The sequence below is a fragment of the Klebsiella sp. JB_Kp031 genome, assembly GCF_040064295.1.
In the GTDB taxonomy this organism is placed as follows: Bacteria; Pseudomonadota; Gammaproteobacteria; order Enterobacterales; family Enterobacteriaceae; genus Klebsiella; species Klebsiella quasipneumoniae.
On sequence record NZ_JBEAJW010000031.1, the window covers coordinates 1 to 101422 of the forward strand.

The window sequence follows — 101422 nt, forward strand, 5'->3', positions numbered from 1 at the left end:
GGCATCAAATAAAGCAGAAAGCTCAGTCGGAAGGCTGAGCTTTTTTGCGTTTGTGCCATCCGGGAAGGGTGCCGGCATGCCCCCCCGGTGGCGCTGCGCTTACCGGGGCTACTGATCCGACATGGGGCTACGCCCCGGTCGCCCGGCCAGGGGCGTAGCACCGCCTTTGGGAAAAAAATCGCCTGAATACCTGCTACTGCCTCGCTAACCAGCCGACAATAAATGACGCAATCTGCGGAATATTATTTAAATCCAGCAGCGGAAGTGAGGTCGCGATCGATACATCGCTGGCCACGGCGATCGTATGCTCATCAGTCGTTAACTCTTCCACACAATGGCCGCTGTTTTGCCGAAAAAGCAGGATCTTAGGCACTGCTTCATGCTTGAAACCCTCGACCAAAACCAGATCCAGTCTGCTGGCATCCATTCGACTAACCAGCCACGTGAGATCTAATTCCGGCTTCTCTGGCGTCTCGGTCATCAATGCCCACCGCTGTTCGCTGGCGACAATAGTTTGCGCAGCGCCCGCCTTACGCAGTTCATAGCTATCTTTGCCCGGCTTATCCACGTCCATATCATGATGGGTGTGCTTTATCAGTCCCGGGCTTAATCCTAGAGCGCAAAGCTCAGGGATAAGACGCTTTAATAATGTTGTTTTTCCGGTACCGCTCCATGCGGCGATCGCCAGTAATGGGATCATGATGGCTCCTGCATCTGCTGCAAATCTTCGAGCGTATTTACATTAATGAAAGCAGTTTTCACATCGCTGAAATTCACCGGGCGCCCACCCATTTGTCGCATAAAAACCATCACCCTGCGCTCTCCATGTGCCAGATAAGCCTCCAGTTCCGGAATGATTTGACGATGAACTAATGCAACGGCGGGATGATCCCGTTCGCCGTCATGGGCCCAAACCACCGGTGCAGCGCCTTTTTGCTGGATAAAGCGCTCCACCAAAAAGGACGGAATGAACGGCGTGTCGCAGGGGCAAAAAACAAACCATGGGCTCGCGACCTGCTGCATCACAGCAAGCATTCCGGCCAGCGGCCCCTGAAAACCCTCCTGTATGTCTCGAAAGACCGGATATCCGCTGGCACGCCACTGTTCAAGATGACGATTGGCGCTAATGACTAACTCATCTACCTGCGGAGCTAATGCTTCCGCGACGTGTCGCCAGAGAGGACGTCCATTGAGCAACTGTAATCCTTTATCAATGCCGCCCATTCGCGTGGCCCTGCCGCCCGCCAGCACGACGCCGGTTATCGCCTCGCTTTGCATATGAATATCGCCTCTTTCATTGTGGGATTGACCCTGTTAACTTGTCCCTATCAAGAGTAAGGAGCATGACCATGAAATGTAAACGTCTGAATGAAGTAATTGAACTCCTCCAGCCCGCCTGGCAGAAAGAGCCAGAACTGAACCTGATGCAATTTTTGCAGAAACTGGCGAAAGAGGCTGGCTATGATGGCGAACTGAGCGATCTTTCCGACGATATTCTGATCTATCACCTGAAGATGCGTGATTCTTCAAAAGATGCTGTCATCCCGGGTATTCAGAAGGATTATGAAGAAGACTTTAAAACCGCGCTGCTGCGCGCCCGCGGCGTAATAAAAGAGTAAAAGGTTGTAAGCGCTGCCGCGTAAAGCGCAATGAGATGATATCCTGAACTATTCGTACGATTATCGGATGTCAGGATGCACGATAAGGCTTTTACTTTTCAGACGCTTCGCCCGGATACCATTATCGATGGGTTATTCGATCTGGGTATGCGGGTGGATTCCGGTCTTACCCCGCTGAACAGCTATGAGAACCGCGTTTATCAGTTCCAGGACGAAGAGCGTCATCGTTATGTGGTGAAGTTCTATCGTCCTGAGCGCTGGTCGGCAGCACAAATCCTTGAAGAACACCAGTTTGCGCTTCAGCTTGTAGAAGATGAAGTGCCCGTTGCGGCGCCGCTGTTATTTAACGACAGTACGCTTCATCAGCACCAGGGGTTTTATTTTGCCGTTTTCCCAAGCCTTGGCGGCCGACAGTTCGAGGCGGATAACCTTGATCAGATGGAGTGGGTTGGCCGTTATCTGGGGCGCCTGCACCAGACCGGGCGCAAACAGCGCTTTTCTGCGCGTCCGGAGATTGGCGTGCAGGAATATCTGCTGGAACCACGCCAGGTATTTGAACAGTCGACGCTTATCCCCTCAGGCCTGAAGGCCGATTTCCTGAAGGCGACCGATAAACTCATCGCTGCCGTCATGACGCAATGGCACGGTGGCGGGACTACTTTGCGCCTGCATGGTGACTGTCATGCAGGCAATATCCTCTGGCGCGATGGGCCGCTGTTTGTCGATTTAGACGATGCGCGAACCGGCCCGGCGATTCAGGATCTGTGGATGCTGCTCAACGGCGATAAGGCTGAACAGCGTATGCAGCTGGAGACCATCGTTGAGGCCTATGAGGAATTCAGCCCCTTTAACAGCGATGAAATCGCGCTTATTGAACCTTTACGCGCCATGCGACTGGTTTATTATCTGGCGTGGTTGCTCAGACGCTGGGACGATCCGGCATTTCCGGTTAATTTTCCCTGGTTAAACGGGGAGGATTACTGGCGAGGGCAGACGTCTACTTTTCTCGAGCAGGTGAAGGTTCTACAGGAACCCCCGCTTCAGTTAACGCCAATGTATTAATGTGATATATCCAGGAGAGAGTAAATCATGAAAAAAGTTTGGCTGGCGCTGGCTGGTATGATTCTGGCTTTTAGTGCATCCGCTGCCCAGATCACCGACGGCAAGCAGTACATCACCCTTGATAAGCCGGTTGCTGGCGAGCCGCAGGTGCTCGAATTCTTCTCATTCTACTGCCCGCACTGCTATCAGTTTGAAGAAGTGCTGCATGTCTCTGACAGCGTGCGCCAGAAACTGCCAGAAGGCACCAAAATGACCAAATACCATGTCGAGTTCCTGGGGCCGCTGGGCAAGGAGCTGACGCAGGCATGGGCTGTGGCCATCGCGCTGGGCGTTGAAGATAAAATTACGGCGCCGATGTTCGAAGCGGTGCAGAAAAACCAGACCGTACAGAGCCTGGCTGACATTCGTAAAGTGTTCGTCGACGCTGGCGTGAAAGGGGAAGACTACGATGCCGCATGGAACAGCTTCGTGGTGAAATCTCTGGTCGCTCAGCAGGAGAAAGCGGCAGCCGATCTGCAGCTGCAGGGGGTACCGGCTATGTACGTCAATGGTAAGTACCAGCTGAACCCGCAGGGGATGGACACCAGCAATATGGATGTCTTCGTCGCTCAGTATGCGGATACCGTGAAGCAGCTGGTTGAGAAGAAATAAAAAAAACGCCGGTCACTGACCGGCGTTTTTTTATCTACTTTGCCGTGACTTCCTTGCTTTGTCCCGCATGATGTCAGTTAACTGACGGTCTTTCTCTTCCCATAGCCCATTCAGCCAGCGCTGGAAACCACGCTTAAAGTTCTTATCGTTGACGTAATCGCCGTGTAGCTCTTCGCCAATCGGTACCAGATTGATACGAACCACAATGCGCGTCAGTCGGCCACTTAGCATGTCGTAAAACGGCCTTGCATGATTTTCCGGGTAGCACAGCGTAACGTTCAGCAGTTTATCGAACTGCGAGCCGAGAACATTGAGCGCCATGGCAATACCCGCCGCTTTCGGTGGTAACAGGTTGTGGTAAGGAGAGCGCGTCTCGCGCTTTTTTGCGTCGGTAAAACGCGAGCCTTCCACAAAATTGACGATTGTCGTTGGGTGCGAGCGGAATTTCTCACATGAACGGCGGGTGGTTTCGACATCTTTACCGCGGCGTTCCGGGTGACGAATAAGATAGCTGCGCGAATAGCGGCGCATAAAAGGCATATCCAGCGCCCAGCAGGCGAGGCCTATGAACGGTACCCACGCCAGCTGTTGTTTAAGGAAGTACTTATTCATCGGAATATGCTTGCGGAACAGCACGCATAGCACCACGATATCTGCCCAGCTGTGGTGGTTGCTGATCAGCAGATACCAGTTCTTTTTGTTCAGGCCTTCCAGACCCTGGACGTCCCATTTTAGCCAGGGATTGAGATGCAACAGCAGCGCCAGCCCCTCGCACCAGCAGTACATCATAAAATTGCAAAAAACGGATATAGAGCGCCATACCGCTGGAATGGGGACCAGCAGTTTAATCAGCCCGGCGACGATGATCGGTACAGAGCAGATAACGGTGACTAAGATGGTTAAGGCGATACTCAGCGGAAGTGTTATCGCAGCGAGTAATCTCGACATAGTTAGTTTATTCAGAAAGTTAGGCTGACAAAGAGCGCCTTTAAGCTGCGCAAGAGGCTGATTTTACCAGAAAACGCGGCAAATGACGGGTCTTACCAGAACAGAAAAAAACAAGGATCTTCTATCCACATGGAAGATTAGGTCATCAAATTCATGCCAGGATCGTTGATCTTCTTTTAAGTTATTGATAAATAATGGCTAATACTATTTATTCATTTATTTTCAGGGGCGGATAAGCTGACGTTGTAAAACTATGCACAAAGTTATCCACAAGCTAAGTTGTCGCGCGATCGCGACGATCGTTGAATCTTTTCCGCGAAATGCGGGAAAAATTCAGGATTTCATGCCCGTCTGTGGCATCCTTTATCCATAATCTGATAAACAGGCACGGAAATTATGGTTCAGATCCCAGAAAACCCTCTCATCCTCGTTGACGGCTCCTCCTATCTTTATCGGGCGTATCATGCGTTTCCGCCGCTGACTAACAGCGCAGGGGAGCCCACCGGGGCTATGTACGGCGTACTGAATATGCTGCGCAGTTTGATTCTGCAGTATCAACCGACTCATGCCGTCGTGGTCTTTGATGCGAAAGGGAAAACCTTCCGTGATGAATTGTTCGAACATTACAAATCTCACCGCCCGCCGATGCCGGACGATCTGCGCGCGCAGATTGAGCCGTTGCATAAGATGGTGAAAGCGATGGGGCTGCCGCTGATGGCGGTCCCGGGTGTCGAAGCTGACGATGTGATTGGCACCCTGGCGCGGGAAGCGGAAAGGGCAGGACGTCCGGTGCTGATCAGTACCGGCGATAAAGACATGGCCCAGCTGGTGACGCCGGGGATCACCCTGATCAATACCATGACCAACACTATCCTCGGGCCGGATGAGGTGGTTACCAAGTACGGCGTCCCGCCAGAGCTGATTATTGATTTCCTGGCGCTGATGGGCGACTCCTCAGATAACATTCCTGGCGTGCCGGGCGTGGGCGAAAAGACCGCCCAGGCGCTGCTGCAAGGCCTCGGCGGCCTCGATACGCTGTATGCGGAACCGGAGAAGATCGCTGAACTGAGCTTCCGCGGCGCGAAAACGATGGCGGCGAAGCTGGAGCAGAACAAGGAGGTGGCTTATCTCTCTTATCAGCTGGCGACCATCAAAACCGACGTCGAGCTGGAGCTCACTTGCGAAGAGCTGGAGGTGCAGCCGCCGGCGGCAGACGATCTGCTGGCGCTGTTCAGACAGTATGAGTTTAAGCGCTGGACCACCGACGTTGAAGCCGGAAAATGGCTGCAGGCGAAGGGGGGCAAACCGGCTGCGAAACCTGCAGTGCCTGCAGCAGCGGCAGAAGCGGAAGCAGAGGTTGAGGCCGCTACTGCACTTTCAGCAGAGCACTATGTCACCATCCTTGATGAGGCTACGCTGCTCACCTGGATCGATAAGCTGAAGCAAGCGCCGCTCTTTGCCTTTGATACGGAAACCGACAGCCTGGATAACATCTCCGCCAACATGGTCGGCCTTTCATTCGCTGTTGAGCCGGGCGTGGCCGCCTATGTCCCGGTAGCGCATGATTACCTTGATGCGCCGGATCAGATCCCGCGCGAGCGCGTGCTGGCGCTGCTTAAACCGCTGCTGGAGGATGAGAAGCTGCTCAAGGTTGGGCAAAATCTCAAATACGATCGCGGCATTTTGGCTAATTACGACATTGAGCTGCGCGGGATTGCGTTCGATACCATGCTGGAATCTTACATTCTCGACAGCGTGGCGGGCCGCCATGATATGGACAGTCTTTCCGACCGCTGGCTGAAGCATAAAACGATTACCTTCGAAGAGATCGCTGGCAAGGGTAAGAATCAGCTCACCTTTAACCAGATTGCGCTGGAAGAGGCGGGTCGCTACGCGGCGGAAGACGCCGACGTCACGCTCCAGTTGCATCTGAAAATGTGGCCGAAGCTGCAGCAGCATGAAGGTCCGCTGAATATCTTCCAGCACATTGAAATGCCGCTGGTGCCGGTGCTGTCACGCGTTGAGCGCAATGGCGTTAAAATCGACCCCGCCGTGCTGCATGCGCACTCGCAGGAAATAGCCCAGCGCCTGGTTGAGCTGGAGCAGCGGGCGCATGAGATCGCCGGGGAAGCGTTTAATCTCTCCTCCACCAAACAGCTGCAAACGATCCTGTTTGAAAAACAGGGTATCAAGCCGCTGAAGAAGACGCCGGGCGGTGCGCCGTCCACCTCTGAAGAGGTACTGGAAGAGCTGGCGCTCGATTATCCGTTGCCGAAAGTGATTCTGGAGTACCGTGGGTTGGCGAAGCTGAAGTCGACCTATACCGATAAGCTGCCGCTGATGATTAATCCCAAAACGGGCCGCGTACATACCTCCTATCATCAGGCGGTTACCGCCACCGGCCGTTTGTCGTCTACCGATCCAAACCTGCAAAACATTCCGGTGCGTAACGAAGAAGGGCGCCGTATTCGCCAGGCGTTTATCGCGCCAGAAGATTACGTTATTGTCTCGGCGGACTACTCGCAAATCGAGCTGCGCATTATGGCGCACCTGTCGCGGGATAAAGGCCTGCTGACCGCCTTCGCGGAAGGGAAGGATATTCACCGGGCGACGGCGGCTGAAGTGTTTGGCTTACCGCTGGACAGCGTCAGCAGCGAACAGCGGCGCAGTGCTAAAGCTATCAACTTCGGTCTGATCTATGGCATGAGCGCCTTTGGCCTGGCCCGCCAGCTGAACATCCCGCGTAAAGAAGCGCAGAAGTACATGGATCTTTATTTCGAGCGTTATCCGGGCGTCCTGGAGTATATGGAGCGCACCCGCGCACAGGCGAAGGAGCAAGGGTATGTTGAAACGCTGGATGGCCGTCGACTCTATTTGCCGGATATCAAGTCCAGCAATGGCGCTCGTCGTGCCGGTGCGGAACGTGCGGCGATTAACGCCCCGATGCAGGGGACGGCTGCGGATATCATCAAGCGGGCGATGATTGCCGTTGATGAATGGCTGCGGAGCGAGAAACCTCGCGTGCGAATGATCATGCAGGTTCACGATGAACTGGTCTTTGAAGTGCATAAGGATGAGCTCGATGCCGTATCGAAAAAGATCCACGAACTGATGGAGAACAGCACTACGCTGGCGGTACCGTTGCTGGTGGAAGTGGGCAGCGGAGAAAACTGGGATCAAGCGCACTAAGTATACAAAGCACAACGCGATTTTCTGTAAGTAAGCAACATAACTTATAGAGTTTTGTGAGGATCATTTGAATTTGCTATGTAAATAGTGAAAAAAAACTACAAAAAATGCTTTATCCGTGAGCGAAAGAAGAGTAAAGTTATTCGCGTAGGGTACAGAGGTAAGATGTTCTATCTTTCAGACCTTTTACTTCACGTAATCGGATTTGGCTGAATATTTTAGCCGCCCCGGTCATTTATGACCGGGGCGTTTTTTATTGCGCGAAAGAAAAGTGGCAAAAAGAAGGACACGCTTGTGCTTGACTCTGGAGAGGAACCCGGACAAGGCGCGGCACGCTCTTATCCGGCTGTTGGTGACGATTACTCGTCTACGGTGCTCTCTGCTTCCTGCGGCGGGATTTCGTTAAACCAGCTATCCAGCTTCTGTCGCAGCTTATCCACGCCAGATTTTTTCAGCGAAGAGAAGGGTTCAACCTGAACATCGCCATTGAAGGCCAGGACTGCTTCACGCACCATATTCACTTGCGCTTTACGCGCGCCGCTGGCGAGCTTATCGGCTTTGGTCAGCAGCACCAGCACCTGAATATCGCTTTCTACCGCCCATTGGATCATCTGCTGATCGAGATCCTTAAGCGGGTGGCGAATGTCCATCAGGACCACCAGGCCCTTCAGGCACAGGCGTTTTTCCAGGTATTCTCCCAGCGCGCGCTGCCACTTGATCTTCATCTCTTCCGGGACTTGCGCATAACCGTAGCCGGGAAGGTCGACCAGGCGTTTGCCTTCGGCGACTTCGAACAGGTTAATCAGCTGTGTACGTCCGGGAGTTTTGGAGGTCCGCGCCAGGCTTTTCTGGTTGGTCAGCGTATTCAGCGCGCTGGATTTTCCCGCATTGGAGCGGCCGGCGAATGCCACTTCAATACCGGTATCGGCAGGAAGATGGCGGATATCTGGCGCGCTAGTGACAAAGTGCGTCAGTTGATAATTCCAGTTGGTCAAGACGGTCGTCTCCGTTAAAACAGGCTATGGCAGGGATTATACCTGAACAGCAGAAAAAGGCTGTTTTTACCGCACGCCGGTTCTGTAAGTAAAAACCATGCGCTTTGTGAGACATTGGCTATTCTTCGTATAGGACATGCCTGAGAAAAATAAGACTAATAAATTATAACCCACTGAAAATAAATAGATTAAAAGAGTAGAGAAATCTGAAAAGTGGAATTTTAACGGCCAGACTGGTTGTCGATTTTTGTCAACAGGGTAAAGTAATACACAACGGCGGGGATGCTGAAAAGGATGAGGACTCAGGACGAGGGGTCAGGAAGCGCCAGGAGGCGAAGACCACAGGATTGTCAGGATGACGCGCGTTTTGGAAACGTTTCAAAGGGAAAAGGAAGAAACAGGGACCGTTGGACGCTAAGGGAAAGACAGGGTAAGTCGTTAGCGAACAGGGAAAGAAGAGCCCGTTAAGGGTGGTCAGTGAGGAAAAAGGCGACAGAGTAATCTGTCGCCTTTTTTCTTTGCTTGCTTTCTGCTAGATTCCGCCTCAATTCTATACTGAATAATACTGTCTGAAGATTACATACCATGAAAAAACCGACATCCGCCACCCGTGGCAAATCCGGCCGCAAGTCGCGTGAAGAGTTAAATCAGGAAGCTCGCGATCGCAAACGGCAGAAGAAACATCGTGGCCACGCGGCAGGAAGTCGCGCGAACGGCGGCGATGCGGCTTCAGCAGGTAAAAAACAGCGCCAGGCGCAAGATCCACGCGTGGGCAGCAAAAAACCCATCCCGCTGGGCGTGAGCGAAAGCAGCGCTCCAGCTCCCAAGCAGCATAAACCAAAGAGCGAGAAACCTATGCTTTCACCGCAGGCTGAGCTGGAGTTGCTGGAGAATGATGAGCGCCTGGACGCGCTGTTGGAACGTCTGGAAGAGGGCGGTACCCTGAATGCTGAAGAGCAGAGCTGGGTGGATGCCAAACTGGATCGCATTGATGAGCTGATGCAGCAGCTCGGCCTCTCTTACGATGACGAAGATGAAGAAGAGGAAGAGCGTCAGGAAGATATGATGCGTCTGCTGAAGGGTGGAAACTAACATTTGCATCCCATCGGATTCCCGGTACTGCTTATAACCCTTCTGGTTATATGTTATCTGCTGTGGTTATTCGTTAAACTACGACGGTTGTCGCGGCGTCAGAAATGGCTGCGCAACCGGCTCATGACCCGCGGTGCGGTGGGGCCGGGACGGCGTACCCGTCGGCGGCACCATCGGAAGGAGTGAGCATGTCTGAGCAGATAATCGACTGGGATCTGGCCCTGATCCAGAAATATAACTATTCCGGGCCGCGCTATACCTCGTATCCCACCGCGCTGGAGTTTTCACCACAATTCGGCGCGGCGGAATTCGATGCCGCTGTGGCCCGTTACCCACAGCGTCCCCTGTCGCTGTACGTGCATATCCCGTTTTGCCATAAGCTGTGTTATTTCTGCGGCTGCAATAAGATCGTCACCCGCCAGCAGCATAAGGCCGATCAGTATCTCGATCTCCTTGAACAGGAGATCATCCACCGTGCGCCGCTGTTTGCCAACCGTCAGGTTAAGCAACTGCATTGGGGAGGCGGCACGCCGACCTATCTCAACAAGGCGCAAATCAGTCGCCTGATGGATCTGTTGCGTACCCATTTTCATTTCAGCGCCGAAGCCGAGATCTCCATCGAGGTCGATCCGCGTGAAATCGAGCTGGATGTCCTCGATCATTTACGCGCTGAGGGATTCAACCGCCTGAGTATGGGCGTGCAGGACTTTAATAAAGAGGTTCAGCGTCTGGTTAACCGCGAACAGGACGAAGCGTTCATCTTTGATTTGCTCCGTCATGCGCGGGAGATTGGATTTACCTCGACCAATATCGACCTCATCTACGGCCTGCCGAAACAAACGCCGGAGAGCTTTGCCTTTACCCTGCAAAAGGTCGCCGAGCTCAATCCTGACCGCCTGAGCGTGTTTAACTACGCGCATCTGCCCACGCTCTTTGCCGCACAGCGCAAAATTAAAGATGCCGATCTGCCCTCCGCTGAACAGAAGCTGGAGATCCTCCAGGAGACCATCGGCTCGCTGACGGCGGCAGGCTATCAGTTCATCGGCATGGACCACTTCGCGCGTCCTGATGATGAATTAGCGGTCGCGCAACGTCACGGCGTACTGCATCGCAATTTCCAGGGCTACACCACTCAGGGCGATACCGATTTGCTGGGGATGGGCGTGTCCGCGATCAGCATGATTGGCGACAGCTACGCCCAGAACCAAAAAGAGCTAAAGCAGTACTACCAGCAGGTGGCAGAGCAAGGGAACGCCCTGTGGCGCGGGATCGCGTTAACCCGGGACGACTGTCTGCGTCGCGACGTAATTAAGGCGTTGATCTGTAACTTCCGTCTGGATATTGATGCAGTCGAAGCGCAGTGGGCCGTGGATTTTCAGTCTTATTTTGCTGAGGACCTGAAACTGCTGGCGCCGCTGGCGCATGACGGGCTGGTGGTGGTGGAGAGTAAGGCTATCCAGGTAACGGCGAAAGGCCGCCTGCTGATCCGCAACATCTGTATGTGCTTTGATGCCTATCTGCGGCAAAAGGCTCGGATGCAGCAGTTCTCAAGGGTGATTTAATGTTTTCCCCCTCTCCCGCAGGAGAGGGGGAACAATTAGCTGAACAGCCCGACCAGCGCAGCGCACAGAACGGCAGCGACTGCCGTTTGTGGTGTGTGACTCGCAGCGGCGCCGCTCGATATCATACTCACCAGTGATTCAAACATGATGCTCTCCCCTAATGCCGGGCACGATCATACTCAACTCATCGGAACAGTAAAGTACAAAATAGCAGCACTTTGCGCTGATCGGCTATTTTTCATCACGCCGTTTAACCCTACTCCATACCCAACTCTTTTAGCTTACGCGTCAGGGTATTACGACCCCATCCCAGCAGGCGCGCAGCCTCCTGTTTATGTCCCTGAGTATGACGCAGGGCGGTCGTCAGCAGCGTGCGTTCCATTTCGGGTTGCGCTTCTGAAAGCAAGTTTTGATGACCGGAACGCAGCGCCCGATCGGCCCACTGACCCAACAGCGTCGCCCAGCTGTCTGGCTGCATCTGCGTCGGGCTATCAGGAATGGTGGTCTCAAACAGTTCGCTCGGCAGATCCTGCGTCAGCACCTCCTGGCCGGCGGCCATGACGGTGAGCCAGCGACAGGTGTTTTCCAGCTGGCGAACGTTGCCCGGCCACGCCAGGCGGGTCAGCGCTGTCTCCGTTTCCGGATGCAGCTGTTTGGCTTCAACACCTAGCTCGCGGGCGGCAATCTGCAGAAAATGGCGGGCCAGACGTGGAATATCTTCCCGACGCTCGCGCAGCGGCGGCAAATGCACCCGGATCACGTTCAGGCGGTGGAATAAATCTTCACGGAATTTCCCCTCCTGCACCCGCTGCTCCAGATTCTGATGGGTGGCGGCGATGATCCGCACATCGACCTTCACCGGCGCGTAGCCGCCCACGCGATAAAACTGGCCATCCGCCAGAACGCGCAGCAGACGAGTCTGGACATCCAGCGGCATATCGCCAATTTCATCCAGGAACAGCGTGCCGCCGTCAGCCTGTTCAAAGCGACCCTGACGGACGGTATTGGCGCCGGTAAAGGCCCCTTTTTCATGGCCGAACAGCTCGGACTCAATCAGGTCCTTGGGGATCGCCGCCATATTCAGCGCGATAAACGGCGCTTTTGAGCGCGGGCTATGGCGATGCAGGGCATGAGCGACAAGCTCTTTACCGGTACCGGATTCGCCATTGATCAGCACGCTGATGGATGAGCGCGACAGACGGCCAATAATGCGAAAGACATCCTGCATGGCCGGCGCCTCGCCAATGATATCGGCGGTGGGGCTGCTTATCGGCGCATTTCGCGGCTGCTGCTGCTCCTGATAGTGGCTAATCGCCCGGTCGACGAGGGCGACAGCTTCATCGATATCAAAAGGTTTGGGCAGATAATCAAACGCGCCCTGCTGATAAGCGCTGACCGCGGCGTCCAGATCGGAATGCGCGGTCATTATGATGACCGGAAGCATCGGATGACGCTGCTTAATCTGTTTGAGCAGCGCCAGACCATCCATTCCCGGCATACGGATATCTGACAGCAGTACATCCGGGGTTTTGGTGGTGAGGGCATCTAGCACCTCATTGCCGCTTTCGAACGTTGTGCAGCTCAAGCCGGCTCCGGTGAGCGCGCGTTCAAGCACCCAGCGGATGGAGCTATCGTCATCAACGATCCAGGCTATCCCTCGTTGCATAAACACCTCTACTTCCGAATAGGCAGGTATACCGAAAATTCGGTATGACCCGGCCAGCTGGTGAATTCAATTTTGCCGGAGTGCTGATCGATAAGGCTGCGGGCGATAGATAAGCCCAGGCCAGTACCGCCTTCGCGGCCGCTGACCATCGGATAAAACAACGTATCCTGGAGCTGGGGCGGAATACCCGGGCCATTATCTTCGACGTCAATACGGGCGGCGAGGCGATAACGCACCCCGTGCAGCGTCAGCTGGAAAGCGGTCCGGGTGCGGAGAACAATTTCGCCCCCTTCCGGCCCCAGCGCCTGCAGCGCATTACGGACGATGTTCAGCAACACCTGTTCAATTTGATCCGGGTCGTGGGGGAGCTCCGGCAGGCTGGGGTCGTAATCACGGATCAACTTCACGTTGTCCGGCAACTCCATCGAGACCAGTTTCACTACCCGTTCGGCGACCTTGTGGATGCTTTCGGTAACGTGCATGCCCGGATGCTGTGGGCCGAGCAGGCGATCGACCAGATTTCTCAGCCGGTCGGCCTGCTCGATGATCACTTTGGTATATTCCGTTAGCGCCGGGTCGGGCAGGGCTTTGCTGAGCAGCTGTGCCGCGCCGCGCAGGCCGCCTAACGGGTTTTTAATCTCGTGCGCCAGGCCGCGGACCAGATCGCGGGCGGCGACCTGCTGCGCGTGCTGCAGTTGCTCCTGGCTCAGGCGGCGCTGGTTATCCATCGGCGCCATTTCCAGCAGAATAAAGCCTTCCGGCAGCCGCTGGGCGGTCAGCGACAGGATATGCGAGCGGCCATCGATAACCAGCGTCACTTCGTTATCGGTAAAACCCTGGCCCGCCTGCAGACTCTCCTGCATCAGCCCAATATTTAATGAGAAATAGCTCAACAGCTCAGGTAACGGGGTGCCAAACAGCTTGCGCGAACTCTGCGCCAGCAGCTGCTGCGCCGCAGGGTTGGCAAAGTGCACCGCCAGGTCATCATCGACCAGTAAGATACTGTTGATAAGAGAGTTGAGGATCTGCCCAGCATCGGGCAGTGTGCCTGTTGCCATTCGACAGTCTCCTGAAAAAGAGTGCACCAATTTAGTGCAGTATAGCTTTTTATCGGTAAAAAGCTCGCGAGATCAGCGTGTTGGTGGAGAAAAAAGCCCATCCTGAGATGGGCTGAAAGTTTCCACGGCAACAAAATATCCCGGGCATCCCGCGCCACAACACGACATACCCTGGATTTACAGCAAAATTAGACGCTGTAGTACAGTTCGAACTCAACCGGATGCGGAGTCATGCGTACGCGGTCGTTCTCTTCCAGACGCAGGGCGATGTAAGCATCGATAGCGTCATTGGTGAATACGCCGCCAGCCGTCAGGAACTCGCGGTCAGCATCCAGGGCCTGCAGGGCTTCTTCCAGAGAACCGGCAACCTGCGGGATCTCTTTCGCTTCTTCCGGCGGCAGGTCGTACAGGTTTTTGTCCATTGCTTCGCCCGGATGGATTTTGTTCTTGATACCATCGAGGCCAGCCATCAGCAGCGCCGCAAAGCACAGGTACGGGTTAGCAGCCGGGTCCGGGAAGCGCACTTCGATACGACGCGCTTTCGGAGAGGTCACCACCGGAATACGGATGGAGGCAGAGCGGTTACGGGCAGAGTAAGCCAGCATAACCGGCGCTTCGTAACCCGGGACCAGACGCTTGTAGGAGTTGGTGGTCGGGTTCGCCAGGGCGTTGATGGCTTTAGCGTGTTTGATTACGCCGCCGATGTAGAACAGCGCCTGCTCAGACAGACCTGCGTATTTGTCGCCGGAGAACAGGTTAGTCCCGTTTTTCGCCAGAGACATATGGCAGTGCATGCCGGAGCCGTTGTCGCCGAACATTGGTTTCGGCATAAAGGTCGCGGTTTTACCAAAGCGGTGAGCGACGTTGTGAACAACGTATTTGTAAATCTGAATTTCGTCCGCTTTTTTGGTCATGGTGTTGAAGCGGGTTGCCACTTCGTTCTGACCTGCGGTAGCCACTTCGTGGTGGTGAGCTTCAACAACCAGGCCCATCTCTTCCATGATCATACACATGGTGGAGCGGATATCCTGAGAAGAGTCTACTGGCGGAACCGGGAAGTAACCCCCTTTCACGCCCGGACGGTGACCTTTGTTACCGCCTTCGTATTTGGTGGAGGAGTTCCACGCACCTTCGATATCATCGATCGCGACATGGGAGCCGGAGATAGAGGCGCCGAAACGGATGTCGTCGAACAGGAAGAATTCTGGTTCTGGCCCGAACAGGACGGTGTCAGCGATGCCGGTAGCGCGCAGGTACTCTTCAGCGCGTTTCGCGATGGAGCGCGGGTCACGGTCATAACCCTGCAGGGTGCCTGGCTCGAGGATATCGCAGCGGATGATCAGGGTCGGTTCTTCGTAGAACGGGTCAATGACCGCGGTGGAAGCGTCCGGCATCAGGACCATGTCAGATTCGTTGATACCTTTCCAGCCACCAATCGAGGAGCCATCAAACATTTTGCCTTCTTCGAAGAATTCGGCATTTACCTGATGAGACGGAATCGTGACGTGCTGTTCTTTACCTTTGGTATCGGTGAAGCGCAGATCGACAAACTTCACTTCGTGCTCGTTCAGCATCGTCAAAACGTGTTCAGCGGACATACTTAAACTCTCCCGGATTGGTCATTGTCGTCGTGGTAACGAAAACTTCATACTGCTTAAAAGTGGCGTTGTTGCCTTAAAAAATATAAAGCGAAATCTGTGCCAACTTTTAAATGCCCCATAAAACGCTGTATCATGCGCACCATAGTGCAAAAGGACTGCACCATGATGGAGATAATGCACCAAAATAGTGCCTCAGTGTGAACATTGAGCACCATTTTGGTGCAATTTTTGTTACGGTGCCCTTTTATCGCTCCGTGAAAGCGGTCACAAAGAAACTCTGCAATACTTGTTTGCGGAGGATGTTTGTGATCCTGTTCAGTCCTTCGCTTAATACGTGTACAATAACGCGCTATTTCTAATGCCTGAGGCAAAGTTGTGATCGAAAATCTGCGTAATATCGCCATCATCGCGCACGTTGACCATGGTAAAACTACCCTGGTTGACAAGCTGCTACAGCAATCCGGTACGTTCGACGCACGTACTGAAGCACAAGAACGTGTGATGGACTCCAACGATTTGGAGAAAGAGCGTGGGATTACCATCCTCGCGAAAAACACCGCAATCAAATGGAATGATTACCGTATCAACATCGTTGATACCCCTGGGCACGCCGACTTCGGAGGTGAAGTTGAGCGTGTTATGTCCATGGTTGACTCTGTGCTGCTGGTGGTAGATGCCTTTGATGGCCCGATGCCGCAAACGCGCTTCGTGACCAAAAAAGCTTTTGCCCACGGTCTGAAGCCGATCGTGGTCATCAACAAAGTTGACCGCCCGGGCGCGCGTCCGGACTGGGTTGTCGATCAGGTGTTCGACCTGTTCGTTAACCTCGACGCGACCGACGAACAGCTGGACTTCCCGATCGTTTACGCGTCCGCGCTGAACGGTATCGCGGGTCTGGACCACGAAGACATGGCTGACGACATGACCCCGCTGTACCAGGCGATTGTCGATCGCGTGCCGGCGCCGGACGTTGACCTTGACGGTCCGCTGCAGATGCAGATCTCCCAGCTGGACTACAACAACTACGTTGGCGTCATCGGCATCGGCCGCATCAAACGCGGTAAAGTGAAGCCGAACCAGCAGGTCACTATCATCGATAGCGAAGGCAAAACCCGTAACGGTAAAGTCGGTAAAGTGCTGACTCACCTGGGGCTTGAGCGTATCGAGAGCGACGTAGCTGAAGCTGGCGACATCATCGCGATCACCGGTCTGGGCGAGCTGAACATCTCCGACACCATCTGCGACCCGCAGAATGTCGAAGCGCTGCCGGCCCTGTCCGTTGATGAGCCGACCGTTTCCATGTTCTTCAACGTCAACACCTCTCCGTTCTGCGGTAAAGAAGGTAAGTTCGTTACCTCTCGCCAGATTCTGGACCGCCTGAACAAAGAGCTGGTGCACAACGTGGCGCTGCGCGTTGAAGAAACCGAAGACGCTGATGCGTTCCGCGTTTCCGGCCGTGGTGAACTGCATCTGTCCGTTCTGATTGAAAACATGCGTCGCGAAGGTTTCGAGATGGCGGTTTCTCGTCCGAAAGTTATCTTCCGTGAAATCGATGGCCGTAAACAAGAGCCGTTCGAGAACGTGACGCTGGACGTCGAAGAGCAGCACCAGGGTTCTGTTATGCAGGCGCTGGGCGAGCGTAAAGGCGACCTGAAAAACATGAATCCGGACGGAAAAGGCCGCGTACGTCTCGACTACGTGATCCCAAGCCGCGGTCTGATCGGCTTCCGTTCAGAGTTCATGACCATGACCTCCGGTACCGGTCTGCTGTACTCCACCTTCAGCCACTACGACGACGTTCGTCCGGGCGAAGTGGGCCAGCGTAACAACGGCGTGCTGATCTCCAACGGTCAGGGTAAAGCGGTAGCGTTCGCGCTGTTCGGCCTGCAGGATCGCGGTAAGTTGTTCCTCGGTCACGGTGCGGAAGTTTACGAAGGCCAGATCATCGGTATTCACAGCCGTTCTAACGACCTGACGGTAAACTGCCTGACCGGTAAAAAACTGACCAACATGCGTGCGTCCGGTACTGACGAAGCCACGGTTCTGGTTCCGCCGGTTAAGATGACCCTGGAGCAGGCTCTGGAGTTCATCGATGACGACGAACTGGTAGAAGTCACTCCGACCTCTATCCGTATCCGTAAACGTCACCTGACCGAGAACGACCGTAAACGCGCAATGCGCGGTGCAAAAGAAGAGTAATTGATTCTTCTTGCTGTTCGCTAAACCCCGCCTCTCCGGCGGGGTTTTTTTATGGGTGAGATCTGACAATCGCTGCGCTAACCCGGGGCCTCCAGGAGACCCTGGTCACATTTATACCTAAAGTTTGTCCGAGGAATTGCTTTCTTTTTTTGCAGAAGAGTAAGATGAGTCATCTGGTTTAAACCAAATGAATTAAACAATGACTGAAAATCTTTCTACTGTCGAAAATGCAAAAGAGAAACTGGATCTGTGGCTTAAGCAAGGGCTGACGGCTGCGGGTGGAAAACTGCCTTCAGAGAGAGAGCTTGGCGAACTGCTGGGGATCAAACGCATGACGCTGCGTCAGGCGCTGCTCAGCCTGGAAGCGGAATCGAGGATCTTTCGTAAAGACCGGAAAGGATGGTTTGTCGCGCAGCCGCGTTTTAACTACAGTCCTGAGCTCCCCGCGAGCTTTCAGCGGGCCGCCATTGAGCAGGGAAGAGAACCTTCGTGGGGCTTTATTGAAAAACAGCGAACCCGAGACTATCCCGACGCCGCTAAACCCCTGCTGGATGTCACTCCGTCTGATGATTTATATCTGGTCACCGGCTGGGGAGCGCTGGAAGGGCATAAAGTTTTCTACCATGAGACCTTTATCAACCCTAACGTCGCGCCAGATTTTATTGACCGGTTGAAGAACCAATCTTTTTCCTCCGTCTGGGAGCGTGAATATCATAAGCCTGTGGTGATAAAAAAACTGGCTTTTAGACCCGTCAGAATGTCGGGCGATGTGAGCAAATTCATCGGTGGCTCTGCAGGTCTGCCGGCTATTCTGATAGAAAAACACCGTGCCGATAGTGCCGGCAATATTGTGCAAATAGATCTCGAATACTGGCGATTTGAGGCTGTGGATCTGTTTATTAACTTGTAGGTATTTTATGGTCACTAAAGATAACGCCGGGAAGATCCTTTCCCGTATTGATAATATACCACTCTACCTTCATGCTTATGCCTATCATTTGAATATGCGGCTTGAACGTATTTTACCTAATGATTTACTGACCATTGCAGATAGTCTGCATTTAAAGGGGGTGAAAATACACGTTCTTGATGGTGAGCGTTATTCGCTGAGCAATATGAATGATGCCCAGTTAGCCGGGTTTGCTGACAAAGCGAAAGCGTTGCAGCTGGATATTCACATCGAAACCAGCGCCTCCGATAAACAGACCATCGATCAGGCCGCGACTATCGCTTTAAAAACAGGAGCGACTTCCGTTCGTTTTTATCCGCGTTATGAAGGCCATTTACATGACGTAATGGAAAAAATTTCAGCAGATATTCAATACATTAAAAAGGCTTATAGCCATACCGGCCTGACCTTCACCCTTGAGCAACATGAAGATCTCAAAAGCGCTGAACTGGTGAATTTAATTAAACAAAGCGAGATGCCATCGCTATCGCTCCTTTTTGACTTCGCCAATATGATCAACGCTAATGAGCGACCGCTTGAGGCGTTAGCGTTGATGTCACCTTACATTACGCAGGTTCATATCAAAGACGCTTGTATTATTACTGAGAACGGTGGGCTTGGGCATCGGGCCTGTAATTCAGGCCAGGGCGATATGCCGTTTAAGGCGCTGCTGACGGAATTAATTTGTCTTGGTGATGATCATCCGCAGGTCATGGCATACGGTCTGGAAGAAGAAGTGGATTACTATGCCCCCCCGTTCCGTTTTGCCTCGGAGGGGGACAACCCGTGGATCCCCTGGCGACAAATGAGCGAAACCCCACTGCCAGACGCCGATCAGCTTGAAGCGCGACTGCTAAAAGAAAAAGAGGATGCGATAGCGCAGCTCCATTATGTCAAAGAGACGTTGCAGAGAATAAAAGACGAAGCGCTTACGGCGCTGGCACACTAAATTTACTAATAATTCGTTATGCCGGGACATCATTTTTAATAAATGATGATGGTCTGTTATTTTCCTTAAACCAAATGATGTTCAATCATTAGGGGAACTTATGCTCACAAAAAAGAAATGGGCTATATTCAGTTTATTAACCCTGTGCGGTGGCACCATTTATAAACTGCCTTCTCTGAAAGATGCTTTTTATATTCCGATGCAGGACTATTTCCATCTGACTAATGGCCAGATAGGCAATGCCATGTCGGTGAACTCCGTGGTGACCACGATTGGTTTTTTCCTGTCAATTTACTTTGCCGATAAACTGCCTCGCCGCTACACCATGTCGCTATCGCTGATTGCGACAGGCTTGTTGGGGATCTATCTGACGACTATGCCAGGCTACTGGGGAATTCTCTTTGTTTGGGCTCTCTTTGGCGTTACCTGCGACATGATGAACTGGCCGGTGCTATTAAAGTCGGTAAGCCGGTTGGGCAACAGCGAACAGCAGGGGCGTTTGTTTGGTTTCTTTGAGACCGGGCGGGGGATTGTCGACACGATTATTGCTTTCTCTGCCCTGGCTATTTTCACCTGGTTTGGCAGCGGTTTGCTGGGGTTTAAAGCCGGGATCTGGTTCTACGCTCTGATCGTGATTGTTGTCGGGATCATGCTGTTTTTTATGCTGAAAGAAAAGGATGAGGATGCGCCTGAGAAAGCTACCGTCGACAGCGCCACAGAGAAAAGTAGCATCTCTTCGGTCTTAAAAGATAAAACCATCTGGCTTATCGCGTTCAACGTCTTCTTTGTTTATGCGGTTTACTGTGGGCTCACTTTCTTTATTCCCTTCCTGAAAAATATCTACCTGTTGCCGGTGGCGCTGGTGGGCGCCTACGGCATCATTAACCAGTATTGTTTGAAAATGGTGGGTGGGCCGATTGGCGGCCTGATAGCCGATAAAATCCTCAAGTCGCCAAGCAAATATCTCTTCTATACCTTCTGTGCCAGCACCGTAGCCCTGGTGGCGTTAATATTGCTGCCCCACGAAAGCATGCCAGTCTACCTCGGCATGATCTGCACCCTGGGATTTGGCGCAATTGTGTTTACCCAGCGAGCGGTCTTCTTTGCCCCGATCGGTGAAGCCAACATCGCGGAGAACCGGACCGGCGCCGCCATGGCGCTGGGGAGTTTCATTGGCTACGCACCGGCCATGTTCTGCTACAGCCTGTATGGCTACATTCTCGATCTCAACCCTGGTCTGACAGGCTACAAGATAGTCTTTGGCATCATGGCGTGCTTTGCGCTCTGTGGCGCGTTCGTTTCGGTCATGCTGGTTAAACGCATTCGCGGTGGCAGGAAAACGCTGCGCGCTGCGACAGAATAACCGCCAGCCTGATTCTGCTTATTCAAAGCCGCATTATGCGGCTTTGTTCGCGAGTGGCTTGTTGTTTCAGGTTTATGCATAGTCAAACCTCATCTTTCCCGCTAAAGTTAATTTTCCACGGCGCGGAAGGAGACGAAAATGCTCTATATCTTTGATTTAGGTAATGTGATTGTCGACATTGACTTCAACCGGGTATTGGGGGCCTGGAGCGATTTAACCCGCATCCCGCTGGCGACGCTGAAGCAGCATTTCACCATGGGAGAGGCTTTCCATCAGCATGAGCGCGGCGAGCTCAGCGATGAAGACTTTGCCGCCGCCATGTGTCATGAAATGAATATGTCCCTCAGCTATGAGCAGTTTGCTCACGGCTGGCAGGCGGTGTTTGTCGCGCTGCGTCCGGAAGTGATTGCGATCATGCAAAAACTGCGTGCCCAGGGCCATCGCGTGGTGGTGCTCTCCAATACCAATCGTCTTCACACCACGTTCTGGCCGGATGAATACCCGGAAGTGCGCGCTGCCGCCGATCGCATCTATCTGTCACAGGAGATGGGAATGCGTAAGCCTGAAGCGCAAATTTATCAGCGAGTACTGGACGAAGAGGGCTTTTCCGCCGCAGATACGGTCTTTTTTGATGATAACGTCGATAATATAGCAGGGGCTAACCGGTTGGGGATCACCAGCATTCTGGTGACCGGGAAGAAGACCATCCCTGACTATTTCGCGAAACAGCTATGCTAAGAACCGTTCATCAAAAATTACTCCACCATACCCGGCCGCTGCTGGCGTGGCTAAAGCTGCTGTGGCGGCGTATTGATGAAGACCATATGACGACCCTGGCGGGGAACCTCGCCTATGTGTCATTACTGTCCCTGGTGCCGCTGATTGCCGTCGTGTTCGCGCTATTTGCGGCCTTCCCCATGTTCTCCGAAGTCAGCGTGCAGATCCGCCATTTTATCTTCGCCAATTTTATTCCGGCGACCGGGGATGTGATCCAGGGATATATCGAGCAGTTCGTCGCCAATTCCAGCCGCATGACCGCCGTAGGCGCCTTTGGCCTGATCGTCACCTCGCTGCTGCTGATGTACTCGATCGACAGCGCGCTAAACACCATCTGGCGCAGCACGCGCAGTCGCCCCAAAGTTTACTCCTTTGCCGTTTACTGGATGATCCTGACCCTTGGTCCGCTGCTGGCGGGCGCCAGCCTGGCGATCAGTTCCTATCTGCTGTCGCTGCGCTGGGCAAGCGACCTGGACGGCGTAATTGATAATCTGCTCCGCCTTTTCCCGCTGATCCTCTCCTGGGCGGCATTCTGGCTGCTCTACAGTATTGTACCCACCACCCAGGTACGTAACCGCGACGCGGTGATCGGGGCGCTGGTGGCGGCGCTGCTGTTTGAGGCAGGTAAAAAAGCGTTTGCCCTCTATATCACCACCTTTCCGTCCTATCAGCTCATTTATGGCGTGATTTCGGTGGTGCCGATTTTGTTCGTCTGGGTGTACTGGACCTGGTGTATCGTCTTGCTTGGCGCTGAAATTACTGTCACTCTCGGTGAATACCGCAAACTTAAAACAGAAGAAACAGAACAACCATGATTGCATTAATTCAACGCGTATCCCGTGCAAGCGTTACCGTGGCGGACGAAGTGACGGGCGAAATTGGCCCGGGGCTTCTGGTGCTGCTGGGGGTCGAAAAAGACGATGATGAACAAAAAGCGAATCGCCTCTGCGAGCGCGTGCTGGGCTACCGCATCTTCAGCGATGCGGAGGGGAAAATGAACCTGAACGTTCAGCAGGCGGGCGGCAGCGTGCTGGTGGTTTCGCAATTTACGCTGGCGGCGGATACCGAGCGGGGAATGCGGCCAAGCTTCTCGAAAGGCGCCGCTCCTGACCGTGCTGAGGCGCTGTATGAGTATTTCGTCGCCCGCTGTCGCCAGCAGGAAATGAACACCCAGACCGGAAGATTCGCTGCGGATATGCAGGTTTCTTTGGTCAATGATGGTCCCGTGACCTTTTGGTTGCAAGTATGACCCAGCTTCCGGGCAGGCTGCGGGTAACAAAAGAGAGTACGACTATGTATCACCTTCGTGTACCGCAAACAGCAGAAGAGTTAGAGAGCTACTATCAGTTCCGCTGGGAAATGCTGCGTAAGCCGCTGCATCAGCCTAAGGGTTCGGAACGTGACGCCTGGGATGCGATGGCGCATCATCAGATGGTGGTGGATGAAGAGGGCAACCTGGTGGCTGTCGGCCGGCTATATATCAATGCAGAGAATGAAGCCTCCATTCGCTTTATGGCCGTTCATCCCTCGGTGCAGGATAAAGGGCTGGGTACGCTGATGGCGATGACCCTGGAGTCCGTCGCGCGTCAGGAAGGGGTTAAGCGGGTCACCTGTAGCGCTCGCGAAGATGCGGTGGAGTTTTTCGCCAAGCTCGGCTTTATCAATCAGGGGGAGATCACCACCCCGACCACCACGCCGATCCGTCATTTCCTGATGATTAAGCCGGTCGCATCGCTGGACGACATTCTCCACCGTGGCGACTGGTGCGCGCAACTACAGCAGGCGTGGTATCAGCATATCCCGCTGAGTGAAAAAATGGGCGTGCGCATCCAGCAGTACACCGGGCAGAAATTTATTACCACCATGCCGGAAGCGGGAAATCAGAATCCGCACCACACGCTGTTTGCCGGCAGTTTGTTCTCGCTCGCTACCTTAACCGGATGGGGGCTTATCTGGCTGATGCTGCGCGAGCGGCACCTGGGGGGCACCATCATTCTGGCGGATGCGCATATCCGCTACAGTCAGCCCATTAGCGGCCGCCCCAGCGCCATCGCCGACCTCGGTTCGCTGAGCGGCGATCTCGACCGTCTGGCGCGTGGGCGTAAAGCCCGCGTGCAAATGCAGGTGGAGCTTTTTGGCGACGATAAACAGGGCGCCGTTTTCGAGGGGATCTACATCGTGCTGCCGGCGAAGCCCTTTGGCTCTTACGAAGAGGGCGGCAACGAGGAAGAGTAAGCCGCGGGCGGTTATCGTCCTGGCGATGCTAAGCGCCAGGCGATATCCCGCATGGCATCTCGCGCGGCGCGGCTGATCCCACCCAGCTGAAAGAAGCCGTGGATCACCCCCAGATAGCGCTGACAGGAACTCTCCACCCCTTGCGCCATCAGCCTTCGATGCAGCGCTTCGCCCTCGTCGCGTAAAGGATCGAACTCCGCCGTCAGAATATGCACCGGCGGCAGACCGTGAAAATCGTCGCGCCAGAGTGGACTGGCATCCGGATGGTTCGCCGGCGTCGAGGCGAGGTACATTTCATAGCCGCTCAACAACGTGTCCCGGGTAATCACATAGTCAGCGCCGTTGCTGACGTAGCTCGCCATGCTGGCGGTGGGGTCGAGCATGGGATAAATCAGAATCAGTTGCGCGGGTTGCCACGCCGCATTCGCTTTCAGGCGCAGGGCCGTTACCAGAGCGAGGTGCCCGCCGGCGCTGTCGCCAGCCAGTGTGATGCGTGAGGCGTCAACGCCAAGCTGCTCCGCGTGCCGGTGGATGATCATGACACCTTGTTCTGCGTCATCGTGCGCCGCCGGAAAGGTATGCTCCGGCGCCAGGCGGTACTGCACGGCGATCACCCGGCAACCGCTGAACCAGGCTAGCTGGCGGAGCTGATTGTCGTGGGTGGCAAAGCCGCCGCTGACAAAACAGCCGCCGTGATAATACACAATGGTGGGTAGTAAGCCGTTGCTTTTTGGCGGCGAGACGGCGCGCAAGGTCATGCCATCGAGCGCGATGTCTTCAACCTGCACCCGCGTTTCTGTTTCCCCTGCGAGAACGGCGCTGGCGAGATAGCCGTTTCTCCGGTCATCAATACTCTGTTCTCGCGATGATGGCCGCCCCGCAGCAATAAACTCCTCAACCAGCGAAGCAATCCCTTTTTCCAACGTCATGGCAAGTCCCTTTTACTGGGTTAATATCCAGTGTTATAGCCTGGTTATTGCGAAAAAGATATACCGAATAAAGCCGCGATCGCATTGTGGAAAGCGGCTCGCAGAAGCGTATTTCTCAGCAAAGATCTGCTTTTTCTTCGTTTTTATCAGGTGTAATTTGCTCGTTATCCGGTGCGCCGTAATACCTTGTCCTTCTGAACAGCACCCTAAAAGTTGAACAATATCTGGAGAAGCAGAAACGGGCTAAGGAGAGCATTTCCGGCGTGTTCACACCGTATGAATGATAACGAGCGACCTGAGTCGCCCGTTATAGGAGCGCAGAACTTATTCCCCTTCGCCGGGGAACATGAACGGGTTAATTGAGCTTCTGGCGAAGCCTTCCTGCTCCATGCGGGCGTCGAGCACCAGGGATGCCAAATCGTCGGCGACGGCTTCGACTTTCGGATCCTTCTCCTGATACATAATCTTCAGGTAAGTTCCGCAGTCGCCACAGCTTTCGGCTTTCACCGCAGCCTGCTCGTTGTCCAGCGACCAGTAGTGCAGATCGCGGCTCTGTTCGCAGTTGCTACATTTGACGCGTACCACGTGCCACTCGGTTTCGCACAGATTGCAGTGCAGATAGCGTAGCCCCTGGGTGGTGCCGATCTGCACGATGCTGGAGACCGGCATCGAGCCGCACACCGGGCAGAACTGGCGCTGTTCGCCGTATTCAGCGCGCGCTTTCCCCGGGATCAGGCTGGCCATCTGCGCCCAGTAGAGCGACAGCGCGGCCCAGATGAACGGCGCTTTATCGCTGCTGACCGAGGCGAAGTCGGAAGCAAACAGCGCGCTGGCCATCTGCTCCAGCTCCTGCTCAGAGGCTTTTTCCAGATTTTCAATGACCGCCAGCGCTGGGCCGCTCATCTCCGGCTTCAGCTCGGCAATCAGCGAGTGCAGCAGCTTGTGCCAGTGTTTGTCGCGCGGCAGGACGTGGATATCCAGCGGCGGCTTGCCCTGTTCGCTGGCCGCTTTAATACGGGCGGTGAGATCCATCTGCAGCGGATGGTCGTACAGCACCACTTCCTGGGCATGGGCGATCAGCGCGGCAAAGCGCAGGTAATCGCCCAGCGGGTTATTGGCGGCCAGCTCGCGCAAACGTTCAGCGCGGCGGTTATACAGATTTTTCAGCCTGGGGAACAGTAGCGGCGGAATTGCTTCCGCCGTGCGTTTCTCGCTCGAACCCAGCTCGTCTTGCGGGATTATGCGAATACTCATTCAGATGACTTTTCCTGTTTCTGGCGGACCTCTCGGTACCAGCGCGGGTGATGTTTCTTCGCCCACGTACTGGTGACCCAGCCTTCCACCATCGCGGTAATGGTGCCTTTCACCCAGAGGGCGGCGTAGATATGCACCATGATAACCACAATTAACGCCACTGCGGCAAATGAATGCAGCATCAGCGCAAATCGGATCACCGGGATTGAGAAAGCCGGCGCAAAATACGGACGCCAGATGATCACACCGCTCACCAGCAGCAGTACCAGGAAGATAATCGCCGCCCAGAATACGCATTTCTGGCCGAAGTTATAGCGTCCGGTATCGCCCACCTCCTCGTTGACGACGATCTTACGAATATTCTTCGCCCAAAAGATATCATCCCGATTGATTAGGTTGTGGTGCCAGTAACGGAAAAACATGATGATGAACGACGCGAACATCACCACCCCGACGAACGGGTGGAGAATTCGCGCCAGCTGCGGCGTGCCGAGGATATGCATCAGCCAGTTAAAGGACGGGAAGAAAAAACCTAACCCGCTTACCGCCGCCAGGATGAAGCAGAAGGCGGTGACCCAGTGGTTGATGCGTTCCGGCGCCGTGTAGCGCACGATGGTGTCACGTCTTTTCATTTGCGCACCTCGTCTTTCTCTTCATGCAGGTTGTCCTCTTCCTCTTCCGCGCGGTTCGGACCGACGCCGACGTAGTGGAAGATACTGGCTGCGAAGGTCGCGGCGAAGCCGACGGCCGCCAGCGGTTTCCAGATGCCTTTCCAGAACTTGACGGTCTGGCTGATCTCCGGGTTTTCCGGCAGGCCGTGGTACAGATTCGGCTTATCGGCATGGTGCAGCACGTACATGACGTGGGTACCGCCGACGCCGGCCGGATCGTACAGGCCCGCATTGTCGTAACCGCGGGTTTTCAGTTCAGCTACGCGCTCGCCGGCCAGCGTTTTCATATCCTCTTTGGAGCCAAAGTGGATGGCGCCGGTCGGGCAGGTTTTCACGCAGGCCGGTTCCTGGCCGACGGTGACGCGGTCTACGCACAGGGTACATTTGTAGACGCGGTTGTCTTCCGGGTTCAGACGCGGCACATCGAACGGACAGCCGGCGATACAGTAACCGCAGCCGATGCACTGCTCGGACTGGAAATCGACGATGCCGTTGGCGTACTGAATGATCGCGCCTTCTGACGGGCAGGCCTTCAGGCAGCCCGGATCGGCGCAATGCATGCAGCCATCCTTGCGGATGAGCCATTCAAGCTTGTCGTTTTGCTCCACTTCCGAGAAGCGCATCACCGTCCATGACTTGGCGGTCAGGTCCGCCGGGTTGTCATACACCCCAACGTTGTGACCGACTTCATCACGAATATCGTTCCATTCGGAGCAGGCCACCTGACAGGCTTTGCAGCCGATACAGGTGGTGACGTCGATAAGCTTCGCCACCTCCTGCTGGTGGTCCCGCGCCTGAGGCGCGGGGGTGAAACCGTTAGTCGCGGAACGACGAATAATATCTTGCGATTGATAAGCCATAAGTCGTCTCCGTTACACCTTTTCCACGTTCACGAGGAAAGCTTTGAACTCCGGCGTCTGCGTGTTCGCATCACCGACGAACGGCGTCAGGGTATTGGCTATAAAGCCTTTTTTCGCCACGCCCTCATAGCCCCAGTGAATAGGAATGCCGATGGTATCGATATCCTTACCGTCAACTTTTAGCGTGCGAATACGTTTGGTCACCACCGCCTTGGCCTTGATGTAGCCGCGGTTGGAGGAGACCTTGACGGTATCGCCATGGCTGATGCCAAGCTTATTCGCCAGTTTTTCACCGATCTCCACAAACTGCTCCGGCTGCGCGATGGCGTTAAGCAGCGCGTGCTTGGTCCAGTAGTGGAAGTGTTCGGTCAGGCGGTAAGTGGTGCCGACGTACGGGAATTTCTCCGCTTTGCCCATCTGCTCGAGATCGCCTTTGAAGACGCGAGCGGCCGGGTTAGAGACCACGTTCGGGTGCAGCGGGTTAGTCCCGAGCGGCGTTTCAAACGGCTCGTAGTGTTCCGGGAACGGTCCTTCCGCCATCTTATCGATAGCGAACAGACGGCCCATCCCTTCCGGCTGCATGATAAACGGACCGACGTCGCTGCCAGGCGCGGCGGCGCTGTAGTCCGGAATATCCACGCCGCCCCATTTCGCGCCGTCCCACTTCAGCAACTGACGTTTAGGATCCCACGGTTTACCCTGTGGGTCCGCGGAGGCGCGGTTATACAGGATGCGGCGGTTGAGCGGCCATGCCCAGGCCCAGCCCAGCGTATTGCCCAGACCGGACGGATCGGCGTTATCGCGGCGCGCCATCTGGTTGCCTTCCGGTGTCCAGCTTCCGGCGAAGATCCAGCAGCCGCTGGAGGTCGTGCCGTCGTCGCGTAGCTGTGCGAAGGAGCTCAGCTGCTGCCCTTTCTTGACGATCACCGCGCCGGTCGCCGGGTCGGTAATATCCGCCAGCGCTTTACCGTTGCTTTCCATCGCCACTTCTTCCGACGCCGGCTCGTGTGGCGTGGAGTAATTCCACGTCATGTTGAGCACTGGCTCTGGCGCCGGGCCACCCTCTTCGGCATACATCTTACGCAGGCGCGTAAAGATACCGGCGAGGATTTCGCCATCGGTGACAGCGATCCCCGGGGCGTCCGCGCCTTTCCAGTGCCACTGCAGCCAGCGGCCGGAGTTGACGATAGACCCGTTCTCTTCGGCGAAGCAGGTGGACGGCAGACGGAACACTTCGGTCTGGATTTTCGACGGGTCAACATCGTTCGACTCACCGTGGTTTTGCCAGAAGGTGGACGTTTCGGTATTGAGCGGGTCGATGGTCACGAGGAACTTCAGCTTCGACAGGGAAGCGACGACCTTGTTTTTGTTCGGGAACGAGGCGACCGGGTTAAAGCCCTGGCAAATATAGCCATTCACTTTGCCCTGATTCATCATCTCGAAGTACTGCAGAACGTCGTAGCTCTTATCCCACTTCGGCAGCCAGTCAAAGCCCCAGCTGTTTTCTGCTGTCGCTTTATCGCCGAAGAAGGCTTTCATCATGGAGACGAAGAACTTCGGATAGTTGCCCCAGTAGTTGACCTGGTCTTTCAGCAGCGGCTTCGGCGTGTTAGCCGTCAGGTAGGTCTGCAGGTCGGCCTGTTTTTCGTTAGGCAGCGACATGTAGCCCGGCAGGCTGGTGGAGAGCAGGCCGAGGTCGGTCAGACCCTGGATATTGGAGTGGCCGCGCAGGGCGTTGACGCCGCCGCCCGCCATCCCCATGTTGCCCAGCAGCAGCTGGATCATCGCCATGGTGCGGATGTTCTGCGCGCCGATGGAGTGCTGGGTCCAGCCGAGAGCGTACAGGAACGACGCGGTCTTATCCGGCGCGCTGGTTTCAGCAATGTATTCACAGACTTTGAGGAAGTCGGCCTTCGGCGTACCACAGATGTTTTCGACCACATCCGGGGTATAACGGGAAACGTGCTGCTTCAGCAGGTTCCAGACGCAGCGCGGATGCTGCAGCGTAGTATCGCGTTTGGCGAAGCCGTTTTCGTCCAGCTCATAGTTCCAGCTGGTTTTGTCGTACTGGCGTTTTTCTGCGTTATAGCCGCTGAATAGCCCGTCGTCGAAGCTGTAGTCCTCACGCACGATCAGGCTGGCGTTGGTGTAGGCTTCGGTGTATTCGCGGTTGAATTTTTCGTTATTCAGCAGATACAGGATCACGCCCGACAGGAAGGTAATGTCGGTACCGGAACGAATCGGGGTATAGAAATCAGCCACCGACGCTGTACGCGTGAAGCGCGGATCGATAACGATGAGTTTGGCACCGTTATGGATTTTGGCTTCCATCGCCCAGCGGAATCCCACCGGATGCGCTTCAGCGGCGTTACCGCCCATCACCACGATCAGGTTGGCGTTCTTAATATCCACCCAGTGGTTGGTCATCGCACCGCGACCAAATGTTGGAGCAAGACTTGCTACCGTTGGTCCGTGTCAGACACGCGCCTGGTTATCCACCGCCAGCATCCCGAGGGCGCGGGTGAATTTTTGCGTTAAATAGCCGGTTTCGTTACTGGAGGCGGAGGCGCACAGCATCCCGGTGGTCAACCAGCGGTTGACGGTGGTGCCAGCGTCGTTTTGCGCGATAAAGTTGGCGTCGCGGTCCTCTTTCATCAGCTTGGCGATGCGATCGAACGCTTCGTCCCAGCTGATTTGCTGCCATTTATCGGAGCCTGGCGCGCGATATTCCGGGAATTTCAGGCGGCTTTCAGAATGGATAAAGTCCACCAGACCAGCCCCTTTCGGACAGAGCGCACCACGGTTGACCGGATGATCCGGATCGCCTTCGATATGGAAAATGGATGCTTTGGCGTTTTTCGCGCCGTCGCCGAGGCTATACATCAACAGCCCACAGCCGACAGAACAGTATGTGCAGGTGTTACGGGTTTCGCGCGTGCGCAGCAATTTGTACTGCCGTGTCTCCGCGAGCGCAGTCGCCGGGGCAAAGCCCAGCGCTGCTGCCGTGGTTCCCGCCATACCGCCAGCGCAGATCTTAAAGAACTGCCTTCTGCTGACCTGCATGGTTCGCTCCTTGTTTCGACATTGTCACATGTAGTTATTTGCTTTGCGGTGAGAGCCGCAAAGGTTCAGAATTAGGGCATATTTCCCTCATTCCTGAAGGGATAAAAACAGAATACCACATTGTGTGTATGCCTGTTCCAATACGGTTAAAGCAAAGTGAACAAGAAGCCTCTCGAACAAATCGAAAATGTGACGAATGTCACAGGATATCGCCAGGTCTCCCTCTGGAAGCGCGAGGATCTGCAACATCCTCAGCCAGATGAGTTAGCGGAAGAGGTACCGGTCGCGCTGGTCTACAACGGTATCTCCCACGTGGTGATGATGGCCACGCCGAAAGACCTGGAGCAGTTCGCCGTCGGCTTCTCCTTATCCGAAGGGATTATTGAGCATCGGCGGGAGATTTTCGGCATGGACGTGGTGTCGGTATGCAACGGCCTTGAGGTGCAGATTGAACTCTCCAGCCGGCGTTTTATGGGGCTCAAAGCCCGGCGTCGCGCGCTGGCCGGGCGCACCGGCTGCGGGGTCTGCGGCGTCGAGCAGCTCAATGATATTGGTAAGCCGGTTCAACCGCTGCCGTTCACTCAGACGTTCGATATCGCCAATCTCGACCAGGCCCTGGCGCATCTTAACGACTTTCAACCGGTCGGCCGACTCACCGGCTGTACCCACGCGGCCGCCTGGGTCCGGTCGACGGGCGAACTGGCGGGAGGTTTTGAAGACGTCGGCCGGCATGTGGCGCTGGATAAACTGCTGGGCCGGCGGGCGGAAATCGGTGAGGGCTGGCAGCAGGGCGCCGCGCTGGTCTCCAGCCGCGCCAGCTATGAAATGGTGCAGAAAGCCGCGATGTGCGGGGTCGAGATCCTGTTCGCGGTATCAGCAGCCACCACCTTAGCGGTGGAGGTCGCCGAGCGCTGCAACCTGACGCTGGTGGGCTTTTGCAAGCCGGGCAGGGCGACGATCTACACCCACCCGCAGCGTTTGATCGCGGGTTAAAAGTTAATCAGTAAATTTGAATAATGACAGCAAATCCTTCCGCTTTTTGTTTGGTGATGTGCGGGCTACTATTTAACACATCAAGGCACAACGCCTTATCTAAACAACTAAATGAAAGGGTTTATATCATGAAAAGCATCAAAACTTTTGTCGCAGTAATCGCTATGGCCGCCTCTTTTGCTTCCTTCGCCGCTGAAACCGTCACCGCTACCGCTGCAACGATGGACGGCGCGGAAGCGAAAATCGCCGCACAGGCCCAGGCAGCAGGCGCGTCGTCTTACAAAATTACCGAAGCGTTTACCGGCAACCGCGTGCATATGACTGCGGAACTGAACAAATAAGCGTAACGCTACTGTCGAAAGAGCGCCTCAGGGCGCTTTTTTTGTTTCCGTTTCGGCAAAAAACAGCCACTATTCCCCACCGCCGCGAAAAAAATGTGGCAGTACTCACGTTTCCGTTCTTTTCTTAACTCCCCATTATTACCGCCAATGAAACATCTTCACTGTTGAATATCTCGATATTTTAACGCTATGAAATATAAAGATATTAAAAAGGAAAAGCGATGAAGAACACGCTCTGTATGTGCGATCTTTGTCACAAAAATAAGCCCGCCGTTGTGACTGTCAACTATTCATGTACGTAATTTAATAAGCATTATGTGATCTCCATTGCAAATACAAGTCTTGCAGTCAGGGAAAAATGTCGTCAGGCAAATGAGCGAGGAGGCGTCATGAAAATTGGCATCGTTATTAGCGGCGGGGATGTTTCGGGAATGAATAATTTTATATTCCAGATTGCCAGGCAGGCTGATGCCGACATCACGCTGTTTAATGGCGGTATTCCTGGCCTGCTGGAGAAAAATCATCAGGATATCGCGTGGCGCGATCTGGTTGATTTCTCCATTACCGCGGTGCCGATCATTACCTCCGGACGAACCAGTCGCAAACTACAGCGCAGCGAATATGAAATGATTGCTAAAAAACTGAAATCGCTGCGTATTGACGTGCTTATTATGGCCGGGGGGGACGGCAGCCTGCAGTTTCTCAATACCCTAAGTGAATTTGATATTAATTGCTTTGGCGTGGGAATGACTATCGATAATGACGTGTATGGCAGTGATTATACGATTGGTTTTTCCACGGCCTGCGAGCAGATTATTAAAGAAGTCTCCCGTTTAAGAAATACCGGAAGAGCGCTGCCGGGGCGGGTTTTTATGGTTGAGATATTAGGAGGTTATTGTGGAGAATTAACGTTACAGTCCGCCATTAAATGCAATGCGGATATTGCCCTGATCCCGGAGGCGCAGATGCCGCTGGCCATGCTTGCGGAGCGGATTACCCGGAAGCTGAGCACGCAGAACAGCGTCGTTATCCTCTGCTCAGAAGGCTACACCAAAGAATACTCTCCCGGCTTTCAGGGAGCGATTGATACCATGATCAAACAGCTGGAACCGCAAATCGGCGTCCGAATCCGTAAAACGATTGTCGGTTATGGCCTACGCAGCGGTGACCCGACCTGTGAAGAGATTTATCAGGGCACCATTATGGCCAGTGAAGTGGTTCGCTGTATTCAGTCAGGTATGAAAAATAAAGCCATAATAATTAATTCCAGTAACAAACCTATTCCGATTGATTTAGTCAGTATGAAAAAACGTCTGGTCGATACTGAAGGACATCATTATAAACTTGCCAAGCAACTCAATATTATTTGAGGAGACCCTCCATGCTGAAAATTTTATGCGTATGTGGCTGCGGCCTCGGTTCAAGCTTTGCCATTGAAATGACGGCGAAGGCAGTTTTAAAAAAGCTGGAAATTCCCGCTCATATTGAACACACCACCGTATCCGAAGCCGGAGCCTTTAAATCGGATATGATTTTGACGCAAAAAACCTTTGCCGACATCTTAACCGCCGATGCCACTGAAGAGGAAATTAAACGCGTCGTGGTGCTCAATAAGCTTACGGATAAAGAGGAAATTGAAACCAAGATCGTCGCATTCTTAAAAGAACGTCATCTGAAGGTGGCTGATTATGAATAGCTTCGTTGCGTTTATCGTTAAGGATTTACTTGGCCAGGCATCCATTCTTATTGCTTTTATTGCCATGCTTGGCCTGATCCTGCAAAAGAAATCGCCGGGCAAAACCGCGGAAGGGACGTTTAAAACGCTGCTTGGCTTCTTAATTATGATGGCGGGGATCAACATCATTGTCGCCACGCTAACCTTTCTGAACGATATCTTCACCCAGGGATTTGGCATGAAAGGCTATATTACCGATGTGGCCGCCATCGCCGGGTTAGCGAATCGGGAATTAGGTTCGGAAGTGGCGCTGACGCTGCTGGTGATCTTTGCCGTCAATATTATTATCGCCCGTCTGACGCCGCTTAAATATATTTTCCTGACCGGCCAGGCGCTGCTGTGGATGGCGACGATCGGCGCCGTGATTGGCTATAAGTCCGGGCTCACCGGCGTACCGCTGATTTTAACCGGGGGCATCTTCGGCGGCGTGATGGCGGTGTTAATGCCGGCCCTGGCGCAGCCGGTGGTCAGGCGCATTACCGGATCTGACGACGTGGCCCTGGGGCACTTCTGTACCATCGGTTATCTGGTGCAGGCCGCCGTCGCAAAGGTCGTCGGCAAAGGCTCCCGCTCCACGGAAGATCTCGAGCTGCCTGATAACTTTAAGTTTCTGCAGGATACCTATCTGGCCATGGCGGTGGTGATGGTGCCGATGTATCTCATCCCGGCTATCGCGGCGGGCCCCCAGTACATCGCGCAGTTCTCCGGCGGGATTAACTACCTGATGTATGCCTTTATGCAGTCCATTCAGTTTGTCGCCGGGGTCTTTGTCCTCTATAGCGGCGTGCGTTTATTGCTCAATGAGCTGGTGCCGGCCTTTCGCGGTATCGCGATGCGTATTGTCCCGGATGCGAAGCCGGCTCTTGATTGCCCGGTACTGTTTCCTTATGCGCCGAATGCGGTGATTGTCGGATTTCTGGCGACGACCGTCGGCTCGATTATCGGCATGCTGGTTTTCCCGATGTTCGGTCTGGCGATGATCCTCCCCGGGCTGTTAACCAACTTTTTCGCCGGCGGCACGGCAGGGGTTTTTGGCAACGCGCTGGGCGGACGCCGCGGGGCGATGATCGGCGGGGTTATTCACGGCCTGTTTATCACGTTTCTGCCGGCCATTCTGGTACCCATGCTGGAGAGCTATGGCTTTACGGGCGTCACCTTCAGCGACTCTGACGTCATCAGCTCGGGTCTGGTATTAGGCCACGCCTTCCAGAATAACTGGCTCTTTGTCGCCTTATTTATTGTGTTTGTCGCCGCACTGGCATGGTTTGTCAACGGGAAATCCGCTAAGCCGAAAGGGGAAAATGTTCATGAGTCTGTATAATTTCAATGAGATTTTAAAAATTGCCCAAGCGAGAAATTTTAAAGCGATTGGCTCGTTTAACTTGCACTGTATTGAGATGCTGCCGGCGTTTTTCAAAGCCGCGCAAAACAGCAACAGCCCGTTAATGATCCAAATTTCAACCGGGACCGCGGAGTACCTCGGCTATCGTTTGCTGGTCGACGCCGTGCGTTCATTAGCGGACAGTGAAAATATTCCAGCCTGTCTGCATCTTGACCACTGCTCAGATATTAAGGCCATCGAGACGGCAATGAACGCGGGCTTTTCGTCGGTGATGTACGACGGCTCACATTTAAGCCTTGAGGAAAATATCGGTAATACGCGAATAGTGGTGGAGATGGCCCGCCCGCGCAATATTACGGTAGAAGGCGAACTGGGGGCGATCGGTGGGTCAGAGGATGGAAAAGCGGTGGCGGCGGAAGATATCTGTTTTACCACCGTCGAAGATGCGAAACGCTTTGTGGAGGAGACCCAGGTCGATATGCTGGCCGTCTCGGTGGGCACTGTGCATGGCCTCTACACCGGTAAAGCGCAGATACAGCACCAGCGGCTGAAACAGATTAGCGCGGCGACCGGCGTGCCGCTGGTGCTGCACGGCGGTACCGGCGTCAGCGATGAGGATATGCGGCTGGCCGTCACCGAAGGGATTAATAAAGTGAACGTCGGGACGGAAATGAACGTGCAGTGGGTTGACCGCTGTAAAACGACGTTTGAGAAAGGGAAAGTGAATGACAGCGTACGGAAATTCTTAATTCCCGCCAACCAGGCGGTCACTGAAGTCTTAATGGAAAAAATGGCGTTATTTAAATAACGTTTTCTCCGTCACTCTCTATTTCGTTGCCCTGTCTTCCGCCAGGGAGGGAACTTGCTATGTTTGAATCATTGAAAACGTTGTGGAAAAAAGAGCAAACCCCGCTGCAGGATTATGATCAACAGTCCCGTCAGTTGGCGGAGGAGATTGCCAGGCTGGAAGGCGAACTACAGCGCCAGCCTGGCAATAGCGAGGTGCAAAAAACATTGATGCTGACTTACAACCGGGCGCTATCCATATATGCCAAAAGCACCACCCACCGGCAGAATATTGATACGCTGTTTCTGCAGATTGATAATTTACGCAATATTATTCGCCGCAATATTTAGGAATACAGAATGACCATAAAAGAACTGCTTATTGAGGCCGATGCCATTCAGGTTGGCGTTGTGGAGTCCGACTGGCAGCGGGTAATAAAGCTGGCTGCCCGCCCGCTGGAGGCAAAAGGCTTTATTTCGACGGAATATAGCCAGGCGGTGATCGACAATACCCTGAACCATGGCGCCTATTACGTCTTCGATGAAGGTATTGCTATCCCCCATGCCCGACCCGAGTGCGGCGTCAGACGCAACTGCTTTAGCCTGGTGCTGCTGGAAAAGCCGATTCCCTTTGCGGACAGTGAAAAAGCCGACATTGTCATTATGTTTGGCGCCCGTGATAGCAATGCGCATATCGAGGAGGGGATCCGCTCCATCGTCGCGCTGCTGGATAACAATGACACGATGGCCAAACTGCGGATGGCCCGCAGCCGGGAGGAGGTTGTCGCATTACTATGAACAGACATCTGACCCCAGTCTGCAAAACGGCTATTTTAATCAACGGCATTCCGGCCTCGGGGAAGAGTACCATCACCCGTTTGCTGGCGGAGACCTTCAGCCTGCCGGTATTGACGATCGACGGCATCAAAGAGCCGTTTATGGCGCGTCTGGCCCCGGTCGACCGGCCAATGAATCGCCAGCTGGGCTGTGCGGCGTATGAGGTGATCTGGTCGATTGTCGCCGCGTCGCCTGCCAGTATGGTCTGGTTGATCGACGCCTGGTTCGGCTTTCAGCCCCGGGAGACCTTGCAAAAATTGCTGCGGCAGGCGGGCGTGGAGCAGGTGATTGAGATCTGGAACCATATCTCCCCCGAGCTGGCGGTCGCGCGCTATGCCTCGCGGCTGGCGACGCGGCCGCCGGGCCACCCCGGCGAAGAGTATCTGCCGGAGCTGGCCCAGCTGGCCGGGCGCGCGCAGCCCATGTCTTTAGGGCCCCTTTTGACGATAGACCAGCAGCGCCCGCTGGAGATAACGGCGGTTATTCACTGGCTCGAAGGCACAATTAGCGGACAACGCACCGGTTTGGCGAATTACGCCTACCCGTCCTAGGACATACCCGCCAGCCGCAGCAGCGCCGTCACCACCGCCGCGGCGATAATCACGCCGATCAGCGGCACCTTGCGCCAGGCGAGAAACACAGCGACAGCCACGCCCAGAACGCGCGCCATGCCGGCGAAATGCGGGCCTTCATAGAAAGTGGTGGCCAGGGCGACGGAAAAAAGCAGCACCGTCGCCGCATCGGAAAGCAGCGCCTGCGAGCGCTCGGAAAATGCCAGCCGATTACCAAGCTTCGCGCCGCCAAGACGCATCAGATAGGTTCCCAGCGACAGGATGGCGATACCGGCGATAAACAGCGTCATATTGCCCATTATTTTTTCCTCGACAGTAAACCAAACAACGAGAGCAGCACCGGCAGCCCGGTAGGCGCAAACGGCACGGCAGCAAGCGCCAGCGCGGCGCCGCTGACGGCGCGGATCAGCGTGGTACGGTTTTTAAAGGCCGGGATCACCAGCGCCAGCAGGATTGCCGGGAAGACCGCGTCAAGCCCGATGGTTTCCGGCGCCGGCAGCAGTTTGCCGACGGCGGCGCCGGTGAGCGTACCCAAAGGCCAGATCAGCGCTACGCCGGCGCCGCACAGCCAGTAGGCCGCTTTGCGCTGCGCGGGGGTGGGCTGCGACAAGCCAAAGACCACGCTCTCGTCGTTCATAATGTGGCACCCGATAAAGCTTAAGGCGCGCCGACCAACCAGTTCGCGCACGGTCACCCCGAAAGGGATATGGCGCGCGTTGACTAACAGGCCGGCGGCGGCGGCGGCCAGCGGGCTACCGCCGCTGGCGACAATACCGATAAACATAAATTCAGAGGCGCCCGCCAGCACGGACACCGAAAGTACGAGCGGCACCCATAAGGGAAAGCCGTAAGCCACCGCCAGCGACCCATAGGACATGCCTACCACCCCGACGGCGAGGCAAACTAAAACAATCGCTTTTATCGTGTCTCCGCTGAGACTGGAGAGAGTTTGTTTCATATCACTTAGCCATATCGAACGAATTTCCATTATAATGAACACATAATGATCGTTTTTCAAGGCGAACAAATCGTTCGATATAAAAAACAAGGGGCGGGTATGACACAGCCAATCAGCGTTATCGCCAAAAGTCTGGTGCGGGAGCGGGCGCGGACCGGGCTTTCGCTGGCGGAAGTCGCGCGTCGGGCGGGTATCGCAAAATCCACGCTATCGCAACTGGAGTCCGGCAACGGTAATCCGAGTCTGGAAACGCTGTGGTCGCTCTGCGTAGCGCTGGATATTCCATTTGCCAGGCTGCTTGAGCCGCAGGTGAACAAAACGCAGGTGATCCGTCGCGGCGAGGGGACAAAAGTGGTGGCGGAGCAGGCGAACTATCAGGCTATTTTGCTGGCCGCCTGTCCACCCGGCGCGCGTCGGGACATCTATTTGCTGCTCACCCAGCCCGGCGCCGACCGCATTTCGCATCCGCATCCGCCAGGCTCGGTGGAACATATTATCGTGACCCAGGGGCGGGCGCGGGTAGGGCTGACGTCGGCGCCGGAAGAGCTCGGCGAGGGCGACTATATCTGCTATCCGGCGGATCAGGAGCATGTGTTTCAGGCCCTGGAGCCGGATACGCAGGCCCTGCTGATCGCTGAGCAAAACTGACATCGCACCGGCGGGCGTCGCGCTCTCGCTGGACGCCATAGCCGTATTGCGGGACACTAGCCGCATTCTTCCGCGAAGACAGGCATACCTATGTCGCTGAAAGCCATTGCTAAAGAACTTGGGATCTCGGTAACGACCGTCAGCCGCGCGTTAAACGGCTATGATGATGTGTCGCAGGAGACCCGTGCTCGCGTGGAGGCTGAAGCGCAGCGTCGCGGATATCGGCCAAACACGTTCGCGCGTCGCCTGAAAATGGGCAAAATCGACGCCGTTGGCCTCGTTTTCCCCGTGCGCCCCGCGCCGCTGAATAACAACGTCTTTCTCGAAATGGTGGGAGAAATCAGCCACGAGCTGGCGCGCTATGAGATTGATTTACTGCTGATCGCCGATGATGAACAGGCCGATAAACACGGCTATATGCGCATGGTGCAGAGCCGTCGCGTCGATGCGTTGATCGTCGCGCATACCCTGGATGACGACCCGCGCCTGATTCAGCTGCTCTCTTCCGGCTTTCCTTTTCTCGCGCTGGGCCGTAGCCGCCTGCCGCAGCCCTACGCCTGGTTTGATTTCGATAACCAGGCGGGCACGTATCGCGCCACCCGTCATCTGATTAGCCAGGGGCACCGGCGCATCGCGCTGCTGAGCGAAAATAATAATCAGGCGTTTATTACCCAACGCCGCAACGGTTACCTGGAAGCGCTGCGCGAAGCGGGCCTGGCGGAAACCTGGCTGCGCAGCGTGCCGCCCACCCGCCGCGGCGGGTTTCAGACAACGATGGAGCTGCTGCGCTTGCCTGAACCGCCAACGGCGATTGTCACCGACTGCAATACCCATGGCGACGGCGCGGCGATGGCCCTGGCTCAGCTCGGACGTCTTACCGGCGCCGATCGCGTCTCACTGGTGGTCTACGACGGTTTGCCGCAGGATAGCATCATCGACACCCCGGTGGGCGCGGTGGTTCAATCCACCCGACAGGGGGTGGGCCGCCAGATAGCCACGATGGTCCGCCGCTTAATTGCCGGCGAAGATCTGACCTCGCTTCAGGTGCTCTGGCAGCCCGAATTCATTCCCGGCGAAACCGCCTGATAATTCTCTCCACAGATTAATTTCCTGAACTCGATCACGGATCCGAAACGTTTTGGTTGGCGTCCGAAACGTTTCGGATCAACAGTAAGACATTCCTTGATATGGAGATGTCTAATGTCAGATTCGATTATACGCCTGCAAAGCGCAACGGTTGACGTGGTGATCAAAGCCCGCCCTTTCGCCGAAATTATCTACTGGGGGCCGCATTTAAGCCACTTTTCGCCGCAGGATGCCGACAGCCTGACGCGACCGGTCGCCAATGGCCGCCTCGATGTCGATTCCCCGGTCACTTTAATGGCGGAACTGGGCCATGGTCTGTTTGGCGCGCCGGGCATTGAAGGCCATCGCCAGGGGCTGGATGCCTCGCCGATTTTCGCCACCAGCAAAGTGCGGCACGAGGGCCAGACGCTAACCCTGGTCAGCGAAGACCCGCATGCCGGCCTGCGTTTGTACAGCGAGATCGCATTGGATGCCAGCGGTGTGTTGAGCGTGCGCCATGGCGTGACCAATCTGCGCGTCAGCCCATGGCAGGTGGATCGCCTGGCGGTCACGCTGCCGGTCGCCGAACGCGCTCGTGAGGTAATGGCTTTCCATGGCCGCTGGATCCGCGAGTTTCAGCCTCACCGCCTGACCCTGGAGCACGACAGCTTTGTGCTGGAGAATCGCCGCGGGCGCACCTCTCACGAACATTTCCCGGCCCTGATCACCGGCAGCCACGCCTTTAGCGAGATGCAGGGTGAAGTCTGGGGCGTGCATCTGGCCTGGAGCGGTAATCATCGCCTGCGGGCGGAGGTGAAAACCGATGGCCGCCGCTATCTGCAGGCCGAGGCGCTCTATCTGCCGGGCGAAATGGCGCTGGCAGAAGGGGAAACCTTGTGGACGCCTTACCTGTATGCCAGCTACTCGGCGAACGGGCTGAACGGCATGAGCCAGCAGTTCCATCGTTATCTGCGCGAACGGATTATTCGCTTCCCGGGCAACAAGCCGCGCCCGGTGCATCTCAACACCTGGGAGGGGATCTATTTCGACCACGATCCGGACTACATCATGCGCATGGCGGATGAAGCGGCGGCCCTGGGCGTGGAGCGTTTTATCATTGACGACGGCTGGTTTAAAGGACGCAACGACGACTGGGCGGCGCTCGGCGACTGGTATCTCGATGAGAAAAAATACCCCCACGGCCTGACGCCGGTTATCAACCACGTGAAATCGCTGGGGATGGAGTTCGGTATCTGGGTGGAGCCTGAGATGATTAACCCGGATTCCGATCTGTATCGGGCACACCCTGATTGGGTGCTGGCGCTTCCGGGCTATACGCCGCTTCCCGGGCGTCATCAGTTTGTCCTGAACCTGAATATTCCGGAAGCCTTTGATTATCTGCTGGAGCGGATGAGCTGGCTGCTGGGCGAACACGCGGTGGACTACGTGAAATGGGATATGAACCGTGAGCTGGTGCAGCCGGGCCATAACGGCAAAGCCGCCGCCGATGCGCAGACTCGCCAGTTCTACCGCCTGCTGGATACGCTGGTGGCCCGCTTCCCGCATATTGAATTTGAATCCTGCTCCTCCGGCGGCGGTCGTATCGATTATGAAGTCCTCAAGCGCAGCCATCGCTTCTGGGCTTCTGACAACAATGACGCCCTTGAGCGCAACACCATCCAGCGCGGCATGAGCTACTTCTTCCCGCCGGAGGTGATGGGCGCGCATATCGGTAATCGCCACTGTCATGCCACCTTCCGCCAGCACAGTATCGCCTTCCGCGGCCTGACGGCGCTGTTCGGTCATATGGGGCTTGAGCTGGATCCAGTGAGCGCCGATGAAGAAGAGCGCGCCGGGTATAGGAAATACGCGGCTCTGCATAAGCAGTGGCGCGACGTGATCCATCACGGCGTGCAGTGGCGGATGGATATGCCGGACGCCACCACCCTTGCTCATGGCGTCGTCAGCCCGGATAAAGCGCAGGCGATTTTCCTCGTCAGCCAGCTGGCGATGCCGGACTACACCCTGATGGCGCCGCTGCGCCTGGCGGGGCTGGAGGCGAGCGCCCGCTATCAGGTGACGCTCCTCGATCATCCGAACATTCAGATCACCGGCGAGGGCGGCCACACCATGCGGAAGCTGCCGGCATGGATGACGACGCCGCAGACGGTGAGCGGTGAGTGGCTACAGCAGGCGGGGCTGGCGCTGCCCATCCTCGACCCGGAAAGCGCCATTCTGATTGGCCTGCAACGCGTGTGATGGTATCGGGCCGCGTCGCGGCCCTTCTTGAGGAAAATATAATGAACCCGACCGTCTGTACCCACAAAAACAACCCCAACTTCTGGATTTTCGGGCTGTTCTTCTTTCTCTACTTCTTCATCATGGCCACCTGCTTTCCGTTTCTGCCGATCTGGCTGTCGGATGTTATCGGCCTGAATAAAACTGAAACCGGCCTCGTTTTCTCCAGCCTGTCGCTGTTCGCCATCTGTTTCCAGCCGGTTCTCGGGGTGATCTCAGACAAGCTGGGGCTGAAAAAACATCTGATGTGGATCGTGACCGTTCTGCTGGTGCTGATTGCTCCCTTCTTCCTCTATGTTTTCGCGCCGCTGCTGAAAACCAACATCTGGCTCGGGGCGCTGAGCGGCGGCGCCTATATCGGCTTTGTATTCTCCGCAGGCGCCGGCGCGATGGAGGCCTATATCGAACGGGTAAGCCGCAACAGCGGGTTTGAATACGGCAAGGCGCGCACCTTTGGTTGTCTGGGATGGGCGCTGTGCGCCACCACCGCCGGCATGCTGTTCAGCATTAATCCCGAATGGGTGTTCTGGATGGGGTCGGCCGCCGCGCTGCTGCTGGTGGTGCTGGTGGCTATCGCCAAACCGCAGGCCAGTCAGTCCGCGCAGGTAATGGACTCGCTCGGCGCCAATCGCCCGGCGATCGATTTAAAAACGGCGGTGCGCATGTTCCGTCAGCGGAAGATGTGGATGTTTATTCTGTATGTTATCGGCGTAGCCTGCGTGTATGACGTTTTCGATCAGCAGTTCGCCACCTTCTTCAAATCGTTCTTTGCGACCCCGGAAGCAGGCACCCGTGCCTTTGGTTTCGCCACCACCGCGGGAGAAATATGTAACGCCATCATTATGTTCAGCTCGCCGTGGATTATTAACCGCATCGGAGCGAAGAATACCCTGCTGATCGCCGGGATGGTGATGGCGGCCAGAATGATTGGCTCTTCCTTCGCCACCACCGCCGCGGAAGTGGTGGCGCTGAAGATGCTCCATGCGCTGGAAGTGCCGTTCCTGCTGGTGGGCGCCTTTAAATACATCACCGGCGTGTTTGATGTCCGGCTGTCGGCGACCATTTATCTGGTGGGCTTCCAGTTCGCCAAACAGGTGGCGGCGATCTTCCTCTCCGCCTTCGCCGGCAATATGTATGATCGGATCGGCTTCCAGGAGACCTATATGATCCTCGGCGGAATAGCCCTGACGGTCACCTTAATATCCGCGTTTACGTTAGCGGGCAAGGCGAAAAGTGAGCCGCTGCGCGATAATGCGATGACCGTTTAATTATCAACATTCCGTGGCACAGGGTGGTGCCTGACAGAGAAGGAAGATGTCATGATGGATATGAAAAAACGTATGAACAGCGGTGAGCTTTACCTGGATGCAGGATATGGCTTGCCGGAGCAGCGGCTGATGGGTAAAGCGCGGGCCTATGAATATAATCATTCGCATCCGTTTAATCAGGAATTGCGCAACGATATTATTCAGCGCATGTTCGCGAAAGTCGGCGAACAATGCTGGATAGAGCCGCCGATCAATATTGCCTATGGGATCCATACGACGATTGGTGATAATTTTTATGCCAATTTTAACCTCACGCTGGTCGACGATGCGGACATTATCATCGGCAATAACGTCATGTTTGCGCCAAATGTCACTATCTCCACCGCCGGGCATCCCATCCACCCCGCGCTGCGCCATACGCATCAACAGTTTTCATTACCGGTAGTGATTGAAGATGGGGTCTGGTTAGGCACGGGGGTGATTATTAATCCCGGGGTAACGATTGGCCAGAATTCAGTCATAGGCGCGGGCAGTGTGGTAAATCGCTCTATACCGGCGAATGTGGTTGCCGCTGGCGTACCTTGCCGGGTATTAAGAGAAATTACCGATGCGGATAAAGACAAATACGCACTTTTCCCCGGATGATGGACGAGAGAAACAGGGGAGCGTAAAGGATCGTGTCCCCTGTTTTGCATTATCGCCGTTGAACCGGCCTCCAGCCCGCATGGGGGGAGGCCGGGGAAAGTACTCTCCGGCGTCGCGGGTTTCACGCCAGATAAAACACTTCTTTGAGCTCCGCGCTCAGCGGGCTGTTGTCCGGGTTGCTGGGCATCACCTCGCGCATGTATTTCCACCAGCGCTGGCACACTTCCGTGCTGGCGACCGCCTCCCAGCGGGCTTCCGACTCAATCTCCACCGTGGCGAACAGCAGGTTGCGCTCTTTATCGAGATAAATGGCGTAGTGGTGCGCGCCGTGCGTTTTCAGCACCGCCTCCAGCTCCGGCCAGATGGGGTTGTGGCGACGTGCATACTCCTCGTGCGCGTCAGGGTTCACCTGCATCACAAAGGCTTTGCGGATCATAATGCCTCCAGATAGAGCTCGCGTACCTCATCGCGGCTGGCGGGGCGCGGGTTACACGGCGCGCACGGGTCGGCCAGCGCTTTGTCCAGCCAGCCTTCGATATCGGCTTTGCTGACGCCAAGCTGGCTGAAGCCCTGGGGGATCCCTACGCGTTTGCTCAGCGCGCGAATGGCGTTGATGGCCTCCATGCTGGCGGCTTCATCGCTCATGCCGCGGGTATCGACGCCCATCGCCTGCGCCACGCGGGCAAAGCGCGCCACCGCGTTCGGGCGGTTAAAGTTTTCGATGATCGGCAGCAGGATGGCGTTGCACACCCCGTGCGGCAGGTTGTGGGTGGCGCCAGGCTGATGGGCCAGGGCGTGTACCAGCCCGAGACCGGCGCTGTTGAACGCCATGCCCGCCAGATACTGGCCAAAGGCCATCTGTTCGCGGGCCTGCAGATCGTGTCCCTCCTCTACCGCTTTTGGCAGCCACAGGTTGATCAGGCGGATGGCCTCGAGGGCGTTGGCGTCGGTCAGGGGATGGGCGCCAACGGAGACAAAGGCCTCGATGGCGTGGGTCAGGGCGTCCATGCCGGTGGCGGCGGTAACGGCTGGTGGGATGTCGAGCATCACGCTGGCGTCGTCGACGGCGATATCCGGGATCAGGTTCGGGTCGATAATCACCTCTTTTACCTGACGCTCGCTATCGATAATCACGGCGTTGCTGGTCATCTCCGCCGCCGTGCCGGCGGTGGTGTTGATGGCCACCAGCGGCACGCCAGCGTTTTTCACTTTGCCGACGCCGGAGTAGGCGGTGGAGGGGCCTGGGTTGGCGGTGAGGATTTTTATCGCTTTGGCGGTATCAATCGGGCTGCCGCCGCCGAAGGCGATCAGGTAATCGCAGCGGGCCGCCTGGTACGCCGCATAGCCTTGCTGCACCAGCGCTTCGGTGGGGTTGGGGAACACGTCGTCAAACAGCTGATAAGCCATCTGCTGTTCATCCAGCGCGGAAAACAGACTGTCCAGCAGGCCCAGCTTCACCAGTTGACCGTCGGTGACGATCAGCGCCTTGCCCCACTGTTTGCCCGCTACCAGCTTGACCATATCACCGATAGCGCCTGCGCCGTGGAGGCTGATTTTAGGTAATGCCAACATAAAACTCATGATAATTCTCCTTAATGTTGATTTTGGGAAATCCGTTTCCCCTCATCCCGCCCTTCTCCCTTGGGGAGAGGGCCAGGGCGAGGGGGAAATTAACATCGTCTTCGCTGCAGCATCCGCCGGGCCATAATCGGCAGGGAGATCACCACGATCAGCATCGCGCCGATAATCACCGACATCACGATGCCGGGGATGTTCAGCAGGCTCAGGCCGAAGGTCACCAGCCCCATCAGAAAGGCGGCGATGATCACCCCGGGCATGCTGCCGGAACCGCCAAGAATATTGACGCCGCCGAGCACCGCCATGGTGACAACCGCCAGCTCCCAGCCCATCGCCAAAGTGGGGCGGGTACTGCCGAGCCGTGAGGTCAACAGGACCGCCGCCAGCCCGGCCATCAGCCCGACCAGCGCGAACAGCGCGAGGTTATGTCGCTTCACGTTGATCCCGGAGTACCAGGCGCCGGTCGGGTTATTGCCGATGGCGTAGGTTCGGCGGCCAAAGTTGGTTTTATGCAGCAGGAAGGTGAAGGCAGCCGCGAGGAGGATAAACAGCGCAAACTCAAAAGAGAGCGCCCCCCACACGTACCCCTGGCCGAACCAGGCAAAGCTCTCCGGGTAGTGGTTGAGCGCCTGATCGCCCAGCAGGATATAGGTGATGCCGCGATACAGGCTCATGGTGCCGATGGTGATCACAATGGACGACAAGTTAAAGCGAGTCACCAGCAAGCCGTTGAACAGGCCGCACAGCAGACCTACGCCCAGGCCGATGACCACCAGCAGCGGGGTGCCCATCCCCGCTGCCGCGCAGAAGCCCATCACCGTTGAGCTGAGCGCCATCGTCGAGGCCACCGACAGATCGATTTCCCGGGCGATAATCAGCATCGCCATCGGCAGGACGACGATCGCCTTCTCGGTAAAGGTAAAGGTCGCGTCCGAGAGGTTCCAGATATTGAGGAAGTAAGGGGAAGCCAGGGCGTTGCCGATAAATACCGCGAGGGTCACCGCCAGTAAAAACCCTTCCCAGCACAGCAGGCGGCGCAGCGGCGACGGCGCGGCCGGGGCGTTTTTCATCTCTTCAGATACCATCATCTTGCTCATGATTTCACCCCTTGTTTCTGCCGGGCTAACGCCGCGTTACGCAGGATTAACCGCCCGTGACCGCGATTGCCGCGCTCGTTAAGCAACACCGCCATGACGATCACCGCCCCGGAAATCGCCATTTGCCAGAACGGCGAGATGCCGATCACCGGCAGGGCATTATTGATGACCCCGAGGAACAGCGCGCCGCACAGGCAGCCCAGTACCCGTCCGCTTCCGCCCATGGTGCTGATACCGCCGATCACGCAGGCGGCGACCACCTGCAGCTCAAAGCCGTTCGCCACATCGACATAGGCGACGGCGAAGCGCGAGATCCACAGATAGCCGCAGAAGCCAGCCAGCGCGCCGGAGAGGCAGAAGCTGACGAACTGCATTTTCCCGGCGTTAATGCCGGTGTAATACGCCGCCGTCGCGTTGCCGCCCGCGGTATACAAGGCCCGGCCGGTGCGGCTGTAGCGCAGGAAGTAACCCACCAGCAGCAGCGCGGCGATGGCGCACCAGCTCAGCAGCGGCAATCCCAGGAGGGTGCTGCGCGGCAGACTGAGAAAATCAGCGCTCATCTGATGTGAGTTAACCCAGCCGCCGTCGGTCAGCAGGAAGATAATGCCGCGATAAATGCTCATGGTGCCCAGGGTCACCACGATGGCGGGAATGCCGAGGCGCCAGACCAGCAGGCCGTTAATCATCCCCATCAGCAGGCCCAGCAGGGTTGCCAGCGCCAGCAGCGCTACCACCGGAATACCCGGATTATGGGCATTGAGCAGGGCGACGATCATCCCGGTCAGCGCCAGGTTGGCGGCCATCGACAAATCGATGCCTTTGGTGAGCAGCACCATCATCTGTCCGAGGGCGAGAATGATAAGGATGGCGGTATCGTTAAACATCTCCACCAGATTACCCGGTGAAACGAACGACGGCGCCCGGCTGCCAATGGCGCCGATCATCAAAATGATGACCAGCGCCAGCAGCGCTTCGCGATGCTTCAGCCATGCGTGTCCCATCATGCTGCCTCCTGGCCGATGCCGCTGGCGGCGCTAACGATGGTTTCCGCCGTCGCTTCCCCGGCCCGGTACTCGGCGACCATCAGCCCTTCATGCATCACGATAATCCGGTCGGCCATGCCCATCACTTCCGGCAGCTCTGACGAGACCATAATCACCGCCAGCCCCTGGCTGACCAGCTCGGACATAAACTGATGCACAGCGGCTTTTGAGCCGATATCGATGCCTTTGGTCGGCTCATCGAGGATGATCACCTCGGGCTGGGTCGCCAGCCATTTGCCGATCACCACTTTCTGCTGGTTGCCGCCAGAGAGGGTCTCCACCGGCTGCCGCCAGCTGGAGGCTTTAACCTGCAGGCGCGAGGCGTACTCGTCCGCCAGCCGCCATTCCCGGGCGTCGTTCAGGACGCCGTTAGGATTGAGCTTGCTCAGCTGCGGCAGACTGATGTTCTGGGCGATAGGCAGGGCGATGATCGCCCCCTGTTTCTGTCGCTCTTCCGGTACGCAGACGATGCCCGCGCGGATAGCGTCGGCGGGTTGGCGAAAGCGCATGGGGCTGCCGTTCAGTCGGATCTCGCCGGAGGAGGGATGCGTTACGCCGGAGAGCGCCTGCATCAGCTCGGTGCGTCCGGCGCCCACCAGGCCGTAAAAGCCGAGAATTTCCCCCTTGCGCAGGCTGAAGCTGATATCGGCAAACTCGGTAGGATGACAAAGATCGTTGACCTCCAGCACCGTTTCCCCTGGGGTACAGTCGACTTTTGGGTAGGTTTGGCTGATCGCCCGGCCCACCATCATCGACACCATCCGCTCTTCGGTAATATCGCTCATCATCCCGGAGCTGACGTACACCCCATCGCGCAGGATGGTGTAATAGTCGGCCAGCTCGAAAATTTCATCGAACTTATGCGAGATAAACAGGATCGCTTTGCCGTCCTGCTTCAGACGCTCAACGATGTGATAAAACTCCAGGATTTCATGCTGGGAAAGCGCGGCGGTCGGCTCATCGAGGATCACCGCCTGGGCGTCGAAAGCCAGCGCCCGGGCAATCGCCACCATGTGCCGCTGGGCGATGCTGAGCGTTTTTAACGTTGCCCGCGGGTCGATCTGGACTTCCAGCCGGGCGAGGATCTCACCAGCCCGGCGGTGCATCGCCGGCCAGTCGAGCGTTTTGAGCAGTCCCTTATACAGATACTGGCCGACGAAAATGTTTTCGCTGACCGAAAGTTCGTCAAACAGTATGGTTTCCTGGTGGATGGCGGTGATCCCCATCTTGTGCGCCGACTCCGGCGTCGGCAGATGAATGGGAATCGCTTTATAGAGGATCTCCCCCTCTTCGGGCTGATAAATACCGGTCATCACTTTGACCAGCGTGGATTTCCCCGCGCCGTTTTCGCCGATGAGGGCGGTCACTTTGCCGGGCCAGAGATCGAGCTGCACGTTCTCAAGGGCGCGCACACCGGGAAAAATCTTGGTGATCCCCTTCAGCGACAGCAGTGGTGTTGATGCTGACATGATAGTTCTCCGTAAAATCGCCCCTCACCCTAACCCTCTCCCCAAAGGGGAAAGGGAATGGTACGGCGCCCGCAGGCCGCATCGCGCAGAGGGCCAGCCGTTCCCCCTCTCCCTCTGGGAGAGGGCCGGGGTGAGGGAACAAGGGTTAGAAAATTTTCGAGAACTTATCGATGTTGCTCGCATCGTAGACAAACGGCTCGGCCATCGCGCCATTCCCTTCGGCGTCCAGCTTCACTTTGCCCAGCTTGCCCATACTGGCTTCGGTTTTGGTCGCCGTGCCTTTGACTAAATCGTCGGCCAGATAGGTGGCGGCGTAACCGAGGTCAATCGGGTTCCAGATGGCGAAGCTTTTGCTGGCGCCAGACTTGATCGCGCCGGCCATTTCCGACGGCAGCCCCAGCCCGGTGACATAGACTTTGCCAATTTTTCCCTGGTCCTTCACCGCCTGCGCGGCGGCAACAATTCCCACCGATGACGGCGAAACTATGACTTTCAGATCCGGATATGATTTCAGCAGGCCCACCGCTTCGCGGTAGCTTTTATCCGACAGATCGTCACCGTAGGCTACGGTCACCAGATTGACGGACGGATACTGCGGCAGCACCTTTTTCATCTCCTCAATCCAGATATTCTGGTTAGTGGAGGTCGGGGTGGCGCTTAACACCGCCACATCCCCCTTCTCCACGTTCAGCGCCTTCAGCGCATCGGCGGCGAGCTTGACGTTGGTCTCGCCAATTAAGGCGTTATTGGAAGGATTAAGATGGATCTGGCGGCCTGCCGGCGCCACGCCGGAGTCCCAGGAAACCACTTTGATGCCGCGCTGCATCGCTTTTTTCAGCACCGGCACCACCGCGTCCGGATCGTTGGCGGAAATGGCGATCGCATCCACCCCCTGGGCGATCAACCCGTTCAGCACATCGATCTGCGCTTCGGCGGTGGTGGTGGTCGGGCCGGTGTAGATCACTTTGACATCACCTAACTCTTTGGCGGCCTGTTGGGCGCCAACGTTGGCGGCTTCGAAGAAGCCATTTCCCAGCGATTTCGCCACGAGGGCGATTTTAACTTCTGCTAAGGCGGAACCGGACAACGCCAGGGCGGCAACGGTGAGGATCAAGCTTGTCTTTGTTTTCATTGCTTTTACTCCACATGAGTCAGTTTTGTAGGGTTTGCAGGTGAGGCTTCGCCCCGTCTCGGTGAGCGGGGCGCGATGTTGTTATGGATAAAGATCTAACGCGGACTGCAGCGGCTGGACGTTGAAGCGTTTGCCAAGAGCGATAAGCTCTTCGCGAGTGATGGTCTGCTTCATCCCGCCCATGGACAGGACTTTCACCAGCACTTCGGCGGACTTCTCGGCAGTGTCGATCAGGCCGAAGGTCTCATCCAGGGTTGGGCCGCTGCCGAAGACGCCGTGGAACGGCCACAGCACCAGCGAGTGTTTTTGCATGGTTTCCGCAGTCGCCTGGCCGATTTCATCTGTGCCTGGCACCATCCACGGCAGAATGCCGACGCCATCCGGGAAGACCACCAGACATTCGGTGCTACCTTCCCACAGCTTGCGGGTGAACAGATCGCTGTGGTTCTCCAGGACGTAGGTCAGGGCGATCAGATTGGTGGCATGACAGTGCATGATCACCCGGTCCTTGCCGTCGGTCAGTTTGATGCGCTCGCTGTGCGACAGGAAGTGTGCCGGCAGCTCGGAGGTCGGCACCGCATCCTCCGTCAGACCCCACAGGATATGGTATCCCGCGCCGTCGCTGTCGACTTTCACCACGCCAAGGTTAGCGGCCGGGTCGAGCTGGACATTACGGAAGAATTTGCCGGAACCGGTGACGATAAACGGCTGGTTGGCCAGGGTTGGCATCGGCTGGCTGAGGGCGATATAGCGGGGTTTAGCGTGGAAATCCGCCGCGTAAGGTTCGATATCCGCCTCATCCAGACGCAGCGTCAGGTTGCCGCCGTTGCGCTCGTCCCAGCCTTTCAGCCAGGCGTCGGAGGTGGCTTTGATCATGCCCTGGACGAACCAGGCGTCGATAATGGTCTGCATAGTCTTGTCTTTCCTGTTAATTCGGTGGGGGTAGCCCCTCACCCTAACCCTCTCCCCACAGGGGAGAGGGAACGGTTCGGTGCGCTCTGGCAACATCGCGCAGTTCGTAGCCCGGGTAAGGCGTCAGCCGCGACCCGGGGAAGCCCGTGTATTACCCGCGCTGGCTCAGAACCGCATTCTCATAAGCCCGCACGTTGTCCAGCCACTGGCTGCCCGCCGGCGTGTCGTGACGCTGGCAGTACATCTCCCAGATGGCCTGCCACGGCAGGGATTTTTGCTCTTCGAGCAGCGCCAGGCGGGCGGTGTAATCGCCGTCGTTCTCCAGCTGGCGCAGCTGGTTGGTCGGTTCCAGCAGGGCGCGCAGCAGCGCTTTTTTCATATTGCGGGTACCAATCACCCAGGCCGCGATGCGGTTGATGGAGGCATCGAAGAAGTCGAGGCCGATGTGCACGCGGTCAAACAGGTTATGGCGAATGATTTCGCTGGCGATGGCCTGAGTCTCATCATCCAGCAGTACCACGTGGTCGCTGTCCCAGCGCACCGGGCGGCTGACGTGCAGCAGCAGGCGCGGGATGTAGAGCATGGCGGCGGAGATCTTGTCGGAGATGACCTCCGTCGGGTGGAAGTGGCCGGCATCCAGGCACAGCGCCGTCTGGCGGCTGGTGGCATAGCCCATATAGAACTCGTTGGAGCCGACGGTATAGCTTTCGGCGCCGATACCGAACAGCTTGCTCTCGACGGCGTCAATGTGGTGCGCCGGGTCGAATTTTTCGCTGATGACTTCATCCAGCGCGTTCAGCAGCCGCTGGCGCGGCGCGAAGCGGTCAACGGTAATGTCCTTCATGCCGTCCGGCACCCAGATATTCATCACCGACGGGGTGCCCAGCTGTTCGCCAAAATAAGCGGATACGCGGCGGCTGGCTTTGCAGTGGTCGATCCAGAACTGGCGGATCTCATCGTTGGCATGCGACAGGGTAAAGCCGTCGGCGCTCAGCGGATGCGAGAAGCAGGAGGGGTTGAAATCCAGCCCCAGTTTGTTGGCTTTCGCCCACTCGACCCAGTTTTTAAAGTGCTCCGGCTTTATCTCATTGCGCGCCACCGGCGCGTCGGCTTCCAGATAAATAGCGTGCAGGTTGAGACGTTTTGGCCCCGGAATCAGGCTCAGCGCCTGCTCAAGGTCGGCGCGTAGCTCCTGAGCATTGCGCGCTTTGCCCGGGTAATTGCCGGTGGCCTGGATGCCGCCGGTCAGGCTTCCCGCCGGATTTTCGAACCCGGCGACGTCGTCACCCTGCCAGCAGTGCATGGAAACGGGCAGACGGTCCAGCTGGCGCAGGGCCTCCTCGACATCCACGCCGACGGCGGCGTAGCGCTGCTTAGCAATTTCCCAGGCTTGTTCAAGTTGAGTGGTCATGCGCAAAGCTCCTTGGTCTGTTGTGGCTGAAACTGCGCCACGAAACGGGCAATTTCACTATCAGGATTGGGGGTAAAGGTGGTGAGGGATGCGTTGCCGCGCACCACCTGACGAAACTCATCGACGCTGGCCAGCTCGTCGAGGGTCATTAACTGGATGCCGATATTGCCGAGGGTGGAGGCCTCTGTCGGGCCGGCCACGACGGCGATCCCGCAGGCGTCGGCGCACAGCTGGTTGAGCAGTTCGTTCTGGCAGCCGCCGCCGACGATATGCAGCTGGCTAAAGGGCTGGCCGCGCAGCGCCGCCAGCTCGTTAAGCACCCGGGCGTAGAGCAGCGCCAGGCTGTCGAAAATGCAGCGCGCCAGTTCGGCGTCGCTGTGAGGAACCGGCTGGCCGGATCCGCGGCAGGCGGCCTGGATCTCGGCGCTCATACTGGCCGGGTTGATAAAGCGGTCGTCATTGCAGTCAATGATGAAGCGACACGCCGGCAGCGCGGCAGTGCGGGCGATCAGCCCCTGCAGGTCGCTGACGTTTTGTTCTTTCAGCACCCGCTGCAGCAGCCACAGGCCCATGATATTTTTCAGCACCCGATAGCGGCCTTCGGCTCCGCCTTCGTTGGTGATATTGGCCTGCAGCGCCGCGTCGCAGGTGTAAGGGGTCAGGCTTTCAAACCCCATCAGCGACCAGGTGCCGGAGGAGAGATAGGCGGCGTGGCCGTCGGCCAGCGGGGAGGCGATCACCGCGCTGGCGGTGTCGTGACTGGCGACGGCGACCACCGGAATACGGTTGCCTTGCGGGCAGATCCAGTGGCCTGTCACATTGCCGGGATGCGTCGGGGTGCCAAACCACTCGCGCGGCGCGCCGGTCCAGTTCAGCAGCGTCTCATCCCAGTTATCGCTGTGGATGTTGACCAGCTGGGTGGTGGTGGCGTTGGTATATTCCCAGTTCAGATTGCCGGTCAGGCGGAAGCTGAAATAGTCGGGGATCAGCAGGGCATGGGCGGCCTGACTGACCAGCTCCGGCTGCTGTTCCACCAGGGCGCGCAGCTGATAAAGGGTGTTAAACGGCAGAAACTGAATGCCGCTGCGGCGATAGATCTCCGCCCGGCCCAGCTGTTCTTCAGCGTGACGTAGCAGGCCCTGGGTGCGATCGTCACGATAGGAGACCGGCAGCCCGACGCGCTGACCCTGCTTATCCAGCAGGACATAATCCACGCCCCAGGTATCGATGCCGATGCTGTCGATCAGGATGCCCTGCTCACACACTTTCTCCAGCCCGCGGCGGATCTCGCCTTCGAGGCTATCGAGATCCCAGCAGTCGAAGCCATCGACCTTCTGCAGGCTGTTGGTGAAGCGATGAATTTCACGCAGCGTCAGGGCGCGCGGCCCGGACTGATAGCTGGCGAGCATGACCCGCCCGCTGGAGGCGCCTAAATCGACGGCGACACAATGACGAATACTCATGGAACGATCCTTCTTAAAATCATTGTCCGCAGTCTAAAAAAGGGCGCTGACTCACACCTTCTCGCTACGGACAGCCGAAACTGGCCGCTGGCAAGAAAGCAAAGGTGACCGTGAGGAAAATCACAAATTGCGGTTTTGGGCGGTGGTAAGGAGGATGTGATGGGGTCCGCAGTTCCGCATCTTTCCGGCTGATTCTTGAAAAAGCGGCAGGATTTACGAATTTCATGGTCAAAAATTGAAGGCCGGATAGCCAACCCTTCATTACTATCAGCCGGTGACTGATAATTTTTCTCATTACGAGGGTGGCATCATGACCATATTGCACAGTACGGATTTCTTTAAGGCCGGGATCTCGACGGTGGCTATTGAACCCCGCCTCCCTCAGTCGGCCTTTCCTGAGCATCACCATGATTTTCATGAAATTGTCATCGTTGAGCAGGGTACGGGCATTCACGTCTTCAATGGCCAGCCCTATACCATCGGCGGCGGCTCGGTCTGCTTTATTCGCGATCACGACCGGCATCTTTACGAGCACACGGACAATCTGTGTCTGACCAACGTGCTCTATCGCGCGCCGGATGCGTTTCGGTTTCTCGCCGGGGTCAGCCAACTGCTGCCCCAGGAGCAGGAGGGGAACTACCCATCGCACTGGCGGGTGAACCAGACGGTCCTGCAGCAGGTTCGGCATATCGTGGCGCAGATGGAGGCCATGGGGAGCGAAACGGATACCCATGCCGTCGCCAGCCGTGAGATCCTGTTTATGCAGCTATTGGTGCTGCTGCGGAAAAGCAGCCTTGCGGAAGAGGCCACCAACAACGATGCGCGGCTTAATCAGCTGCTGGCCTGGCTGGAAGACCATTTTGCGCAGGAGATCTGCTGGGAGGAGGTGGCGGCGCAGTTTTCGCTGTCGCTGCGTACCCTGCACCGTCAGCTGAAGCAGCAGACCGGCCTGACGCCGCAGCGCTATCTCAATCGGGTGCGCCTGATGAAAGCCCGCCACCTGCTGCGCCACAGCGATGAAAGCGTGACGGATATCGCCTATCGCTGCGGATTCGGCGACAGTAACCACTTTTCGACGCTTTTTCGCCGCGAGTTTTCCTGGTCGCCGCGCGATATCCGCCAGGGCCGCGACGCTATTCTTCAGTAACGCGAGAGGAGTCAACGTATTGCGGAGCAAAAACGCGAATAATGCGCCGTTATCCGCGTTGGGAGTGTGAGCCGTGGCCGGTTTGATTCTACGTAAAGAGGAATTTTTCCCTTCCGCCACGCAGGCGGTGGCGGTGGCTGACCGCTATCCGCAAAACGTCTTCGCTGAACACACCCATGAGTTCTGCGAGCTGGTGCTGGTGTGGCGGGGCAACGGGCTGCATGTTCTCAACGACCGTCCCTGGCGCATTACCCGCGGCGATCTGTTCTATATTCGCGCCGAAGATAAACACTCCTATGCTTCCGTTAACGATCTGGTTCTGCAGAACATCATCTATTGCCCGGAGCGGCTGCAGCTCAATTTCGACTGGGCGGGGGCGATCCCTGGCCTCTTCGGCACCCCGTGGAAGCCCCACTGGCGCATGGGCAGCACCGGTATGGCGCAGGCGCGTCAGGTGATTAGTCAGCTTGAGCATGAGTGTTCCCGGCACGATGCGCAGGGGAATGCGATGGCCGAGCTGTTGTTTGCTCAGCTGGCGCTGACCCTCCAGCGGCATCGCTACGCGACGGATAACCTGGCGGCGACGCAGCGCGAAGCGCTGTTGGACAAACTGCTGGCCGCGCTGGCGGCCAGCCTGAGCCGCCCCTTTGTCCTGGAGCGTTTCTGCGAGCAGGAGGGTGGCAGCGAGCGGGCGCTACGTCAGCAGTTTCGCCAGCAAACCGGGATGACCATCAATCACTATTTACGCCAGCTGCGGATCTGCCATGCGCAGTATCTGTTGCAGCATACCGAGCGCTTAATCGGCGATATCGCCATGCAGTGCGGCTTTGAGGACAGTAACTACTTTTCGGTGGTGTTCAGCCGGGAAATCGGCATGTCGCCGGGGCAGTGGCGGCAGCGCAGTCGCGCCGCCGCCTGAAGCGCGTCTTTGTCAGGCAAATGCTCCGGTGCTTAACGGGCCATTCCCAGACCGACGATGTTGGCGGCGATGATGATCACCACGCAGCCGAGGCTCAGGACGCTCACCGGACGACGACCGGCGTTGTTCCACTCTTTCAGCACCAGACCCACCAGACCGCCGCACAGTACGTAGAAGCTCATGTGCAGCATCCAGCTCATATAGTCATACTGCGCCGGAATGCTGGCGTGGCCCCAGGCATAGAAGAAGAACTGGAGATACCACATCAGGCCGCCGAGGGCGGAAAGCAGCAGGTTGCTGATGATGAGGGGTTTGGCCAGCGAGAAATCGGCTTTGACGGACAGGCTCTTCACTTTTGCCAAACGAATAAAGCAGAAGCCAAGGTTAACCAGCGCCCCGCCGCCCATAATCACCACGTAGCTTGGCAGCGCCGCATATAACGGGTCGACGCCGAGCGCCGCGGCGGCATCATGCATCGGTTTGGCGGCGTTCATCGCGAACGACATCCCTGCCGAGAAGATACCGCACATCACCGCCAGCAGAAGCCCTCTCTTCAGATTGAACTCTTCGGCTTTGATGCCCATTTTGCGCTCTTTCAGCTGGCCCGCGCGGGTGACGATGCCAACGCCAACCACCGCCACCAGCACGCCGAGCAGCGTCATTTGACCGCCCTGGGTGTGCATCAGCACCGAAAACTGACCGTTAATAATCGGCGTCATCAGCGTACCGACAATCAGCGTGATGCCAATGGCGATGCCAATCCCCATCGACATGCCGAGATAGCGCATGGTCAGGCCATAGTTGATATTACCGATACCCCACATGGCGCCGAACAGAAAGACCGGCAGCAGCGTGGAGGCGTTAAAGGAGCGGTAGTAGGCCCAGAAATCGGGTAACAGCGTGGCGCTGATGGCCCAGGGCAGGATCAGCCAGGAGACGATCCCCCCGACCGACCACATGGTTTCCCACGACCAGTGTTTTACTTTCTTGAACGGGGCATAGAAACAGGCGGCACTGGCGGCCCCTATCAAATGCCAAAAAATACCCATCGTAATCGCGTGGTTCATTGATTTTATCCTCATCTTTTTTTATCGGAGACGGCGGCTTCCGATGCGATGAGTGTAAAAATTAGCCGCTTTGGCCGCCTTCAGGACGTTGCCACAGGATGGCGAACTCTGGCAACCATGGGCTTAATTAGTTGTTCTACATCACAAAACGGCGGGTATTTCTTCTGGTTATATCCATATGAAAAATACGGCATTGATAAGCATTTTCAATACCATTTAATTAACTATAATGGACAAACTGCTTACGCGGCGTTAACACTTGAGCCGCTCGACAATAATGGAGATGATTATGAGCTATACCCTGCCATCCCTGCCGTACGCTTACGATGCTCTGGAACCGCACTTCGACAAGCAGACGATGGAGATCCATCACACCAAACACCATCAGACCTACGTGAACAATGCCAACGCCGCGCTGGAAAGCCTGCCGGAGTTCGCTAACCTGTCCGCTGAAGAGCTGATCACCAAGCTGGATCAGCTGCCGGCTGACAAAAAAACCGTACTGCGTAACAACGCCGGCGGCCACGCGAACCACAGCCTGTTCTGGAAAGGCCTGAAAACCGGTACCACTCTGCAGGGCGATCTGAAAGCGGCTATCGAGCGCGATTTCGGCTCTGTGGACAACTTCAAAGCGGAATTTGAAAAAGCCGCTGCTACCCGTTTCGGTTCCGGCTGGGCGTGGCTGGTCCTGAAAGGTGACAAACTGGCCGTTGTCTCCACCGCTAACCAGGATTCCCCGCTGATGGGCGAAGCCATTTCCGGCGCTTCCGGCTTCCCGATCCTGGGTCTGGACGTGTGGGAACACGCTTACTACCTGAAATTCCAGAACCGTCGCCCGGACTACATCAAAGCCTTCTGGGATGTGGTGAACTGGGACGAAGCTGCAGCGCGTTTTGCCGCCAAAAAATAAGGTTGCAATGTGCTAAGAGAGAAGCGAGTCTGATGGCTCGCTTTTTTTATATCGGTAGCAAGGAGAGCAGAGATGCATTATCCGGTGAATGTCTTTGTTGGCAAAATCAGGGACTACACGGGCAGTCGTCCCAGCGCGATCGGCAAAATCCAGGTTGACGGCGAGTTGCAGCTCGGCGATCTCGGTCTCGAAGGGGATGAGCAGGCGGAGAAGAAAATCCACGGCGGGCCGGACCGCGCGCTGTGTCACTATCCGCGCGAACACTATGCCGACTGGATCCGTGAATTCCCCCAGCAGGCCGATCGGTTCTGCGCCCCGGCGTTCGGCGAAAACCTCTCCACCACCGGGCTCACCGAACAAAACGTCTACATTGGCGATATCTTTCGCTGGGGCGAGGCGCTGATCCAGGTCACCCAGCCGCGCTCTCCGTGCTTCAAGCTCAACTTTCATTTTTCGATCAATGACATGGCTCAGCTGATGCAAAACAGCGGGAAGACCGGCTGGTTGTATCGGGTGATCGCCGGGGGGAAAGCCTCCAGCGATGCGCCGCTCGAGCTGGTCTCTCGCCTGAGTGAGGTCAGCGTCCATGAGGCCGGGGCGATTGCCTGGCATATGCCGTTTGATGACGATCAGTACCACCGCTTATTGTCGGCCGCGGGCCTGTCGGTGAGCTGGAGCAGAACCATGCAGAAGCGCCGTTTAAGCGGTAAGATCGAGGATAGTTCGCGGAGATTATGGGGGAAATAATTCCCCCATATTGAGTATTTCCGGGGATGCTCCCGGCTTAGCGTAGCGCAAGCCGGGATATCATCAGGTGCGCTTATACAGCGGCAGCCAGAGGGTTAAGCGCAGACCGCCCAGCGGGCTGTCGTCGGCCTTCACCCAGCCACGGTGCTGCTGAATAGCGGTTTCGACAATCGCCAGCCCCAGGCCGGTGCCGCCGGACTCGCGGTCGCGCGCCTCGTCGGTCCGGTAGAATGGCCGGAAAATCTGCTCGCGATCCTCCGGACTGACTCCCGGGCCGTCGTCATCGACGTTAACCGTAATCCCGTCTTTATCCACCGAGAAGCTGACGGAAATCTTCGTGTGCGAGTAGCGCAGGGCGTTGCGGACGATGTTCTCCAGCGCGCTTTCCAGCGCATTGGGGTTACCGTACAGCGGCCACGGGCCAGGAGGATACTCAACGGTGAAGGATTTACCCATCTGCTCGGCTTCAAACGCCGCGTTGTCCAGCACTTCGCTCCACAGCTGATTGGCTTTGACCGTCTCGCTCACCAGGGCGTTTTTCGCCTGATTGCGCGACATCACCAGCAGGTCGTTGATCATGCTGTCCAGCCGGTGCGCTTCAGTTTCGATGCGCTCCAGCTCCTTGCTCTCACCGCTGCGGCGGCGCAGCAGGGCGGTGCCCAGCTGCAGGCGCGTAAGCGGCGTGCGCAGCTCATGCGAGATATCGGACAGTAGCCGTTGCTGGCTGGTCATCATCCGCTCCAGGGCCGTCACCATCTGGTTAAAGCTGGCGCCGGCGGCTAAAAACTCCTGCGGTCCAGCTTCCAGCTCCGGATGCTGCCGCAGGTTGCCCTGGGCGACCTCGTCGGCGGCATTTTTCAGCTTACGCGCTGGTTTCGCCAGGCTCCACGCCAGCCACAGCAGCAGCGGGGCGCTAACCAGCATTGTGACGATCAGCAGCAGCAGCGGCCGGTCAAACAGCAGGTTGATAAAGTCGGATTGTGAGGTGCTGGCGGGACGGATCAGATACAGCTGATAGTTATCCTCCCCATCCCTGACGGAGAACGGGCCCACCATTTCCAGGCGGCCATAGCGTTTTTTCTGCGGATGATCGGCGTTATCGGCCTGGCCGATAAAGTTGCGAATGATCTGCATCTCGTTGCGTTCTGCGCCGATCACGCGGCCTTCGCTGGTCACCAGCAGCAGGCGTTGCCCAGGAGGCGCCCATTTATCGATGGCGCGAAACAGACGACGCCACCACATCAGGTCGTTCGGCGGATCGTTGGCCAGCTCGGCCTCGACGTGCTGCTCGATCATGATGCCTTGACGCTGCTCGCTTTCCAGCAGCTCGGTCATCTGCCGGGAGTCCAGTTTGGGCAACATCAGCACCAGCATCAACACCAGCGCCAGCGTGAGCCAGAAGATGGCGAAGATGCGTGCAGTCAAACTTCCAATCATGAAGCGGAAACCATCAGATACCCGCGGCCACGCAGCGTTTTAAACCACGGATGGCCATCTTTGCGCTCCGGCAGCTTACGCCGCAGGTTGGAAATATGCATATCGATAGCGCGGTCGAACGGCGTCAGGCGCTTGCCTAACACTTCCTGGCTTAAATGTTCGCGTGACACCACCTGGCCGAGATGCTGCGCTAACAGATAGAGCAGGGTGAACTCGGTGCCGGTGAGCTCCAGCGTCTGGCCATCGAAATTGGCTTCCTGACGGCCCGGATTGAGGCTTAAGGCATCCACTTCCAGGGTCGGCGAACCGGCTTCGGTCGTCTGCTGCTGTTCGCTCCAGTGGGAACGGCGCAGAATCGCGCGTATACGCGCCACCAGTTCACGATCGTTGAACGGCTTAGGCAAATAGTCATCTGCGCCCAGCTCGAGGCCGAGAACGCGATCCAGCTCGCTCCCGCGCGCTGTTAGCATGATAACCGGTGTCTGGTGTGTCTGACGCAGCTCTTTCAGCGTATCGATACCGTTTTTCTTCGGCATCATTACGTCGAGCAGCAATAAATCAATGCTGTCGTCCAGAAGGGCCAGCGCCTGTTCCCCATCATGGGCCACCAGCACGTTAAAACCTTCCATATCGAGCAGCTCTTTTAACAGGGAGGTGAGCTCCCGGTCATCATCAACTAACAGGATTTTATTCATTGTTTAAATACCTCCGAGGCAGAAATTACGTCATCAAGGCCCGCTAATCCATGACTTTACGTTGTTTTACACCCCCTGACGCATGTTTGCAGCCTGAATCGTAGACTGTCTCTCGTTGAATCGCGACACAAACGTTTTGGGAGTATGTGATGCGCAATGTTATCGCTGCCGTCATGGCCTCAACGCTGGCGCTAAGTGCAATTAGCCAGGCCGCTGAAGTCGTTACCAGCGTTAACTGGCTCCCCGGAGACGAAGGGGGACAGCGCGGTAGCCAGAGCCATATGTTTGACGGCATAAGTTTAACCGAGCAGCAACGTCAGCAGTTACGGGATCTTATGCAACGGGCACGCCACGACAGGCTCCCCGTTAATGTTAGCGAAATGGAGACAATGCATCGCCTTGTCACCGCGGAAAATTTTGATGAAAACGCTGTGCGCGCTCAGGCAGAAAAGATGGCGCAGGAACAGGTTGCTCGCCAGGTCGAGATGGCTAAGGTCCGCAACCAGATGTACCACCTGCTTACGCCAGAGCAGCAAGCGGTTTTAAATGCTAAGCACCAGCAACGTATGGATCAGTTGCGTGAGGTTGCAAGGATGCAGAAAGGCTCAGCGATGATGCTTTCGAGTAGTAGCAACACCCTGCAACCCCAGTAACAAACCCTGTTTTCCTTGCCATAGACACCATCCCTGTCTTCCCCCCTCATGATGAGGGGGTTTTTTTTGCCCTTTTTTCGGCAAATCAACTTCTTCGCCTTTCCCGTGAGCGTCACAAGTTCAGGTTATACTAAGCGCAGTGCAGGAGAAGGAGCCTATATGAATCAATCTTATGGCCGGTTGGTCAGCCGCGCCGCTATCGCTGCGACAGCGATGGCCTCTGCGTTACTTTTGATCAAAATTTTTGCGTGGTGGTATACCGGTTCAGTCAGTATTCTGGCTGCGCTGGTGGATTCGCTGGTGGATATTGCCGCCTCGCTGACCAACCTGCTGGTGGTTCGCTATTCGCTGCAACCAGCTGATGAAGAACACACCTTTGGCCACGGCAAAGCGGAGTCGCTGGCGGCGCTGGCGCAAAGCATGTTTATCTCCGGCTCGGCGCTGTTCCTGTTTCTCACCGGTATTCAGCACCTGGTGCGTCCGGAGCCGCTGCAGGCCGCCGGCGTCGGGGTCGTAGTGACGCTGATCGCTCTCGTCAGCACGCTGGCGCTGGTGACTTTCCAGCGCTGGGTGGTGCGAAAAACCCAGAGCCAGGCGGTGCGGGCGGATATGCTTCATTATCAGTCTGATGTTATGATGAACGGCGCCATTCTGGTGGCGCTGGGCCTATCCTGGTACGGCTGGCATCGCGCCGATGCGTTGTTTGCCTTAGGAATTGGCATCTATATTTTATATAGCGCGCTGCGGATGGGCTATGAGGCGGTTCAGTCGTTACTCGACCGCGCTTTGCCTGACGAGGAGCGTCAGGACATTATCACCATCGTGACCGCATGGCCCGGCATCCGCGGGGCGCACGATCTACGAACGCGGCAGTCAGGGCCGACCCGCTTTATTCAGATTCATTTGGAAATGGAAGATAACCTCCCGCTGGTGCAAGCCCACGTGATTGCAGACCAGGTGGAGCAGGCGATTCTGCGCCGTTTCCCGGGATCCGATGTCATTATCCATCAGGATCCCAGTTCTGTGGTGCCAGCGGCGCAGCAGGGCTTTTTTGAGCGTTAGGTTATAGTCTGTAAATTCGATGTAAAAATGTGGGTCAGCTCGGCATTTTTTGTATAAATTACCGCCGTTTGGTCTGACCTGAATCAATTCAGCTTGAAGCGTTTGATATACTATTGTCATTAGCGTCGTGCACTCCTGGTGAGGGAGCGCTTCAGGCAACAGAATTATTTTTTGCTTCCTAAGTTCAGAGGTAGTCATGATTAAGAAAATCGGTGTGTTGACAAGTGGCGGTGATGCGCCGGGCATGAACGCAGCAATTCGTGGCGTTGTGCGCGCGGCATTAACGGAAGGTCTGGAAGTTTTTGGAATCTATGACGGTTACCTCGGCTTGTACGAAGACCGTATGGTTCAGCTCGACCGTTACAGCGTTTCCGACATGATCAACCGCGGCGGCACCTTCCTGGGCTCCGCTCGCTTCCCGGAATTCCGCGAAGAACACATCCGCGCTGTGGCTATCGAAAACATGAAGAAGCGTGGCCTGGACGCGCTGGTGGTTATCGGTGGTGACGGGTCCTACATGGGTGCGATGCGCCTGACCGAGATGGGCTTCCCGTGCATCGGCCTGCCGGGCACCATCGACAACGATATCAAAGGCACTGACTACACCATCGGCTTCTTCACCGCTCTGAGCACCGTGGTGGAAGCGATTGACCGTCTGCGCGACACCTCCTCTTCGCACCAGCGTATCTCCGTGGTGGAAGTGATGGGCCGTTACTGCGGCGACCTGACTCTGGCGGCGGCGATTGCTGGCGGCTGTGAGTTCATCATGGTGCCGGAAGTGGAATATACCCGCGACGATCTGGTGGCTGAAATCAAAGCCGGCATCGCGAAAGGGAAAAAACACGCTATCGTGGCGATCACCGAGCACATGTGCGACGTTGACGAGCTGGCCAGCTACATCGAGAAAGAGACCGGCCGTGAAACCCGCGCCACCGTCCTCGGCCACATTCAGCGCGGCGGTTCCCCGGTTCCTTACGACCGTATCCTGGCTTCCCGCATGGGCGCCTATGCGATTGAGCTGCTGCTGCAGGGCCATGGCGGCCGTTGCGTCGGCATCCAGAACGAGAAGCTGGTGCACCACGACATCATCGATGCCATCGAGAACATGAAGCGTCCGTTCAAGAACGACTGGCTGGATTGCGCGAAGAAACTGTACTAAGTTACGCGCCGGATAAACAAAAGGCCTTCTCATGGAGAAGGCCTTTTTTATGGCGCAAGGCTTATTCGATATCCAGCGGGTCTTCCGACAGGATCATCCCGGTGTTATCGGCATACAGATGGTCGCCGCTGAAGAAGGTCACGCCGCCGAAATTGACGCGCACGTCGCTTTCGCCGATGCCTTCGCCAGCTGCGCCGACCGGAATGGCCGCCAGCGCCTGGATGCCGATATCCAGTTCCTCAAGGTCGTCAACCTGGCGCACCGCGCCATAGACCACCAACCCTTCCCATTCATTCTGTACGGCCAGACGCGCCAGGTCAGCGTCAATTAACGCGCGTCGTACTGAGCCGCCGCCGTCGATCAGGAGAATATGACCACGGCCATTCTGCTCGAGCAGATCGTAGAGCAACCCGTTATCCTCGAAACATTTTACCGTAATGATCTGTCCACCAAACGACGACCGTCCTCCAAAGTTAGAGAACAGCGGTTCCACGACGTTGACATCTTCCTGGTAGATGTCACAAAGCTCGGAAGTATCGTATTTCATAGGCTTAACGTTCAGTTGCTGCGAGAGTTTTTAGTATATCCCGCGAATCGCATTGTTGGCAAAATCATCAATTGTTAATTGATATTTGTCAGTTAAGCCGCCAGCTTACTGGCAATAATCCCGATAACAAACAGTAGGTTGGTCAGTAAAGCCCCTTTGACCGTCTTTTCGAGCATCGGCCGCATCGCCAGCGGATCGGATTCGCGCAGGACGTAACGCGCCTGTTTGACCAGCAGCGGCGTAGCGAGAATAAACAGCCAGCCCCAGGCTGAATGCAGCGCCAGCAGGTTAAACAGCGCCAGACACAGCAGGGCGCCGAGCAGCAGGCAGGCATGATAGCGGCGGGCATTCACCGGCCCCAGGCGCACGGCGAGGGTGTTCTTCCCGTTCTGCCGGTCGCTGTCGATATCACGCAGGTTATTGATGTTCAGCACGGCGGTCGCCAGCAGACCGCAGGCCGTTGCCGGCAGAAAGATGGCCGCTTCCACATTATGCGCTTGCAGATACCAGCTGCCGAGGACGCTCAGCCAGCCGAAGAAAACGAGTACCGAAATATCACCAAGGCCGATATAACCATACGGGCGGGTGCCCACCGTGTAGGTGATGGCGGCCACGATCGACAAGCCACCCAGCGCGAGGAAGCCGATGAAATCGCCGACGCTCTGCCAGGCGACGCACAGCAGCGCCAGACCAAACAGACAGATCAGCGCGACGGTGACAATCAGGGCGCGCTTCATCTGCTGGGGGGTAATCACCCCTTTCTGCATCCCGCGCAGCGGCCCGATGCGGTCCGGTTTATCGCTCCCCTTGACCGCGTCGCCGTAGTCATTGGCGAGGTTGGAAAGAATTTGCAGCAAGCCGGCGGTGATCAGCGCCAGCAGGGCGACCCAGGGATCAAAATGCCCCTGCTCCCAGGCAAGGACGGTGCCAACAATAATCGCGGCAAATGCCAGCGGTAACGTTTTAGGACGCAGGCTTTCCAGCCACGCCTGAGAACGGCTGATATCAGTCATAGTTATTCTAGCCAATAAAAATGGGGGCGATAGCCCCCATCAACAGTGATGAAAATGCATTGCACCGGATTATAGGATAAAACGGCTCAGATCTTCATCTGCCACCAGAACATCCAGGTGCTTACTCACATATTCGGCATCGATAGTGACGGTCTGGCCGTTCATCTCGCTGGCATCATAGGAGATATCTTCCACCAGGCGCTCCAGCACGGTGTGCAGACGGCGCGCGCCGATGTTCTCGGTGGTTTCGTTTACCTGCCATGCGGCCTGAGCGATACGCTTGATACCGTCTTCGGTAAATTCGATATTCACCCCTTCGGTCGCCATCAGCGCCTTGTACTGCACGGTGATGGAGGCGTTCGGTTCAGTCAGGATGCGCTCAAAGTCGTGGGTGGTCAGCGCCTTCAACTCAACGCGGATCGGCAGACGCCCCTGCAGTTCCGGGATCAGATCGGACGGGCTGGCCACCTGGAACGCGCCCGAGGCGATGAACAGGATGTGGTCGGTCTTGACCATCCCGTGCTTAGTGGAGACGGTGCAGCCTTCCACCAGCGGCAGCAGGTCGCGCTGTACGCCTTCACGGGAGACGTCCGGGCCGGAGGTGTTGCCGCCGCGCTTACAGATTTTGTCGATTTCGTCGATAAAGACGATACCGTGCTGCTCTACAGCGTCGATGGCCTCCTGCTTCAGCTCTTCCGGATTGACCAGTTTGGCCGCTTCTTCTTCAATCAGCAGCTTCATTGCGTCTTTGATTTTCAGCTTACGCGGTTTCTGCTTCTGGCCGCCGAGGTTCTGGAACATGGACTGCAGCTGGCTGGTCATCTCTTCCATGCCCGGAGGGGACATGATTTCAACGCCCATCGGCGCCGCGGCGAGATCGATTTCAATCTCTTTATCGTCCAGCTGGCCTTCACGCAGTTTCTTACGGAACGCCTGGCGCGCCGCAGACGGTTCCTGCGACGGCTCAGTCTGGCCCCAGTTGTTCTTCGCCGGTGGGATCAGCACGTCAAGTACGCGCTCTTCAGCCAGCTCTTCCGCGCGGTAACGGTTCTTTTCAATGGACTGCATACGAACCATTTTGATCGCCGCATCGGTCAGATCGCGGATGATAGAATCCACTTCTTTACCGACATAGCCCACTTCGGTGAACTTCGTCGCTTCAACTTTAATAAACGGCGCGTTGGCCAGTTTCGCCAGACGACGAGCGATTTCGGTTTTACCGACGCCGGTTGGGCCGATCATCAGAATGTTTTTCGGCGTGACTTCATGACGCAGCTCTTCGTTAAGCTGCATCCGGCGCCAGCGGTTACGCAGGGCGATAGCAACAGAACGCTTGGCGGCGTCCTGGCCGATAATGTGTTTGTCCAGTTCGCTGACAATTTCGCGTGGGGTCATTTCAGACATGGGAGATCCTTACGCTTTAGAAGGTAATTCTTCGATGGTGTGGAAATGGTTGGTATAGATGCAGATATCACCTGCAATATCCAACGCTTTCTCGGCGATATCGCGCGCGCCCATATCGGTGTTTTCCAGCAGCGCGCGGGCCGCGGCCTGGGCGTAAGGACCGCCGGAGCCGATAGCAATCAAATCGTTTTCCGGCTGTACCACGTCACCGTTACCGGTGATGATAAGCGACGCGTTTTCGTCCGCGACGGCCAGCAGCGCTTCCAGCTTGCGCAACATCCGATCGGTTCGCCAGTCTTTAGCCAGCTCAACGGCGGCCTTCACCAGATGGCCCTGGTGCATTTCCAGTTTACGTTCAAACAGTTCGAACAGCGTGAAGGCGTCGGCGGTGCCACCAGCGAAACCGGCAATCACTTTGTCGTTGTACAGACGACGCACTTTTTTCACGTTGCCCTTCATTACGGTGTTGCCCAGCGTGGCCTGGCCATCACCGGCAATAACAACATGGCCGTTACGGCGAACACTTACAATTGTAGTCACGAGCAGACCCCTTGGTTGCAAAAGCGGAACAGGGGCCCCGCGCTGTCCGCGGGGCCGAATGCAATTATAGATGGGGGGGTTTTTGAGGGTTTCAACCCCTGGCGGCGAGACGAATGCAGTTCGCGTGTCCAGCCATCTTCAGGCGGGTGATCATCTCGTTGGCGCTTTCTTTGCCTTTCAGCGGGCCAATGACCACGCGGTTCCAGCCGTTGTTGGTGGTGATGTGCGAAGCAAACCCTTCGAAAGCCAGCTGAGCGCGGACGGTTTCGGCCTGCTCGGCGCCTTTAAAGGAGCCGCACTGGATCATCCAGCTACGATCGTCTTTCTTCTCGGCGGTGGTTTTCGGCGCTTCTTCCACCCGAGTTACCGGCGCCGCGGCCTGGGTACGCGGCTGCGTGGTATTGGTATGCGCTGGCGTCTGCAGCAGATCCTGGTACGGCTGCTGGTTTGACGCGGTCTGCTTCGGCTGTTGCTGCTGGACCGGCTTCGGCTGCTGAACGCGCGGCTGCTGCTGCACGGTCTGCGGCTGAGTTTGCGCCCACTGTTGCTGTTGCGCCTGCTGCTGTTGCTGCGCTAAACGCTGGCGCTGTAGCGTCTGCTGGCGCTGGGCCGGCGTTTGTTCGTTCCACGGCACTTCGGTCAGCTGAGTCGGCTGTTGACGCATATCGGCCTGCATCTGGGCCAGCAGCTGGCGCTGTTCGTCAGTCAGCTGCTCCGGTTTCATCACTTCGCCGCCGGCGGTCGGTTCGGTCGGCGCGCGAACGCCCGGCTGTCGGCTTTCCAGCTCTTTAATATAGCGCCAACGCTCTTCCGGTTTTGGCGGCAAGCCGTTGCCGGCGGCCTGGCGATTTTGCATCGCTTCCGCTTCTTCTTTCTTATGGTGCGTAATGAAATAGAGTCCACCGATAAAGGCCACCAGCACAGCCGCCGCGATAGCCACCATAGCCGGTGAAATTGCCGGAAGGCTGCTTTGCTTATTCCTTGAGCTTCGGGTAGTGCTCTTTTTGCGCCGCGAAGAAGCCGGTTGGCTGCGGCGTACATAATCTCGTTGTGCCACTATCGTTTCGCTGTCTTATATTCGTTCGTCAGCCCGCCATGTTACTTAAGCGGCGGGCCTTTGACCAGAAGAGCAGGCCCGAAAGCCTGATGGTTATCGTCTGATTTTTTGCGTACTGCCGCGAACTATCAGTTCGCAATCGAGCAGGCGCGAGCCGCTGTTCACGTTATGACCCTGCATTTGCTCAAGTAATAGCAGCATTCCTTCACGGCCGATATCAAAACGCGGCTGTGACACGGTGGTCAATGGCGGATCGCAAAATTCAGACAACGCGATGTTATCGAAGCCGACAATCGACAGGTCGTCCGGCACTTTCAGACCGCGGCGTTTCGCCAGCGATAAGGCGCCCAGCGCCATCACATCGCTATGGCAAAAGACCGCCGTGGGCGGTACCGGCTGCGACAGCAGCTGCTCCAGCGCATTGGCGCCAGCTTCGAAGGTAAAGTTGCCGCGAGCGATATAGTGCGGATCAACGGTGATACCGCTGCGGCGCAGCGCCTGCACGTAACCCTGCAGGCGATAATGGCACAGCGGCATATCTTCCGGGCCGGCGATGCAGCCGATACGCTGGTGTCCCAGCTCGTGAAGGTAGTTTACCGCGTTAAAGGCCGCCGTCAGGTTATCGATGTGGACGGTGGGCAGCTCCAGTTCCGGCGCGAACTCGTTCGACATGACCATCGGTGGCAAATTGCGCTGCTCTTCCACGCTGGCGTCAAACGGCAGGCGCGAGCTGAGCAGCACCATGCCGTCAATCTGCTTGGTGATGATAAGGTCGATAAAGGTTTTTTCTTTCTGATTCTGGTGGGCGCAATCGCCGATTAACACCAGATATCCATGCTCGGCGGCAGTGACTTCAATACCGCGGATCACTTCGCTAAAAAAGGGATCGCAGATATCCGGAACGATCACGAGGATCGTCCGCGATTCGTTGCGCTTCATATTGCGTCCGAGCGACTGCGGTAAATAGCCGACTTCCAGCGCCGCCTGCTCGACCCGGTTACGGGTGGCTTGCGACACCTTATCAGGGTTCATCAACGCTCGGGACACGGTTGCCGTGGAAACGTTTGCCTTTAAGGCGACGTCTTTCATGGTGGCGGCAACCACTTGTTTTTTGGGCTTCACCTGGTTTCTCCTCGCTGAATGGCGCTGGCATTTCCCTTGCGCGCTAACTGCTGCATCTTTTTTATCAGATAGTCGCGGCAGTGAGTTACAGAATTTTCATGAAAAACGTGATGCTTGTTGAATTTTTCGATCCGGCTCGCAAGAGAAGGCTTACCCTTCAATAGGATCGACATCCAGCACCCACTTCACTTTTTTCGCCTCCGGCAGCGTATTGATCAGCGCCAGCGTACCGCTGACGATATGCTGCAGGCGCACCCGCGAAGGATGCTGCAGCAATATCTGCCACCGCCAGCGGCCGCCGCGCTTCGGCGCCAGCGCCGGAACCGGACCGAGCACCCATAGCTTGTCGTCGGCCAGCGGACTGGCCTGCAGCAGATTGCGCAGCTGTTGTAAAAACAGCGGCGCCTGCTGGTTGTTATGGTCTTCCGCACGAATCAGCACATGGCTGGTCCACGGCGGTAGCTGCATTGTCTGCCGCTCTGCCAGCGCCTGTTCGGCGAAAGCGTCGTAGCCTTTATACAGCAGGGTCTGCAGCAGAGGGTGTTCCGGATGGTGGGTTTGCAGGATCACTTCGCCCTGTTTTCCTGCCCGCCCCGCTCGCCCGGAGACCTGGGTATAGAGCTGAGCGAAACGCTCGGCGGAGCGGAAATCCGCGGAAAACAGCGCCCCGTCGACGTCCAGCAGGGAGACGAGGGTGACGTCCGGGAAGTGGTGGCCTTTGGCCAGCATCTGGGTGCCAATTAAAATACGCGCCCCACCGCGATGGACGGCGGCGAGATGCTCTTCCAGCGCCCCTTTGCGGCTGGTGGTATCGCGGTCGATACGCGAAATAGGCACGTCAGGAAACAGCGGCGCCAGGGCCTGCTCCAGCTGTTCGGTGCCGATACCCACCGGCACCAGGTGCGTGGAGCCGCAGGAGGGGCACTGGCGCGGGATAGGGCGCTGACTGTCGCAATGGTGGCAGCGCAGATGGTGCTGCGCCTGGTGCAACGTATAGTAGCTGTCGCAGCGCGGACATTCCGCTATCCAGCCGCAGTCGTGGCACAGCAGCGCTGGCGCAAAGCCGCGGCGGTTAAGAAACAGGATCACCTGGTTATCCGCCTGCAGATGCTGACGCATACGGCCAATCAGCGCGGGAGACAGACCCGCCTGCAGCGGTTGCCCTTTGAGATCGAGCACGTGCTGCTGGGCAGGGCGCGCATTGCCCGCGCGTTTGCTTAAGGTTAACTGGCGGTATTTGCCCTGGCGGACGTTATGCAGGGTCTCCAGCGCCGGCGTCGCCGAGCCGAGAATTATCGGGATCTGTTCGCTGTGGGCGCGCCATACCGCCAGGTCGCGGGCATGGTAGCGCCAGCCCTCCTGCTGCTTGTAGGAGCTGTCATGCTCTTCGTCGATGACGATGACGCCGAGGTCTTTAAACGGGGTAAACAGCGAGGAGCGGGTGCCGATCACAATGGCCGCTTCGCCGTTTTTCGCCTTCAGCCAGGCCGAGAGACGTTCGCTGTCATTGAGCCCGGAGTGCAGGACTTCCACCGGCGCGTTAAAGCGCTGGCGAAAACGGGCGATGGTTTGCGGCGTCAGGCCGATCTCTGGCACCATCACCAGCGCCTGGCGCCCCTGCGCCAGCACATTCTCCAGCACGCTCAAATACACTTCCGTTTTCCCGGAGCCGGTAATACCCGCCAGCAGCCAGGCGGAGAAGCGATCGGCGGCGCTGTGGATCGCGCCGACGGCGGTGGCCTGCTCGGTATTAAGACGCAGGCGTTCGCCAGCCACCGAATACGCGCTGCGCCAGTCGGTGAGGGCGGGCGCTTCGCAGGCCAGCTCCGCCAGCCCTTTGCCGCGCAGCGCCTGCAGCGCCGCTTCATTAAATTCCAGTTCGCCGACCTGATGACGCCAGATTTTGCCCTGGCGCAGCGCCGCCAGCGCCTGCTGCTGCTTCGGCGAGCGTTTCAGACCGTTAAGGTCGACGGCCTGCCCCTGCTCGGTGGCGAACCAGTACCACAGCGGCGTAGCGCTGGCGGGTTTGCCCTGGCGCAGCAGAATGGGCAACGCATGGAACAGCACATCGCCGATCGGGTGATGGTAGTACTCAGCCGCCCACATCAGCAACCGCCAGACGGTACCGGAGAAGACCGGTTCGTCGTCCAGCGCTTCCGCGACCGGTTTTAGCTCGTCCAGCGGCAGCTCGCTGCGCTCGCTGACCGCCGCGACAATGCCGATCCGCTCCTGTTTGCCGAACGGCACCCGCACCCGACAGCCCGCTTTGACCGCCATGCCGTCAGGCAGCAGATAGTCAAAGGTGCGCGGTAGCGGAACGGGTAGGGCAACGTGGGCGACGGGCATGTCATCTTCCTGACTTGAAATCTGGCGGGATAGTATACACATTACGATAAGGCGGCGCGGATCAGTTTGCATATGCTGGTCAAATTCTGTATGATTCGCCGCCTTTGATGCGCTTTATATCGCATTGAAGATTGACCATTACCGTGTGCTTCACGCTGTCAGCAGCGTAGAGGGCGACGGGAAATTACTAATATCGCGTGGTGTCTGGCGTTAGGGCTGGAAGAGCGACGCGGCCTTAACTGAGGTTCTCCCATGAAAAAAGGTATTCACCCAAATTACGACGAAATTACTGCTACCTGTTCTTGCGGTAATGTCATGAAAATCCGCTCCACTGTAGGTCATGACCTGAACCTCGACGTGTGCGGCAAATGCCACCCGTTCTTCACCGGCAAACAGCGTGATGTTGCTACCGGTGGCCGTGTTGACCGCTTCAACAAGCGCTTCAGCATCCCGGGCAGCAAGTAAGTTGCCAGAAGAAGCCGCCTCAGGGCGGCTTTTTTGTGTCTCTCGCCTGCCTGGGCGAGAAAGAAAAAGGGCGGAAGAGTGCTTCCGCCCTTTTTATTGTCTCAGTATTCCCACGTATCCGGGTCGATACCCAGTTCACGCATAATCGCTTTCGCCGCTTCCGGGATCTCATCGCTGCGCTCTTTACGCAGGTCTTCATCGTTAGGCAACGGTTGTCCGGTAAAGGCATGCAGGAACGCTTCGCACAGCAGCTCGCTGTTGGTCGCGTGACGCAGGTTATTCACCTGACGACGCGTACGTTCATCGGTGAGGATTTTTAACACCTTCAGAGGAATGGAAACCGTAATTTTCTTTACTTGCTCACTCTTCTTACCGTGCTCAGCGTATGGGCTGATATATTCGCCGCTCCATTCAGCCATGAGATACCTTAATCCTCTGTTTATTAGTGAAGGGCCAGAATATTCCGCCCGGGCTATAATTGCGCGTAGTTTACCGTAAGCGCAGGCTTTCTGACATGAGATAAGCCGCCGCCGACGTGCGCTAATGCATATAATTTTAACGGCTATTTGCACTTTGCTCAATCTATACGCAAAGAAGTTTAGATGTCCAGATGTATTGACGTCTATTGTGACAATGATTACTCTGGAGCCTGACTTTTCACCGATTCAGCCCAGGAACTTCCCAACATGACGCGTAAACAGGCCACCATCGCAGTGCGTAGCGGTTTAAATGACGACGAGCAGTACGGTTGCGTTGTCCCGCCGATCCACCTCTCCAGTACCTATAACTTCACCGACTTTAATGAACCTCGCGCTCACGACTACTCCCGCCGCGGCAACCCGACGCGTGATGTGGTGCAGCGTGCCTTAGCGGAGCTGGAGGGCGGCGCTGGCGCGGTGCTGACCAATACCGGTATGTCGGCGATCCTGCTGGTGACGACGGTGTTCCTTAAGCCTGGCGATCTGCTGGTGGCGCCGCACGACTGCTACGGCGGCAGCTACCGTCTGTTCGATAGCCTGGCGAAGCGCGGCTGCTATCGCGTTCAGTTCGTCGATCAAAACGATGAGCAGGCGCTGCGGGCGGCACTGGCGGAAAAACCGAAGCTGGTGCTGGTCGAAAGCCCAAGTAATCCATTGCTGCGGGTAGTGGATATTGCGAAAATCTGTGGTCTGGCGCGCGAAGCCGGGGCGATCAGCGTGGTCGATAACACCTTCCTGAGTCCGGCGCTGCAAAACCCGCTGGCGCTGGGCGCCGATCTGGTGTTGCACTCCTGTACTAAATACCTTAATGGTCACTCTGATGTGGTGGCCGGGGTGGTGATTGCCAACGATCCGGCGACTGTCACCGAACTGGCATGGTGGGCGAATAATATTGGCGTCACCGGCAGCGCCTTCGACAGCTATCTGCTGTTGCGCGGGCTGCGGACGCTTTCTCCACGCATGGAAGTGGCGCAGCGTAATGCCCTGGCGATTGTCGAGTATCTGAAAACCCAGCCACTGGTGAAAAAGCTGTATCATCCGTCGCTGCCGGAAAACCAGGGGCATGAAATTGCGGCGCGTCAGCAAAAAGGTTTTGGCGCAATGTTAAGCTTCGAGCTGGACGGTGACGAGCAGACGCTGCGCCGTTTCCTGAGCGGGCTGTCGCTGTTTACACTGGCGGAATCGCTGGGGGGCGTTGAAAGCCTGATTTCCCATGCGGCAACGATGACGCATGCCGGCATGGCGCCTGAAGCGCGTGCCGCCGCCGGAATTTCAGAAACGCTCCTGCGTATTTCGACCGGTATTGAAGATGGTGAAGATTTAATTGCCGACCTGGAAAATGGCTTCCGGGCAGCAAACGAGGAATAAAGATGAGTGTGATTGCGCAGGCAGGGGCGAAGGGTCGTCAGCTGCACAAATTTGGTGGGAGTAGTTTAGCGGATGCGAAATGTTACCTGCGCGTCGCGGGGATCATGAAGGAGTATTCGCAGGCGGGGGACATGATGGTCGTCTCCGCCGCTGGCAGCACCACCAACCAGCTGATCAGCTGGCTTAAGCTTAGCCAGAGCGATCGCCTTGCTGCGCATCAGGTTCAGCAGTCGCTTCGCCGCTATCACACCGAGCTGATTGGCGGTCTGGTGGAGCCTGCGGCGGCCGATACGCTGATAGCCGCCTTTATCCACGACCTTGAGCGTCTGGCTGGTCTGCTGGACGGAGGGGTTTCCGAAGCGGTCTATGCGGAAGTGGTCGGCCATGGGGAAGTGTGGTCCGCGCGCCTGATGGCGGCGGTTCTCAACCAGCTGGGAATGGAAGCCGCCTGGCTTGACGCGCGCGCGTTCCTGCGCGCGGAACGTGCCGCGCAGCCGCAGGTGGATGAAGGATTATCCTATCCACTGCTGCAGCAGCTAATGGCGCAGCATCCTAACAAACGTCTGGTGGTGACCGGCTTTATCTCCCGCAACCAGGCCGGTGAAACCGTCCTGCTGGGCCGTAACGGGTCTGACTACTCTGCCACCCAGATCGGTGCGCTGGCGGGCGCTTCCCGCGTCACTATCTGGAGCGACGTCGCCGGGGTGTACAGCGCGGATCCGCGCAAGGTGAAAGACGCCTGTCTGCTGCCGCTGCTGCGTCTGGACGAAGCCAGCGAGCTGGCGCGTCTGGCCGCGCCGGTGCTCCATGCCCGCACGCTACAGCCGGTTTCCGCCAGCGATATCGATCTGCAGTTACGCTGCAGCTATACGCCGGAACAGGGTTCCACGCGCATTGAGCGCGTGCTGGCCTCCGGTACTGGCGCCCGGATTGTCACCAGCCATGACGACGTCTGCCTGGTGGAGTTCCAGGTGCCGGGCGGTCACGATTTCAAACTGGCGCATAAAGAGCTGGACGCCCTGCTCAAACGCGCCCAGCTGCGCCCGTTAGCCGTTGGTGTCCATGCCGACCGCAAGCTGCTGCAGTTTTGCTATACCTCCGAGGTGGCCGACAGCGCGCTGAAGCTGCTCGATGAAGCGGGTCTGCCGGGCGAGCTGCGTCTGCGTCAGAAGCTGGCGCTGGTGGCGATGGTGGGCGCTGGCGTCACCCGTAACCCCCTGCACTGCCACCGTTTCTGGCAGCAGCTGAAAGGGCAGCCAGTGGAGTTCACCTGGCAGTCGGAAGAAGGAATCAGCCTGGTGGCCGTGCTGCGCGCCGGGCCGACGGAAAGCCTGATCCAGGGGCTGCACCAGTCCTTGTTTCGTGCCGAAAAGCGTATTGGCCTGATGCTGTTCGGCAAAGGAAACATCGGTTCCCGCTGGCTGGAGCTGTTCGCCCGTGAACAAACCACGCTCTCGGCGCGCACCGGCTTTGAGTTTGTTCTCGCCGGCGTGGTCGACAGTAAACGCAGTCTGCTGAACTATGACGGGCTGGACGCCAGCCGGGCGCTGGCTTTCTTCAACGATGAAGCGGTGGAGCAGGATGAAGAGTCGCTGTTCCTGTGGATGCGCGCGCACCCGTACGATGATTTAGTGGTGCTGGACGTCACCGCCAGCGAACAGCTGGCCGACCAGTATCTTGATTTCGCCAGCCATGGCTTCCACGTGATCAGCGCCAACAAGCTGGCGGGGGCCAGCAGCAGCGATAAGTATCGCCAGATCCACGACGCGTTTGAGAAGACGGGGCGCCACTGGCTGTATAACGCCACCGTGGGCGCCGGCTTGCCGGTGAACCATACGGTGCGCGACCTGATCGACAGCGGCGATACCATCCTCGGCCTGAGCGGTATCTTCTCGGGAACGCTCTCCTGGCTGTTCCTGCAGTTCGATGGCACCGTGCCGTTCACCGACCTGGTGGATCAGGCGTGGCAGCAGGGGCTGACCGAGCCGGATCCGCGCGTCGATCTGTCCGGTAAAGATGTGATGCGCAAGCTGGTGATCCTCGCGCGGGAAGCGGGCTATGACATCGAACCGGATCAGGTGCGCGTGGAATCACTGGTCCCGGCGCACTGTGAAGAGGGTTCGGTTGATCACTTCTTTGAGAATGGCGAAGAGCTGAACGAGCAGATGCTGCAGCGCCTGGAGGCGGCCCGCGAGATGGGGCTGGTGCTCCGCTACGTGGCGCGCTTTGATGCCAACGGCAAAGCTCGCGTCGGCGTGGAAGCGGTACGCGAAGAGCACCCGCTGGCGGCGCTGCTGCCGTGCGATAACGTGTTTGCTATCGAAAGCCGCTGGTATCGTGATAATCCGTTGGTGATCCGCGGGCCCGGCGCCGGGCGTGACGTGACCGCCGGGGCGATCCAGTCGGATATTAACCGTCTGGCGCAGCTGCTGTAATCCCGAGAAAAAGACCAGGCCAGGCCTGGTCTTTTTTGTTAGTGCGCCGCAAAAACCGCTTTAGCGGCAAACAGGCCGTTTAGCGCCGCCGGGAATCCGGCGTAGACCGCCATCTGCATGATCACTTCCGTAATTTCCTCTTGCGTCAGACCAACATTTAATCCCGCGGCAATATGCACTTTCAGCTGCGGCTCGGCGTTACCCAGCGCGGTGAGCGCGGCGATGGTGGCGATTTCCCGGCTGCGCAAATCAAGCCCTGGCCGGGCGTAAATATCGCCGAAGGGGAACTCAATCAGATAGCGGGCGAAGTCGGGGGCGATATCCCGCAGGCTGTCGACGACGGCTTCCCCGCCGTGACCGTCCACGCGCTGAAGCATTTCCTGACCGGTGATATAACGTTCGCTGGACATCGTTTTTTCCTCTCTGTGATGATGCGTTGAGAGGAAGGGTAGGGAAGTTTGCCGGACTTGAGTAATACCCTTTTCGTGATACCTTTTCAGTATGACAACTTCGCGATTGCATTCTCTCGATATCCGCCTGCTGCGCGCCTTTGCGGTGGTGGCGGAGGAAAATAACATCAGCCGGGCGGCGCAGCGGTTATTTATCTCGCAGCCGCCGCTGAGTCGCCATATGCGCCATCTGGAAGCGCAGCTGGGGGTGACGCTGTTTCAGCGCCATAGCAAAGGCCTGATCCTTACCGACGCGGGCAGAGAGGTGCTGGCGATGATTCGGCCCATGCTGGCGCTCCAGGAACGCACGCTGGCGGCATTGAGCGAGCTCTCCGTTCACTCGCCGCCGTCTCTGCGTCTGGGCGTGACGACCGCCTTCGAACAAGGCATTTTCGCCGCTGTTGAATCTGCGCTGAGCGAACATACCCGCGCGTTGCATATCACCCGCCACGCTTCACCGGCGCTGGCTCAGCAGGTGCGCAAAGGCAAACTCGATGCGGCGCTGGTTGCGCTGCCGCTCAATACTGAAGGGCTGCACTTGCACCCATTGCCGTATCAGGAGCCGCTCATCGCGGCAGTGCCAGCCTCCTGGCCGGAAGCCGCCACACCAGCGTTAACGCTAAGCGCGCTCAATCACCGGCCGTTGTTCTGGTTTAAACGTGAGCGTAACCCCGATTTCTTTGACTATACGCGACGCATTTTCGACCGGGCTGGCTATACCCCCGCTTATGTGGAAGAGCCTGCCGAACATGATGTGCTGCTGGCGCGAATTGCGCGTGGGGAAGGCATGATCCTCCTGCCGGCGTCCTTTTCCGCAATCCAGCGTCAGGGGGTGGTGTTCTGTCCTGTCGCTGAAGGCGACAGCATGCCGTTAAGCCTTGGGGTGATCTATGCGCCTCACCGGGCAGAATCCGTGCAGCAATGGCTCTCACTGCTGGATGAGCACCTGACGACTGGCTAGCCTCAGGCTGACTCTCGAGCCACCAGCTGTCCGGAAAGGGTAATGCGCTGGGTCGGCAGGGCAGGTTCTTTGATTTTGCGGATAATGAGCGAGGCTACCTGACGTCCTGTCTCTTCGCTGGCGGAAGAGACATAAGTGAAGGATGGCGAGGTCAAATTCACGTGCATCATGTCTTCAAAACCCACCAGCGCCACCTGCTGAGTGAGAAAGACATCTTTTCCCACCGTGCGTCCAACCTGATGAATGCCGCTGAGGCAGCCAATCATTGCATCCGGTGAGTGGCACAGCAGGGCGGTAATGGCATTATTTTTTTCCAGCAACTGGCGGGTAGCGATACTGGCAGCCTGCGTATTGTCGCTGCAGGCAGGAGCAAATTCCTCCCGTACGGTCATGCCGTTTTTCTCCAGCGTACTGTATAAGCCAAGCAGCCGCTGCTGACGAATCAGGTCATTATCCTGTCCGCCAATATAGGCGATGTAGCGATGGCCGCGTTCAATCAAATAGCGGGCGGCGATACTGGCGGCCTGGCGATTATCGCGGACCACTTGGTCATGATGGCCGGAGAGCGGCGTTTGCGAGACGGCGACCAGCGGCAGAGGACATGCTTGTAACGCCGCAGGCAGCGCATTGCTGGTGGTATCGGCATCAAGATATATCACGCCGGCGACGCCCTGCTGTTTAAACGACAGCAGGCAGCGGGCCAGATAGTCATGATCGTCGCGCGGCTGGCCGAGGATCACCATATAGCCTTGCTTCTCCAGCTCCTGGACGATATTCGCCATCACTTTAATGGAAAAACTGTCGTTGAAGTCGCGCAGGATCAGGCCGATCAAATTGGTGGTATTGGCGCGAAGGTTAGCGGCGGCGACGTTATGTACATAGCCAAGTTCCTGGATGGCCGCGTTGACTTTTTCGATGGTGGCGTCGGAGATCTTCCCTTTCTGGCGTAATACCAGCGACACCGTCGAAACGGAGACGCCGGCCAGTTTCGCCACATCTATAATGCTGACTTTCTTCAAAATCGCTCCATGACAACGCGTGTATTACCGTCAGATCGCAGACATAGGCTTACCCACGGTAAGCCTACTTCCACACCATAACACCTTCTTGTTATTTGCCAATCATCCCCGACATGGTTTGCGCGATAAATTGCGCCCTGGCGCCAAAAATAATCTGGATGCCGTTATCGCCGACGAAGACCACCCCGCGTGCGCCGATGCCGTTGAGGCCATCTTTATCAACCGCATCACGCTCAGCCACTTCCAGGCGCAAGCGGGTGATACAAGCCCCGACGGAATCGATATTTTGTGCACCACCGAGAAGATTGACGATCTCCGTTGCCAGCTCCGCGTCGGTTTTATCATCGGCGGTGACAGTGATATCGGTACGGCCTGGTGTTTTCACATCAAAGCGACGGATAACGAACCGGAAGGTGAAATAATAAATCAGCCCCATCGGCACGCCAACGATAACCGCGTTGAGGAAGTGGGTTTGATAGCCGTTCAGCGACGGCAGAATACCGAAGGAGATATAGTCAATTAGCCCCGCCGAGAAGGATTTAGCGATATGCGCATGCAGCAGATACATTGTCATGTACGAGAGCCCCGCCATGATGGCGTTGAAGACGTACAGGATCGGCGCCACGAAGATAAAGGTAAATTCTACGGGTTCGGTAATGCCGGTCAGGAAGCAGGTCAGCGCGGCAGAGAAGAGAATACCGGCCGCGATTTTTTTATTCTTAGTATGCGCTTCGTGATACATCGCCAGACAGGCAGCTGGAAGCGCGAACAGCATAAGCGGGAATTCCCCCTGCATAAACTTCCCAGCGTTTTGGTAGCTATCGGAGCTAAAAGATTTCACTCCTTCTTCCAGCATTTTAAACCAGATGGTCTGGTCGCCGTGGATCACCTGGCCTGCCTGAGTGGTGTAATCGCCGAAAGAGTACCAGAAAGAGGGATACCATATGTGGTGCAGTCCCAGTGGGATCAGCGCCCGTTCAACAAGGCCGAAAATAAAGGTCGATGCAGCCTGGTTGTCGCCGTTTACCACCATCGACAGTGAGTCAATACCAGCCTGGATATGTTGCCAGACATAAGGCAACAGCAGGCCGAGGATAAATGAGAGAAATGCTGTGGCGATCGCCACGAAACGCTTACCCGAGAAGAAGCCAAGGAACTCAGGCAACTGCATCGCATGGAAGCGGTTATAGCACCACGCCGCGAGAATACCGCAGATGAGACCGCCAAAAACCCCCATCTGCAGCGTCGGGATGCCGACGACCATGGCATATTTTCCGCCCTGAGAGGCCATCTCCGGCGTAATGCCGAGCACAGTGCTAATGGTGATATTAGTGATGAAGACGGAGACGGCTGCCGACAGCGCAGCGATACCCGATTCTGATGCCAGCCCCACGGCTGAACCAATTGCGAACAGCATTGGCAGGTTATCAAAAATGATACCGCCGGCGTTCATCATCAAGGGCATATGGAATTTATCCCCGAAGGCCAACAGTAAGCCGGCGGCCGGGAGGAGCGAAATCGGCAGCATCAAGGCGCGGCCGATCATCGACAGTTTTGATAATGATTTTATGAACCCTGACCACAGACTCATGGTGATATCCCCGAATAGATTTTATAAGCATTATTGCGTAAGTAGAACGTTCTAGTAGAACGTTCTACTTACTCTGAACCAAGCGATAAGCGGCTGCAATAACAATCGCTATGGCCAACATGGGGAGATGCTGGTTTTTTGAACTGCTTCAAATTTCATCGGATCGAATTCTTCCTGCGCGGCATCCATTCTGGCCGGAAGATGAATTTTTTTCATATTGGCCGCCTTTTCCTCACTCTTTACGCAGATTTTTCTATTGACGCCCGCGCGCTTTTCCGTCATTTTTACATCTGGACGTCTAAACGTATAGAAGTTCGCAATACAACAGCCATTACATGCGATTGATGAGGTAAGGTATGAGCTTTTTTCACGCCAATCAGCGGGAAGCCCTGAATCAGAGCCTGGCGGAAGTCCAGGGCCAGATTAATGTGTCCTTTGAATTCTTTCCGCCGCGCACCAGTGAAATGGAGCAAACCCTGTGGAAATCCATCGATCGCCTGAGCAGTCTGAAACCGAAGTTTGTCTCGGTGACCTATGGCGCGAACTCCGGCGAGCGCGATCGCACCCACAGCATCATCAAGGGCATTAAAGAGCGAACCGGTCTGGAAGCGGCGCCGCACCTGACCTGTATCGATGCGACTCGCGATGAGCTGCGCACTATCGCCCAGGATTACTGGAACAACGGCATCCGCCATATCGTCGCGTTGCGCGGCGACCTGCCGCCGGGCAGCGGTAAACCGGAGATGTATGCCGCCGATCTGGTCAGCCTGCTGAAAGAGGTGGGGGATTTCGATATCTCTGTTGCCGCGTATCCGGAAGTGCATCCGGAAGCGAAAAGCGCGCAGGCGGATTTACTCAACCTGAAACGCAAAGTCGAGGCAGGCGCCAACCGCGCGATCACCCAGTTCTTCTTCGATGTGGAAAGCTACCTGCGTTTTCGCGATCGCTGCGTCTCAGCGGGCATCGACGTGGAAATTATTCCGGGTATCCTGCCGGTATCCAACTTTAAACAGGCGAAAAAGTTTGCGGATATGACCAACGTTCGTATCCCGGTGTGGATGTCGAAAATGTTCGAAGGTCTGGATAACGATGCCGAAACCCGTCAGCTGGTGGGGGCTAACATCGCTATGGACATGGTGAAGATTTTAAGTCGGGAAGGGGTAAAAGATTTCCACTTCTACACCCTGAACCGCGCCGAAATGAGCTACGCCATCTGCCATACGCTGGGCGTGCGTCCGGCCTGAGTGCTTGCCGTTTCCGCCGCCAGTGGGCGACACGTCCGGCAGATAAACATAAAAAACACCCGGCTGACGCCGGGTGTTTTATTTTGCTCTGGATTATTCCCATTCCTGCAGGAAGCGCTGGCCATATTGGTCGGCGACCAGCAGCGCGGCGTAGACCTGGTCGGAGTTAACCCCGCCCGGCATATTGTGAATGGTTTCGCCTTCAGCGCAGGCGGCTTCCGCCACCAGGCGCATCTTGGTCGGGATGTCGCCTTTGATATCCAGCTGCGCCAGGGTGATCGGCAGCCCAACGCTGTGACATAGCGCGGCGACGGTCTCGATCTCTTCCACCGGCGCGTTTTCCAGCACCAGCTGCGTCAGGGTGCCGAACGCCACTTTTTCACCGTGATAATAGTGGTGAGCGTCAGGGATGGCCGTCATGCCGTTATGAATTGCGTGGGCTGCCGCCAGGCCACCGCTTTCAAAACCGACGCCGCTCAGATAGGTGTTGGCTTCCACCACCCGCTCCAGCGCCGGAGTGACCACGTGCTGTTCGGCGGCCAGCATCGCTTTTTCACCCTCTTCGAGTAAGGTGTTGTAGCACAGCTCGGCCAGCGCCAGCGCCGCCTGGGTGCATTTCCCGCCCGCCATGGTGGTGGCGCCGCTGCGTGAGCAGGCGCGGGCTTCGAACCAGGTGGCCAGCGCATCGCCAATTCCGGCTGCCAGCAGGCGAGCCGGCGCGCCGGCAACGATCTGCGTATCGACAATGACCATGTTAGGGTTATGCGGTAGCATCAGATAGCTGTCGAACTCCCCTTCGTCGGTGTAAATCACCGACAGCGCGCTGCACGGCGCATCGGTGGAGGCGATGGTAGGGGCGATCGCCACCGGCACCTTCATAAAATGGGCCAGCGCTTTCGCGGTATCCAGGGTTTTACCACCGCCGATCCCCAGCACGGCGGTGCATTTCGCACTGCCGGCGATATCGCGCAGGCGATTGATTTCATTATGCGAACATTCACCGCCAAACGGCGCGATTTCCGCCGCCAGGCCGGCATCGGCCAGGCTTTTGCGTAGCATCTCTTCCGCGAATCCCAGCACGAATTTATCGCCAACGACCAGCCAGCGTTCGGCCAGCGGTTTCAGGTAGTCGCCAAGGCGCTTGATGGCGCCTGCGCCCTGAATGTATTTGCCTGGTGATTGAATAATGCGATCCATTACGATTCCTCCTCGATGACCGTGATGCCGCCCGCAGGCGGCGCGCGGGTCCGGTTACAGGTTCAGCGTGCCAAAGGCGTTATTCCAGTCCTGTTCAAACTTCTCTATGGCTGACTCTACCGCAGGGGTGCCGAGCATTTGTTGCGCTACATCTAGTGGAAGGGTGATGGCTTCGCAGCCAGCCAGCAGGCAATCCAGCGCCTGACGGGGCGTTTTGAAGCTCGCCGCCAGCACTTTGCTTTCGGGCGCATGCATTTCCAGCAGGGATTGCAGCTCCTGCACCATGCGGATGCCGTCCCCGCCCTGAGCGTCGACGCGGTTAACGTAAGGCGCGACGTACTTTGCGCCGGCCAGCGCGGCCAGCAGACCCTGTGAGGCGCTGTAGACGGCGGTGCCAAGGGTTGGGATGCCTTCCTTCTTCAGCAGCTTGATAGCGGCGAGGCCTTCGGCGGTGACCGGGATTTTGACCACGATGCGCGGTACGGCGTTGCTCAGGCGTTTGGCTTCTGCCACCATGCCCTGCGCATCGCGGCTCATGGTCTGCGCAAACAGAATCCCTTCCGGGCCAACGGCTTTTTGCAAGCGCGGCAGTACATCCCAGACCGGTGTTTTTCCGGCGGCGATAATGCTCGGGTTGGTGGTCACCCCGGCCAGCGGGTAGATGCGGGCCAGGCGTTCCACTTCGGCGACGTTGGCGGTATCCAGATAGAGTTCCATAGTGTTTTCCTCAATGCTTAATTCGGTGCTGTCGTTGAGGTAAGCATACGGCTTTCGTTTGAAGGATCGCCAGATGACAAATTTGCCAAAAACTGGATAAATGTACGCATCGCGATTAAGGATGATTTAGATCACATTTATCGACGCTGCCTGGGATGAGAGGAAACTATAGCGCGCACAAAAGTCAGGTTTAACACACAAAAATCTAGTTTATTACCGGGGATGATTTTTCCGTCAGCTGGCTATGGTACTGGCGGCGGTATTCAGACGGCGAGCGTTCCGTGGTTTTGCGGAACAGGCGGCAGAAGTAGTTACTGTCGGCGAAGCCGCAGGCGTGGGCGATGTCTTTCACTTTCATATCGTGGCCCTTCAGCAGCATACGGGCCTGTTCGAGACGAATGTGGTTCAGATATTCATTGAAGCCCATTGGCCCACATTTCTGGAACAGATGAGAAAGATAGTTAGGAGAGAGATAGAACGCCTGGGCGACCGATTCCCGGCTCAGCGGCTCCGGGTAATGGACCTCGATGTACTGACGGATTGCCTCGAACAGCGCCTGGCTGCGCGAGGAGGTTTGCGCCTGGCTGCCGAGAAGATCATGGCAGTGGCTGAGCAGGCTGATGACGATGCTGCGGGCGGTTTGCTGCTCCTGCGGCTGCATCCGGATCTCGTTGAGCGCCTGCAGCAGAAAGGAACCGACGCGCGGCCCGCGACGCAGCGCCTGTAGTTTTTCAACAACGGCGATCGTCTTGCCATTCCAGCGCTGCAGCGAGCACTCCAGCTGCTGCTTAGCGAACAGGATGCTTAACAGCAGGCAGGGCGCCTGCCACTGTGGGCAGTTCCAGCTATCGCCAGGAATATAGAGCACGTCATGGGTCTCCAGGGGCGGGGCGGTATCGCCGAGCGCCTGGTCGCGCAATTGCCCATCGAGGAGGATATTCAGACGGGGAAAATCAACCTGCACCACCGGTTCAGCAGGCGAGCGCGTCTCGCCGGCGAAATAAACCCGGCCGAGGCTGGTCTGCTTTTTTAGCAATGCATCAATAAGTTGATTGATATCGTTGTCCATCATTGTTCCGCCCCGTGCATCACCCTTTTCATCATACCGGACATTATTCCAGCGGTAAAAGCGCCAGCTTGTCGCTATTGCTTCTTATTTGAGTTATGTTATATCGTAACAATTTGTCGCCATTGATAGCAAATTCAGGAGAGAGTAATGACCAGAAAGATCCCCCTGCTGGCCTTGGGACTCGGCATGGCGCTCGCCAGCGCCCAGGCGTTCGCCCACGTCAACCATAGCCATGGGCCGGCGCTAACCGAAGTGGAGCGTCAGGCCAGCGAAGGCATTTTTGCGGATAAAGATGTGCAGGACCGCGCGCTGAGCGACTGGGAGGGCGTCTGGCAGTCGGTGAACCCATATCTGCTCAACGGCGATCTCGATCCGGTGCTGGAGCAGAAGGCGAAAAAGCCCGGCGGCAAGAGCGTGGAGGAGTATCGCGCCTATTATAAGAAGGGCTACGCCACCGATGTGGAACAGATTGGCATTGAAGATGACGTGATTGAGTTCCACGTCGGCGAGACCGTCAACAGCTGCAAATACCGCTATTCAGGCTACAAAATTCTGCATTACGCCTCCGGTAAGAAGGGCGTACGTTATCTGTTCGAGTGCCAGCAGGGCGATGCCAACGCGCCAAAATATGTCCAGTTCAGCGACCATATCATTGGTCCGCGTAAATCGCAGCATTTCCATATTTTCATGGGCAATGAATCACAGGAAGCGTTGTTGAAAGAGATGGATAACTGGCCGACCTATTATCCGTATGCGCTGCATAAAGAACAGATCGTTGATGAGATGTTGCACCACTAGAACGGGTGAGAAATCCCCCGGCCGGGTGGCCGGGGGAAGACATCGATTAGCCGGTGTTACGCATACCGGCGGCGACGCCGGCGATGGTGACCATCAGCGCTTGTTCAACGCGCGGATCCGGGTCTTTGCCCTCTTCTTCAGCCTGGCGTGAACGGTGCAGCAGTTCCGCCTGCAGGACGTTCAGCGGGTCGGTATAGATATTACGCAGCTGGATAGACTCGGCGATCCACGGCAGGTCAGCCATCAGATGGGAGTCGTTGGCGATGGCCAGCACGACGTTGATATCGGCAGCCAGCAGCTTGCGCAGCTCGGTACCCAGCGCCCACAGCTCCGGTTTCACCAGGCGCTGATCGTAATACTCCGCCAGCCACAGGTCGGCCTTCGAGTAAACCATCTCCAGCATGCCGAGGCGGGTGGAGAAGAACGGCCAGTCGCGACACATCGCTTCCAGTTCACTCTGTTTTCCGCCTTCGACTACCTTCTGCAGCGCAGCGCCAGCGCCCAGCCAGGCCGGAAGCATCAGGCGGTTCTGGGTCCAGGCGAAGATCCACGGAATGGCGCGCAGCGACTCGACGCCGCCGGTCGGGCGACGTTTTGCCGGGCGCGAACCCAGCGGCAGTTTGCCCAGCTCCTGCTCCGGAGTGGCGGAGCGGAAGTAAGGCACGAAATCTTTGTTTTCACGCACATAGCCGCGATACATCTTGCACGACACGTCGGACAGCTCGGCCATGATGTCGCGCCACTGCGGTTTGGGTTCCGGCGGCGGCAGCAGGTTGGCTTCGAGGATCGCGCTGGTATAGAGCGACAGGCTGCTGATGGTGACTTCCGGCAGGCCGTACTTAAAGCGGATCATCTCACCCTGCTCGGTAACGCGCAGGCCGCCTTTCAGGCTTCCCGGCGGCTGTGAGAGGAGCGCGGCGTGGGCCGGCGCGCCGCCGCGGCCAATGGAGCCACCGCGACCGTGGAACAGCGTCAGTTCGATCCCGGCTTTCTCACAGGTTTTGATCAACGCATCCTGCGCCTGGTACTGCGCCCAGGAGGCGGCCATCACCCCTGCGTCTTTCGCGGAATCAGAGTAGCCGATCATGACCATCTGTTTGCCCTGGATAAAGCCGCGGTACCAGTCGATATTCAGCAACTGGGTCATGACGTCGTTGGCGTTGTTCAGGTCGTCCAGCGTTTCGAACAGCGGAGCCACCGGCAGGGCGAAGCCAATCCCGGCCTCTTTCAGCAGCAGGTGAACCGCCAGCACGTCGGACGGCGTTTTGGCCATCGAGATCACGTAGGCGGCGATCGATCCGCGCGGCGCCTCGGCGATCACTCTGCAGGTGTCGAGAACTTCGCGGGTCTCTTCGCTGGGCTCCCACTGGCGCGGCAGCAGCGGACGTTTGGAATTTAGTTCGCGGATCAGGAAAGCCTGTTTGTCGGCTTCTGACCAGCTTTCGTAATCGCCGATCCCGAGGTAACGGGTCATTTCGCCCAGCGCTTCGGTATGGCGAGTGCTTTCCTGACGAATATCAATACGCACCAGCGGTACGCCGAAAGACTTCACGCGGCGTAGGGTGTCGAGCAGCTCGCCGTTGGCGATAATGCCCATGCCGCAGGCCTGCAGCGATTTATAACAGGCGTACAGCGGCTCCCACAGCTGCTCGTTCTGCGTGATCAGTCCCGCCGGTTTCGGCAGCTTCTGGCCTTTCAGACGCGCTTCCAGCCAGGCCTGGGTTTCCATCAGCTGAGCGCGCAGTTTTTTCATCAGGTAACGGTACGGTTCCTGAGCGCCCTCGGCGCCGGCCAGGGCGCGCAATTCGTCGGTACACTCCACCATCGACAGCTCGGAGATCAGCACCTGCACATCTTTAAGGAACAGATCGGTCGCTTTCCAGCGGCTGAGCAGCAGCACGTGGCGGGTGATATCGGCGGTCACGTTCGGGTTGCCGTCGCGGTCGCCGCCCATCCACGAAGTGAAACGCACCGGGACAAAGTCCACCGGCAGCTGATAGCCGAGGTTGGCTTCCAGCTGTTCGTTCAGCTCGCGCAGGTAGTTAGGCACCCCCTCCCACAGGCTGTTTTCCACCACCGCGAAGCCCCATTTGGCTTCATCGACCGGGGAAGGACGGTGCTTACGGATTTCATCGGTATGCCAGGACTGGGCGATCAGCTGGCGCAGACGGCGCATCAGCTGGTGGTGCTCGTAGTCCGCGATATCTTTGTTATCCAGCTGCTTGAGGCAGTTGTTCACCTCCACCATTTTATGGATCAGCGTCCGGCGGGTGATCTCGGTCGGGTGGGCGGTTAACACCAGCTCCAGGGACAGAGATTCCACCGCTTTTTTGATGGTCTCTTCGTTGAGATTGGGTTGGTCTTTGAGCTTTCTCAGGGTACGCGCAATGACTTCCGGATTGCTGGCCGCTTCGCCATTCGGCGAAATGCTGTGGTACTGCTCAGCGGTGTTAGCCAGATTCAGGAACTGGCTGAAGGCACGGGCTACCGGCAGCAGTTCGTCGTTAGACAAATTCTGCAGCGTGGTCAGCAGCTCCTGGCGGTTAGCTTCGTTGCCGGCGCGTGAAGATTTGGACAACTTACGGATAGTTTCGACACGATCAAGAATATTTTCTCCCAGTGCATCCTTGATGGTATCGCCCAGCACCTTGCCGAGCATACTGACATTACTACGCAATGCGGAATATTGTTCGTTCATGTTACCCCAGACACCCCATCTCATTTTATTTTGTTATATCCGCTGCGCTGGAACGTGAGCAACGGATAAGCAACCCGTCTTTTATAAAGCCACGTAAATACCCCCACGTCAATTACTGCGAAATCGCTTCAGCAAACGAGTAAATACCCGTAATTTGCGAAATTTAACTCAGGGGGCGCTGGATAAGCATCGCTTATGGAAATGTGACGATCGTCACCGTTCCGCCCCGGGAGAACGGGACGGAAAAAGAGGGCGATTTTAGTGCCAGCAGAAGTGGTGGACCACCTGGCTAATCAGCTCCCGCGTCGGCTTGATAAAGCGCGTCTCCAGAAACTCGTCAGGCTGATGGGCCTGGTTGATCGAGCCCGGGCCGAGAACCAGCGTTGGGCACAGCGTCTGGATAAACGGCGCTTCGGTACAGTAGTTCACCACGTCGGTCTGGGCGCCAAGCAGTTTCTCAACCACCTGCACCAGCTTATGGTCCGGTGGGCACTCATAGCCGGGGATCGGCGGATGCAGCTCCGAGACCGTCAGGCGGCCTGGCCAGCGTTCGCTGACCGGGGCCAGCGCCTCGCCCAGCAGACCATTAAGGTCGTTGAGGGTCATCCCCGGCAGCGGGCGGATGTCCATATGCAGTTCACAGCAGGCGCAGATACGGTTTGAGGCATCGCCGCCATGGATGGCGCCGAGGTTGAGGGTCGGGTAAGGGACCGTGAACGCCTCGAAGTGGTAGCGCTCTTTTAGCAGATCGCGCAGCTGCATAATCCGGCCGATGGCGTCGTGCATCAGCTCGATCGCGTTGACCCCGCGCGCCGGATCGCTGGAGTGGCCGGACTGGCCCTGAATACGGATCGCGTTGGACATATGTCCTTTATGGGCGCGGATTGGCTGCAGGGAGGTGGGCTCGCCGATGATGGCGCAGTCCGGGCGCAGCTGGGTGGTTTCGGCAAAATAGCGCGCGCCAGCCATGCTGGTCTCTTCGTCGGCGGTGGCCAGAATATACAGCGGTTTTTTCAGCGTGGTGACGTCGACATCGCGCAGGGCGTCGAGAATAAAGGCGAAAAAGCCTTTCATATCGGCCGTGCCGAGGCCGTAGAGCTTGTTATCGTGTTCGGTGAGGGTGAACGGGTCGCGCGTCCAGCGGCCATCATCGAACGGCACGGTATCGGTATGCCCTGCGAGCAGCAGGCCGCCGGCGCCGTGTCCGGTGCTGGCCAGCAGATTGAATTTATGGCGCGTATCCGGCACTGGCTGTACCTCGACGTTGAAGCCGAGATCGCGGAACCAGCCGGCCAGCAAATTGATTAAAGACTCATTGCTTTGATCGAGAGCCTCTTCGGTCGCGCTGATGGACGGTGTGGCGATCAACGCGCGGTAGATCTCGATAAAGGGCGGTAAATTGTTTTTCATTGTTGACACACCTTGGGTCGTGATAGTATCAATATTCATGCATTTATTGTGAATAAAAATACAATATCGTTGAGCGTAAGAAAACCCATCGAATGTAAGGAGATGCGCTTCCAATGTTAAATACGCTGATTGTGGGTGCCAGTGGTTATGCCGGCGCAGAGCTGGTGACCTATATCAATCGTCATCCGCATATGAACATAACCGCTTTGACGGTCTCCGCGCAAAGCAATGATGCGGGAAAATTAATTTCCGACCTGCATCCGCAGCTCAAAGGCATTGTCGATATGCCGCTGCAGCCGATGTCCGATATCAGCGAATTCAGCGCTGGCGTGGACGTGGTGTTTCTCGCCACCGCGCACGAAGTGAGTCACGATCTGGCGCCGCAGTTCCTTGCCGCCGGCTGCGTGGTGTTCGATCTCTCCGGTGCCTTCCGCGTTAACGATGGGGCGTTCTACGAAAAATATTATGGTTTCACTCATCAGCATCCCGACCTGCTCAAACAGGCGGTGTATGGTCTGGCGGAGTGGAGCGCGGATGCGCTTAAAGAAGCGCAGTTAATCGCGGTGCCTGGCTGCTACCCAACGGCGGCGCAGCTGTCGCTGAAGCCGCTGATCGATGCCGGTCTGCTGGATCTCAACCAGTGGCCAGTGATCAACGCCACCAGCGGGGTGAGCGGCGCGGGACGCAAAGCCGCGATCGGCAACAGCTTCTGTGAAGTCAGCCTGCAGCCGTACGGCATATTTAACCATCGTCATCAGCCGGAGATTGCCAGCCACCTCGGAGCGAAAGTGATTTTTACCCCGCACCTGGGTAATTTTAAACGCGGTATTCTGGAAACCATTACCTGCCGCCTGAAGCCGGGCGTTGGCCATGCGCAGATCGCGGCGGTTTACCAGCAGGCTTACGCCGATAAACCACTGGTACGTTTATATGATAAAGGCGTGCCTGCAGTGAAAAGCGTCGAAGGCCTGCCATTCTGTGATATCGGTTTTGCCGTGCAGGACGATCATCTCATCGTCGTCGCGGCAGAAGATAATCTGCTGAAAGGCGCCGCAGCGCAGGCGGTGCAGTGCGCGAATATTCGTTTCGGCTTCGCTGAGACGCAGTCTCTTATTTAAGGTGTGATGATGAACCCATTAATTATCAAACTCGGCGGCGTATTACTCGATAGCGAAGAAGCGCTGGAGCGTCTGTTTACCGCGCTGGTCAATTACCGTGAAGCGCACCAGCGTCCGCTGATTATCGTCCACGGCGGCGGCTGCGTGGTGGATGAGCTGATGAAGCAGCTCAATCTGCCGGTGCAGAAGAAAAATGGTCTGCGGGTGACGCCGGCTGAGCAAATCGACATCATCACCGGCGCGCTGGCGGGTACCGCCAACAAGACGCTGCTGGCGTGGGCGAAAAAGCACGGTCTGGCCTCTGTCGGCCTGTTCCTCGGCGATGGCGATAGCGTGAAGGTGACGCAGCTGGATGCTGAGCTGGGCCATGTCGGGCTGGCGCAGCCGGGCTCCCCGGCACTGATCAACACCCTGTTGGCCGGCGGTTACCTGCCGGTGGTGAGCTCTATCGGCGTGACCGATGAAGGCCAGCTGATGAACGTCAACGCTGACCAGGCGGCGACGGCGCTGGCGGCCACCCTGGGGGCGGATCTGATCCTGCTGTCTGACGTTAGCGGTATCCTCGACGGTAAAGGGCAGCGCATTGCCGAGATGACCGCCGAGAAAGCGGAGCAACTGATCGAGCAGGGGATTATCACCGACGGCATGATTGTTAAAGTGAATGCGGCCCTTGACGCCGCACGTGCTCTGGGTCGTCCGGTGGATATCGCCTCCTGGCGTCACGCCGAGCAGCTGCCGGCGTTATTTAACGGCACGCCGATCGGCACACGTATTCTGGCTTAAGATTTCATGCCCGGCGGCGCGTCGTCTGCCGGGCTTACAAGACCGTAGGCCGAGCGGCACAATGCCGCCGGCGGAACTAACGAATAAAGGAAGCATGTTATGGCACTTTGGGGCGGGCGTTTTACACAGGCAGCAGATCAACGGTTTAAACAGTTCAACGACTCGTTGCGCTTCGACTATCGTCTGGCGGAGCAGGATATCGTTGGCTCTGTCGCCTGGTCGAAAGCGCTGGTAACGGTCGGCGTTCTGAGTGCCGCTGAACAGCAGCAGCTGGAAGAAGCGCTGAACATGCTACTGGAAGAGGTGCGCGCCAATCCGCAGCAAATCCTCGCCAGCGATGCCGAAGATATTCACAGCTGGGTGGAAGGCAAACTGATCGACAAAGTGGGCCAGTTGGGCAAGAAACTGCATACCGGCCGCAGCCGTAACGACCAGGTCGCTACCGATCTTAAACTGTGGTGCAAAGATACCGTTGTCGAATTGCTGTCGGCGAACCGCCAGCTGCAGAGCGCGCTGGTGGAGACGGCCCAGCAGAACCAGGACGCGGTGATGCCGGGGTACACCCACCTGCAGCGCGCCCAACCGGTGACGTTCGCGCACTGGTGTCTGGCCTATGTCGAAATGCTGGCGCGCGACGAAAGCCGCCTGCAGGACGCGCTGAAGCGCCTCGACGTTAGCCCGCTGGGCTGCGGCGCGCTGGCGGGAACGGCGTATGAGATCGACCGCGAGCAGCTGGCCGGGTGGCTGGGCTTTGCCTCCGCCACCCGAAACAGCCTCGACAGCGTGTCCGACCGTGACCATGTTCTGGAGTTGCTTTCCGATGCCTCTATCGGCATGGTGCATCTGTCGCGCTTTGCGGAAGATCTGATTTTCTTTAACTCCGGCGAGGCGAATTTCGTCGAGCTTTCCGACCGCGTAACCTCAGGCTCCTCGCTGATGCCGCAAAAGAAAAACCCGGACGCCCTGGAGCTTATCCGTGGCAAATGCGGTCGCGTGCAGGGCGCGCTGACCGGCATGATGATGACCCTGAAAGGGCTGCCGCTGGCCTACAACAAAGATATGCAGGAAGATAAAGAGGGGCTTTTCGACGCCCTGGATACCTGGCTCGACTGCCTGCATATGGCGACCCTGGTGCTGGATGGCATCCAGGTAAAACGTCCGCGCTGTGCGGAAGCGGCGCAGCAGGGCTATGCCAACGCCACGGAGCTGGCGGATTATCTGGTGGCGAAAGGCGTACCGTTCCGCGAGGCGCACCATATTGTCGGTGAAGCGGTGGTGGAAGCCATTGCGCAAGGGAAACCGCTGGAAGCGCTGGCCCTGGCCGATCTGCAGAAATTCAGCCCGGTGATTGCGGACGATGTTTATCCGATCCTGTCGCTGCAGTCCTGCCTGGATAAACGCGCGGCAAAAGGCGGCGTCTCGCCGCAGCAGGTGGCGCAGGCTATCGGCGAGGCGAAGGCCCGTCTGAGCTAATCCTTAGATATCTGCCCCCCTGACCCGGCCGAGCCCAGCGACGCCGGGTTTTTTATGCAAAAAAAAAGCGGACGCAAGGTCCGCAAAAGTTCACGTTGGCTTTAGTTGTTCGGGTAGAGAAACAGTGTGACGGGCCAGTGGTTTTCAGAGGTTCACCGTCTTTATGGGTGTATTATTGAACAGAAAACTTGATAGGGATAATCGTTCGTTGCTATGCTATCTATCGCCATGGACTATCGTGGCGATGGAGGATGAATAATGAATATTCGCGATCTTGAATACCTGGTAGCGCTCGCCGAACACCGCCACTTCCGGCGGGCGGCTGACTCATGCCATGTGAGCCAACCGACGCTCAGCGGACAGATCCGCAAGCTGGAGGATGAGCTTGGCGTCATGCTGCTGGAGCGCACCAGCCGTAAGGTTCTGTTTACCCAGGCGGGGCTGTTGCTGGTGGATCAGGCGCGTACCGTGTTACGCGAAGTAAAAGTGCTCAAGGAGATGGCAAGCCAACAAGGGGAAACCATGTCCGGGCCGCTGCATATCGGCCTGATCCCGACAATTGGCCCGTACCTGCTGCCGCACATCATTCCGATGCTGCATCAGACCTTCCCGAAGCTGGAAATGTATCTGCACGAAGCGCAGACCCATCAGCTGCTGGCTCAGCTCGACAGCGGTAAGCTCGACTGCGCCATCCTGGCGCTGGTCAAAGAGAGCGAGGCCTTTATCGAGGTGCCGCTGTTCGATGAGCCGATGATGCTGGCTATCTATGAGGATCATCCGTGGGCAAACCGCGATCGGGTGCCGATGTCGGATCTGGCCGGTGAAAAGCTGCTGATGCTGGAGGATGGGCACTGCCTGCGCGATCAGGCGATGGGCTTCTGCTTTGAAGCGGGGGCGGATGAGGATACCCACTTCCGCGCGACCAGCCTGGAAACGCTGCGCAATATGGTAGCGGCAGGCAGCGGTATTACCCTGCTGCCTGCGCTGGCGGTGCCTCAGGAAAGAAAACGCGATGGCGTGGTCTACCTGCCGTGCATTAAGCCAGAGCCAAGACGCACCATCGGTCTGGTTTACCGTCCGGGCTCACCGCTGCGCAGCCGCTACGAACATCTGGCGGAGGCCATCCGCGGCACGATGGATGGCCATTTCGACAAGGCGTTAAAACAGGCGGTTTAAGCCGTTCAGCGCGGCAACCCGGTACGCTTCCGCCATGGTCGGGTAGTTAAAGGTGGTGTTGACGAAGTACTCAATGGTGTTACCACCACCTTTCTGCTCCATGATCGCCTGGCCGATGTGAATGATTTCGGCTGCGCGTTCGCCAAAGCAGTGAATGCCGAGGATCTCCTTGGTCTCCCGATGGAACAGGATCTTCAGGGTTCCCACGCTCATGCCAACGATTTGCGCCCGCGCCAGGTGTTTAAACTGAGCGCGACCCACCTCATACGGCACTTTCATCGCCGTCAGCTGCTGCTCGGTTTTCCCGACGGAGCTGATTTCCGGAATGGTGTAGATCCCGGTCGGGATATCTTCAATCAGATGCGCTGAGGCTTCGCCTTTCACCAGCGCCTGGGCGGCAATGCGTCCCTGATCGTACGCCGCGGAGGCGAGGCTCGGATAGCCGATGACATCCCCAACCGCATAGATGTGCGGAAGGGCGGTCTGATACATGCTGTTGACCTTCAGCTGACCGCGGCTGTCGGTCTGCAGACCGATGTTTTCCAGCGCCAGAGTGTCGGTATTGCCGGTGCGGCCGTTGGCGTACAGCAGGCAATCGGCTTTCAGTTTTTTGCCGGACTTCAGGTGCATGATCACCCCGTCATCCACCCCCTCAATTTTCTCATACTCCTCGTTGTGGCGAATGACCACGCCGCTGTTCCAGAAGTGATAAGAGAGCGAATCTGACATCTCCTGATCGAGGAAGGCCAGCAGACGATCGCGGGTGTTGATCAGATCGACCTTCACCTCCATGCCGCGGAAGATCGACGCATATTCACAACCGATTACCCCGGCGCCGTAAATGATCACATGGCGCGGCTCATGCTGCAGGCTGAGAATCGAATCGCTGTCATAGATGCGCGGGTGGTGGAAATCGACATCCGCCGGATGGTAGGGGCGAGAGCCGCAGGCGATAACGAATTTCTCCGCGGTCACCGTCTCAACCGTGCCGTCATGACACTCCAGCGCCAGAGTATGCTCATCAACGAAGTGGGCATTGCCCTGCAGAATTTCACAGTGGTTGCGCTCATAGAATCCCTGGCGCATATGAGTCTGCTGGTTGATGACGCTGTCGGCATGGTTAAGGATGTCGGCGAAAGAAGAGCGAAGAAGGCGGGAGTGGTCGCTGTAGAGGGGGTTTTGGTTAAACTCGATAATACGGCTGACGGCATGGCGGAGGGCTTTCGACGGGATGGTGCCCCAGTGGGTGCAACCGCCGCCGACGTTATGGTAGCGCTCGATGACGGCAACGCGTGCTCCCTGTTTTACCAGTCCCATGGCGGCGCCTTCGCCGCCAGGACCGGAACCAATCACTATTGCATCATAATCCCAAGAGTGTGACATGGCATTACTCACCTGTTTTATACATAAAATAAACACGATGATAACATTCGCTGCGCTTTAACCCAATTATCGTTGTGCTTTTTTGCGGCATAAAAGCAGAAACGGCTCGTAAACAATCATTCACAATCCAGGGCAAACCGATTAGTTTTAATCTCTGGTATAGTGCCAGCAGGGCTATTGGAAGGATTCATACATCGTGATGGGCGTAAGAGCACAACAAAAAGAAAAAACCCGCCGTTCGCTGGTGGAAGCGGCATTCAGCCAACTTAGCGCTGAGCGGAGTTTCGCCAGCCTGAGTTTGCGTGAAGTGGCGCGGGAAGCAGGGATCGCGCCGACGTCCTTTTATCGTCATTTTCGCGATGTCGATGAGTTAGGCCTGACGATGGTCGATGAGAGCGGACTGATGCTGCGCCAGCTGATGCGCCAGGCGCGCCAGCGGATTGCCAAAGGCGGCAGCGTGATCCGCACCTCGGTCTCGACCTTTATGGAGTTTATCGGTAACAACCCGAACGCCTTCCGCCTGCTGCTGCGCGAGCGCTCGGGAACTTCTGCGGCGTTTCGCGCCGCCGTCGCACGCGAGATCCAGCACTTTATTGCGGAACTCGCCGACTATTTAGAACTCGAAAACCATATGCCGCGCGCCTTTACCGAAGCGCAGGCTGAAGCTATGGTCACCATCGTTTTTAGCGCTGGCGCGGAAGCGCTGGATGTCGGCCCTGAACAGCGCCGACAGCTGGAAGAACGGTTGGTACTGCAGCTCAGAATGATCTCTAAAGGCGCGTATTACTGGTATCGCCGTGAACAAGAAAAAATGTCACATCATTCCGAATAACGTGAAGGACGAGCAATGAAACACTCAGTTCAAGATAAAGGTACGCTGCTGCTGGCGCTGATTGCCGGGTTATCTATTAATGGCGCCTTTGCGGCGCTGTTCAGTTCGATAGTTCCGTTTTCCGTCTTCCCCATCTTATCCCTGCTGCTGACGGTCTACTGTCTGCATCAGCGCTATCAGAATCGCAGTATGCCCGTCGGGCTACCGGGCCTCGCCGCCGCCTTTTTTATTCTCGGGGTGCTGTTGTACAGCACCGTCGTGCGTGCGGAGTACCCTGATATCGGCTCTAACTTCTTCCCGGCCGTTCTGTCCGTCGTGATGGTCTTCTGGATCGGCTACAAGATGCGTAACCGCAAAAATACGGCAGCCGAATAAGCCGCCAGTGATAAAAAACCGGCAATATGACGTTGCCGGTTTTTTTTGGCCTATTTCCGGGTCAACAGCACGCCGCATTCCATGTGATGGGTATACGGGAACTGGTCGAACAGCGCCAGCCGGGTAACATTATGCGTCTGGCTTAGCGTTTCCAGATTGCGGCACAGCGTTTCCGGGTTGCACGAAATGTACAGAATACGCGGATAGGCCTGCACCATTTTTTCCGTTTCACTGTCCAGCCCGCTACGCGGCGGATCAACGAAAATGGTCTCGCACTGATAGCTTTGCAGATCGATACCCTGCAGCCGGTTAAACTCACGCACGCCGTTCATCGCCTGAGTAAACTCTTCAGCCGCCATGCGGATAATCTGCACGTTGTCGATATGGTTGGCGGCGATGTTGTACTGCGCCGCCGCCACCGACGGTTTGGCGATTTCGGTGGCCAGGACGCGATCGAAATTACGCGCCAGCGCCAGCGAGAAGTTACCGTTGCCGCAGTACAATTCCAGCAGGTCGCCGGTCGCTCCTTTGGTGACATCCAGCGCCCACTCCAGCATTTGAATGTTCATTGCCGCGTTCGGTTGGGTAAAGCTGTTTTCCACCTGACGGTAGATCATCTCCCGACCGCCAACCGGCAGACGTTCATCTATATAATCCTGATCGAGCTCGATTTTAGTTTTGGTCGCCCGACCAATCAGATGCACATTGAGCCCCTGGGCTCGCAGGGCGTCACGCAGCGCCTCCGCTTGCTCACGCCAGGCATCGTCCAGCTTTTTATGATACAGCAGCGAGACGACCGCCTGATTGCTGAGGGTGGTCAGATAGTCAATCTGGAACAGCTTATGGCGCAGGACGGGATTGTTGCGCACGCCCTCCAGCATGGCGGTCATCAGCTGATTGATGAGCGCGCTGGCGGCCGGGAAGCTGTCAACGCGAATCCGCGACCGGGTCTGCTGATCGAAAATTATATGGTACAGGTCGTCGCCATCGTGCCACAGACGGAACTCGGCGCGCATACGGTAGTGGCTGACCGGCGAACGAAACACTTCCGGAACCGGCGCGGCAAAAGGCGCCATCATGGTTTGCAAACGGACGACTTTTTCTGCCAGTTGCGCTTCGTATTGTTCGGTAGGAAGGTGTTCGGGGGTCATGATGTATCCTGAATAAAATAAGTACGCGGGGATTGTAGGGAAAGCGCCGGGGATGTCCAGCCTCGAATGCCGCGGGAAATATAATTAGCAGTCTGGACATCTATATGATTCTGATTGTAGCATTCGCCTACCGGTCCTGTGAGTTAAAAGGGAACCCAGTGGAAATCTGGGGCTGACGCGCAGCGGTAAGGAAGGTGAGAAATGAGCGCACTCGGTGCAGACACTGCGGTTAGCCGTGGGAAGTCATTATTTCTTGAAACAGCCTCCAAGCCCGAAGACCTGCCGGAATACGTCGCACTGGGTTTTATCGTCGCGAGCAACTGATAAAACCTGCGGCATCCTTTTTCTGTTTCGGATGCTTTTACAATGATTAAAAAAGCTTCGCTGATGACGGCCTTATCCGTCACGGCATTTTCCGGCTGGGCGCAGGATAGCAATTCAGATACGTTGGTGGTGACAGCAAACCGTTTTCAACAGCCGGTCAATACCGTGCTGGCGCCGACCGATATAGTGACGCGTGATGACATCGATCGCTGGCAGTCCAAAGATTTAAACGATGTCATGCGTCGTCTTCCCGGGGTCGATATTGCCCGCAACGGCGGCATGGGGCAGAGCGCTTCGCTGTATGTTCGGGGGACGGAGGCTCGCCACGTGCTGGTGCTGATCGACGGTGTGCCGATGGCGCGTCCGGGGATCTCCAACGGCGTGGATATCAGTCAGATCCCTATCTCTCTGGTCCAGCGGGTGGAATATATCCGCGGCCCGCGCTCCGCGGTGTATGGCTCCGGAGCGATCGGCGGGGTGGTGAACATTATCACCATGACCGACGCTGAGCGTTCGCAGATCAACGCCGGCGCGGGAACGAACGGCTATCAGTCCTATGATGGCGCCTTCAACAAGCGGTTTGGCGATACGCTGGTTACCGCTGCCGGCGCCTATCAGACCACCAAAGGATTTAACGTCCAGCCGAACTCCTCTTATAGCGGCGACAGCGATCGCGACGGCTACCGCAATAAAATGCTGTGGGGCGGGGTACAGCATCAGTTCGATGATAACTTCTCGGGATTCTTCCGCGGCTATGGTTATTCCGCCAATGCTGACTATGACCAGGGTAACTGGGGCTACGCAGGTGGAAACGATGAAGATCAGTCCTATACCCAATCCTGGGATACCGGTCTGCACTACCACTCCGGAATTTACTCCTCCCAGCTGATTGCGAACTATCAGCGTATTAAAGATTACAACTACAGCAGCGACGCTGGCCGCTATGCCGCGGGCACCACCCTGGATGATATGGAACAGCGCTATATCCAGTGGGGAAATAATGTTGTGGTGGGCCATGGCGCGGTGAGCGGCGGCGTAGACTGGAAACAGGAGAAGCTGAAATCCAGCGGAACGACCAATACCGACGTGTATAAGCGCGATACCACCGGTCTTTATCTGACGGGCCAGCAGCAGATTGACAGCGTGACGCTGGAAGCTTCCGGCCGTGAGGATCATGACGAGCAGTTTGGCTGGCACGGTACCTGGCAGACGGCGGCAGGCTGGGAATTTATCGACGGTTATCGGACAACGCTCTCGTACGGCACAGGATTCGTCGCCCCCTCCCTCGGGCAGCAGTACGGCGCAGAACGCTTTGGCATCGCCTCTAACCCGAACCTGAAGCCAGAGGAGTCGAAGCAATGGGAAGCGGGCCTTGAAGGGTTAACGGGGCCGGTCGACTGGCGTCTCTCCGCGTATCGCTATGAGATTCAAAACCTCATCGATTACGACAACAACGCCTATTACAACGTCAAGTCGGCGACGATCAAGGGGCTGGAGTGGACGGGAAATGTCACCACAGGGCCGGTGGAGCACCATCTGACGCTGCAGTATGTTGACCCTCGCGATGATGAAACTAACAAGATCCTCTATCGCCGGGCGAAGCAGCAGGTGAAATACGAGCTGAACGGCCAGGTCTACGATCTGGGTTGGGATGTGACGTATCACTACATCGGCAAGCGCTACGATTATGATTACGACAATTCGCGTACCGTCAATATGGGTGGGTTGAGCCTCTGGGATGTCGGTTTATCGTATCCCGTCACCTCACACCTGACAGTTCGTGGTAAAATAGCCAACCTGTTCGATAAAGATTACGAGACAGTTTATGGCTACCAATCTGCAGGACGGGAATACACCTTGTCTGGCAGCTACACCTTCTGATCCACGTCCCACCGTGCTGGTGTTTGATTCCGGCGTCGGTGGGTTGTCGGTTTATAATGAGATTCGGCAGCTGCTGCCGAATCTGCATTACATCTATGCTTTCGATAACGTTGCCTTCCCCTATGGCGAGAAGAGCGAGGAGTTTATCGTTGAGCGCGTTGTGGAAATCGTCACTGCTGTCCAGCAGCGTTATCCCCTGGCGCTGGCGGTGATCGCCTGCAATACCGCCAGTACCGTCTCCCTGCCTGCCCTGCGTGAAAAGTTCGCCTTCCCCGTTGTTGGCGTGGTGCCGGCGATCAAGCCCGCCGCCCGCTTAACGGCGAACGGCATTGTTGGTCTGCTGGCGACGCGCGGTACCGTAAAGCGTCCTTATACCCGTGAGCTGATCGACCGCTTTGCCAATGAATGTCGGATTGAGATGCTGGGGTCGGCGGAGCTGGTGGAGCTGGCGGAAGCGAAGCTGCACGGCGAGCCTGTGCCGTTAGAAGAGCTGCGCCGTATCCTGCGCCCGTGGCTGCGGATGCAGGAGCCGCCGGATACGGTGGTGCTGGGCTGCACCCATTTTCCTCTTTTACAGGAGGAGCTGCAGCGCGTTCTGCCGGAAGGCACGCGGCTGATTGATTCCGGCGCGGCGATTGCCCGTCGCACCGCCTGGCTGTTAGAGCATGAAGCGCCGGATGCGAAGTCCAGCGACGAGAATAAAGCATTCTGCATGGCGTTGACGGCAGAAACGGAACAACTTTTACCCGTTTTGCATCGCTATGGCTTCTCGACGCTGGAAAAATTACCGCTTTAACGGCGTTTTGCACAAAAAAGAGACGGTTGAATAATTTTTTGAAAACAGGGCTTGTCAACGTCTCAGAACTCCCTATAATGCGCCTCCACTGACACGGAACAACGGCAAGCGAGCCGCCGG

95 protein-coding genes and 1 riboswitch are annotated in these 101422 nt (G+C 56.9%); of the genes, 49 read left to right on the forward strand and 46 right to left on the reverse strand.

Annotated features, from left to right (window positions below; translation table 11 throughout):
* Positions 1-193 precede the first annotated feature (193 nt).
* Together mobB and mobA are read right to left on the reverse strand one after the other, a co-directional pair.
* A complete protein-coding gene (mobB, locus tag ABLV64_RS14505; protein WP_080848117.1) occupies positions 194-700 on the reverse strand; it encodes a molybdopterin-guanine dinucleotide biosynthesis protein MobB in 507 nt (168 codons plus the stop codon).
* Positions 697-1278, reverse strand: a complete 582-nt coding sequence (mobA, locus tag ABLV64_RS14510; RefSeq protein WP_080848115.1) for a molybdenum cofactor guanylyltransferase MobA — start codon at positions 1276-1278, stop codon at positions 697-699. The genes mobB and mobA overlap by 4 nt, the downstream gene beginning before the upstream one ends.
* A gap of 71 nt (positions 1279-1349) precedes the next feature.
* On the opposite strand from mobA, the gene ABLV64_RS14515 reads away from it, so the two are divergent.
* The 3 genes from ABLV64_RS14515 (at position 1350) to dsbA (ending at position 3332) form a co-directional block, all read left to right on the forward strand.
* Positions 1350-1619, forward strand: a complete 270-nt coding sequence (locus ABLV64_RS14515) for a YihD family protein (protein ID WP_002882612.1) — start codon at positions 1350-1352, stop codon at positions 1617-1619.
* Between the two features lie 75 nt (positions 1620-1694).
* A complete protein-coding gene (locus ABLV64_RS14520; protein WP_348843294.1) occupies positions 1695-2681 on the forward strand; it encodes a serine/threonine protein kinase in 987 nt (328 codons plus the stop codon).
* A 27-nt stretch (positions 2682-2708) separates the two neighbouring features.
* Positions 2709-3332 (forward strand): thiol:disulfide interchange protein DsbA, encoded by a 624-nt coding sequence (gene dsbA / locus ABLV64_RS14525; protein ID WP_004203613.1) that lies wholly within the window; start codon positions 2709-2711, stop codon positions 3330-3332.
* Between the two features lie 30 nt (positions 3333-3362).
* Here dsbA and ABLV64_RS14530 read toward each other — a convergent pair whose 3' ends face one another.
* Positions 3363-4280: an acyltransferase gene (locus tag ABLV64_RS14530; protein ID WP_017899843.1), complete on the reverse strand. Its 918-nt coding sequence runs from the start codon at positions 4278-4280 to the stop codon at positions 3363-3365.
* A gap of 396 nt (positions 4281-4676) precedes the next feature.
* Here ABLV64_RS14530 and polA point away from each other — a divergent pair, with 396 nt between their 5' ends.
* The gene (gene polA / locus ABLV64_RS14535) at positions 4677-7469 is read left to right on the forward strand and encodes a DNA polymerase I (protein WP_004203617.1); all 2793 of its coding nucleotides are present in this window, start codon (positions 4677-4679) and stop codon (positions 7467-7469) included.
* 359 nt (positions 7470-7828) lie between these two features.
* On the opposite strand, the gene yihA is transcribed toward polA, so the two are convergent.
* Positions 7829-8464 carry a ribosome biogenesis GTP-binding protein YihA/YsxC gene (gene yihA, locus ABLV64_RS14540; protein ID WP_017899842.1) on the reverse strand — a complete coding sequence of 212 codons (636 nt, stop codon included), beginning with the start codon at positions 8462-8464 and terminating at the stop codon, positions 7829-7831.
* 585 nt (positions 8465-9049) lie between these two features.
* On the opposite strand from yihA, the gene yihI reads away from it, so the two are divergent.
* Together yihI and hemN are read left to right on the forward strand one after the other, a co-directional pair.
* Positions 9050-9556 (forward strand): Der GTPase-activating protein YihI, encoded by a 507-nt coding sequence (gene yihI / locus ABLV64_RS14545; protein WP_002882743.1) that lies wholly within the window; start codon positions 9050-9052, stop codon positions 9554-9556.
* Between the two features lie 188 nt (positions 9557-9744).
* Entirely contained in the window at positions 9745-11118 is a 1374-nt protein-coding gene (gene hemN / locus ABLV64_RS14550) for an oxygen-independent coproporphyrinogen III oxidase (protein WP_004203620.1), read from the forward strand.
* Between the two features lie 35 nt (positions 11119-11153).
* Here the strand turns inward: hemN and ABLV64_RS14555 are convergent, their stop codons facing one another.
* From ABLV64_RS14555 to glnA, 4 genes are all read right to left on the reverse strand, one after another.
* Positions 11154-11264, reverse strand: a complete 111-nt coding sequence (locus ABLV64_RS14555; protein ID WP_004152951.1) for a YshB family small membrane protein — start codon at positions 11262-11264, stop codon at positions 11154-11156.
* A 110-nt stretch (positions 11265-11374) separates the two neighbouring features.
* Complete coding sequence (glnG, locus tag ABLV64_RS14560; protein WP_002882749.1) at positions 11375-12784, reverse strand: nitrogen regulation protein NR(I); 1410 nt, start codon at positions 12782-12784, stop codon at positions 11375-11377.
* Positions 12785-12792: 8 nt separating this feature from the next.
* The gene (glnL, locus tag ABLV64_RS14565) at positions 12793-13842 is read right to left on the reverse strand and encodes a nitrogen regulation protein NR(II) (protein ID WP_004203621.1); all 1050 of its coding nucleotides are present in this window, start codon (positions 13840-13842) and stop codon (positions 12793-12795) included.
* A gap of 188 nt (positions 13843-14030) precedes the next feature.
* Positions 14031-15440 (reverse strand): glutamate--ammonia ligase, encoded by a 1410-nt coding sequence (gene glnA / locus ABLV64_RS14570; protein WP_004203622.1) that lies wholly within the window; start codon positions 15438-15440, stop codon positions 14031-14033.
* 378 nt (positions 15441-15818) lie between these two features.
* Between glnA and typA the strand changes: the two genes are divergently transcribed.
* From typA to fabY, 8 genes are all read left to right on the forward strand, one after another.
* Positions 15819-17642: a ribosome-dependent GTPase TypA gene (gene typA, locus ABLV64_RS14575; RefSeq protein ID WP_002882755.1), complete on the forward strand. Its 1824-nt coding sequence runs from the start codon at positions 15819-15821 to the stop codon at positions 17640-17642.
* Between the two features lie 199 nt (positions 17643-17841).
* A complete protein-coding gene (locus ABLV64_RS14580) occupies positions 17842-18552 on the forward strand; it encodes a GntR family transcriptional regulator (protein WP_017899841.1) in 711 nt (236 codons plus the stop codon).
* A gap of 7 nt (positions 18553-18559) precedes the next feature.
* Positions 18560-19540 (forward strand): TIM barrel protein, encoded by a 981-nt coding sequence (locus ABLV64_RS14585; protein WP_017899840.1) that lies wholly within the window; start codon positions 18560-18562, stop codon positions 19538-19540.
* Between the two features lie 100 nt (positions 19541-19640).
* Positions 19641-20903, forward strand: a complete 1263-nt coding sequence (locus ABLV64_RS14590; RefSeq protein ID WP_048293950.1) for an MFS transporter — start codon at positions 19641-19643, stop codon at positions 20901-20903.
* Positions 20904-21041: 138 nt separating this feature from the next.
* Positions 21042-21641 carry a glucose-1-phosphatase gene (gene yihX, locus ABLV64_RS14595; protein WP_004203624.1) on the forward strand — a complete coding sequence of 200 codons (600 nt, stop codon included), beginning with the start codon at positions 21042-21044 and terminating at the stop codon, positions 21639-21641.
* Complete coding sequence (locus ABLV64_RS14600) at positions 21635-22495, forward strand: virulence factor BrkB family protein (RefSeq protein WP_004203625.1); 861 nt, start codon at positions 21635-21637, stop codon at positions 22493-22495. Before yihX ends, ABLV64_RS14600 begins: the two co-directional genes overlap by 7 nt.
* On the forward strand, positions 22492-22929 hold the full coding sequence (gene dtd / locus ABLV64_RS14605) for a D-aminoacyl-tRNA deacylase (RefSeq protein WP_004203627.1): 438 nt from the start codon (positions 22492-22494) through the stop codon (positions 22927-22929). The genes ABLV64_RS14600 and dtd overlap by 4 nt, the downstream gene beginning before the upstream one ends.
* Positions 22930-22973: 44 nt before the next feature.
* Entirely contained in the window at positions 22974-23915 is a 942-nt protein-coding gene (gene fabY / locus ABLV64_RS14610) for a fatty acid biosynthesis protein FabY (protein ID WP_025999202.1), read from the forward strand.
* Positions 23916-23926: 11 nt separating this feature from the next.
* On the opposite strand, the gene ABLV64_RS14615 is transcribed toward fabY, so the two are convergent.
* The 5 genes from ABLV64_RS14615 to fdnG all read right to left on the reverse strand — a co-directional run bounded on the left by ABLV64_RS14615 (position 23927) and on the right by fdnG (position 30692).
* Positions 23927-24844 carry an alpha/beta hydrolase gene (locus tag ABLV64_RS14615; RefSeq protein WP_217325180.1) on the reverse strand — a complete coding sequence of 306 codons (918 nt, stop codon included), beginning with the start codon at positions 24842-24844 and terminating at the stop codon, positions 23927-23929.
* A gap of 324 nt (positions 24845-25168) precedes the next feature.
* Complete coding sequence (gene fdhE / locus ABLV64_RS14620) at positions 25169-26098, reverse strand: formate dehydrogenase accessory protein FdhE (protein WP_004203631.1); 930 nt, start codon at positions 26096-26098, stop codon at positions 25169-25171.
* A complete protein-coding gene (fdoI, locus tag ABLV64_RS14625) occupies positions 26095-26730 on the reverse strand; it encodes a formate dehydrogenase cytochrome b556 subunit (RefSeq protein WP_004203632.1) in 636 nt (211 codons plus the stop codon). The genes fdhE and fdoI overlap by 4 nt, the downstream gene beginning before the upstream one ends.
* Positions 26727-27629 (reverse strand): formate dehydrogenase subunit beta, encoded by a 903-nt coding sequence (gene fdxH / locus ABLV64_RS14630; RefSeq protein ID WP_002882822.1) that lies wholly within the window; start codon positions 27627-27629, stop codon positions 26727-26729. Before fdxH ends, fdoI begins: the two co-directional genes overlap by 4 nt.
* 12 nt (positions 27630-27641) lie before the next feature.
* Positions 27642-30692 (reverse strand): formate dehydrogenase-N subunit alpha, encoded by a 3051-nt coding sequence (gene fdnG / locus ABLV64_RS14635; protein ID WP_085956538.1) that lies wholly within the window; start codon positions 30690-30692, stop codon positions 27642-27644.
* Between the two features lie 156 nt (positions 30693-30848).
* Here fdnG and fdhD point away from each other — a divergent pair, with 156 nt between their 5' ends.
* From fdhD to ABLV64_RS14680, 9 genes are all read left to right on the forward strand, one after another.
* The gene (gene fdhD / locus ABLV64_RS14640; protein WP_017899836.1) at positions 30849-31685 is read left to right on the forward strand and encodes a formate dehydrogenase accessory sulfurtransferase FdhD; all 837 of its coding nucleotides are present in this window, start codon (positions 30849-30851) and stop codon (positions 31683-31685) included.
* Between the two features lie 128 nt (positions 31686-31813).
* Entirely contained in the window at positions 31814-32026 is a 213-nt protein-coding gene (locus tag ABLV64_RS14645; RefSeq protein ID WP_004203637.1) for a YdgH/BhsA/McbA-like domain containing protein, read from the forward strand.
* 389 nt (positions 32027-32415) lie between these two features.
* A complete protein-coding gene (locus ABLV64_RS14650) occupies positions 32416-33396 on the forward strand; it encodes a 6-phosphofructokinase (protein WP_004203638.1) in 981 nt (326 codons plus the stop codon).
* A gap of 11 nt (positions 33397-33407) precedes the next feature.
* Positions 33408-33722 carry a PTS sugar transporter subunit IIB gene (locus ABLV64_RS14655; RefSeq protein WP_004203640.1) on the forward strand — a complete coding sequence of 105 codons (315 nt, stop codon included), beginning with the start codon at positions 33408-33410 and terminating at the stop codon, positions 33720-33722.
* Entirely contained in the window at positions 33715-35082 is a 1368-nt protein-coding gene (locus tag ABLV64_RS14660) for a PTS sugar transporter subunit IIC (protein WP_004203642.1), read from the forward strand. The genes ABLV64_RS14655 and ABLV64_RS14660 overlap by 8 nt, the downstream gene beginning before the upstream one ends.
* Positions 35069-35911 carry a class II fructose-bisphosphate aldolase gene (locus ABLV64_RS14665; RefSeq protein WP_049115286.1) on the forward strand — a complete coding sequence of 281 codons (843 nt, stop codon included), beginning with the start codon at positions 35069-35071 and terminating at the stop codon, positions 35909-35911. Before ABLV64_RS14660 ends, ABLV64_RS14665 begins: the two co-directional genes overlap by 14 nt.
* Before the next feature lie 59 nt (positions 35912-35970).
* Positions 35971-36240, forward strand: a complete 270-nt coding sequence (locus ABLV64_RS14670) for a hypothetical protein (protein WP_064183871.1) — start codon at positions 35971-35973, stop codon at positions 36238-36240.
* A 9-nt stretch (positions 36241-36249) separates the two neighbouring features.
* Positions 36250-36687, forward strand: coding sequence for a PTS sugar transporter subunit IIA (locus ABLV64_RS14675; RefSeq protein WP_004203645.1), 438 nt, complete (start codon positions 36250-36252; stop codon positions 36685-36687).
* Positions 36684-37277: an ATPase AAA gene (locus tag ABLV64_RS14680; RefSeq protein ID WP_032455454.1), complete on the forward strand. Its 594-nt coding sequence runs from the start codon at positions 36684-36686 to the stop codon at positions 37275-37277. The genes ABLV64_RS14675 and ABLV64_RS14680 overlap by 4 nt, the downstream gene beginning before the upstream one ends.
* Here the strand turns inward: ABLV64_RS14680 and ABLV64_RS14685 are convergent.
* Together ABLV64_RS14685 and ABLV64_RS14690 are read right to left on the reverse strand one after the other, a co-directional pair.
* On the reverse strand, positions 37274-37597 hold the full coding sequence (locus ABLV64_RS14685; protein ID WP_032455455.1) for an AzlD domain-containing protein: 324 nt from the start codon (positions 37595-37597) through the stop codon (positions 37274-37276). The genes ABLV64_RS14680 and ABLV64_RS14685 overlap by 4 nt on opposite strands.
* A complete protein-coding gene (locus ABLV64_RS14690; RefSeq protein ID WP_032431168.1) occupies positions 37597-38256 on the reverse strand; it encodes an AzlC family ABC transporter permease in 660 nt (219 codons plus the stop codon). The genes ABLV64_RS14685 and ABLV64_RS14690 overlap by 1 nt, the downstream gene beginning before the upstream one ends.
* Before the next feature lie 99 nt (positions 38257-38355).
* Between ABLV64_RS14690 and ABLV64_RS14695 the strand changes: the two genes are divergently transcribed.
* From ABLV64_RS14695 to ABLV64_RS14715, 5 genes are all read left to right on the forward strand, one after another.
* Positions 38356-38904: a helix-turn-helix domain-containing protein gene (locus tag ABLV64_RS14695; protein ID WP_002882865.1), complete on the forward strand. Its 549-nt coding sequence runs from the start codon at positions 38356-38358 to the stop codon at positions 38902-38904.
* A 90-nt stretch (positions 38905-38994) separates the two neighbouring features.
* Positions 38995-39990: a substrate-binding domain-containing protein gene (locus tag ABLV64_RS14700; RefSeq protein WP_032455457.1), complete on the forward strand. Its 996-nt coding sequence runs from the start codon at positions 38995-38997 to the stop codon at positions 39988-39990.
* Positions 39991-40104: 114 nt separating this feature from the next.
* Complete coding sequence (locus ABLV64_RS14705) at positions 40105-42228, forward strand: alpha-galactosidase (protein WP_004203653.1); 2124 nt, start codon at positions 40105-40107, stop codon at positions 42226-42228.
* Positions 42229-42269: 41 nt separating this feature from the next.
* A complete protein-coding gene (locus ABLV64_RS14710) occupies positions 42270-43535 on the forward strand; it encodes an MFS transporter (protein ID WP_004203654.1) in 1266 nt (421 codons plus the stop codon).
* Positions 43536-43586: 51 nt separating this feature from the next.
* A complete protein-coding gene (locus tag ABLV64_RS14715) occupies positions 43587-44180 on the forward strand; it encodes a maltose acetyltransferase domain-containing protein (RefSeq protein ID WP_017899831.1) in 594 nt (197 codons plus the stop codon).
* 121 nt (positions 44181-44301) lie between these two features.
* On the opposite strand, the gene rhaM is transcribed toward ABLV64_RS14715, so the two are convergent.
* The 9 genes from rhaM to rhaB all read right to left on the reverse strand — a co-directional run bounded on the left by rhaM (position 44302) and on the right by rhaB (position 54285).
* A complete protein-coding gene (gene rhaM / locus ABLV64_RS14720; protein ID WP_017899830.1) occupies positions 44302-44616 on the reverse strand; it encodes an L-rhamnose mutarotase in 315 nt (104 codons plus the stop codon).
* Positions 44613-45761, reverse strand: coding sequence for a lactaldehyde reductase (fucO, locus tag ABLV64_RS14725; RefSeq protein WP_065904279.1), 1149 nt, complete (start codon positions 45759-45761; stop codon positions 44613-44615). Before fucO ends, rhaM begins: the two co-directional genes overlap by 4 nt.
* A gap of 89 nt (positions 45762-45850) precedes the next feature.
* Positions 45851-46855 (reverse strand): ABC transporter permease, encoded by a 1005-nt coding sequence (locus ABLV64_RS14730; protein WP_065904277.1) that lies wholly within the window; start codon positions 46853-46855, stop codon positions 45851-45853.
* The gene (locus ABLV64_RS14735) at positions 46852-47859 is read right to left on the reverse strand and encodes an ABC transporter permease (RefSeq protein WP_023319423.1); all 1008 of its coding nucleotides are present in this window, start codon (positions 47857-47859) and stop codon (positions 46852-46854) included. Before ABLV64_RS14735 ends, ABLV64_RS14730 begins: the two co-directional genes overlap by 4 nt.
* A complete protein-coding gene (locus ABLV64_RS14740; protein ID WP_004203660.1) occupies positions 47856-49367 on the reverse strand; it encodes a sugar ABC transporter ATP-binding protein in 1512 nt (503 codons plus the stop codon). The genes ABLV64_RS14735 and ABLV64_RS14740 overlap by 4 nt, the downstream gene beginning before the upstream one ends.
* Before the next feature lie 145 nt (positions 49368-49512).
* Positions 49513-50499 (reverse strand): rhamnose ABC transporter substrate-binding protein, encoded by a 987-nt coding sequence (gene rhaS / locus ABLV64_RS14745; protein ID WP_004203661.1) that lies wholly within the window; start codon positions 50497-50499, stop codon positions 49513-49515.
* A gap of 81 nt (positions 50500-50580) precedes the next feature.
* Positions 50581-51411: a rhamnulose-1-phosphate aldolase gene (gene rhaD / locus ABLV64_RS14750; RefSeq protein ID WP_004203662.1), complete on the reverse strand. Its 831-nt coding sequence runs from the start codon at positions 51409-51411 to the stop codon at positions 50581-50583.
* Between the two features lie 151 nt (positions 51412-51562).
* Positions 51563-52822, reverse strand: coding sequence for an L-rhamnose isomerase (locus ABLV64_RS14755; protein WP_004203663.1), 1260 nt, complete (start codon positions 52820-52822; stop codon positions 51563-51565).
* Positions 52819-54285 (reverse strand): rhamnulokinase, encoded by a 1467-nt coding sequence (gene rhaB, locus ABLV64_RS14760; RefSeq protein WP_053810897.1) that lies wholly within the window; start codon positions 54283-54285, stop codon positions 52819-52821. The genes ABLV64_RS14755 and rhaB overlap by 4 nt, the downstream gene beginning before the upstream one ends.
* 310 nt (positions 54286-54595) lie before the next feature.
* Here rhaB and rhaS (ABLV64_RS14765) point away from each other — a divergent pair, with 310 nt between their 5' ends.
* Together rhaS (ABLV64_RS14765) and rhaR are read left to right on the forward strand one after the other, a co-directional pair.
* On the forward strand, positions 54596-55432 hold the full coding sequence (gene rhaS / locus ABLV64_RS14765) for an HTH-type transcriptional activator RhaS (protein ID WP_004203665.1): 837 nt from the start codon (positions 54596-54598) through the stop codon (positions 55430-55432).
* Positions 55433-55505: 73 nt separating this feature from the next.
* The gene (gene rhaR, locus ABLV64_RS14770; protein ID WP_004203666.1) at positions 55506-56351 is read left to right on the forward strand and encodes an HTH-type transcriptional activator RhaR; all 846 of its coding nucleotides are present in this window, start codon (positions 55506-55508) and stop codon (positions 56349-56351) included.
* 32 nt (positions 56352-56383) lie between these two features.
* Here rhaR and rhaT read toward each other — a convergent pair whose 3' ends face one another.
* Positions 56384-57418 carry an L-rhamnose/proton symporter RhaT gene (gene rhaT / locus ABLV64_RS14775; protein ID WP_004203667.1) on the reverse strand — a complete coding sequence of 345 codons (1035 nt, stop codon included), beginning with the start codon at positions 57416-57418 and terminating at the stop codon, positions 56384-56386.
* Positions 57419-57707: 289 nt separating this feature from the next.
* Here rhaT and sodA point away from each other — a divergent pair, with 289 nt between their 5' ends.
* Both sodA and yiiM read left to right on the forward strand, forming a co-directional pair.
* Positions 57708-58328 carry a superoxide dismutase [Mn] gene (gene sodA, locus ABLV64_RS14780; protein WP_004203668.1) on the forward strand — a complete coding sequence of 207 codons (621 nt, stop codon included), beginning with the start codon at positions 57708-57710 and terminating at the stop codon, positions 58326-58328.
* A 72-nt stretch (positions 58329-58400) separates the two neighbouring features.
* Positions 58401-59075: a 6-hydroxyaminopurine reductase gene (gene yiiM, locus ABLV64_RS14785; protein ID WP_032455462.1), complete on the forward strand. Its 675-nt coding sequence runs from the start codon at positions 58401-58403 to the stop codon at positions 59073-59075.
* A 63-nt stretch (positions 59076-59138) separates the two neighbouring features.
* Here yiiM and cpxA read toward each other — a convergent pair whose 3' ends face one another.
* Together cpxA and cpxR are read right to left on the reverse strand one after the other, a co-directional pair.
* On the reverse strand, positions 59139-60512 hold the full coding sequence (cpxA, locus tag ABLV64_RS14790; protein WP_004203670.1) for an envelope stress sensor histidine kinase CpxA: 1374 nt from the start codon (positions 60510-60512) through the stop codon (positions 59139-59141).
* Positions 60509-61207 (reverse strand): envelope stress response regulator transcription factor CpxR, encoded by a 699-nt coding sequence (cpxR, locus tag ABLV64_RS14795; RefSeq protein ID WP_004203671.1) that lies wholly within the window; start codon positions 61205-61207, stop codon positions 60509-60511. Before cpxR ends, cpxA begins: the two co-directional genes overlap by 4 nt.
* Positions 61208-61356: 149 nt before the next feature.
* Between cpxR and cpxP the strand changes: the two genes are divergently transcribed.
* The 3 genes from cpxP (at position 61357) to pfkA (ending at position 64081) form a co-directional block, all read left to right on the forward strand.
* Positions 61357-61860: a cell-envelope stress modulator CpxP gene (cpxP, locus tag ABLV64_RS14800; RefSeq protein WP_004203672.1), complete on the forward strand. Its 504-nt coding sequence runs from the start codon at positions 61357-61359 to the stop codon at positions 61858-61860.
* A 159-nt stretch (positions 61861-62019) separates the two neighbouring features.
* Positions 62020-62922 carry a CDF family cation-efflux transporter FieF gene (gene fieF, locus ABLV64_RS14805; RefSeq protein WP_002882907.1) on the forward strand — a complete coding sequence of 301 codons (903 nt, stop codon included), beginning with the start codon at positions 62020-62022 and terminating at the stop codon, positions 62920-62922.
* A gap of 196 nt (positions 62923-63118) precedes the next feature.
* Complete coding sequence (pfkA, locus tag ABLV64_RS14810) at positions 63119-64081, forward strand: 6-phosphofructokinase (RefSeq protein ID WP_002882911.1); 963 nt, start codon at positions 63119-63121, stop codon at positions 64079-64081.
* A 61-nt stretch (positions 64082-64142) separates the two neighbouring features.
* Here the strand turns inward: pfkA and rraA are convergent, their stop codons facing one another.
* The 7 genes from rraA to priA form a co-directional block, all read right to left on the reverse strand.
* Complete coding sequence (rraA, locus tag ABLV64_RS14815; protein ID WP_002882913.1) at positions 64143-64628, reverse strand: ribonuclease E activity regulator RraA; 486 nt, start codon at positions 64626-64628, stop codon at positions 64143-64145.
* A gap of 92 nt (positions 64629-64720) precedes the next feature.
* A complete protein-coding gene (gene menA / locus ABLV64_RS14820) occupies positions 64721-65641 on the reverse strand; it encodes a 1,4-dihydroxy-2-naphthoate polyprenyltransferase (RefSeq protein ID WP_004203673.1) in 921 nt (306 codons plus the stop codon).
* Positions 65642-65710: 69 nt separating this feature from the next.
* Complete coding sequence (gene hslU, locus ABLV64_RS14825; protein ID WP_004203674.1) at positions 65711-67045, reverse strand: HslU--HslV peptidase ATPase subunit; 1335 nt, start codon at positions 67043-67045, stop codon at positions 65711-65713.
* Between the two features lie 9 nt (positions 67046-67054).
* Positions 67055-67585, reverse strand: coding sequence for an ATP-dependent protease subunit HslV (hslV, locus tag ABLV64_RS14830; RefSeq protein WP_002882918.1), 531 nt, complete (start codon positions 67583-67585; stop codon positions 67055-67057).
* A 91-nt stretch (positions 67586-67676) separates the two neighbouring features.
* Positions 67677-68642, reverse strand: a complete 966-nt coding sequence (gene ftsN / locus ABLV64_RS14835; RefSeq protein ID WP_074440959.1) for a cell division protein FtsN — start codon at positions 68640-68642, stop codon at positions 67677-67679.
* Between the two features lie 93 nt (positions 68643-68735).
* Positions 68736-69764, reverse strand: a complete 1029-nt coding sequence (gene cytR, locus ABLV64_RS14840; protein ID WP_004203676.1) for a DNA-binding transcriptional regulator CytR — start codon at positions 69762-69764, stop codon at positions 68736-68738.
* Between the two features lie 150 nt (positions 69765-69914).
* Positions 69915-72110, reverse strand: coding sequence for a primosomal protein N' (priA, locus tag ABLV64_RS14845; RefSeq protein ID WP_004203677.1), 2196 nt, complete (start codon positions 72108-72110; stop codon positions 69915-69917).
* A 252-nt stretch (positions 72111-72362) separates the two neighbouring features.
* Between priA and rpmE the strand changes: the two genes are divergently transcribed.
* Positions 72363-72575 (forward strand): 50S ribosomal protein L31, encoded by a 213-nt coding sequence (gene rpmE, locus ABLV64_RS14850; protein ID WP_002882922.1) that lies wholly within the window; start codon positions 72363-72365, stop codon positions 72573-72575.
* 101 nt (positions 72576-72676) lie between these two features.
* Here rpmE and metJ read toward each other — a convergent pair whose 3' ends face one another.
* On the reverse strand, positions 72677-72994 hold the full coding sequence (metJ, locus tag ABLV64_RS14855; RefSeq protein WP_002882924.1) for a met regulon transcriptional regulator MetJ: 318 nt from the start codon (positions 72992-72994) through the stop codon (positions 72677-72679).
* A gap of 267 nt (positions 72995-73261) precedes the next feature.
* Between metJ and metB the strand changes: the two genes are divergently transcribed.
* Complete coding sequence (metB, locus tag ABLV64_RS14860; protein WP_004203678.1) at positions 73262-74422, forward strand: cystathionine gamma-synthase; 1161 nt, start codon at positions 73262-73264, stop codon at positions 74420-74422.
* Between the two features lie 2 nt (positions 74423-74424).
* Positions 74425-76857 carry a bifunctional aspartate kinase/homoserine dehydrogenase II gene (locus ABLV64_RS14865; protein WP_023319429.1) on the forward strand — a complete coding sequence of 811 codons (2433 nt, stop codon included), beginning with the start codon at positions 74425-74427 and terminating at the stop codon, positions 76855-76857.
* A gap of 38 nt (positions 76858-76895) precedes the next feature.
* Here the strand turns inward: ABLV64_RS14865 and ABLV64_RS14870 are convergent, their stop codons facing one another.
* Positions 76896-77267 (reverse strand): carboxymuconolactone decarboxylase family protein, encoded by a 372-nt coding sequence (locus ABLV64_RS14870; protein WP_004203680.1) that lies wholly within the window; start codon positions 77265-77267, stop codon positions 76896-76898.
* Between the two features lie 91 nt (positions 77268-77358).
* Here ABLV64_RS14870 and ABLV64_RS14875 point away from each other — a divergent pair, with 91 nt between their 5' ends.
* A complete protein-coding gene (locus tag ABLV64_RS14875) occupies positions 77359-78267 on the forward strand; it encodes a LysR family transcriptional regulator (RefSeq protein WP_048326182.1) in 909 nt (302 codons plus the stop codon).
* Between the two features lie 2 nt (positions 78268-78269).
* Here the strand turns inward: ABLV64_RS14875 and ABLV64_RS14880 are convergent, their stop codons facing one another.
* From ABLV64_RS14880 to ABLV64_RS14890, 3 genes are all read right to left on the reverse strand, one after another.
* On the reverse strand, positions 78270-79286 hold the full coding sequence (locus tag ABLV64_RS14880) for a substrate-binding domain-containing protein (protein ID WP_023319431.1): 1017 nt from the start codon (positions 79284-79286) through the stop codon (positions 78270-78272).
* A 91-nt stretch (positions 79287-79377) separates the two neighbouring features.
* Positions 79378-80877: a PTS transporter subunit EIIC gene (locus ABLV64_RS14885; RefSeq protein ID WP_032455467.1), complete on the reverse strand. Its 1500-nt coding sequence runs from the start codon at positions 80875-80877 to the stop codon at positions 79378-79380.
* A gap of 108 nt (positions 80878-80985) precedes the next feature.
* Positions 80986-81159 carry a hypothetical protein gene (locus ABLV64_RS14890; RefSeq protein WP_017899816.1) on the reverse strand — a complete coding sequence of 58 codons (174 nt, stop codon included), beginning with the start codon at positions 81157-81159 and terminating at the stop codon, positions 80986-80988.
* A 74-nt stretch (positions 81160-81233) separates the two neighbouring features.
* Here ABLV64_RS14890 and metF point away from each other — a divergent pair, with 74 nt between their 5' ends.
* Entirely contained in the window at positions 81234-82121 is an 888-nt protein-coding gene (gene metF, locus ABLV64_RS14895) for a methylenetetrahydrofolate reductase (RefSeq protein ID WP_004203682.1), read from the forward strand.
* A 93-nt stretch (positions 82122-82214) separates the two neighbouring features.
* On the opposite strand, the gene ABLV64_RS14900 is transcribed toward metF, so the two are convergent.
* From ABLV64_RS14900 to ABLV64_RS14910, 3 genes are all read right to left on the reverse strand, one after another.
* On the reverse strand, positions 82215-83318 hold the full coding sequence (locus ABLV64_RS14900) for a glycerol dehydrogenase (RefSeq protein ID WP_004203683.1): 1104 nt from the start codon (positions 83316-83318) through the stop codon (positions 82215-82217).
* A 54-nt stretch (positions 83319-83372) separates the two neighbouring features.
* Complete coding sequence (gene fsa / locus ABLV64_RS14905; RefSeq protein ID WP_048293958.1) at positions 83373-84035, reverse strand: fructose-6-phosphate aldolase; 663 nt, start codon at positions 84033-84035, stop codon at positions 83373-83375.
* 205 nt (positions 84036-84240) lie between these two features.
* Entirely contained in the window at positions 84241-85182 is a 942-nt protein-coding gene (locus ABLV64_RS14910) for an AraC family transcriptional regulator (protein WP_348843297.1), read from the reverse strand.
* A gap of 69 nt (positions 85183-85251) precedes the next feature.
* Here ABLV64_RS14910 and zinT point away from each other — a divergent pair, with 69 nt between their 5' ends.
* A complete protein-coding gene (zinT, locus tag ABLV64_RS14915) occupies positions 85252-85902 on the forward strand; it encodes a metal-binding protein ZinT (RefSeq protein ID WP_348843295.1) in 651 nt (216 codons plus the stop codon).
* Positions 85903-85948: 46 nt separating this feature from the next.
* On the opposite strand, the gene ppc is transcribed toward zinT, so the two are convergent.
* Together ppc and argE are read right to left on the reverse strand one after the other, a co-directional pair.
* Positions 85949-88600 (reverse strand): phosphoenolpyruvate carboxylase, encoded by a 2652-nt coding sequence (gene ppc / locus ABLV64_RS14920; protein WP_004203687.1) that lies wholly within the window; start codon positions 88598-88600, stop codon positions 85949-85951.
* Positions 88601-88858: 258 nt separating this feature from the next.
* Positions 88859-90010: an acetylornithine deacetylase gene (argE, locus tag ABLV64_RS14925; protein WP_004203688.1), complete on the reverse strand. Its 1152-nt coding sequence runs from the start codon at positions 90008-90010 to the stop codon at positions 88859-88861.
* A 113-nt stretch (positions 90011-90123) separates the two neighbouring features.
* Between argE and argC the strand changes: the two genes are divergently transcribed.
* The 4 genes from argC (at position 90124) to oxyR (ending at position 94560) form a co-directional block, all read left to right on the forward strand.
* Positions 90124-91128: an N-acetyl-gamma-glutamyl-phosphate reductase gene (gene argC, locus ABLV64_RS14930; RefSeq protein ID WP_004203689.1), complete on the forward strand. Its 1005-nt coding sequence runs from the start codon at positions 90124-90126 to the stop codon at positions 91126-91128.
* Between the two features lie 6 nt (positions 91129-91134).
* The gene (gene argB, locus ABLV64_RS14935; RefSeq protein WP_087833757.1) at positions 91135-91911 is read left to right on the forward strand and encodes an acetylglutamate kinase; all 777 of its coding nucleotides are present in this window, start codon (positions 91135-91137) and stop codon (positions 91909-91911) included.
* A 99-nt stretch (positions 91912-92010) separates the two neighbouring features.
* Positions 92011-93384 (forward strand): argininosuccinate lyase, encoded by a 1374-nt coding sequence (gene argH / locus ABLV64_RS14940; protein WP_032455473.1) that lies wholly within the window; start codon positions 92011-92013, stop codon positions 93382-93384.
* 258 nt (positions 93385-93642) lie between these two features.
* Positions 93643-94560, forward strand: coding sequence for a DNA-binding transcriptional regulator OxyR (gene oxyR / locus ABLV64_RS14945; protein WP_002883015.1), 918 nt, complete (start codon positions 93643-93645; stop codon positions 94558-94560).
* On the opposite strand, the gene sthA is transcribed toward oxyR, so the two are convergent.
* Positions 94543-95943, reverse strand: a complete 1401-nt coding sequence (gene sthA / locus ABLV64_RS14950; protein ID WP_002883016.1) for a Si-specific NAD(P)(+) transhydrogenase — start codon at positions 95941-95943, stop codon at positions 94543-94545. The genes oxyR and sthA overlap by 18 nt on opposite strands.
* A 196-nt stretch (positions 95944-96139) precedes the next feature.
* Between sthA and fabR the strand changes: the two genes are divergently transcribed.
* Together fabR and ABLV64_RS14960 are read left to right on the forward strand one after the other, a co-directional pair.
* Positions 96140-96775, forward strand: a complete 636-nt coding sequence (gene fabR / locus ABLV64_RS14955; RefSeq protein WP_004151856.1) for an HTH-type transcriptional repressor FabR — start codon at positions 96140-96142, stop codon at positions 96773-96775.
* A 15-nt stretch (positions 96776-96790) separates the two neighbouring features.
* The gene (locus tag ABLV64_RS14960; protein ID WP_064183861.1) at positions 96791-97150 is read left to right on the forward strand and encodes a YijD family membrane protein; all 360 of its coding nucleotides are present in this window, start codon (positions 96791-96793) and stop codon (positions 97148-97150) included.
* A gap of 50 nt (positions 97151-97200) precedes the next feature.
* Here the strand turns inward: ABLV64_RS14960 and trmA are convergent, their stop codons facing one another.
* A complete protein-coding gene (gene trmA / locus ABLV64_RS14965; protein WP_004203692.1) occupies positions 97201-98301 on the reverse strand; it encodes a tRNA (uridine(54)-C5)-methyltransferase TrmA in 1101 nt (366 codons plus the stop codon).
* A gap of 114 nt (positions 98302-98415) precedes the next feature.
* Positions 98416-98603, forward strand: a riboswitch (cobalamin riboswitch).
* 64 nt (positions 98604-98667) lie between these two features.
* On the opposite strand from trmA, the gene btuB reads away from it, so the two are divergent.
* Together btuB and murI are read left to right on the forward strand one after the other, a co-directional pair.
* Positions 98668-100506, forward strand: coding sequence for a TonB-dependent vitamin B12 receptor BtuB (gene btuB / locus ABLV64_RS14970; RefSeq protein WP_348843296.1), 1839 nt, complete (start codon positions 98668-98670; stop codon positions 100504-100506).
* On the forward strand, positions 100451-101302 hold the full coding sequence (murI, locus tag ABLV64_RS14975; protein WP_023291541.1) for a glutamate racemase: 852 nt from the start codon (positions 100451-100453) through the stop codon (positions 101300-101302). The genes btuB and murI overlap by 56 nt, the downstream gene beginning before the upstream one ends.
* Positions 101303-101422: the final 120 nt, after the last annotated feature.

Coding starts and splice junctions, on each gene's coding strand:
- mobA (WP_080848115.1), bottom strand. CDS start 1,278: ATGCAAAGCGAGGCGATAACCGGCGTCGTGCTGGCGGGCGGCAGGGCC.
- fdoI (WP_004203632.1), bottom strand. CDS start 26,730: ATGAAAAGACGTGACACCATCGTGCGCTACACGGCGCCGGAACGCATC.
- glnL (WP_004203621.1), bottom strand. CDS start 13,842: ATGGCAACAGGCACACTGCCCGATGCTGGGCAGATCCTCAACTCTCTT.
- pfkA (WP_002882911.1), top strand. CDS start 63,119: ATGATTAAGAAAATCGGTGTGTTGACAAGTGGCGGTGATGCGCCGGGC.
- argB (WP_087833757.1), top strand. CDS start 91,135: ATGATGAACCCATTAATTATCAAACTCGGCGGCGTATTACTCGATAGC.
- sodA (WP_004203668.1), top strand. CDS start 57,708: ATGAGCTATACCCTGCCATCCCTGCCGTACGCTTACGATGCTCTGGAA.
- rhaM (WP_017899830.1), bottom strand. CDS start 44,616: ATGATCCGCAAAGCCTTTGTGATGCAGGTGAACCCTGACGCGCACGAG.
- ABLV64_RS14680 (WP_032455454.1), top strand. CDS start 36,684: ATGAACAGACATCTGACCCCAGTCTGCAAAACGGCTATTTTAATCAAC.
- ABLV64_RS14580 (WP_017899841.1), top strand. CDS start 17,842: ATGACTGAAAATCTTTCTACTGTCGAAAATGCAAAAGAGAAACTGGAT.
- ABLV64_RS14690 (WP_032431168.1), bottom strand. CDS start 38,256: ATGAAACAAACTCTCTCCAGTCTCAGCGGAGACACGATAAAAGCGATT.
- fdhE (WP_004203631.1), bottom strand. CDS start 26,098: ATGAGTATTCGCATAATCCCGCAAGACGAGCTGGGTTCGAGCGAGAAA.
- ppc (WP_004203687.1), bottom strand. CDS start 88,600: ATGAACGAACAATATTCCGCATTGCGTAGTAATGTCAGTATGCTCGGC.
- rraA (WP_002882913.1), bottom strand. CDS start 64,628: ATGAAATACGATACTTCCGAGCTTTGTGACATCTACCAGGAAGATGTC.
- dsbA (WP_004203613.1), top strand. CDS start 2,709: ATGAAAAAAGTTTGGCTGGCGCTGGCTGGTATGATTCTGGCTTTTAGT.
- ABLV64_RS14585 (WP_017899840.1), top strand. CDS start 18,560: ATGGTCACTAAAGATAACGCCGGGAAGATCCTTTCCCGTATTGATAAT.
- argC (WP_004203689.1), top strand. CDS start 90,124: ATGTTAAATACGCTGATTGTGGGTGCCAGTGGTTATGCCGGCGCAGAG.
- argH (WP_032455473.1), top strand. CDS start 92,011: ATGGCACTTTGGGGCGGGCGTTTTACACAGGCAGCAGATCAACGGTTT.
- ABLV64_RS14665 (WP_049115286.1), top strand. CDS start 35,069: ATGAGTCTGTATAATTTCAATGAGATTTTAAAAATTGCCCAAGCGAGA.
- murI (WP_023291541.1), top strand. CDS start 100,451: ATGGCTACCAATCTGCAGGACGGGAATACACCTTGTCTGGCAGCTACA.
- fabY (WP_025999202.1), top strand. CDS start 22,974: ATGTATCACCTTCGTGTACCGCAAACAGCAGAAGAGTTAGAGAGCTAC.
- ABLV64_RS14700 (WP_032455457.1), top strand. CDS start 38,995: ATGTCGCTGAAAGCCATTGCTAAAGAACTTGGGATCTCGGTAACGACC.
- rhaS (WP_004203665.1), top strand. CDS start 54,596: ATGACCATATTGCACAGTACGGATTTCTTTAAGGCCGGGATCTCGACG.
- ABLV64_RS14675 (WP_004203645.1), top strand. CDS start 36,250: ATGACCATAAAAGAACTGCTTATTGAGGCCGATGCCATTCAGGTTGGC.
- glnG (WP_002882749.1), bottom strand. CDS start 12,784: ATGCAACGAGGGATAGCCTGGATCGTTGATGACGATAGCTCCATCCGC.
- cpxP (WP_004203672.1), top strand. CDS start 61,357: ATGCGCAATGTTATCGCTGCCGTCATGGCCTCAACGCTGGCGCTAAGT.
- dtd (WP_004203627.1), top strand. CDS start 22,492: ATGATTGCATTAATTCAACGCGTATCCCGTGCAAGCGTTACCGTGGCG.
- hslU (WP_004203674.1), bottom strand. CDS start 67,045: ATGTCTGAAATGACCCCACGCGAAATTGTCAGCGAACTGGACAAACAC.
- rpmE (WP_002882922.1), top strand. CDS start 72,363: ATGAAAAAAGGTATTCACCCAAATTACGACGAAATTACTGCTACCTGT.
- menA (WP_004203673.1), bottom strand. CDS start 65,641: ATGACTGATATCAGCCGTTCTCAGGCGTGGCTGGAAAGCCTGCGTCCT.
- zinT (WP_348843295.1), top strand. CDS start 85,252: ATGACCAGAAAGATCCCCCTGCTGGCCTTGGGACTCGGCATGGCGCTC.
- yiiM (WP_032455462.1), top strand. CDS start 58,401: ATGCATTATCCGGTGAATGTCTTTGTTGGCAAAATCAGGGACTACACG.
- ABLV64_RS14875 (WP_048326182.1), top strand. CDS start 77,359: ATGACAACTTCGCGATTGCATTCTCTCGATATCCGCCTGCTGCGCGCC.
- ABLV64_RS14865 (WP_023319429.1), top strand. CDS start 74,425: ATGAGTGTGATTGCGCAGGCAGGGGCGAAGGGTCGTCAGCTGCACAAA.
- btuB (WP_348843296.1), top strand. CDS start 98,668: ATGATTAAAAAAGCTTCGCTGATGACGGCCTTATCCGTCACGGCATTT.
- ABLV64_RS14670 (WP_064183871.1), top strand. CDS start 35,971: ATGTTTGAATCATTGAAAACGTTGTGGAAAAAAGAGCAAACCCCGCTG.
- ABLV64_RS14960 (WP_064183861.1), top strand. CDS start 96,791: ATGAAACACTCAGTTCAAGATAAAGGTACGCTGCTGCTGGCGCTGATT.
- yihX (WP_004203624.1), top strand. CDS start 21,042: ATGCTCTATATCTTTGATTTAGGTAATGTGATTGTCGACATTGACTTC.
- oxyR (WP_002883015.1), top strand. CDS start 93,643: ATGAATATTCGCGATCTTGAATACCTGGTAGCGCTCGCCGAACACCGC.
- ABLV64_RS14740 (WP_004203660.1), bottom strand. CDS start 49,367: ATGTCAGCATCAACACCACTGCTGTCGCTGAAGGGGATCACCAAGATT.
- trmA (WP_004203692.1), bottom strand. CDS start 98,301: ATGACCCCCGAACACCTTCCTACCGAACAATACGAAGCGCAACTGGCA.
- ABLV64_RS14870 (WP_004203680.1), bottom strand. CDS start 77,267: ATGTCCAGCGAACGTTATATCACCGGTCAGGAAATGCTTCAGCGCGTG.
- ABLV64_RS14710 (WP_004203654.1), top strand. CDS start 42,270: ATGAACCCGACCGTCTGTACCCACAAAAACAACCCCAACTTCTGGATT.
- ABLV64_RS14730 (WP_065904277.1), bottom strand. CDS start 46,855: ATGAGCAAGATGATGGTATCTGAAGAGATGAAAAACGCCCCGGCCGCG.
- ABLV64_RS14655 (WP_004203640.1), top strand. CDS start 33,408: ATGCTGAAAATTTTATGCGTATGTGGCTGCGGCCTCGGTTCAAGCTTT.
- ABLV64_RS14705 (WP_004203653.1), top strand. CDS start 40,105: ATGTCAGATTCGATTATACGCCTGCAAAGCGCAACGGTTGACGTGGTG.
- mobB (WP_080848117.1), bottom strand. CDS start 700: ATGATCCCATTACTGGCGATCGCCGCATGGAGCGGTACCGGAAAAACA.
- fucO (WP_065904279.1), bottom strand. CDS start 45,761: ATGAGTTTTATGTTGGCATTACCTAAAATCAGCCTCCACGGCGCAGGC.
- fsa (WP_048293958.1), bottom strand. CDS start 84,035: ATGGAACTCTATCTGGATACCGCCAACGTCGCCGAAGTGGAACGCCTG.
- ABLV64_RS14650 (WP_004203638.1), top strand. CDS start 32,416: ATGAAAATTGGCATCGTTATTAGCGGCGGGGATGTTTCGGGAATGAAT.
- ABLV64_RS14555 (WP_004152951.1), bottom strand. CDS start 11,264: ATGTTTGAATCACTGGTGAGTATGATATCGAGCGGCGCCGCTGCGAGT.
- ABLV64_RS14735 (WP_023319423.1), bottom strand. CDS start 47,859: ATGATGGGACACGCATGGCTGAAGCATCGCGAAGCGCTGCTGGCGCTG.
- cpxA (WP_004203670.1), bottom strand. CDS start 60,512: ATGATTGGAAGTTTGACTGCACGCATCTTCGCCATCTTCTGGCTCACG.
- metF (WP_004203682.1), top strand. CDS start 81,234: ATGAGCTTTTTTCACGCCAATCAGCGGGAAGCCCTGAATCAGAGCCTG.
- ABLV64_RS14645 (WP_004203637.1), top strand. CDS start 31,814: ATGAAAAGCATCAAAACTTTTGTCGCAGTAATCGCTATGGCCGCCTCT.
- ABLV64_RS14715 (WP_017899831.1), top strand. CDS start 43,587: ATGATGGATATGAAAAAACGTATGAACAGCGGTGAGCTTTACCTGGAT.
- ABLV64_RS14600 (WP_004203625.1), top strand. CDS start 21,635: ATGCTAAGAACCGTTCATCAAAAATTACTCCACCATACCCGGCCGCTG.
- ABLV64_RS14520 (WP_348843294.1), top strand. CDS start 1,695: ATGCACGATAAGGCTTTTACTTTTCAGACGCTTCGCCCGGATACCATT.
- sthA (WP_002883016.1), bottom strand. CDS start 95,943: ATGTCACACTCTTGGGATTATGATGCAATAGTGATTGGTTCCGGTCCT.
- priA (WP_004203677.1), bottom strand. CDS start 72,110: ATGCCCGTCGCCCACGTTGCCCTACCCGTTCCGCTACCGCGCACCTTT.
- glnA (WP_004203622.1), bottom strand. CDS start 15,440: ATGTCCGCTGAACACGTTTTGACGATGCTGAACGAGCACGAAGTGAAG.
- ABLV64_RS14515 (WP_002882612.1), top strand. CDS start 1,350: ATGAAATGTAAACGTCTGAATGAAGTAATTGAACTCCTCCAGCCCGCC.
- yihI (WP_002882743.1), top strand. CDS start 9,050: ATGAAAAAACCGACATCCGCCACCCGTGGCAAATCCGGCCGCAAGTCG.
- rhaS (WP_004203661.1), bottom strand. CDS start 50,499: ATGAAAACAAAGACAAGCTTGATCCTCACCGTTGCCGCCCTGGCGTTG.
- ABLV64_RS14890 (WP_017899816.1), bottom strand. CDS start 81,159: ATGACGGAAAAGCGCGCGGGCGTCAATAGAAAAATCTGCGTAAAGAGT.
- fieF (WP_002882907.1), top strand. CDS start 62,020: ATGAATCAATCTTATGGCCGGTTGGTCAGCCGCGCCGCTATCGCTGCG.
- ABLV64_RS14755 (WP_004203663.1), bottom strand. CDS start 52,822: ATGACCACTCAACTTGAACAAGCCTGGGAAATTGCTAAGCAGCGCTAC.
- ABLV64_RS14530 (WP_017899843.1), bottom strand. CDS start 4,280: ATGTCGAGATTACTCGCTGCGATAACACTTCCGCTGAGTATCGCCTTA.
- metJ (WP_002882924.1), bottom strand. CDS start 72,994: ATGGCTGAATGGAGCGGCGAATATATCAGCCCATACGCTGAGCACGGT.
- ABLV64_RS14660 (WP_004203642.1), top strand. CDS start 33,715: ATGAATAGCTTCGTTGCGTTTATCGTTAAGGATTTACTTGGCCAGGCA.
- hemN (WP_004203620.1), top strand. CDS start 9,745: ATGTCTGAGCAGATAATCGACTGGGATCTGGCCCTGATCCAGAAATAT.
- rhaD (WP_004203662.1), bottom strand. CDS start 51,411: ATGCAGACCATTATCGACGCCTGGTTCGTCCAGGGCATGATCAAAGCC.
- cpxR (WP_004203671.1), bottom strand. CDS start 61,207: ATGAATAAAATCCTGTTAGTTGATGATGACCGGGAGCTCACCTCCCTG.
- rhaB (WP_053810897.1), bottom strand. CDS start 54,285: ATGAGTATTCGTCATTGTGTCGCCGTCGATTTAGGCGCCTCCAGCGGG.
- ABLV64_RS14695 (WP_002882865.1), top strand. CDS start 38,356: ATGACACAGCCAATCAGCGTTATCGCCAAAAGTCTGGTGCGGGAGCGG.
- ABLV64_RS14900 (WP_004203683.1), bottom strand. CDS start 83,318: ATGGATCGCATTATTCAATCACCAGGCAAATACATTCAGGGCGCAGGC.
- argE (WP_004203688.1), bottom strand. CDS start 90,010: ATGAAAAACAATTTACCGCCCTTTATCGAGATCTACCGCGCGTTGATC.
- ABLV64_RS14885 (WP_032455467.1), bottom strand. CDS start 80,877: ATGAGTCTGTGGTCAGGGTTCATAAAATCATTATCAAAACTGTCGATG.
- rhaT (WP_004203667.1), bottom strand. CDS start 57,418: ATGAACCACGCGATTACGATGGGTATTTTTTGGCATTTGATAGGGGCC.
- polA (WP_004203617.1), top strand. CDS start 4,677: ATGGTTCAGATCCCAGAAAACCCTCTCATCCTCGTTGACGGCTCCTCC.
- ABLV64_RS14615 (WP_217325180.1), bottom strand. CDS start 24,844: ATGACGTTGGAAAAAGGGATTGCTTCGCTGGTTGAGGAGTTTATTGCT.
- metB (WP_004203678.1), top strand. CDS start 73,262: ATGACGCGTAAACAGGCCACCATCGCAGTGCGTAGCGGTTTAAATGAC.
- ABLV64_RS14590 (WP_048293950.1), top strand. CDS start 19,641: ATGCTCACAAAAAAGAAATGGGCTATATTCAGTTTATTAACCCTGTGC.
- fdxH (WP_002882822.1), bottom strand. CDS start 27,629: ATGGCTTATCAATCGCAAGATATTATTCGTCGTTCCGCGACTAACGGT.
- ABLV64_RS14685 (WP_032455455.1), bottom strand. CDS start 37,597: ATGGGCAATATGACGCTGTTTATCGCCGGTATCGCCATCCTGTCGCTG.